Below are 111461 nucleotides of genomic sequence, written 5' to 3' on the forward strand. Positions count from 1 at the left end.
GCGCTCTGTTGGTTGGGGGGGGTGGTTGGGGTGGGATGGGGTCCTACCCCCACCACTGGGCGCGCTCGCCGAGGGGTCCGGGGCACGGTGGGACTGCGGGTGGGGGGCTCGTCGGCACCCGGGCCAGCGATCCGGGGTGTAGTTCGTGCCCGGCGCAGTCGGTCACGACGAGGTGGCCGGCCGGTCCGGTGATGGTGATGGCACCTCGATGATGCTGGCGATGGTGGTAGGGGCACACCAACACCAGGTTGGCCAACTCGGTGGGGCCGCCGTCTTCCCAGTGCCGCAGGTGATGGGCGTGCAGACCACGGGTGACACCACAGCCCGGAACCACGCACGTGCGGTCGCGATGCTCCAGCGCGCGGCGCAGCCGCCGATTGATCAGCCGGCTCGCCCGGCCCGCCCCGATGGGCTCGCCGTGCCGTTCGAACCAGACTTCGGCGGTGGCATCACAGGTCAGGTAGCGGCGGTCGGCGTCAGACAGCAACGGACCCAGATGCAGTGCTGCGGCGTGCTTTTCAACGTCGAGGTGCACCACCACGGTGGTGTGCTGCCCATGCGGGCGCCGCGCCGCCTCGGCGTCCCACCCGGCCTCCACCAAGCGCATGAACGCCTCCACCGTGCCCGGCAACGGCGGCAGCTGATCGCGGGCGCGGTCGCCATCATCGTGATCACGCTTCCACTCGGCGATCAGCGCATCGCGATGAGACGCCAACGCCGCGTCGAACTTCGCCGCGTCCAGGTGTGGAAGGGTGATCCGCCAACAGGCGCCTTCGTCGTCGGAGGTCTTGGTGATCGAGGCCTGTGGTTCAAGCCCCTCTGGCCGGGATTCGGGTTCGGGTCGCGGTTCCAGCTTGACCGCGGTGCGCAGCTGGTTGACCGTCGCGACCGCGGCCAGCTCTGCGTAGTGCTGATCAGATCCCTCGCCGGCGCGTGCGGCGATCACCCCGACCTGATCGGCCGACAGCCGGCCTTCTCGCATGCCCGCCGCGCAGCGCGGGAACTCCTCGAGCCGGCTCGCTATGGTGGCGATCGTGTGGGCGTTGGCCGGCGAGCAGCCGGTCTTCCAGGCCACCAGCGCCGGCACCGACCGCGCACCCGTCATTCCACAGAGCTCGTCGCGATCGATCTCGGCCACGATCTCCACGATGCGCCCATCAATCGCGTTGCGCTGGCCGGCCAACTCCGCCAGCTCCTCGAACAGCACCTCAAGACGTTCCTTGGGAGACGCTTCGACGCTACGTGCAGTCGCGGTCGCAGACATAACGACAGCATTGCAGGGGGGTCCGACAAGATGCGGGCCGCAATCCGCATCGGGGCAGCGCCACCATCCACCCCGCCAAAAACCATTCACCCCGCACCGCAGTCGCAGCACACGGCGGCATTCACAGTGCACGCTGCCAACCGGGGCCACCCTGGCACGGACTAGTGCACAGAGATCTCGCAACCTAAATCCGAAGAACAACAAGTCAACCCGCTGCAACAAGCCCACACCGCAGACCGCGAGCCAAGCGGGTTCTGGCCCTCCACCATGCAGAATAACCTGGTGCACGGATTCGGTTTTCCTACTTTGGCGCTGCTGACCGCCGTTGGTTTCGCCGGCCCGGTGCTGGCCTCCGTGCCGCGCCTGCGGATACCGGTGATCGTCGGCGAACTCATCGCGGGTCTGGTCATCGGCAAGACCGGTTTCGGCGTCGTCGATGCCACCGACCCGACCTTCCAATTGTTCGCCAACATCGGCTTCGCGCTGGTGATGTTCGTGGTGGGCAGCCACGTCCCGGTGCGCGACCCCGCGATGCGTTCGGCCGTGCCGAAGGCGTTGGCCCGAGCGGTTCTGGCCGGCGCCGCCGCGGCGGCCCTGGGCTTCGGGCTGGCCACGCAGTTCGGCACCGGACACGCGGCGCTCTTCGCGGTGCTGATGGCCTCGTCGTCGGCGGCCATGACGTTGCCGATGATCGACTCGCTGCGATTGCGCGGGCCGCAGGTGCTGTCCGTGACAGCGCAGATAGCCATCGCGAACGCGGCGTGTATCGTGTTGCTTCCCTTGGTGATTGACTTTCGTCACGCGGCGTCCGCGGCGCTGGGTGGGTTGGCGATCACGGGCTGCGCGGTGCTGCTTTACGTGGTGCTGCGCTGGGTCGACCGCCGGGGCTGGCGTCAGCGCATGCACGACTACTCGCACAAGAACCGGCTGGCGCTGGAACTGCGGATCAACCTGCTGGTGCTGTTCGGGCTGGCGATGCTGGCCGTCAGCACCGACGTGTCGATCATGCTGGCGGGATTCGCGCTCGGGTTGGTGATCGCCACGGTCGGCGAGCCGCGGCGGCTGGCGCGCCAGTTGTTCGGCATCACCGAGGGTTTCTTCAGCCCGGTGTTCTTCGTCTGGCTCGGCGCCTCGCTGCAAGTGCGCGAGCTAGGATCGCAGCCGAAATACATTCTGCTCGGGGTCGGCCTGGGGCTGGGCGGTGTGCTGGCGCACTGCGCGGGAAGGCTGCTCGGCCAGCCGCTCACGTATGCGGTGATGTCCTCCACTCAGCTTGGCGTGGCGGTGGCCGCCGCCACCATCGGCACCCAGCAGCACCTGCTCGCCCCGGCCGAAGCGTCGGCGTTGATGTTCGGCTCCCTGCTGACCATCGCCTGCACGTCGATCGCGGGCGCGATCGCGGCGCGCCGCCAGGGTGCCGCCGAACGGGACGAGCCCGCCAAGGCCGCCGCCAAGTAACCGGCGGCGACGCGGACTCCGTTCGAGCGCAGCCGGTCTCGATGACCTACGTCGGCCCGGGAAGCTCTCCTAAACTGGAAAGCTCTGAGTGGACGGGTCCGATGGCGGCCCGGTATTGCTCCTCGCTGAGGGTTTTTGTGTAGTAGCGGTTCATTCGGAGCTGGTATTGCTGGTCTCGGAGTTGCCGGATGCGGTCGAGTCTGGCGCTATCGGCCTCGGAAAGTTTGAGTTGCTCGATGCTGATGTGGCCGGCCATGACCTGTTCGATCGGCGAGAGCCGGTAGCCGCAATGGGCGAGTAGCTCGAGATACGCCTTGCAGTATGGTCGTTCGCCGACGCGCCACGTATCGCGTTGGGTTCCCCACTCGAAAGCGGCCAGCACCATCGCCAGGATCACGATGTCGGAGCGCACGTCGACGTTGGCCCGCGCCGCCAACTGCTCGCCACTGGATTCGTTGATCCCCAGCATATTTGCCGCCAGGGTCATGCTGGCGGGGCAGTGCAGCTCGGTCAGATAGGGGAAGTTGCGTGCGATGAAGACGTCAATCCACGGCGGCGGCGCCGCGAGCAGATTGGCCCGAACCCAGTCGCGTCGCGCACCGGCCACCGCGGCGGCGCGTCGGTCGAGTTCGCGCATCATCACCCAGTCACGCTTGGCGTCGGCGGCCGCCTCGGATTCCAGCTTGGTCGGCCGAGAACCGGTGAAACTGGGGCCGCCCGTCACCTCGTCCAGTGTCAAGGGTCGGGCTTGGTCAAAGGTCAGGTAGGCGGCGTAGACATCCAACTCCGGCAAGCCGGACCATCGGGACAACTCACCCAGCGTTGTGTTGCCGGCCGACAACCTGCAGATCTGGTCCTGCTGTCTGAGGTCATCGCGGGTGTAGACGAGGCCGATCTCCCGTTGCCGGTCGCGACGAGTCCCGAGGTACACGCGCCAGCCGGCCGGGCCGGCGACTCCCGGCAGGAAGTGCGACGAGATTTCGACCAGTAGGTCGTCGACGGTGGCCGATTCGGGGAAAACCCAGAATTCGCGGTGAGAGTCGACGTCGTCGCCCATGGCGACCGAGCTGCGGTCCACAGACACCTTGACCGTGTCAGTCATATCTGAGCCCTCACTGCCGTTGGACCTACAAAAGTATCGAAACCGCCCCGTGTTCCGGGATCAATTGCATAGCCGCTGCGTCATGCTTGGGCGATGCCGAAGAAAATGCTGCGGGCGAATCCGCGGCCAGGGTCCGGCTCGAAGATGTCTGCGCTGGGCACCTGGCGGGCCGCCGGCCTGAGCATGGCCGTGATCGTGTCCGCCGCGGTGCACGGATTGGGTGCCGTCGTCGGGGCGGCGGTTATGGTTCCGGTCATCTACGCGTTGGCGCGGTTGCATGCGCACGCGCCAAACGCGCGCAACACCGCCGAGTTGATCGGTGCCACCCTGGGCCCGAGAGCGGGGACGGCCGCGGGCATCCTCCAGCTGACCGCCTACCTGGTACTGGCCGCGAAGTTCGCCACCACCCTCGGATTGGAGCTGCTGCAGCTGCTTTCACCAGGCGTTGATCCCGCGACGATTGTGTCGTGGTTACCGGTTGCCGCGGTGGGGACCGCCGCCGCCGTCGGTGCCGCCGCCTGTCGGTTTCCGAGCCGGGGTGTCGCATCGGTGGTGACGCCACTGGTGCTCGCGGGCCTGCTCGTCTACGTCTATCTCGCCGTGGCGGTGACCGCCCGCGTCGCCGCAGGCAGTGACGCAGTCGTCATCGGCACGGCCGCAACGCAGGTACAGCTGTCCGGCCAGCTCGTCGGCTTCGGCCTGGGGATGGTCGGCGTTGAACTCATCACGGTCCGAAGCGCGCGCGTAGCCAGGCCCGGGAGATCCATGTCGCTGGCCGTTGCGTTGGTGGCCGTGGCGGCGGTGGTGCTGTGGGTCGGTGATCATCAGGGTGTGGTGGGGCCGTGGCGATGGAGTGCCATGCACCTGGCCGAGGCGGTGCCCGAATTCTATGCCGGGCCCGGCCAGAAATGGATGGCCATCGCGGGCATCAGCCTGGCCGTGGCGGCCGCGCTGTCTTCGGGGTGGGCCACGATGCGCGCGGCCGCGGGCCTGGCGGTGATGCGCGAGGCGACACCGAACGCCGGCCTGCGACTGGCGGTGGTGGGGCTCGTCGCTGTGGTTGCCGTCGTAGTCTCGGCGCACGGCGCGCGCTGGATCGGGCTGGTCATCCTCGGCGCGGCGCCCCTGCTGCTGATGGCGCTGTATGTGTTTGTCACAGAGGCTAATTCGCGGATCCCGGGCGACAGCGTGGTGGCCTGGTGGGTCCGGCTGGTGATGCCGGCGCTGGGCGTGGTGGCGGTGGTCAAACCGCTGGTGGACTCCGAGTTCGCCTCGGTCGAGGTGGCGACGGTGGTCGCCGCCGCGATCGGGGTGTGTGCCGCGGGCGCGGCGGCGGCGCTGCTGGCGCGGCCCCGCGATCGCGCCGCCGAATCTGAGTAGTCTTACGGATCCCCGCCAACGGTTCACTGCCGCAGGCTTGTTGGCATGACCGTTCCCAACAGCATGTCGAAAACCACCGCCGCCTTCTTCGTTCAGGCCGCCGTCGCGTTCGCGATCAGCTTCGTGGCCGCGCTCGGCGGGATCTACTTCCTTCCGCTTGACCCGTGGCCACGATTGTTTCTCGGCGTCACCTTCTTGTTCCTGGTGTCGAGCGCGTTCACTCTGGCCAAGGTGATCCGTGACCAGCAGGAGGCCGCCACCGTGCGGGTACGACTCGACGAGGCCCGCATCGAAAGGCTGCTCGCCGACTACGACCCGCTCAACGCCTCGAACTGAGTAGTACTACTCAGCCTCAACGCGTAGAAGCGCGCAGGTCCCCGCCCGCGCCATCGGCGATGCTTCTCTCATCGCACGACTCCCTCTCCACCACAACTCTCCAGCACAACGTTGCACAACGTATCCGCATCAGCAGAAGGGCATTTCGCTCCCATGACAACTCTTGTGAGATTTCCCGACGTCGCCGAGGTGGCCGCGAGCACGCCGGCCGACCGCGACCGCGTCCTGGACGTCATCCGGATCACCTCCCTGGTCGGCGTGGTGCTCGGCCATACCGTGATGGCGGCCAGTATCATTCGCAACCACGTGTTGATCTGGGACAACCTGCTCACCACCTCGGTGCTGTTCCAGGCGATGACGTGGCTGCTGCAGATCATGCCGTTGTTCTTCTTCGCCGGTGCGGCGGCCTGCGTGTCCTCCTGGGCTCCCGGCACCAACTGGGGAGACTGGCTGATGAAGCGCTGCACCCGGCTGTTCCGGCCGGTGTTCTACTACCTGGCATTCTGGGCCGTGACACTGACGGTGCTGTATCAGGCTCTGCCGCAACACATCTACGAGCCGGTCGCCGGCGTCAGCACGCAGCTGCTCTGGTTCCTGGGGGCCTACGTCCTGGTGCTGGCCGCCATGCCCGTGCTGCACCGCATCACCACGGCCGGACGGCTGGCCGCCAACGTGGCCGCGGTCTACGGCGCCATCGCGCTGATCGACGTGATCCGGTTGCACTGGCCGGCGCTGATGCCGCTGGGTTACCTCAACCTGGCCGTCTGGCTCATTCCCGCCATGTTCGGGGTGGCCTACCGTCGCGGGCTGCTCGACGGCCGCGCCGCGCTGGCCGTCGCCGCTGCCGTCTTCGCCGTGGATGTCGCCCTGGTGCACTGGGGCCCGTATCAGCTGAGCATGGTCGGCACCGGTGACCACCATCTGTCCAACACCAGCCCACCGTCGCTGCTGCTGGCCGGGCACGCAATCATCCTGAGCGCGTTGGCGATCGCGGCCGCACCGGCGATCGCACGCTGGGCGCAGCGGCCGCGGGTGTGGTGGTGGACCGCGATCGGCAACTCCGGCGCGATGACCCTGTACCTGTGGCACATGCCGGTGCTGCTGGGCGTGCACCTGGCCTTCGATTACCTTGGCCGCCCGCGCTTTCCGGGTGCGCCGGACTTTCTCGCCGTCAGCCTCGCGCAGCTGTTCCTCGTGGTCGTCGCGGTGGCGGTGCTGTTCGTCGTGCTGCGGCCACTGGAGAACAACCCGCTGTCCGGCTGGGACGGCGCGCCCGCGGTGACCTCGCGCGGGTGGGGTGCGGCCGTCGGTGCCCTGCTGTGCGTGGCCGGCGTGGCGCTGCTCGCCGCGATCAGGTGGGGCCTCAAGAACGACGGGCTGGTGTGCATGAGCGTGGTGGTGGCCGCACTGGTGACCGCGCGGATCGTGGCCCAGCACCACCGCACAGTGCCGGCGCGCCTGTCGCGGTAGCCGCGCGATCCGTCGACCCGCGAGGCAAGGGTTATCCCACCGCCTCGTCGGGTCACGGCTCTTCGTCGAGGCCGTGCTCGATGGCGTAGCGGGCCAGCTCCACCCGATTGGCGACCTGAAGCTTGCGAAAGGTCGCCTGCACGTGGTTTTCCACCGTGCGGTGGCTCAGCGAGAGCTTCGCGCCGATCTGCTTGGCGGACAGCCCTTTTGCGACGTAACGCAACACCTCCGTCTCGCGGTCGGTGAGGCTGGGGCGAGCGGGGCCGTCGTCCTTGCTCTGCGCGATGCGCCGGTATTCACCGAGCACCAGTCCGGCCAGGCTCGGGGTGAACACGGCCCGCCCGGCCGCGGTGTCCGTCACCGCCTGCGCCAGTTCGACTTTCGAGGCGCTCTTGACCAGATAGCCCGCCGCGCCGGCCTTGACCGCCTCCAAAACGTCCTCGCGTTCGTCGGAGGCCGACAGCACCAGCACCCGCGACGAGGGGGAGACCGCGAGCACCGCGGCGGTCGCCTGCGCACCGTCGCCGTCGGCGAGTTGCATGTCCATCACCACCACGTCGGGCTTGACCACGCCCGCCCGCCGCTGGGCGGTGGCCAGACCGTCGGCGGTGGCGACCACGGTGAAGCCGACCTCGGCCAGGTCGCGAGCGACCGCGTCGCGCCAGATCGGATGGTCGTCGACCACCATCACCGTCGTCGGCGTCGCGTCATCCGTCATGGCGTGCCTCCCGGCGCGGCACGCACAACTCCCACTCGGTGCCGTCCCCGGGCTCGCTGTGCAATTCGGCGCTGCCGCCCAACGACGTCAACCGTCCCACGATCGATTGGGAGATGCCCAGGCGCCCCTGACGCGTCGCTTCTTCGAGTCGGCCGGCGGCAATCCCCACGCCGTCGTCGCGGACGCTGACCAGAACGGAATCGCCGAGGTCCTCCACGAGCACGAACGCGTGCGCCTTCGGACCGGCATGGGCGACCACGTTGTCCAGCGCATTGGCCACCGCGGCATCGAGTTCGGTTGCCGCCCAACGTCCTAACGGCACCGGGGTGCCGGGCAGGCTGATCGACACCCGATCGGATTCCCGGCACCGCAGCAACGTGCGCAGGTCGACCGTGGCGCCGTCGGCGTCCTGATCGATGTCCGTGCACGCCAGCCAGCGCCGCAGCGCGCGTTCCTGCTCGCTCGCCAGGTCGGCGAGTTCAGCTGTGGCGCCGCCGATCTCGTGCCCCTTCTTGGCGACCAGCGCCAGCACCTGGATGGCCCCGTCGTGCACCTGGCGGGACAGGCGGTCGCGTTCTTGCACCGCGGCCGTCAATTGGGCCGCGCGTTGCAGCTCGTCGTGGGCGCGCCGTGCGGTCTGCGCGGCCATGCCGATCGCCATGCCGATCGCCAGTTCGATGATGACGGTGGCGTTGTGCCCGAGGTTGAGCGCGAGGTAGTCCTTCACGGCGAAATTGGTGGCCATCACCGCCAGGCCGGTCAGCATCCCGCCCGCGGGGCCGAACTGGATGGCGGCCGAGATCGTGGGATTGCTGGCCCACAATGTCGTCGGCCAGGTCTGGTTGTCGGCCGCCCAGTGCGGGCTCGCGACGAGGTTGTTCGACCACATCAGCAAGACGACGACCGCCAGCTCGGCGAGCACCCACGCCGGTGTGCGGCCGAAGCCCCGCAGATAGGCGACCGCGCACGCCGCGCTCCAGCCGATCAGCCCGGCGAAAAGCACCCAACCCAGCACGGGCCGAACCAGATCCGGGTTGATCGCGATTTGAAAGCCGGTGGCGTAGACGCAGCTCAGCAGGCGGAACACTTGCGCCGCGCGCCACAGCGGCGTGGTGGGATCGGGGCCGTGGGTCGCCATCGTGGTCAGCATAAAGGCCGATGGCCCCACTGCGGGCCGGCCGCGGATATTGCCAAAAGTCCCTTGAGCTAGAGCCGTCGTGCCCTCGCAAGACCGCCGCGAACGCGTGATCGTGGATATCTGTAGGCGCTACGCGAGAGGGGGACCGGGCATGGACACCCGCTTTCCGGACGCCGGAACGATCCGGACGGCCCTGACTTTGGCATCGCGCGCCCCGTCGGTGCACAACACCCAACCGTGGCGGTGGCGCGTCGACGCGGCGAGCCTGCAGCTGTACGCCGACCCCGGCCGGCAACTGCCCAATACCGACCCCGATGGTCGCGACTTGATCCTGAGTTGCGGCACGGCGCTGCATCACTGCGTGGCGGCGTTCGCGGCGGTGGGGTGGCGATCCCGGGTGAGCCGGCTGCCGAACCCCGACGATCCCACCCACCTCGCCACCATCGAGCTCTCCCCGCAGCTCGCCGATTACGTCGACATCGCGCTCGCGGCCGCCATCCCGCGGCGGCGCACCGATCGGCGCCACTACAGCTCCTGGCCCGTGCCGATGGGTGATATCGCGCTGATGGCGGCGCGCGCCGCCCGCGCCGGCGTCACACTGTGCCAGGTGGAAGACATCGACAGGCTGCACGACATCGTCGCCGAATCCGTCCGCGAGCACCTGACCCAGGACTATCTCGCCGAGCTCACGGCGTGGAGCGGGCGCTACTTCTCGGTCGCGGGCGTTCCGGCCCACAACGCGCCGCTATCCGATCCGGACGCCAAGATCCCGAGCCGCGTGTTCGCCGGAGCGGTCCTGCCGATGGCGCCGGATTCGTGCCCGGCCGACGACAACGCCGTGGTGCTCGCGCTCGGCACCCGCCACGACGACCGGCTGGCGCAGCTGCGTGCCGGGGAAGCGACCAGCGTCGCGCTGCTCACCGCGACGTCGACGGGGCTGGCCAGTTGCCCGGTCACCGAACCCCTGGAGATGCCCGCAACCCGCGAAGCGGTCCGCTCCGACATCTTCGGCGACAGCAACTACCCGCAGATGCTGCTTCGGGTGGGCTGGGCGCCGATCAACGCCGACCCGCTGCCGGCGACGCCGCGACGCGACCTGGGCGACTTCGTCGAGTGGGCGAACTGATCGTGGGCGCTACACGTCACCCGGCGGCGACCCGAACTGGAACCGGCGGCCGGTGATGCTCTGCGGAACGATGCGCACATAGTGCGTCTTTTCCGGCCTGGTCCACGGCAACACCTGCGCGCGTTCGGCCTCCTCGAGTTCCTCGGGCGTGCGCAGCGACCGCGCGGTGCCGCGGACTATCACGCTCCATGCCTCGGCGACGTTGTGGTCGTCGACCTCGAACAGCACCCGATTGTTGATCGCGGCGCTGACCAGCTTGGTTCCCGCGGCGGTGCGGAACAGCACGGTCCGGCGCTGGACGACGTAGTTGACCGGGAAGATGTCGGGCTGACCGTCGGCGTAGGTGACCAGCCGGCCCAGCGCCAGGCTGGCGAGGAGCTCCCAGCACTCGTGCACCGGCAGGATGGTGACTCCGTCATCGGTCATCAAGATTCCCTTCCCGCGAATGCGTCCGGTGTCCGCAACGGGCCACTGCCGCAAGGGTATTGACGCGCCGTCAGCCGGAGCGTCGGCCGAAGGTCCTCAGCCGTGGGGACCAAAGTCGTTGAACCCGTTGCTTCTCGATGGCTCCCGTCGAGAATATGGGATATTGGTCTGGTCTGCCGCGAATCTTTCCAGTTGCGAGACCGGCAGGAAAGGGCCCGCCATGGTCAAGGTGTTCCTGGTCGACGACCACGAAGTCGTCCGCCGCGGTCTTTCCGATCTGCTCGCTTCCGACGCCGATCTCCAGATCGTCGGCGAGGCGGGCACGGTGGCGGAGGCGAAAGCCCGGATACCGGCGCTGCAGCCCGACGTGGCCGTGCTCGACGTTCGCCTGCCCGATGGCAACGGCATCGAACTGTGCCGCGACCTGGTGTCGGATCACCCCGACCTGCGCTGCCTGATGTTGACGTCGTTCACCTCCGACGAGGCGATGCTCGAGGCGATCCTGGCCGGTGCCAGCGGGTTCGTCGTCAAGGACATCAAGGGCATGGAGCTGGCGCACGCGATCAAAGAGGTGGGTGCCGGCAAGTCGCTGCTGGACAACCGGGCGGCCGCGGCGCTGATGGCCAAGCTGCGCGGCGCGACCACGCGCGAGGATCCGCTGTCCGGACTGACCGAGCAGGAACGCACGCTGCTCGGACTGCTCAGCGAAGGATTGACCAACCGGCAGATCGCCGCGCGGATGTTCCTCGCGGAGAAGACGGTGAAGAACTACGTGTCGCGGTTGTTGGCCAAACTCGGCATGGAGCGCCGCACCCAGGCGGCGGTGTTCGCGTCGAAACTCAATCAGCGGTCCGGCCCACCGTCGACGCCGCCGGACTGGTCGGGGTGACCGGCGGCGAAAAGGGCTCGGCGTTCGCCGGACTCGGACAGCGCGGGCTGGTCGGCAAGATGCATGCCCAGCTCGACGAGCTGCTGGCCGCGCGCGATCAGATGGAGCAATTGCTGCGGGTGATCGTGGAGATCGGCGCGGGCCTCGACCTCGACGCCACGCTGCACCGGATCATCAGCGCCGCAAGGGAATTAACCTCAGCCCCGTACGGGGCGCTGGCCATCCGCGATCGCGACGGCGACTTGATGTCGTTTGTCCACGAGGGCATGGACGCCGAGACCGTTCGGCGCATCGGGCACCTGCCGGTCGGCAAGGGGCTGTTGAGTTTGTCGCTGCTGGACACGCCCGCGCTGCGGATGGACGATCTGACCACGCACCCCGCCGCGGTCGGTTTTCCCGAATACCATCCGGCGATGCGCGCCTTCCTCGCGGTCCCGATCACCATCCGCGGCACCGTGTTTGGCAATCTGTATCTCACTCACGTCGATCCGGCGCGGGTGTTCTCCGAGTCCGACGAGGTCGCCGCGCGCGCGTTGGCCTTCGCGGCCGCCGTCGCCATCGACAACGCGCAGGTCTTCGAACGCGAACGGACATCGGTGAAGTGGATCGAAGCCAGCCGCGAGATCACCACCGCGCTGCTGTCGCGCCCCGAACCGCACCGGCGTCCCCTGCAGCTGATCGCCGAACGCGCGCGGGTGTTGACCGACGCCGAACAGGCCATCGTGTTGGTGCCGGACGACGCCGACGCAGCCGACGACGAGGTCGACACGCTGGTGGTCTCCGCCGCGGTGGGGATACACGCCACCGATGTGCTGGGCCAGCGAGTCCCGGTCGACGGCTCGACCAGCGGCGCGGTGTTTCGGTCCGGCGAGCCGCTGATCACCGAGGAGCTGCGGTATCCGATCCAGGCCTTCACCGACGTCGGGCAGCGCCCGGCGATCCTGATGCCGCTGCGCGCCCGCGATGAGGTCGTCGGCGTGATCGCCATCGCCCGCGGAGCAGATCAGCCGCCGTTCGACGAGAGCTACCTGGACCTGGTCAGCGATTTCGCCACGCACGCCGCGATAGCGCTGGCGCTGACCTCGGCGCGTGAGGACGCCCGGCAGCTGACCATCTTGGCGGAGCGCGAACGCATCGCGCATGACCTCCACGACCACGTCATCCAGCGGCTTTTCGCGGCCGGCATGAACCTGCAGGGCACGCTGGCCAGGGCCCGCTCGCCGGAGGTGGCCGACCGGCTCAATCGCACGCTCGACGACCTGCAGACCATCATCGAGGAAATCCGCACGACGATCTTCGCGCTCAAATCCCCGCTGGCCGCCAGCGAAGACTTCCGGCAGCGCATCCAGCGGGTGGTCGCCGACCTGACCGAAAACCGCGATCTCGTCACGACCGTGCGCCTGGACGGGCCGATGACCGCCGTCGGCGCCGAGCTGGCCGACCACGCCGAATCGGTCACCACCGAAGCCGTGAGCAATGCCTTGCGTCATTCCGGAGCATCGCGGCTAACCGTCGAGATCAGCGTCGCGGACATGTTCATCCTCAACGTGATTGACGACGGATGCGGCATCCCGGCCACCAACACGCGGCGCAGCGGCCTGGCCAACATGAAGCGGCGGGCCGAACAACTCGGCGGCACCTGTGAGATCACCTGCCCGCCCGAGGGCGGCACCCGGGTGCATTGGGTCGCCCCACTGATCGACGACCACTGATGGCGAAAGATCTTGGCCCGCAGGCTGTTTACTCGGGATCGCCGGTGGAGCGGACGTGCTGGTGCGCGGTCAGCATCAGGTGGTCGAATTCGGACTGCGTGCTCAGCGGCAGGCCGGCCCGGCGGAAGTCCGTGGCGATCTGCTCGGCCAGCGGACGCAGCTTGACGTTCGATTCCTGGGACAGCCATTTGAGCAAGTCGAAGGCCGCGCGTTCGTTGATCCCGTAGATCAGCATCAGCATGCCCTTGGCCTGTTCGATGCCGGCCCGATTCTCGCTGATCTCAGCGAGTTTCGCGCTCATCTCGTCCTCGCGCATGCGTTCGCGGGGACCGGAGACGTCTATGTAGAACCCGTGCGTTCCGACCACGTCGCCGTCGTCGTCGAAGATCCGGTCGCCGACCACGACGACGTGGTGCACCTCCCCCCGGGTGTCGACGATCCGATGGCGCGTGCTGAAAGCCTGGCGCGTATGCACAATCTGCTCGATGGTGGTCGCGACGTGTCCGCGGTCGTCGGGATGCTTGTGGGACAGCACCAGTTCGGTGGTCGGGGTGACGCTGCCGGGCTCATAGCCGTGCATGCGGTGCACCTGATCCGACCATTCCCAGCGCTGGTCGGTGAAGTAGAACCGAAACCAGCCCGCCGGTTGCGCGGCGCCCCCGGCCAACGCCCGTTCGACGTCGGCGGTTTGGCCGTCGAGTTCCCATTTCATGGTGTGTCCGGTCTCGGTAGCACCGGGCGAGACGTCCGCGCCGGTGGCCTGGGGCCGGCGGCGGGCGGCGGTTGGGGGAGTCGGCACGCGGGTGCGTGCAGGGGGCCGCCGCCCGGCCCGCCGGTCGATCAGGCGTTGATCACCTCGTGCTGCTCCGCGCTGTCCCGGACGGCACGGGGCGTGTCACCGCGGCCCACGGTGATCTTGCGCGGCTTGGCCTTCTCGGCCACCGGAACGTGCAGGCGCAGAACACCTTCGGCGTACGAGGCCTCGATCTTGTCGGTGTCGAGGTTCTCGCCGAGCACCAGCTGGCGGCTGAACACGCCGCGCGGCCGCTCGGTGGCCAGCATCTCGCGGTTGGGATCGAGGGCCGGTCGTTCGGCGCGCACGGTCACCACGTTGCGCTCGATGTCGATGTCCAGCGAGTCGGCATCGATGCCGGGCAGGTCGAACTCGATGACGAACTTCTCGCCTTCCCGCCAGGCGTCCATGGGCATCACGGCCGGCCGGGCGGCGGTACCGAGGACCTGGTGGGCGAAGCGGTCGAGCTCACGGAAGGGATCTGAACGCATCAGCATGGTGGTCACCTCTCACTCCAATCTAGGCGGCGGGTCGGCAATTTCCTATGTCTAACGACATAGATTTGATATAGCACTGTCGACAGAATGACGCAAGTGTGCTAAACAGATTTTCTAGCCGATTGCTCAAAGGAGAGGTGCGATGGCCGACCACCGTGGCGACCCGGGTGCCCCCTCGTCCAACCATGGTGTGTACGGCATTTCGGTGGCGGCTGAATTGTCCGGGATCGCGGTGCAGTCGCTGCGGCTCTACGAGCGCTACGGCCTGATCACACCGGCCCGCAGCCGCGGCGGAACGCGCCGGTATAGCGCCGACGACCTGATGCGCCTCAGGCGCATCAGTGAGCTGGTCGATTCCGGGGTCAACCTGGCCGGCGTCGCGCGCATCCTCGATCTGGAGGACCACAACGCCACGCTGTCGGCGGCGAACACGGACCTGAGGTCCACCAACCGCAGCTTGCGTGAGGCCGCGAAGACGGCCAAGCCCGTCGACCCCGGCACCCGGTAGACCGCACCGCGGATTGCATCGGCCGACGCCGGGTACCCGTCCCGCTGTGCCTGTGAGGAGAAGCGATGGGTGAGTTGGCGGAAGCCGGTGCTCAGGTCGCCGGTAGCGCGCGGCAGGAAGCGGACGCCTACCGCGGCGACAACGACCGGCCGCTGGGCGGCTACCTGGCGGTGCTGGTCGTCTACGGCGTCGTGGTGACCGTTGCGGTGCTGGCCGCGCTGGTCAGCGGGCGCACGTTGCCGACGCGCTGGCGGGTCCAAGACCTGCTCCTGCTGACGCTGGGCACCCACAAACTGTCGCGCACCCTGACAAAGGACGCGGTGACCAGCCCGCTGCGCGCGCCCTTTACGCACTACCAGGGCACGGGCGGGCCCGCGGAGGTCCAGGAGGAGGTGCGTAAGCACAGCCAACTGAGGCACAGCCTGGGGGAGCTGCTGACCTGCCCGTTCTGTCTGGACATGTGGGTCGCCACGGGGTTTGCCATCGGCCTGGTGTTCGCACCCCGATTCACCCGGCTGATCGCGGGCGTGTTCACCGCCCTGGCCGGCGCGGACTTCCTGCAGCTCGCCTATGCGATGGCGCAGCAGTCGGCCGAAGGCTGAGCTCGCCGAAATCGGCTGCGTCAGCTCGTCTTCGGCATCGGAATACCTTCGCTGGCGGTGAATTGCGCGTCGCCCTCGGAGGACAACCCGATCGAGACCACCGAGCGGGTGAACAACGCGTCGGTCAAATACGCCAGCGACACCGCCCACCGGTTGACGCCCCGCGGAATCGCGTACAAGTGGTACGACCGGGTGACCGCTTTGGCGGGCAACCCGGACAGATGGATGTTGAGCGGGTTGGCCACCGCGTAGCGCGGTCCGAGGTCGACCACCAGGCCCAGGTTGCGGTGCTTGTATTCCTTGCTGCTGCCGTGACCGAGGCTGGCCGCGACGTTGCGGGCCAGCGCCTTGCCCTGCCGGGTGGCGTGTTGGGCGGTCGGCGGGGTGACCTTACCCGGCTGAGTCAGATCGGGAACCGCGGCCGCGTCACCCGCGGCGAACACCTCGGGGTGATCGGGCACCTGCAGGTCGGCCCGCACTGTGAGCCGGCCCTTTTCGGTCGGTAGTCCCAGGTTCTGGATCAACGGGGCGCCGGTCACCCCCGTGACCCAGGCGATGGTGCGCGTCTCGATGCGTGAATCATCGCTGAGCACAACGTGATCGGCGTGCGCCTCCTTGAGGGTGATGCCGAGCCGGACGTCGATGCCGCGCTTGCGCAACACCTTGAGCGCGGCGTCGCCCAGCTTCTTTCCCACCTCGGGCATCACCTGATCGGCCAGGTCCAGCAGCAGGAACCGGACCTCGGCGGGGTTGAAGCCCATCTGTTTGGCCGCCGCGTCCGCCAGCGCCCGCAGCTGGGCCACCAGCTCGGTGCCCGAATACGACGCGCCGACCACCACGACGGTGCGCCGGGCCGCGGCCACCCGGGGATCGTCCTCGATGTTGGCCAGCTCCAGCTGTTCGACGAAATGGTCTCGTAAATAGAGGGCCTCGGCGGTGGTCTTCAACCCGCGCGCGTGCCTGGCCAGCCCCGGGACATCGAACAACCGGGTCACCGATCCCGGGGTCAGGACCAGCCGGTCCCAGGACATGGAATGGCTTCGCTCTTCGGGATCGCAATAGGTCAGCGTGCGTCGGTCGAAGTCCACGGTGTCCACGCGGCCGCGCACCGCGCGGACGCCCTTGAGCGAATTGGCCAGTGGGACAGCAACAAAGCGGGCATCGACGACGCCACCGGCGACGTCGGGCAACAGCGGCGTGTACAGCATGTAGTCGACCGGCGAGATCATCGTGACGTCGACGGGTGCACGCCGTCGGCGCAGCGTCCGGGCCAGCCGACTGGCGCAGGTGAATCCGGTGAAGCCGCTTCCCACGATCACAATGGAGGTCACTGCCCCGAGTGTAGGCGGCGTTGAAGGGTGGGCCGCGACCCACATCCCCGGATCGCGGGGTTCCGGTAGCGAAAGGCATTGGCCAGGAGCGGGTTTGAGGCCGCTCGGGAGATTCAAGCCCTCGGTCTGCCCCCCATCGCCGGACTGGGTCCCACCGCACCCCTGGGCGTGTTCGTTAGGTGGCCTTGCGCTTCGCTGAATGGCTCATAGACTTCTGATTGGGCGTTGGCAATCGCAAAATGTCAATGTCACCGTGACCCTGTTGAAGGGGCTCCGCGGCCGGGACGGCCTTTGGAGGTGATGTTAATGCGAGACGGCACCGTCACCATCGCCGCCCAGCTCGTGGAGCTGGTGACGAATCTGGAGCGCGACGAGCGCGACACCGCGGCCGGGCTGCACGAGCTCATCGAAAACGGGGTGCACCACGTCTCCGGCGCCCAGTATGCGGGGATCACGCTGGCCGAGAAGAGCAGGTCGGTCAGCAGTGTCGCCGCCACGCATCGCTACCCGACGATCCTGGACGCAATTCAGAACAGGTTCAGCGAAGGGCCGTGCCTCGCCGCAGCCTGGGAGCACCACATCATGCACATCGCCGACCTGAACGCCGAACAGCGCTGGCTGCGCTACCGCCGGTATGCCCTCGAGCAGACCCCGATCCGCTCCATCCTGTCGTTCGAGTTGTTCGTCGACGGCAGCAGCATGGCCGCCCTCAACTTCTATGCGGATACCCCGCGCGCATTCAGCGCGGAGTCCGTGGAGCTCGGCACGGTGTACGCCACCCATATCGCGCTGGCCTGGTCGATGATGCGCCGCCAGGACCAATTCCGCAGCGCGCTCGCCTCGCGTGACGTCATCGGCCAGGCCAAGGGTGTGGTCATGGAACGGTTCAATCTCGATTCCGTCGAGGCGTTCGAACTGCTCAGGCGGCTCTCGCAACAATCCAACATCAGGCTGGTGGACGTCGCGGCCGCCCTCATCGACAGCGAACACCCGCTCAAGCATTGCCGACTGAAACGCTGAATCTGGTCGTCGGCGAGTGGTTTTCGCGGTATTCACTTCATCGGAAAGGGCGCGGGCCGACCCTCGGCGAGGTGCCGTCGCCGTGGTCGAGCATCCGGCTGGGTTCGTAGCCGTCGCCCCAGGCGTGGTATTCAGCGTCGCGTCGCCGATGGTGGTCCAAAACCCGGGCGAGCACCGGGTCGAAGTCGATGGTGACGCCGTTGTCCAGGCGCACATCCGCTTCGGTGATTTCCTGGACCGTCAGCACCACGGGCTCAACCCGTAGCAGTGCCGGACGCGGTTTCGACCGATGCGAGGCGGGTATCGCCCTTCACATGAAGGCTGTCACGTGGCACGGCAAACGCGATGTACGGGTGGACTCGGTGCCCGACCCGAAGATCGAGCAGCCCACCGATGCCATCATCGAGGTCACCTCGACCAACATCTGCGGATCCGACCTGCACCTCTACGAGATTCTCGGGGCATTCATGAACCCCGGGGACATCCTTGGCCACGAACCCATGGGAATCGTGCGGGAGGTTGGCACCGAGGCGGGCGACCTGAGGGTGGGGGACCGGGTCGTCATCCCGTTCCAAATCTCCTGCGGCAGTTGCCAGATGTGTAGTGAGAAGCTTTACACCCAGTGCGAGACCACCCAGGTGCGCGAGCAGGGCATGGGGGCGGCGCTGTTCGGTTATTCGGAGCTCTACGGCTCGGTCCCGGGCGGACAAGCCGAGCTGCTTCGCGTCCCGCAGGCGCAGTTCACTCACATCAAAGTTCCTGTGGGACCGCCGGATTCGCGGTTCGTCTATTTGTCGGACGTGCTGCCCACGGCATGGCAGGCGGTCGACTATGCCAACATTCCGGACGGTGGGTCGGTCACCGTGCTCGGGTTGGGACCCATCGGGGACATGGCGGCGCGGATCGCCGACCACCTGGGCTACCGCGTCATCGCCGTCGACCTGGTGCCCGAGCGGCTAGGTCGCGCGGCCAAACGCGGGATCCACACCATCGATTTGAGCCGGCTCGACGGCTCGCTCGGTGACGTGATCCGTGACCTGACCGACGGCCGGGGAACCGACTCGGTCGTCGAGGCGGTCGGCATGGAGGCGCACGGCTCTCCGGCGGCAAAACTGGCGCAACAGGTCGCCGGGCTGTTGCCCGATGCGCTCGGCAAACGGGTCATGCAAACCGCCGGCGTGGACCGGTTGTCCGCGTTGTACTCCGCCATCGACATCGTGCGGCGCGGCGGAACGATCTCGTTGATCGGCGTGTACGGCGGCATGGCCGACCCGCTGCCGATGCTCACCCTGTTCGACAAGCAGGTGACCTTGCGGATGGGGCAGGCCAACGTGAAGCGCTGGGTCGACGACATCATGCCGCTGCTCACCGATGAGGACCCGCTCGGTGTCGACAGCTTCGCCACCCACGTGCTGCCGCTGGATAAGGCACCGCACGCCTACGACATCTTCCAGAAGAAACAGGACGGTGCGGTGAAGGTCATACTCAAGCCGTGATCGTTTATGGCCCAATGCTTTCCGATTAGTCCCGGCAACAGGGTGCGCGGTGCACAGTTTGACGGTTGTGTAAGCAGGGTATTGAAAACGCCATGACCACCGCAGACGCTCTCGCTCCCACGCCCACCGGAGAGGTGTGGCCGGGCAGGGCCTACCCGCTGGGCGCGACCTACGACGGCGCGGGCACCAATTTCGCCGTGTTCAGCGAGGTGGCCGAGCGGGTGGAGCTGTGCCTGTTCGACGCTGAGGGCGCCGAGAGCCGCGTGACGCTGCCGGAGGTCGACGGCTTCATCTGGCACGCGTACATCCCCAACATCGAACCCGGTCAGCGCTACGGCTACCGCGTGTACGGTCCCTACGACCCGGCCGCGGGGCAGCGCTGCAACCCGAACAAGCTGCTGGTCGACCCCTATTCGAAAGCCATCGACGGTTCGTTCGAGTGGAACCAGTCGCTGTTCAGCTACAACTTCGGCGACCCCGACAGCCGCAACGACGACGACTCCGCCGCAAGCATGCCCAAGTCGGTGGTGATCAATCCGTACTTCGACTGGGGCAACGACCGGCCGCCGGACCGTCATTACGCCGACACCGTCGTCTACGAGGCGCACGTCAAGGGCATGACCCAGACCCATCCCGACATCCCCGAGCAGCTGCGCGGTACCTACGCCGGGGTGGCGCACCCGGTGATCATCGAGCACCTGCAGAGCCTGGGCGTCACGGCCATCGAACTGATGCCCGTGCACCATTTCGCCAACGATTCCACCCTGGTCGACAAGGGGCTGTCGAACTACTGGGGCTACAACACGATTGGCTTCTTCGCGCCCGACTTCAAGTACTCCAGCGCCACCACGCCGGGCGGGCAGGTGCAGGAGTTCAAGGCCATGGTGCGCTCGCTGCACGAAGCCGGCATCGAGGTCATCCTCGACGTGGTCTACAACCACACGGCCGAGGGCAATCACCTGGGCCCGACCCTGTCGATGCGCGGCATCGACAACGCCGCCTACTACCGGCTGGTCGAGGACGACAAGCAGTACTACATGGACTACACGGGCACCGGCAACAGCCTCAACGTCGGGCACCCGCACGCGCTGCAGCTGATCATGGATTCGCTGCGCTACTGGGTGACCGAGATGCACGTCGACGGCTTCCGCTTCGACCTGGCGGCCACGCTCGCCCGCGAGTTCTACGACGTCGACCGCCTGGCAACGTTTTTCGAACTCGTGCAACAGGATCCGACCGTCAGCCAGGTCAAGCTGATCGCCGAGCCGTGGGACGTCGGCCCTGGCGGATACCAGGTGGGCAACTTCCCGCCGCAGTGGACCGAGTGGAACGGCAAGTACCGCGATACCGTCCGCGACTTCTGGCGCGGCGAGCCCGCCACCCTCGACGAGTTCGCCTACCGGCTGTCCGGATCGGCCGATCTCTACGAGCACACCGCACGGCGGCCGGTGGCGTCGATCAATTTCGTCATCGCCCACGACGGCTTCACGCTGCGCGATCTGGTGTCCTACAACGAGAAGCACAACGAGGCCAACGGCGAGGACAACAACGACGGCGAGAGCCACAACCGGTCCTGGAACTGCGGAGCCGAGGGGCCCACCGACGACGAGCAGATCAACGACCTGCGCGCCCGCCAGCAGCGCAACTTCCTGACCACCCTGCTGTTGTCCCAGGGCGTGCCGATGATCTGCCATGGCGACGAACTCGGCCGCACCCAGAACGGCAACAACAACGGCTACTGCCAGGACAACGAGCTCACCTGGATCGACTGGTCCAGCGCCGACGCCGGACTGCTGGAGTTCACCCGCGCGGTGTCGGCGCTGCGCGCCGAGCACCCGGTGTTCCGCAGGCGCCGGTTCTTCTCCGGCAAACCGCTGGGCCGCCGTGGTCAGGACGGGCTGCCCGACATCGCCTGGTTCACCCCCGAGGGTGCGGAGATGACCGACGAGGACTGGGGCGCCGGATTCGCCAAGTCGGTCACCGTGTTCCTCAACGGTCACGGCATCCCCGACCGCGATGCGCGCGGGCAGCGGATGCTCGACGACTCCTTCCTGCTGTGCTTCAACGCCCACTACGAACCGATTGAATTCACCTTGCCGCCAAAGGAATTCGGTGCCGCCTGGCGGGTGGTGGTCTTCACCGGGCCCGAAGAGGCCACGCCCGCCGACGAGGTTCCCGGGGGAGGCACGTTCACCGTGGACGCGCACACCGCCGTGGTGCTGCAGGCCCCCGACGGCGACTGACGCTCGCCCAGTGACAAGATCTCGGCCGGTGAGCCCGCGGGCCGGGTCGGCGCCGAAACGATGCGCCGGTGTATGACGACACTGTCGTCGGGAGCGACAAGCCGTCGGCCGCCTCCGCATTCATGGGTATGCGCGGCGCGGCGGGATTGATCTTGACGAAAATGCGATATTGGTCGTCGCTTTTGCGGATCATTGATGGCGTCGAACCGCTCGGCGTCGCCCCAGGATCAGCGGTCCAGAAGCCGCCCGGCAAAGAAGGGACAGTCGATGGACAGGCCGGGTCCTGCGTTGGGCGCGGAAACGGCGGTGACCCGGTGCGGCCAGGCGGTCGTCGTCGTCGTCCTTACCGTCGCCGCATCAAACTGGCTGGGCTGGACGACCGGCATCGAGCAGTTGAAACGAATCTATCCGACCTGGCCGGAAATGATGCCGTGGACCGGGCTGTGGCTCGCTGCACTGGGTCTGGCGATTCTGGCGCAACTCGGGCATCCATCGTCGCGAAGCATATGGGCCGGGCGCGTCCTGGCCGTAGCGGTGGGCGCGTTTGCGGTCATCGTGCTCGCGGAGTACGCGGCCGGCAGATCGTTCGCGCTCGACACGGTCTGGTTTGGCGATGAGGTTGGCTTGCACCAATGGTCCTGGCCCGGGCGCCCGAGCGCCCAGACGGCTTCATCAGTGCTGCCTTTGGCGACGGCGATCGCATTGGTACGAGTAGACCGCGGGGCGCGCGTGGTCTGGCCTGTCTGCATCCTGGGTGGCGCGGCTGTGCCGTTTGTCATGGTGGCGGCCTACTTGTTTGATGCATTGGCGCTGGTGGGCGTCTCGCCTTCGAAGGGCCAGGCGTTCCTGTCGGCGTCGACTCTGCTGCTTCTCGTCGCCGCGACCTCGTTGGCACGTCGCGATCGGTTTCCGCTTTCCTGGCTCCTGGCCCGCCCGGACCGGCGGTCGCTGGTCCGGTTGGTCGCCATCCTCGCCAGTTTCCCGCTTGTCGTGGCCCTGGCGAGGCCGATCTTCCTGGAGCTCGGCCTGGACGAGCACGCCGAGTGGACCTTCTCGATACTGCTGGGCACCGCGGTCGTTGGCGCGGTCACCTTCTACTTCAGTCAGCGTGAACAGAAACTGCTGATGGAGAAGGAGATAATCAACAACCAGCGCGCTTATGCGGAGATGCGCTATCGCGTCCTCGCCGATAATGCCGTGGACATCAAGGTTCACCTCCGCGGCGGCGAGGTCGTGTGGGTGTCACCAGCCGCGGAGGTTGCGCTGGGAGGCCGGTGGACCGGCTCCGAGTTCGCCCGGCACGTCCACCCCGAGGACCGCGAAGGCCTAAAAGCCGCCCTGGACAGGATTGCGGGCGGTGAGTGGGTCCGCCAACGGTTCCGAGCGTGCTCGGACGAGGGTGAATACCACTGGGTCGATGCCCACGGTAAGCCCTACGTCGACGAGCACGGCAACACCGATGGGTTGATAGCCTCGCTCCGCGTCGTCGACGACCAGGTCGAGGCCGAACAGCGCCTGGAACGGTTGGCGCGGTTCGACACGTTGACCGGGCTGGTCAACCGGGCCGAGACCCTCAGCCGGCTCGAGTCCGAATTGGCGCAGCCGCAACCCGCGGGAACGCACGTCGGCGTCCTGTTCTGCGACGTCGACCACTTCAAGGCGATCAACGACACGTGGGGGCACGGCATCGGGGACTTCGTGCTGGCAACCCTGGCGGCGCGGATTCGGACGAGCGTTCGTCGCGGCGACACGGTCGGGCGGACGGGGGGTGACGAGATACTGGTGTTGTTGCCCGGCGTGCGCAGCCCCGGCGAGCTCGCCCAGATTGCGGAAAAGATTCGCAGCAGGGTCGCCGAACCGATCCACTTGTCCGGCAACATGATTCGCGCAACGTTGAGCATCGGTGCCGCGCTTGCCGACACCGGCGACTCCGTTGACGCCATCACTGCCCGAGCGGACGCCGCCATGTACCGGGCCAAGTTGAGTGACCGGAAAACAGTCGTTCCGAATTAAGCGGCTGAGTGACCACGACGCGACGCGCCGCATCCGGTAGGTTTCTGGCGACAGCGTCTTGCGTTACAGGAGAGGGCAAATATGTCAAGGACAGTGGTGGTCGGCGCCTCCAGTGGGCTGGGGCGTTGCATAGGCGTCGGCCTTGCGCAGCGTGGCGATCAGGTGGCGCTGCTGGCCCGGCGCCGGGAGCGCATCGAAGCCGCGGCCAAGGACGCCGGCCCGAACGCGATCGCCGTCGAGTGCGACGTCACCGATCAGGCGTCCTGCCGCTCGGCCATTGATCGTGCCGCCGAGACCCTCGGCGGCATCGACAACCTCGTGTACACACCCGCCGTCGGCCCGCTGGTCCGCATGGTCGACACCGACGCCGACACCTGGCGGCGCATCTTCGACACCAACGTCATCGGCGCGTCGCTGGTGACGGCGGCGGCGGTGCCGCACCTGACCGCGTCGGCCGGCAAGGCGGTGTACCTGTCCTCCGACGCCGGCACCTTCGGGCCGCCGTGGCCGGGGCTGGGCGCATACGGCGTCAGCAAGGCCGCGCTGGAACGGCTCGTGGAAGCGTGGCGGGCCGAACACTCCGACATCGGCTTCACCAATCTGATCGTCGGCGAGTGCGCGGGCGGCGAAGGCGACGGCCAGACCGGCATGAACGAGGGCTGGGACATGGATCTCGCGATGAAGGCCGTCCCGCTGTGGTCGTCGCGCGGCTGCATGCCCGGCAAGCTGATGCCCGTCGAGGACCTGATCGACGTCGTGCACACCATCCTGCGCACCAACGCCTCGACCTCTATGCCGCTGGTGGTCGCCCGCGGCGCGCCGGCCAGCCCGGCCGCGTTCGCCGAGGCCAACCAGTCTTAGGCGCGGCCGAGCTTCTCCTTGGCCAGGTCGGTGAGGAAGCGCGCCGCCGACGTGGGCCGGAAGGCTAGCGCCGCCTCGGTGAGCGCGTCACGCGATGCGGTCGGCAGCTCGATATCGGCGGCGGCGACGTTGAACTCGAGCTGCTCGACGCTGGACGCGCCGGGAATGGCGACCACGCCGGGGTAGCTGATCAGCCAGGCCAGCGCCACCTGTGCCGGTTTCGCGTCGACGTCCTTGGCGACGTCGCGCAACAGCTGCAGCAGCGGCTCGACGCGGCGCAGGTTTTCGGTGCCGAACAGCGAGTTCACCGCGCGGACGCCGCCCGGGCGGTTGTCGACGCCGTATTTGCCGCCCAGCAGCCCCTGCTCCAACGGGCTGTAGGCGATCACGATGCGGTTCTCCCGCTCGGCGAACGGCACCAGGTTCTTCAGCGCCTTCGGGTAGGCGAGCGAGAAGTGCACCTGGTTGCTGATCACCGGCCGGCCCAGCGCGGCGTCGGCCTTCTGCCACCGCTGCAGCGAATAGTTCGAGACGCCGGCCGCGCCGATCTTGCCGCTGTCGAGTAGGTCGCGCATGCCCGGCATGATCACCGAATCGGGGAACACCGGGTTGGGCTGATGAATCTGGTACAGCGGGATGCGGTCCAGACCCAGTCGCTGCGCGCTGGCGCGGGCGCGCTGCTTGACGACGGCGGGGAAGGGTGCGACCGGCATGATCTTGCTGGCCACCGCGACGTCGGCGCGCTCGTCACCGAGCGCCTCGCCCAGGATCCGCTCGCTCTTGCCCAGGCCGTAGACCTCGGCGGTGTCGAACAGCGTGACCCCGAGGGCGCGGGCGCGGCGCACGATATCGCCCGCGGCGCCGGCCGCGTAGCTGTCCCCGTAACCCCACTCGCGTGAACCGAATTGCCAGGTGCCCAGGCCGATTCGGCTGACCCGCCCGACCCCGTCGACGTCGACGAATTTCATCCGCCCAGCCTACTTAGCCGGCGGCCGATGCGCGCGGGGCGCTCAGCCGGGGATCTTGCCGAGGATGTAGTTGGCGATGCTGACGGCCGCCGCGCGGGGCGACGCGCTGTCCGTGGTGCCGCTGGCGGACACGTTCAGGTCGATGACGACGTTCGCCTTCGCCGCGATCGCCCGGGCCGAGCGCACCTGGATGCCCTTGGGCGTCAGGTCCAGGGTGGTGATGCCGTTGCCGGCGTCGGCGGGCTCGCTCACCGACATGGGGATCGGCTGCCCGCCGGGAGCGCTCACGGTGACGGTCGAGCCGCCGCACTTGTGCCACCCCGACAGCAGGGTGCCCAGCTGCGCCTGGGCCGCGCCCGGATCGCGGAACGCCGCCACGCCCTGGATGACCTGCATGGACTTCATCATGCTGCGCGTGTCGGTGAACTCGCCGGCGTGATACCCGGCCAGCGCCCCGGGGGTGTACGCGTCCGGGCTGCCGGCGGCGATGCTTTCCCAGCACTCCGGGCGGTCGATGCTGCCGTCGTCCGGCGACCGGCCGGGGCTGTTCCAGGTCGGGCCGACGTCGAGGTTCGCGTCGGCGGTGATGTTGCGCAGCGCGTCGAGCCCGGGCAACAGGGTGGCGATGGTCTCCGGTGGAACCGTCGGCGGCGGGGGTCCGGGCGTCGTGCTGGAGCCGGGTGCCGCCCGGTGTGACGAGGTCGACCCGGCCAGCGTTGCCCAGCCGGCCAGGGCGACGACCGCCAACATGATGAAGATGTACGACAGCGTCACGCCGACCAGGGCGCGGTCCCGGCCGAGTTCGCCGGTGCGGCGGATCTGTGCCAGCCCGAGATGTCCCAGGACCGCCCCCAGGGGCGCGAACAGGAACGCGAAAACCAGCGACAGCGTCGCCATGGTGTTGATTGGAGGGCGATAGGGCGCGGGTGCGGGCGGCGGCGGCGGTATGGCGGGCGGCTGAATGGCGGGCGGTTGCACGTCGGGTGGCGGGACACGGCCAAGCGGGTCGTAGCTCAGCGGGTTCTGCCAATACGGGTCCTGCGGGTTGGTCACCCCAGTGCCTCCTTACCGGCCGAACCTGCCCGAAATGTAGCCGACGAGGGCCCTCCCCTAAACCGGGACCGTCACAGCCGCGGCTTGGCGATGCCGACCACGTAGGGCGTGTGCGCGAAGGTGAGGTAGACCCGATGCGGCCCGACGGCCATGCCCGAGAGTGCGGCCGCCTGCGCGTCGGGCGGCAACCCCGACCGATAATCGATGCTGCGGAGGATCGGGATTCGCCCGTCGGGAAAGCCGGTGAAGCTCGCCGTTTCGAGGGTCACCAGCTCGTGGTCGGTGGCGGCGTAGATCCTGGTGTCGTCGGTGCCGAGTTCGCGGATCGGCGACGGCAACCGCGTGCTGGCCAGCTCCTCCAATCCGTGTCCGCCGCGGCGGGAATCGATCGCATGCAGCGTGCCGTCGTCGCGGCCGGCGACATAGCTGCGGGTCACCGCGGTGCCGTCACCGGCCGAGACCGCGACGTCGAAGTCCAGTGAGCCGCGTTGCGCCGCCGGCGACGACGTCCCCTGGAAATGGCGGATGCCCGACGATCCGAACAGGTGATAGTCGAGCTCGCGGCCGCGGTTCGCGCCGTCGATCGTGTCGGCGCTCGTGCCGGTGACCGCGGTGGGGAGCTTGCGGTAGCCGTACTGGTCTACCGGTGTCACCGCCGTCCCGTCCGACGACAGCGCCAGCAGCATCCGCAATCCCGCGTCCTCAGATAGATAGGCCGGCGCCGGTCCGGCGTCGAAATCGCTGACCTGGCGCAGACTTTGCAGGTCGACCACGGCCACCCTGCCGCGATCGGGCTGCGGCACGAAGACGTCGCCCTCGTCCTTCCGGCTGATCTGCAGATTGCGCCCGGACGCCATGGGTGCGGAGAACCTTGTCTTGGCGTCGCCGCCCCGCTCGCCGGCGGTGACCTCGGCCAGCCGGTGATCGTCGGTGAGCGCGAGCAATGCCTGCATTCGGTAGGACCACACCGGCTCGTGCAACGCGGCGCCGGTTCGCCAGAGTTCGACGTCGGGCGCGGATTCCAACGACGATCCGGGATGCGAACACCCGGTGGTTATCGCGGCCGCCGCGACCGCTCCGACGACCCCGCAGCGCAGCAGCGCCCGCGTGCGCTGGCCCGCGCGGAGACCCATTCCGGCGCCCATCGACCGCGTGCTCCTTTCGCCGTTTGTCCAGGACATACCCCCTACGGGCACGGCCACACCCCGTTTGACGGTCGGAATCGTCGGGTAGCCGTTTCAGCGAGCGCGCACAGCCCTGCGCGTCCAACCAAGATGGGAGGGACACTGTGGCACCGACCGCCATCAAGTCGCCCACCGACGTGGTCGACTTCCTCGTCAGTCAGCACGAGCAGATCAAGGCGATGTTCGCCGAAACCCTGGCGGCATCCGGGAAGGCCCGCGAGAAGGCGTTCGTCGAACTACGCCGGATGCTCGCCGTGCACGAGACCGCGGAGGAAGAGATCATTCACCCCCGCGCCAAGCGCAAGATCGCCAACGGCACCGCCGTGGTGGATGAGCGGCTGCACGAAGAGCACGAGGCCAAGACCGTTCTGCAGAAGCTGGAGAAGCTCGACGTCGACAGCGAGGAGTTCACTCGCGAATTGACGAAGCTGCGCCACGCCGTGGTCGAACACGCCGAGCACGAGGAGCACGACGAATTCGCCAAGCTGGGTGAGGAATTGAGCGGCGAGGAGCTCGAACGCATGGGCCGCGCCGCCAAGCTCGCCGAGGCGATCGCCCCCACCCGCCCGCACGCCGGCGTGGAATCCCAAGTGGCCAACCTGGCCGCCGGGCCGTTCGCCGCGATGCTCGATCGGGCCCGCGACGCCATCATCGGCAAGGGCTGACCAAGCCGCCCAAGGCGTGGGTACCCCCGCTCGGTGGGGGAGCGGGGGCACCCACGGCCTTCATCTGATCATGGCCGCAACATCGAACGCACCTGGGGCCGCCCGCTACCTCCCGCAGGAGCGCGGCCTCGACGCGCTGCGCGATGCGGCCGAAACCTGCCACGGCTGTTCGCTTTTCGAGGATGCCACCCAAACGGTGTTCGGCAACGGCCATCCCGGGGCGCCGATCATGCTGGTGGGTGAGCAGCCCGGCGACCAGGAGGACCGCGCCGGCGAGCCGTTCGTGGGCCCGGCCGGACGACTGCTCGCCCGCGCCCTCGAGGACGCCGGGATCGACCCGGCGATGGTCTATGAGACCAACGCCGTCAAGCACTTCAAGTTCACCCGCAAGGGCGGCAAGCGGCGCATCCACCAAAAACCGGGCCGCACCGAAGTGGTCGCCTGCCGGCCCTGGCTGATCGCCGAGATCGAGGCGGTGCGACCGAAGGTCATCGTGTGCCTGGGCGCCACCGCCGCACAGTCGTTGCTGGGAGCCACATTTCGGGTATCCACCCAGCGCGGCCAGCGACTGCGGCTGCCCTCCACCGTCGATGTCGACCTGACACCCGAGCCGACCCTTGTGGCGACGGTTCATCCCTCGTCGGTGTTGCGCGATCGCAGCGACCGGCATGACGAGGTCTATAAGGCGTTCGTCGACGACCTGCGCAGCGCGGGCGCAGGGCTGGGACAAGCGGGGCTGAGTTGACCCGTTGCGGTCAACTCTTCTTGTGCGGCAAGAACTCCTGGACCTTGGTCTTCAGGCCGACCTTGACGAAGCCCACGCGATCCTCGTCACCGGAGAGCACCGCCGTGGTCGCCGACTTGAACTGCTCCCATGTCGCGTGCGGCGGGATGGGCGGCATGTCGGGGTCGGTGTAGACGTCGAGCACGGTGGGCCGATCCGCAGACAGCGCCTTGCGCCACGCGTCCGACAACTCCTCCGGGTCCTTGATGGCCACGGCACTCAGGCCCAGGCTGGCGGCGAACGCGGCGAAGTCGATATCCGGAAGATTCTGCGACTCAGCGAATTTCGGCGCACCGGCCATGGCGCGCATCTCCCAGGTCACCTGGTTGAGATCGTTGTTGTGCAGGATCGCGATGATCAGGCGGGGGTCTTTCCACTCGTTCCAGTACCGCTTGATCGTGATCAGTTCGGCCATGCCGTTCATCTGCATGGCGCCGTCGCCGGCGAACACGATGACGGGCCGGTCCGGGTGGCCGAACTTGGCGCCGATGCCGTACGGAACCCCGGGACCCATGGTGGCCAGCGTGCCCGACAGCGAACCTCGCATGTGGCCGCGGAAGCGCAGGTTGCGCGCGTACCAGTTGGCCGAGGAGCCGGAATCGGCGGTGACAATGGCATTTTCGGGAAGCAGCGGCGACAGCTCGGAGAAGAGTCGCAGCGGATTGACCGGGTGGGCGCTGACCATCGCTTCCTTTTCCATGGTCTCCCACCAGCGGGCCACGGTCTTCTCGATGCCCTCGCGCCAGGAGCGGTCCTCCTTGCGGCGCAGGTGCGGGATCAGCGCCCGCAATGCGGTTTTCGCGTCGGCGACCAGGTTGACCTCGTACGGGTAGCGCATGCCGATCATCCGGCCGTCGACGTCGATCTGCACCGCGCGGGCCTGACCGAATTCCGGCAGGAACTGCGTGTACGGGAAGCTGGAGCCGACCGTCAGCAGCGTGTCACAGTCGCGCATCATCTCGTAGCTCGGCCGGGTGCCCAGCAGTCCGATCGAGCCGGTGACCCAAGGCAATTCGTCGGAAAGCACGTCCTTGCCCAACAACGCCTTCGCCGCGCCCGCGCCGAGCAGGTCGGCGACTTCCGCCAGCTCTTGGTGGGCGCCGCGGGCGCCGGTGCCCACCAGGATGGCGACCTTCTTGCCGGCGTTGAGCACGTCGGCCGCGCGCGCGATGGCGGTGTCGTCGGGGGCGATGTCCGGGTACTCGATGCCGAGGCTGGAGGGCACCATCTTGAACGCGTGCTCGGGCGGCGAGTACGGCAGCTCTTGGACGTCACTGGGAATGATCAGCGCTGTCGGCGCCCGCTGCGTCATCGCGATCCGGATCGCGCGGTCCAGCACGTTGGGCAATTGTTCGGGGACGGTGACCATTTGGACGTAATCGCTGGCGACGTCCTTGAAGAGGTTCAGCAGGTCGACCTCCTGCTGGTAGTTCCCGCCCATGGCGCTGCGGTTGGTCTGACCCACGATGGCCACCACCGGAACATGGTCGAGTTTGGCGTCGTAGAGGCCGTTCAGGAGATGGATCGCGCCGGGACCGGATGTGGCGGCACAGACGCCGACCCGGCCGGTGAACTTCGCGTAGCCGACCGCTTCGAAGGCACTCATCTCCTCGTGGCGCGACTGGATGAACTTGGGCTTGTTGTCTGCGCGACCCCACGCCGCGAGCAGCCCGTTGATGCCGTCGCCGGGGTACCCGAATACATGTTCAACGCCCCACGCCCGCAAGCGCTCTAGCAGATAGTCGGAAACCTCTTTTTTGGACATGTTCTCCCTCCTCGGCAGACGGTCCTCGGTGCTGGCGGATGGGCATGTGTGGCTATTGTTTGAACCACCCGCACGGCGGCGCCATCGAGTCGGGGGCCAACCGGTGGCGGCCGCCGCTGACAGACGTGACCCACGCAGGCTGCCGCTACGAGGGCGGCTTGGGCACTTCCCACAGGAGCCCGATTACCCGCATTCGCCGTTGTTATTCGCTCAAACGCGGGGGGCCAGGCGACTCTCAGCCAGTTTTCAGCTGGCGATTGTCTATGGTTCAGGCGGTCTTGGGCAGGGCGGATGATCCGGAAGCGCTGTGGCCCTTGGCCACTCGCCGGATCAGCATTCGGGTCGCCTTGTCCAGGATGTCCTGGGCCACATCGGGTTTGCGGGCGCGTTCGGCGCGGCGCGCCGCCGCGGCGATGGTGAGCCCCTGCTCGTAACCGGTGACGACGCGCGGGTCCACGTAGGAACCACGCGCGACGGCCGGAGTGTTGCCAAGTTCCTCGGCCACCTCTTTCATCACCGCGGATTCGATGCGCTTGGCGACGCGGCGCGACACCGGTGGGTCGGCGTCGGCGAACGCCGCGGCCGCCAGCACCGTCCCATGCCAGGTCCGCAGGTCCTTGACGGTGTATTCGGCGCCGACCAGCTCCTTGAATCGGTCGTTGAGATCGCCGGCACGCACATCCAGCCACCCGGATGCGTTGCGGCACACCAGCAGTCGCTCGGTGCGGTTGGGCCGGCGCATCAGCGCACGCACCGCCCGTACCACTTCGGGATCCTCGATCTCCACGGTGCGGCGGACCCCGCTCTTGGCGGGGAAATCGAACTCGACCGCGTCGCGCCGGACCACCACGTGCTCACATAACAGGGTGGACAGGCCGTAGGACTCGTTTTCCTCGGCGTATTGCTCACCGCCGGCGCGAAAGTACCCGCGATCGAGCAGCCGCAGCGCGAGGGCCAATACCCGCTTGCGGGTCAAGCCCTTCCGCGTCAGGTCCTTGGCGATCTCGGTGCGCCACGCCGGTAGCCGGGTGGACAGTTCGAGCACGCGGTCGAACTTCTCCTCGGCGCGTTCCTGCTGCCAGGCGGGGTGGTACAGATACTGACGGCGGCCGGCAGCGTCGACACCCACGGCCTGAATGTGGCCGTTGCTATACGGCGAAATCCATACCTTCTTCCAGGCCGGTGGAATAACCAGGTCCTTGATGCGCTGCAGGGTTTGCGGATCCGACAGCACCTTGCCGTCCGGCCGGTAATAGGAGAAACCAGTACCGCGTCGCTGGCGCGCGATACCAGGCTTGCTCAGCTCGCTACGGCGCAGCCGCATTCTCGCCCTCCAGTTCTGGTAGCTGACTGCACAATTACCCGCCGGAGAAGTCGTTCACACCGTAGAAAATCGCGGCCGACGTGAAAACGACCCGCCACGACATCGTGGCGGGTCGTCTCGGACCGGCATCAGCCGGCCATGAACTCCTGGTAGGCCGACTCGAGGTAGGGCGGCAGCGCGGAGACATTGCACTGTCGTTCGGTGTCACCGATCGGTGCCAGGATGCCGCGCAGGTCGTTGTACTCCTGCGGGTGGCCGGTGAAGTAGCCGCGCAGGCTCGATTCGGCCTGCGGCCGCGGCTGCCCGTAGGCGGCCGTCACCACCTGGTTGGCGCCGGGGTGCGCCGCCAGATACTGCTGGGCGGAGCCCTCCACCGTGGAGACGGTGTTGTTTACACCGGCGGGGCTGCAGTCGGGTGCAGCGGCCGCCGATGGCGCACCGACGATCCCCATGGCCATTCCCCCGAGCAAGCAGCCGGCACTGATCCCGGCAACTTTCCGGCGCGCGACAATACTGCTGATTTTCATGATGTTTGTGTCCTTCGAAACGAAAATGATTTCTCTCGCCAGAGGCTCCCGATCCTCGAAATCCAAAGTAGCGGAAGCCCACAATGACCGTGTTCGCTGACGACGAACGCCGGGCGACACTAGGACCCCTCATGGAGTATTTCGCTAAGCGAACGATCAAGCGATCGCCGAATTTTTAAGAAATCGGTCCGGTTTCTAAGGAACCGACGTCGCGATCGTGACGGAATTGTTATCCGGGGCGCGGGCCAGTGCTCGGGCTCGAGCCGTCCCCGTCCACGGCATGATGCCCGTTGGTGCTGGGCGGAGCCATGGTCTGCAACCACGTGTCGATATCCGGGCCGATGACTATCGCCTGGCCCGAAGCGAGCAGCGCCCCGGTGCCCAACGCGGCGACCGCGGGTTCCACGGTTCGCACCTGCCGGCTATCGCCTTGCTGGGCAAGCAGTTTCGTTGTCAGGTCGGGCAGCCGGATGGCGTCCGGGCCGGTGATGGTGCGCGGCGTGTGCGTCTGTCCCAGGGCCGACTCGACCAACACGTCGGCGACGGTGTCGGCGGCAATGGGCTGAATCAGCCAGTCCTCGACGACCACTTCCTCGGCGGTGCAGGTCACCGCGTCGTGGTTGGTCGCGAACTCGTACCACTGCGTCGACTTGACGATCGTCGCCGGCACCGGACCGTCGAGCAGGATTTCCTTGGCTTCCCGCTTGGCTTCGTAGTAGGGAAAGCCGTCGAATACCGGGTCTTCGATGCACGCCATCGTCGACACCACGAGCCGCTGCACTTCCTGCCGGGCGCACGCGCCCATGATGTTGCGCGAGGCGGTCGCGAGCGTCTGGGTGATGTCGGACCGCCCGTCGGGCGGCACCGGATTGGACACGTCGATGGCGACGTCGACGCCCGTGAGCGCTTGCGAAAGATCCCGGCCGTTGAACAGGTCGACGCCGTGCTCGCGTGAGATCTCTACGACCGCGACGTCGCGCGATTTCAGCCTGGCCACAACGCGGGATCCGGCTGTTCCGGTTGCCCCTATGACGGCGATGGTGGTCAATTGCTTCCCCCCTTCCATGCCGCGGCCCGTAGTTCTACCCGGTAATGCGTCGTTCAAACCGACGGATTGCCCCGGGCAATGCGTGAGCTCGGGCGGGAACCGCCACCGGCGTGATCACGCGCACAGCAATCCCCGATGTCCAGGCGCAACGCAGGCCCCGGTCGTTTGACGGACCGCCCGGTGGGAACGCCCTAGGTGCCATCGAGCGCAAGCTCAGTAACCACCGAGAGGGAGGTCGAACCCATGGGGGATGACAAGAGCGGGCCGGAAGAGGCGGTCAAGGGCGCCGTCGAAGGCGTGAAGGGTAAAGCCAAAGAGGTCGGCGGGGCCGTGCTCGGGCGCGACGACCTGAGCAGAGAGGGCAAGGCACAGCAGGACAAAGCCGACGCCCAACGCGATGCGGGCAAGAAGGAAGCCGAAGCCGAGTCGGCGCGGGCCGGCGCTGACGCCGCCGAAGAGCGCCAGAAAAAGAACCAGTAGGCCACCCGCAAAGGGGCCCGGTCCGATCGTCGGGCCGGGCCCCTTTCGCACGTAGGGTGTTCCGACGGCGTTGACTTCGCCGATCGATGGTTTCAAGCCGCTCTACCGGGTAATCCCCGGCTTGAGTCGCCTTTCGGCATGGCGGATGAGCGAGGTGGGAGATGGGCCTGCGGGATCGGGTATTCAGCGTGGTCGCTTTTCTGCGGGCCGGCTATCCTAGGCGCGCACCCGAAGTGGGGTACGCACCGCTGCTGGCGCTGTTGCCGCGGCGCCTGTCCGACGACGAAATCATCGCCATCGCCAAGCGACTCCTCACGCCCCGCCGGCACGCCATCGACGAGGCCGACGTCGGTGTGGAGATCATCGGCGTCACCGACGAGATGCCCTCCACCGACGACATCGAGCGCGTTCTGGTCGCGGTGCAGGCGGGCCGTCACGAAGGCTGAACCCTCAGACCCGTTGCAGATCCACCACCAGCGGACGGTGGTCGGAGATGGTCATGAGATCGGATTGCGCGGGACCGCCGCGCAGCCGGTGATCGTCGGTCAGGATGTGGTCGAGCTGACGGTTGGGCAGGTCCGCGGGAAACGTCTGGGCGGCCGCCAGAGCGCGCATCCCCGACCAACGGCGCACGGTCTTCGGGGTCATGTTCAGGTCACCGGTCAACAACCGCGGACCCGGGAAGCCGCGCAAATCGTGAAGCAGTCGGCGCAACTGGCGCCGGTTCCAGCCCGGGACAAAGGACAGGTGCGTGTTGGCCACCGTGAGTCCGCCCAACGGTGTACGCAATTGCGCGATCACCGCCGCCCGTGGTTCCTCATCGACGACCATGACCCGGTTCGGCCCCGGCAAATACATCGGAAAACGCATCGGGATCCGGGGCAACCGCACCACCTGCCAACTGTCCACCGGATATCGGGACAGCAGCGCGATCCCGTATGCGGCTGTGCCGGGTTGCTCGCGGCCCGTCGCGGCCATCCATGTCGCCCCGGGCGTGCCCGAAATGGCCGCCACGAACCGGTGTTCCACCGCGCCCATGGCTTCGGCCGCCGCGGCGGTCAGGTCCGCGCGCTCGGAGCGGGGCTGATCGCAGTCGACCTCTTGCAAGCTGAGCACGTCCGCGTCAAGGCGTTGCACGCAGTCACGCAGCCGCTGAACGACGACGCCATCTCCGACGGTGCGCCCATGCAAGATGTTGAACGTCGCCACACGCATAGGATGTCGGCTACCCACTTTCCCCCTCGCGCAGTCACAGGGGGTTGTTCCCGCCGCAGGCTCACGGGGCTACGCGAGCCGAGCCGACAGGCATCCCGGGGGCGTCGCGCCCGGGTGCGGTCACCGAAATACGACCTCGCCCACCGCAAGCAACCGTGGTAGCACGAAGCCGGGCAGATTGGGCGCGGCTGTGTCGCCATCGCGCCCCAACTGGCTTCGGTAGCATTGCGCGGCACGGCGTTTGCGCTCCGTCGCCCAACTGGAAGTGGGCACCGCGTAGGCCCGGTCCCACGGGACGGCGTCGTCGGCCGGAAACGCCCAGTGCCACATCCACACCGGATATTCCAATAACGTCGACCCGGTAAGGGCGCAGGCGACCGAGGCCGCACGCCCCACGGCTTCGTGGTCGGGATGACCGTCTCCCCGCCACGTCGCGGCGCACCAGGTCGTCGGGCCGGCGTCGTCGAGGATTGCGGTCAGCATCTCGGTGAGCCTGTCAACGTGTCTTGTCAGTTCACCGGCGGACAGACCCAGCCGCAGCGGGGGAGGGATGTTCAAAATATTTGTCGCTCTGCGTAATTCGTAGCGACGAATGGTCTCGATGCGAAGCCGTTCCGATGCCGACGCGCCGGGCCGGGCGGCGCCGCCATCGCTGGCGCAGACAACGCGAACGGGAACTCCGGCGGCGGCCAATTGGGTGATCATCGCACCCACGCCAAGGGTTTCGTCATCGGGCTGAGCGGCCAGCACGATCAACTGCTCGCACTCCGTTAAATCCAGTGTCGGCAGCGGGCGCTCCTCGAAGCTGGCCAGCCACAACGGCGCTGGCGTACCGCCGTGAGTCAGCGGCTTGGCCGCAAACCGCGCGCAGTTGCCCGCAGCCGCCGTTTTCATGGCACTCGCATCCCCTGATGACCCGCCAGCCGCCCGAGTTCGGCAAGATCCCGCTCGGCGTGGCTCTGCCGGATGTAGATGCTCAGGTCGGCCACCCGCTGCGCGTGCCGGCCATCCTGGCACAGCGGCCCGGGCCCCAACGCGCGCCCGGTGCGGGTGATGGCCTCGTCGACCGCGTGTTCCACCACCGTGCGAGCCCGGCGGGCAAGAAGCTGCGCCATGCCCGCCCGGTCGAACGGATCATCGTCGATCTGACTCGCGGCCGCGGCCAGGATCGCGTCACTGGCCGCCAGTGCGGCGTCCACCGCGCCAAGGTGCGCGAGCGAGTATGCATCGGCCGACTGGCTTGCGGCGCAACGGTATAGCGGGTCGGCGACCCGCCGCGCGCCGCCCAACCAGCAGGCGGCCACCCCGATGGCGCCGTGCCAGAACCCGGGCCGATTCAGATAGGCGTCGGGGTCGCCCACCGCCACGGCTTGAGCATTGGTGAACTGGACGGGCCTGGTATCACTGCCCGCCATCCCGGCGTTCCACCACGTGCTGGGCAATGCCTTGACGCTTGGATCGGTCGCGGCGACCGCGAACAGGCCGCGCCTTCCGTCGTCGAGCCGCGCGGTCACCAACGCGTGGGTGCAAAACCCGGCGCCCGCACACCACACCTTGGTGCCGTTCAGCGTGAACGCGCCATCGCTATCGGCCGCCGTCAATGTGGCGTCGGGCGCTTCGGCCGCCCAGACACCCCACAGCTGACCCGGTTCTGGTGGCTTACCACCCAATTCGTTGAGTATCGCGACCGCATCGACATGGGCTTCGGCGATCCGGGCCGCCACGATGTTCTCCTCGGCCAGCCGCGCCAAACGCTGCCAGCGTTCCGCCGTACGCCCCGATGCCGGGAAGGGCAACTCCAGTCGTCCGGACTCCAGCCAGTGCTCAACCAAACCCGCTGTCACGCGCAATCACCCGCCGCCGTTCTCCCCAATTGCGTGAGGTAGTCGGCGAATCCATAAGGGTCCCGGGCCTGGATCCGCTTCGATGTGATCACCGACAGGTCGGTGTCTCGATGTATGTGGTGGCCAGCCGCTTCGAACCGCTCGACCAGGTCGGCCTTTTCGCCGGTTGCCAAGCTGCGAAAGCCACCGACGGCCCAATATGCGCGCGCACTGAATCCCATGTCGCCATCGACGACCTCGTGTCGGCTTTCCCGGGCATGGGCGCCGGCTTCGTAGCAGCGCATGACGCCGACGACCATGTCCGCGCTGGACCGCAACTGATCCAGCAGCCATCGCGGGTCCACCCGGCTGCCGGCATCGACGGTGGCAAACCACGTTTTGGCGTCGTCCCCCAACAGCGATCGGGCGTAACCGAGGCCGACCGCACGGGCGGTCCCGACGTTGTGCACGTCCACGCTCACGAAGTGCACGTCGGGCCCGTACTCGCCGGCCAGCTCGTCGCTGCCGTCCTCGCAGCCGTCCAGCACCACCACGATCGTGACCGGAACCGGAGCGCACAGGGCGGCGGTCAGCACCGCGCGCAGGCAGGCCGGCAGCTTTGCCCGCTCGTTGTGGGCGGGGATCACTACGGCGGCAGCGGAATAGGCGCATGGCACGGCGGTTGACATAACCCCAAGATTTCCCAACTCGCCACAAGTTAAACGACTCTGCCGCCGCCCCAGGTTGCTTCCACCGCAGGCCGGGTATGACGTATGCACCATGGCCGCCACCGACGCCCATCCCGACGCACCCGGTTGCGTCACGCGGTTGCGCGATGCGCTGCGCGGGGCGGCGTCGGCGCTCAAGGAGAACGGACCGCGTTTCGCCCTGGCCGGCAGCTACGCGTTATGGGCGTACGGGGCACCGGAGCCCAGTCATGACGTGGACCTGGTGGTGGCGGAGTCCGATGTGGAAGCGGCCGTGGCGACCCTGGCCGGCGCCGGGTTCGTCATCGAGCGCCCGCCGGAGGACTGGCTGTTCAAGGCCCGGATCGCCGACACGCTGGTCGATGTCCTGCACCGGCTCAACGGGATACCGGTCGATGCCGGCACCCTGGACCACGCTGAACGGCACGACGTGCTGGCCATCGGCATGCCGGTGCTGCCGCCGACCATGGTCCTCGTCCAGCAGCTGCGAGCGTTGAACGAGCACTACTGCGACTTCGCCAAGTTGCTGCCGGCCGTGCGAGCGGTGCGCGAACGGCTCGACTGGCAGAGCATCAAGACACTGACCGCCGACAACGATTATGCGGTCGCGTTCCTGGTCCTGACCGAACGGCTCGGCCTCACCGGCTAGTGATTGCGCAGCTTGGCCACCAGCTTGTCTTTGGTCAGGCTTGAATAGCCCGACATGCCAAGCTCTTTGGCGCGCTTCTTGAGTTCCGGCACCGTCCAGTCCTGGTACGAGCCGGACTTGCCGCCCCTGCGGGCGACCTTCGACTTACCCTGTCCGGCGGCCGCATTCGAAATCCGCGCGGCCTTTTCCTTGGAGTCGCCCTTCTTGCGCAAATCCTGGTACAACTTCTCGTTCTTGATCGACGAACGCGGCATGATTCCTCCTGTCCACGATGAGACGGCCTAACTCTCCGAGTGCCCGCCCCGGCCGCATAAAAAACCACGTCCTAGGCGGGAACCGGGTCCGTGCGCCGCTCCCAGCACCGATGCCGGGCCAGGGCGGCGGCGAATTCCTCGACGAAGCGGTCCGGCAGCTCATCGGCCGCGGCCTTGGTGGTGATGACGGATTGATCGTTGAGTACGTCGGTGTCCTCGGCCAGGCGGTTGGTGATTCCGGCGGTGCGCAGCAGGTCGACGCCCGCGCCGTAGGCGCCGATCGGCTTCAAATGCTTGTAGGCTTCCGTCACGAAATGCACGGCGTAGCCGTCATTGGACAAGGTCGATACAGACCGGGGCCCGCACGCCACCACGACGGCGTCGTACAGCACCGACGCCATCGACGTGAACGACCGGTTGACCGGTAGCTCGCCGCCGGATCCGCCCTCCAATGTGCCGCCCGCAACCGGGGCCAGCACCTCGACCATCGCGCCGCGTTCGCCCATCTGCTCGATGAAGCGCCGGGTGCCTACCACGTCGACCCCGTCGGCGGCCAGGACGGCGATCTTGCGTGAGGCGATGGTGTCGCTGACTCCGATCTGGGATAGTGCCGGCGACGCGACCACGTGGTCGTCGACCGGCTGCTCCGGCGGCTCGGGCAGCCCCAGCTTGGCCGCCACCTGGGCGGCCAGCCCGCCGTCGACCCGGGCGAGTTGTTCCACAACGGCCGAACGGATCTCGGGCATTTCGACCTTGCCGAGCTCGAAGGCGAACGCGGCGACGATGTGTTCGGCTTCCACCGGCGACATGCTCTGCCAGAACATTCGCGCCTGACTGTAGTGGTTCTCAAAGGACTTGGCGCGCTTGCGCATTGCCGCTCCGTCGAGCCGCTGCGTGTAGTGCCGAAACACGTTCTCGTCGGCCAGTGCGGGGCAGCCACCGCCGATGCTGTTCTTGAAGTAACTGGAGCGGCCCTGCGGGATCGCGTGCTGCCCGTAGCCGTCGTGCTGGTTGGTCCGGACCTCGGCCACCGGCCGGTTGATCGGCAGCTGAGCGAAGTTGGGGCCGCCCAGGCGGATCAGCTGTGTGTCGAGATAGGAGAAGTTGCGGAACTGCAGCAGCGGATCGTTCGTGAAATCGATGCCCGGCACCACGTTGGCGGTGTGGAATGCCACCTGCTCGGTCTCGGCGAAGAAGTTGTCCGGGTTGCGGTTGAGCACCATCTTGCCCACCGGCCGGACCGGAACCTGTTCCTCGGGAATGATTTTCGTCGCGTCGAGCAGGTCGAAATCGAACTTGAACTCGTCGGCCTCCGCGACGAGCTGCACGCCGAGCTCCCACTCCGGATACTGGCCCCCCTCGATCGCCTCCCACAGATCGCGCCGGTTGTAGTCGGGATCCTTGCCGGCGATCTTTTGGCATTCGTCCCAGATCAGCGAGTGCACACCGAGCCGCGGCTTCCAGTGGAATTTCACGAAAGTGCCTTCCCCGCCGGCATTCACCAGCCGGAAGGTATGCACGCCGAAGCCCTGCATCATACGGTAGCTGCGCGGCAACGCCCGGTCCGACATCAGCCACATGATGGTGTGCAGGGTCTCGGGCTGCAGCGACACGAAGTCCCACAACGTGTCGTGCGCCGACTGCGCCTGCGGAATCTCGTTGTGCGGCTCGGGTTTCACCGCGTGCACGAAGTCGGGGAACTTGATGCCGTCCTGGATGAAGAACACCGGGAAGTTGTTACCCACCAGGTCGTAATTGCCTTGTTCGGTGTAGAACTTGGTGGCAAAGCCGCGCACATCGCGGACCGTGTCGGCAGATCCACGCGACCCGGCCACAGTCGAGAACCGGACGAACACCGGTGTCTGAACGCCCGGAGTCGTGAGAAATGTCGCCGCGGTGTAATCGGCCAGCCAATCGTCGTATGGCTCGAAGTAACCGTAGGCGCCGGCCCCGCGTGCGTGCACCACGCGCTCCGGAATGCGCTCGTGGTCGAAGTGGGTGATCTTCTCTCGGGCGTGGAAGTCCTCCAGCAGCGTCGGGCCCCGCTCTCCAACGGTCAGCGAATCGTCGGTGTGATCGACGCGAACACCCTGCTGCGTGGTCAGGTATCCGGTGTCGCGTCGAAACCGGGCGGGCTCCAGATCGCGCTGCTTCGGATTCTGGTCGGTGGCCATGACTCATCTCCTTCCAACGGGGAGGGGAGTACCACCGTGCAACCGGGGCAAACGGCACGAACGAGGCCCTATTCACCACGAGGAGGGTTGCCTACCATCTATAGGGGTAGTCGAAAGTGGTGATTGAGACGGCTGAAGTCGACGCCCTGCAAGGTGTGGTAGCAATTGGTGCGTCGGCAGGCGGTGTCGAGGCGCTGTCGAATCTCGCCGCCGGGTTGTCGGCGGACGTACCCTATGCCTACTTGATGGTGCTCCATGTGCCCGCGGGAGCCCCAAGTATTTTGGCCCGCATCATCGATCGCAGTGGACCGTTGCCCGCGACCGCCGCCGAACATGGCGCGGCCCTCGAACCCGGCCAGATCTACGTCGGTGTCCCCGACCGCCACCTGCTGGTCGCCGATCGTCACGTGCTGCTGTCACAGGGGCCGACCGAGAACGGGCACCGGCCCGCCATCAATGCATTGTTCCGTTCGGTGGCCTTGGCTTTCGGACCGCGCGCGATCGGCGTGCTGCTGTCCGGTGTGCTCGACGATGGTGTGCTGGGAATGGGCGCCATCCGTTCGCGTGGCGGCACGACCGTCGGACAGTTACCCGAGGACGCGTTGTTCCCGGCGATGCCGACCAACGCCGTGCAGGCCGGCGTGGTGGATCGGCAGGCCGCGGTCGCCGACATCGGTGCGGTCCTCAAAGAGCTGTCGCAGCGAGAGATAGAGGATTCTGACATGGAGCGCGACTCCGCGATGGAGCTCGAGAACCGCATCGCCATGATGTCGCGGTTCTCCACCGATTTCGACACCGAGAAACTGGGGGCCCCGTCGGGCTATACCTGTCCGGACTGCAACGGTTCGCTGGTTTCCATCAGCAAGGGAAACTTCCGCTGCCAGGTCGGGCATGCCTGGACGGCCGAGGCGCTGCTCGGCGCGCGGGACACCGAGCTCGAGGGGGCGATGTGGATCGCGGTGCGCAGCCTGCAGGAAAAAGCCAGGCTGGCCCGTGACATGGCGGGCAAAGCGGGAACGGGGCTACTGTCCCGGCGCTACGCGGCGATCGCGGAGGAGGCCGAGCGCGCGCTGGCCCTGCTCAGCGACCGGCTGTCGACCACCGCTTCGCACGAGGGTGAAGCCGGATGACCGAGGAGCCGAATGCCGCCGTCCGTATCCGCGCGGAATCGCATGAGGACACGCCTGTCCTGGTGGTGGAGGGCGACCTCGACAGCTCGACCTACCGGACCGTTCGCGACGCCGTCATCAAGGCGGCGATCGACGAGCCGCAGGCGGTGATCGTCGACATCAACGCTTTGCGGGCGTCGACCAGCTCGGCCTGGGCGGTGTTCACCAGCGCCCGCTGGCACGTCAGCGTCTGGCCCGACGTGCCGATCCTGCTGGTGTGCGCCGACCTGCGGGCGCACCGGGAGATGACCAAGGCCGGCGTCACCCGTTATGTACCAATACATTCCACCCTCGGACTCGCGCTGGATGCCGTGCGGGGCCAGTCGCTGCAGGTTCGGCGGCGGGCGCGCACCGAGCTGGCGCGCAGCATCAGCAGCGTCGATACCGCCCGCAGTGTGATCGCCGACTGGCTGACCCAATGGGACGTTCCTGAAGCGATCCCGGCCGCGGCCACGGTGGCGACCGTCTTCGTCGAGAACGTCCTCGACCATACGGAGAGCGCGCCGGCGCTGATTGTCGAGAGCCACCAAGACACCGTCACCGTCGCGGTGGAGGACGGCAGCTTCCACCTGCCGGGCCGGCACGAGGACGCCGACCGCGGGGCCGACATCGTCTCCGGACTGGCGATCGTGTCTGCGCTGTGCCGCGTGTGGGGGGCCACCCCCACGTCGTCCGGCAAAACGGTGTGGGGATCGGTCGGGCGGGAAAACCAGCTCTGACGCCGCGAGTAGTGTTCAAGTCCTTCGGTGAACCCTTAATCCGGACGGGACTTGCATGGAATCCACGACCGACGAGGCCTTCGAGGCTCTGTTGCGCTACATGCGCGATTCCCGCGGGTTCGACTTCACGGGTTACAAGCGCACGTCACTGATGCGCCGCGTCCGGCACCGGATGGACCAGGCGGGCTATACCGCGTTCGACGAGTACCTCGACTTTCTGCAGGCCAGCTCGGACGAATTCACCGCGCTCTTCAACACCATCCTGATCAACGTCACGTCGTTCTTTCGCGACCCGGACGCATGGGAGTTCGTCAGTACCGAGGTCATTCCTCGGCTGCTGGCCGAGCGGGGTCCCAACGACCCGATCCGGGTGTGGAGCGCGGGCTGCGCCTCGGGCCAAGAGGCATACACCCTGGCCATGCTGCTGGCCGAGGCGTTGGGACCCGACGGGTTCCGGCAGCGGGTCAAGATCTACGCCACCGACGTCGACGAGGATGCGCTCACCGAGGCGCGCATCGCCTCCTACGATGCCAAGGCGGTCGAGTCCGTACCGGCGGATCTGTTGGGCCGCTACTTCGAACAGGTCAATGGCCGCTATGTCTTTCACAAGGACCTGCGGCGCGCGGTGATCTTCGGCCGCAACGACCTGGTCAAGGACGCGCCCATCTCGCGCGTCGATCTGCTGGTGTGCCGCAACAGCTTGATGTACCTGAACGCCGAGACACAGCGAAATGTGTTGGGGCGTCTGCATTTTGCACTCGCGCCGCAGGGCACGCTATTCCTCGGCCACGCCGAGATGCTGCTTAGTCACGGCGACCGGTTCGCCCCGCTGAACCTGAAACACCGAATCTTCCGCAAGGCGGCCGGAACGCACGGCGGCGCGGATCGCTACGACCCGAACGCCGGGTTCTACGAACGCAATGTGGACCTGTCGGGGTTGACGACAGTGCGCGATCTGGCCTTCCGCGCCAGCCCGGTGGCCCAGATCGTGGTCACCGGCGAGGACACCGTCGCGATGATCAACCAGCAGGCGGAGACCATCTTCGGACTCTCGGCCCGCGACATCGGCCGGCTGCTGCGCGACCTCGAGGTGTCCTACCGCCCGGTGGAGCTGCGCGCCTACCTGGAGCAGGCCAAGGTCGAGCGCCGCTCCGCGCGAATCCAGGACGTCAAATGGCAGCGGCCGGGCGCCGAAACGGTGTGGTTCGAAATCCACGTCAACCCGCTCGTCGACGCCGAGAACGGCTTGCTCGGGGTGTCGATCGTGTTCTTCGACGTCACCGCGACCCGCGCGCTGCTGGACAAGGTCGTCCAAACCAACCGCCAGCTCGAGGCGGCCTACGAGGAGCTGCAGTCCACCAACGAGGAGCTCGAGACCACGAACGAGGAGCTGCAGTCCACCGTCGAGGAGCTCGAGACCACGAACGAGGAGCTGCAGTCCACCAACGAGGAACTCGAGACGATGAACGAGGAGCTGCAGTCCACCAACGACGAGCTGCACACCATCAACGACATGCTGCGCGAGCGCAGCCTGGAACTCGACGAAGCAAAGCTCTTCCAGGATTCGCTGATCGACTCTGTTCGGATGGGCATGGTGGTGGTCGACCGGGAGATGAAGGTGATCCTGTGGAACCGCGGCTGTGAAGAGCTCTGGGGGCTGCGGGCCGACGAGACGATCGGGACGGGGCTGACCAATCTGGACATCGGCCTGCCGCTCGACGCGGTGCGGCCCCTGATCGGCAACGCTTTCGTTGACCCGGACAGCTCCGGTGAAGCGGTAGTGGAGGCGGTCAACAGGCGTGGCCGCCCCGCGACGGTGCGCATCACCTGCACGTCGTTCCGGTCCAGCGAGGGGACGGTCGGCGGGGCGCTGCTGCTGATGGAGGTTGTGGGCTAGTCACCCGCGATGTCGCGGTGTGACGTAGCGCGTCGAGGCTTCCTCGGCGGCCTGATGAGCCAGTTGCGCACGGCAACGCGACTCCTCGGCCCTGCGCCGTGCCACGGCAACCGTCTCCTGTGTGGCGCCGAATCCCACCGTGAGCTCCTTGCGGCGGCGTTCCAGCTCCGTCGCGCGCAGCCGGGCCAGCTCACCCCGCGCCGCCGCGGTGTTCGTGCTGAACCTCGGGGGCAGCCGCTCGAGAATGCCATGCGTGGTGGCGGTGGTAGCGGATCGGTCCACGGCAGGTTGTATCGGCGGTTCTCGTCGCGGGGGTAGCGCCGCCCCTCCGACAACGGCAGTGAGGACGCCGGCGATTTCTGCGACGTCCAACACGAAATCGGCACCGGCGCGCGCGGCGGCGATCGGCATCGACGGGTACTGTGCGGTCTCCGGGCTTTGGGCGATGACGATGGCGCCGGCCCGCTTCATCGCGACGGTGCCCGCCGCGCCGTCATGTCCGGAACCCGACAGCACCACCGCGACGCTGCGCGGGCCGTACGACCCGGCGATTGATGCCAGCAGCGAGTCGAACACCAGCGCCTGATGGCTCTGCGCATCGCGCAGGCGACAGCGCCCTTCCGAGGTCAGTTCCAGCAGCACGCCCGGTGGACAGACGACGACCTGCCCGGGTCGCAAGAGCAGCCCATCCTGCGCCCAGCTGATCGCACGTCCCGTCTGCCTGCGCAGGATTGTGGTCAGCAGGCTGTCGTGACCGCCCAGGTGTTGCTGCACGACGACGGCCGCGGGAAAGTCGGAAGCCAGACCCCGCAATACGGTCGTCAGAGCTTCCAACCCTCCTGCCGATGCCAGCAGGACCACCAGCTGAACGCCCCGGCCATGCCCGTCAGTCGTCACCTCTTAAGTCTCCACCTTGTCGTCCCGCCGCCAAAGTCCTGCGGTGGACGATCCCGCGTCGGCGCATTCCAGCAGCTCACCGGGGTTGGACAGGCGATTCTCGGCCAGCCTGCAAAGTGGCCGTCCGGCCCGTTTCGCGAACATCGGGCGGGGTATGCAACCTGGTGTTGGCGGATGGACGATGGCGCGCGGAGGGAATTGCAGTTGAAGATTGCAATTGTCAGCGGCGATGACGTCGTCGGGGCGGACCCCGAGGAGCTGTGTGCTGCGCTGGCCGACCAGGGGCACGAGGCGACGGTGCATCTGCGACGTGCCGGTCGACACTCGGTAAGGGCGGCCGCCGACGGCTACTACCGCTGCCAGTCGGTTACCGTCGGCCCGCGCAAACCCGCATCGACCATCGACGTCCTGCCCTACGTAGGGGACTGGGCCGTCAAGCTCGAGCGGACCTGGTCGTTGGAGCCGCCGGACGTCGTGCACGCCTATGGCTGGCTCGGCGGCCTGGCCGCTCAGCTCGCCGCTCGCCGTCGGCGCATCCCCGTCGTGCAGACATTCCTCGGTCTGGCCGCGACATCACGCGGCCACGCCGACGGCCACAACAGCGAACGCGAGCGCATAGAGCCGCTGCTGGCGCGCAGCGCGAGTTGGGTGACGGGCGAGAGCAGCCTGGACGTCGACGCGCTGGCCCGGCTGCGCCACCGCCGGACCCGGGTGTCTGCCTTGACCTGCGGCGTGGACGCCGAGCGCTATGCCCCGACCGGTCCCGCTTTCTCGCGTAACGGCCTGCAGCGCATTGTGTGCGTGGCACCGAATCCCTTGTGGCGCCACGGCATCGATATCGCAATCCGCGCTTTGCCCACGGTGCGTGGTGCGGAGCTGGTGATCGCCGAGAATGACGCGACGAACGCCGATCACAACGACGCGCGGGCCCGATTGCGGCATCTCGCGGAACTGCTGGGTGTGGCCGACCGCGTCAGTTTTGCCGGCACGGTCGCCGATGACGACCTGCCGAAACTGATCCGGTCCGCCGACGTGCTGGTGTGCACTCCGCGCGAGCCGCCTCGTGCCACCACCGTGTTGCAGGCCATGGCCACCGGGGTGGTCGTGGTCGTGGCCAGTGTCGGTGTGCTGGCCGACGTCGTGCTCGACGACATCACCGGGCTGATGCTGTCGCCGGAGAATCCGGTCGGCTTGGCTGCGGCGTTGAGAAGGCTTCTCGCTCATAGCTTTCAATGCGAGAGCATGGGCGCTGCGGGCCGCAGTCGCGCCACCTCACGCTTCGCTTGGGAGCGAATAGCGCTCGACGCGCTGAATATTTACGGCAGCATCGCGTCGCCGGACCGGGCACCGATAGGTACGGCGCGGTGATGCGGCCCCTTGTGGCCCTTTCGGAGGGCCGGCCATGACGACCGCGACGAGCAAAATCGACGGCGAGGTCCCCAAGCTGGTCATCGATTCCGACGGTGAGGGAACTCGGTCCGGCTTTTGCCCGCGCCGTCCTGTGCTCGCGGCGGATGCCGAGCATGGATTCCGTCCGGTCGCCGTGCAGTACAAGCAGTTTCGCACGGCCGATGCGCATGCGGCACGTCGGTTCTTCGCCGGCGCGTATCGGCCGGGCTGGCGGACCTCCGGGCTTGGCAATCACGTCGTGGTGTCACACCGGCGCAGTGACGCGGGCTCGATGAGCGTCGACGAGGTGATGATCCAGGGACGCGTGACGATCGAGATTCCGGCGGCCGACACCATTGTGGTGATCCAGCCGCGCGCCGGATCGTTGAGTGTCGCGGGCGGTCCCGTGCTGACCGCCGATTTTCCGATCCTCGCGGCCGACGGAAAGTCTCGCGTATTACATTGCAACAACGTGCGTTTCGACGTGGTGACGGTCGACGCGGACGTACTGCACAAGGTGGCCGCGGACTGGCACACGTCGCTGGGTCAACAGACCCAGTTCGTGAATTGGCGGCCCCGTTCCCGTGCGGCCGTGCGGGCATGGCATCGGGCTCTGGACTACGTGGAAGCCACCCTGGCGTCCACCGACACCGCCCAGCAGCCGCTGATCGCCGCGGGCATGGCCCACCTGGTGGTCGGTGCGCTGCTCGAGTGTTACCCCTCCAATCTCACCGAACAGGATCCGGCCGGCGATCTGGCGGTCCCCGACAGCCTCAGGGAGGCGGTGGCTTTCATCCACCGCCATATCTCCGAAGACATCGGCATCAACGAAGTCGCGGACGCGGTCCATCTGACGCCTCGGGCGGTCCAATACCTGTTTCGCCGGCAGCTCGACACGACGCCGACGGAATACATGCGTCGTGTGCGGCTCGGCCACGCCCATCAAGAGCTGGTGGCGGTAACCGCCGCCGCATCCACCGTCACCGAGATCGCCCAGCGGTGGGGGTTCGCCCATACCGGCCGGTTCGCGGTGCTCTACCGGCAAACCTACGGCCAGAGCCCGCACACCACGCTGCGGCAGCAGGCCTCGTCAGCCTGATTCCGGCCCGGTCACCCATTCAGCTTGTGCAGCAACTGGTTCGCGGCGTAGCGGCCGCTGGCCAACGCCCCCGTCACCGTGGACGGATTGTCGACGCCCACAGCCTCACCCGCCAGGTAAAGCCGGTCGCCGATCGGTTGCTGCAGTCGGCGCCGGTCGTCCAGGCCGGAGCCGGGCGGGTGAAACGAATACGCGCCGAGCGCGTACGGGTCGAGGGTCCAGTTCGACGTTCGCACGTCCGTCAGCGCCACGTTGTCACCGAAAAGCCGGCGGGCCACCGGCAGCGCGCCGGCCAGCAGATCCTTTGTCGCACACGATTCCACGAACCGTCCGCGCCCGCCGCCGTGAAAGGCCACGACGATGGGACCGGCGGCATCCGGCAAGGTGAACCATTGCGACCACAGCCCACCTTGGGGACCGATGTGCTGATAGAAAGCGTTGTCCGCCTTCCACGTTCGTTGATCGAAGCGAAAGAAGCTCTTGGACAACACCCCGAAGCCCAGCGCCTGCACGGCCCGGGCATGGCCAGCGGGCAGTGGCGGATCGAAGGCGATCGCACCGGATTTCAGCACGCCGAGGGGGACCGTCACGATCGCGGCGGGCCCCTGAAACGATCTGTCCTTGGTCCGCGCGATCACGGTATCGTCGCGCTGGACGATCGCGGTGACGGGCGAGTTGAGCTCGATCGTGAGTCCGCCGGCGAGCGATTTCGGCAGGGCGTCATAACCGTTCGTGATGACGCCTTGGTCGCCGCCGGCGTAGTCACCCTTGTCAAAGCCGCCAACCGAGAGCTGGTTCGCGTCGGCGCCGTACTCGTCCTCGATCTCGGTGGTGAGGTAGAACGCCAGTTGCGTGCGATCGGCCGCGGACAGCCGTGCGCTGTCGGCGGCGGCTTGTACGGCGGCGCCCAGACTCCCCGCACCGGCCTGACCGCGCGCCCGCTCGACAAACGATCGCCAGGTCGCGCTGCGGTAATCCAGCGGCGCCACGGCTGGATCCACCGCGAGCTTGGCCCATCCGTAGTAGTCGGTGCTGACCAGCTGCGCTCCTGCCCGCCGGGCCAGCTCGGTGACCGGGTTGCCCGCCATGCCGTGAATCCACGACGCACCCATCTCCAGGGGCGTGCCCCAGTCACGGTCGGTACACACCCTGCCGCCGATGCGGCCGCGGGCTTCGATGACGCGAACCGGCCGTCCGGCCTCGGCAAGGCTGCGGGCGGCCGACAGGCCCGCCATCCCGGCGCCGACGACAAGGACCGACGTGGTGTCCGGCGGCGCGGGCCGGTCGGACGCGCCACCGCCCGAGCGAGTCGGTGGGTTGGGCGCGCAGGCGGCCGTCAGCCCACCGCCGGCCACCCCGGTCGCGGCCGCGAAGAATGCCCGACGCGACAACCCAGACACGTGTCTAAGCGTCTCATAAGAATCGTTTGCCGGATTTCGGTAAAAGCGAACCGAACTTAGGGATAAAATCGTCTGATCCTTAGCTGCGGCAACGGGGCCGCGTTCGAGGGGGGAGCGGTGATGAGTGCTCGACGATCGGCTCGCCCGGTTGACCCGTTCCCCGACCAGTTGCCGCCGAGCGAGACGGTGTCGGTCCGGGCGGCAGACGGCACCCGGCTGCACGTCGAGGTGTTCGGGCCTGCCGACGGTTATCCGATCGTCTTGACGCACGGCATCACCTGCGCCATCCGGGCGTGGGCCTACCAGATCGCCGACCTGTCCAACGACTACCGGGTGATCGCCTTCGATCATCGCGGCCACGGCCGAAGCGGCGTGCCGCGTCCCAAGGCCTACAGTCTCAAACACCTTGCCTCCGATCTGGATTCGGTGCTCGACGCGACCCTGGCGCCACACGAGCGGGCTGTGATCGCCGGTCACTCGATGGGCGGCATCACCATCGCCGCGTGGTCTGAGCGCTACCGCCACAAGGTTCCCCGGCGCGCCGACGCCGTCGCGCTGCTCAACACCACCACCGGAGACCTGATCGGACAGGTGCAACTGCTGCCGGTGCCGTACGGGTTGTCGCCCGCCCGAGTTCTGGCCGGCCGCGCTCTGATCAACGCGTTCGGTGGCTTTCCGGTCCCCGGTGCCGCCCGCATCCCGAGCCAGTACGTGGTGGCGATGCTGGCCACCGGACGAGACGCCGATCCGGGCATCGCCAGGCTCGTTTATGAGCTCTTCGAGAAGACATCACCGGCGGGGCGGGCCGGCTGCGCGAGGGCGCTGGTCACGTCGCTGGGGTCGCGGTATCTCAACCTGGACGGCCTGACCGTGCCGACGCTGGTGATCGGCAGCGAACGCGACCGGCTGACCCCGATCAGCCAGTCGCGCAGGATCGCGCGCACCGCACCCAACCTGATCGAGCTGGTCGAGCTGCCCGGCGGGCACTGCTCGATGCTGGAACAACCGCGCGAGGTGAATCGCCAGTTGCGCGCGCTCGCCGAGATGGCGGTACACAACGCCGCCACCCGGCGGATCAGTTCATAGCAGGGCGGTGATCTCGGCGGCCGCGCGCTGCCCGGAGCGGATCGCCCCGTCGAGGAACCCGGTCCACTCGTCGGCGGTCTCGGTGCCGGCCCAGTGAATCGGTCCGACCGGTTCGCGCAACCACGGCCCGAACCGGGTCCAGGACCCGGGCGGCACCGCCGCGGTCGGGCCGCCGGGCGCGAATTCCTCCACCCCCCACCGATGATCGACATAGTCCAGGGGTTTGAGCGCGTCATCACCGAAAAGCGTTGCGAAGCAACGCAACGCGTCGCGGCGACGCTGGTCGCTGGGTAGCGAGTCGAACGCGCGGGCGTCGACGAAACCCATCAGGATGCCGGGACCGTCCGGGTGCGGACTGACGTCGAAGGTGATGAACACCGGGCCTTCGTCGGACAGCGCCTGCCCGGAGAAACCATTGGTCCGCCAGAAAGGCGTGGAGTAGGCCGCGTACGCCTTGCTGAGCCGGCCCTGCGGCCAATGCCGGGCGAGTTGCTCGTACTCGGCGGGCAGCGGGGGTGTGAACTCGATCGAGGCGCGATGGGCGGGCGGGATGGCGACGATGACGAACCCCGCCTCGGTCTCGCCGACATCGCTCGTGACGGTGACGCCCGCGCCGTGGCGCTCGATTCGGCGCACCGGCGCGTTGAGCACCACCCGGGTGCCCAGTTCGGCGGCCGCGGCCTCGGCGATCTGTTGGGTGCCACCCGGGAAGCGGTCCTGCTGGGCACCGTCCTGGACGTCGAGCAGCCGGTCCAGGCCGCCCGCCGCGTGCGCGTAGCGGGCGGCGTGCAGCATCGACACGTCGTCGGGTTCGCACCCCCAGGTCACCCGCGCCACGATCGCCAGCAGGTCGTGCGAGGAAGCGGTCGCGCGCACCGAGCGCAACCAGCCGCCCAGCGACAGGCCGTCGAGCTCGCGCGCCCGCCGGGCGTCCCACGGCGCCGCGAGCGGGATGCTGCGCGCGATCCTGTCGAACTGCCACCGCAGCCGACCGATGTCCAGCAGCCCGGTCAGCGAAAGCTTGGGGATGGTGCCGTGATACGCGTGCGTCCATCCGCGCCAATGGATGAGGTTCTTGCCGTCGTGGTGCGTCGGGGTGGTGGGGACGTCGAGTTCGGCGGCCATCGCCAGGACCGCGTCCTGGGTCGGCCCGACGAAAGTGCCGCCCAGATCGGCCGGCAATCCGGCGACGCTGCCGGTCAGCGACCGTCCCCCGACGCGGTCACGACCCTCGAAAACCACCACGTCGTGGCCTTGTTGGTACAGCTCACGCGCCGCGGCGAGTCCGGCAAAGCCCGCACCGACCACGACAACGTCGACAATCTGGGGGGGTTTTGACACGCGGTCTAGTGAACCGCATTTCTGCGGTTTTCACGGCGGTTTCTCCAAGCTGACTGCCGGATCGCCCGCCGTTTCGCATCACCGCGATGGCAAACATATGCCGACGTGACGCTGTTAATTACGCTGCCACCACGTGCTTCCCGTAACTTCTGCCACCAGTACGGCCAGTGCGGCGCCGGTCGCCGGCACCAAGCCCGACCTGCGAACAGTGGCCCTGGGCAGCATGATCGGCACCACCATCGAGTGGTATGACTTCTACCTGTACGCGACCGCGTCGGCGCTGGTCTTCAAACCGCTTTTCTTCCCGAACATCTCACCGACCGCGGGGACATTGGCGTCGTTCGCCACCTATGCCGCTGGATTCGGCGCCCGGCCGCTGGGCGCGGTGCTATCCGGGCACTTCGGCGACCGGTTGGGCCGCAAAACGGTTCTGGTGGGCGCGTTGGTGGTGATGGGGTTGGTCACCACCGCGATCGGAGTGCTGCCGACCTACGCCGAGGCAGGGCTGCTGGCGCCCACCCTGCTGGCGTCGCTGCGCGTGCTGCAGGGTCTCGCCGTGGGCGCCGAATGGGGTGGCGCCGCGGTGCTCTCGGTGGAGCACGCGCCGCCTGATCGTCGCGGATTGTTCGGCAGCTTCACGCAGCTGGGCTCACCCGCCGGCATGCTGCTGGCGACCTCGGTGTTCTTTCTCGCGCGCAGGGCCACCGGGCCCACCGCCTTCCTGGCCTACGGCTGGCGAATCCCGTTCCTGCTCAGCGTTTTTCTGGTCGGAATTGGCCTGTTCGTCCGGCTAAGGCTGACCGACGCCGAAATCTTCGACCGGGTCAAGGCGCGCGGCGAGCTGGCCCGGCTGCCGATAGTCGAAGTGCTGCGCACCGATTCGCGCAACGTTGCGATCACCACCGGGTTGCGGCTCTCGCAGATCGGGCTTTTCGTGTTGCTGACGACGTATTCGCTTACCTATCTGCAGGATTCGTTCGGCAAGGGCAGCTCCGTGGGTTTGATCGCGGTGCTGGTCTCGTCGGCCCTCGGTTTCCTCAGCACACCGGGCTGGGCGCTGTTGTCGGACAGGGTGGGGCGGCGGCCACTGTATCTGTTCGGTGCGGTGGCCGGAGTCGTTGCCCTGGTGTTGTTCTTCGTGGCCGCCGGCAGCGGGTCGGCGCTGTGGGTGGTGCTGTCAATCGTGTTCGGCATCAACATCGTTCATGACGCCATGTACGGTCCCCAGGCGGCCTGGTTTGCCGAACTCTTCGACACCCGGGTGCGCTACAGCGGCGCCTCGCTCGGCTATCAGATCGGCGCGGTGCTCTCGGGCGGGTTCGCGCCGTTGATCGCCGCCTCGTTATTGGTGGTCGGTGGCGGCCGGCCGTGGCTGATCGTGGGCTACTTCGCGGTGCTGGCGGCGATCACCGCCGTCGCCGCGTACGCGGCGGACGAGACGCGTGAGGAGTACCTCGGATGAGCGCACCACGCAGGATCTTTCTCAACGCCTTCGACATGGCTTGCGTCGGGCATCAGTCCGCGGGGCTGTGGCGCCACCCCGACGACCAGGGCCATCGCTACCGGGAACTGGGCTACTGGACCGAGTTGGCCCGCATCCTGGAGGCCGGCGGGTTCGACGCGCTGTTCCTCGCCGACGTGCTCGGGGTGTACGACGTGTACGGGGCGTCGCGCGACGCGGCGGTCGCCGACGCCGCCCAGTTCCCGGTCAACGATCCGACCGCCGCGGTCTCGGCGATGGCGGCGGTCACCGAGAGCCTCGGCTTCGGGATCACGTTGTCGCTGACCTACGAGCAGCCGTACGCGCTGGCACGCAGGCTCTCGACGTTGGACCACCTGACCGGAGGCCGGGTGGCATGGAATATCGTCACGTCCTATTTAGACAGTGCCGCAAGGAATTTGGGGCTGGACGCCCAGATCCCGCACGACCAGCGTTACGAAATCGCCGACGAGTACCTCGAGGTCTGCTACAAGCTGTGGGAGGGCTCGTGGGAGGCCGACGCCGTGGTGCGCGACGCGGAGCGCGGCGTGTTCACCGACCCGGCCAAGGTGCACGACATCGAGCACAAGGGCCGCTACTTCGCGGTGCCCGGCCCGTTCCTGTGCGAGCCGTCGCCGCAACGCACCCCGGTGCTGTTCCAGGCCGGGGCGTCACCGCGGGGGGTCCGGTTCGCGGCGGCGCACGCTGAGGCGGTCTTCGTCTCGGGGCCGACGCCGCGGATCGTGTCCGGTCCGGTGCGGGCGCTGCGCGCGGCCGCCGCCGAGTTGGGCCGCGACCCCCGTTCCATCAAGGTGTTCACCATGGTGACCCCGGTGGTCGGCGAGACGCACGACGAGGCCGTCGCATCGGGGCGGCCTCCGGGGGGGTGCGCACCCCCCGGGGCGGCGCTCCCCTTGTGGGGGGGCTCCCCGGGGGCCCCCGGGCCGGTGGCCCCCCCCGACGAACCGCTGACGTACGTCGAGACCGACGCCAACCGCTCGGCGCTGGCGTCGTTCACCACCGCGGCGCCCGAGCGGGCCTGGACCGTGCGGGAGTTGGCCGACGAGATCGGCATCGGCGGCCGCGGCCCGGTGCTGGTGGGCTCGCCGCCCGAGGTGGCCGACGAACTCGAACGGTGGGTCGACGAGGCCGACGTCGACGGGTTCAACCTGGCCTACGTGACGACCCCGGGCACCTTTGTCGATTTCGCGAAATTCGTTGCGCCCGAGCTGCGTCGGCGGGGACGCGTGCCCAAGGAGCCGCCGCGCTCGACGTTGCGCGAAAGGCTGGGCGCCGTCGGCGCGCTGCTGCCGGCCGACCACCCCGGCGCGAGGTACCGCCGCTGAACTACGGCGCGATCGTCAGCCAGTCCTTGAACCCGGACGGGTCGTGCCGGCCCAGCGCGCCGTGCTCGTAGAGGCCCCAGCCCTCGACCGGCTCGCCGTCGCCGTCGCGGCAGAGCGCGCGGCCGACATGGTCGATCACACCGAACCCCGCCCGGCCGATGATGGCGGGGTCGGTCATGTCGTAGGTCAGGCGCTCGGCGAACTTCTCGCCCTTCCACATGCCGTGGATCCAGTCGGAGTCGCCGCCGTAGCCGCCGCCGACGTGAATGGGCACCGGCAGCTTGGACTCGACGTCGAAGCGCACCGGCGTGCCGTCGGGGGAGGTGGCGTCGATCGTCGCGCCGGTCGGTATGCGGGTGCCGGAGCGGTAGTGGATCTTGACCCGCGGCCAGCCCAACTGCTCGACGCGGCCGTCGCGCCAGATCCGGGAGCAGTCGTTGAGCGAGCGGAACCCGTCGGGCTCCTCCTGGATGATCATCACGATCGCGAAATCGTCGAAGGCCATGGGCACGTACAGCCACCACATGCCCTCGAAGGGCGGGTCGGCGGGGCGTCCCGCGGGCTCGGCCTCGCCGATCGGACGGATTCCCCACGACCGGTCGCGGCTGCCCAGCCAGGTGTTGGGATCGACGGTGATCTCCTCGCCGTCGATGACGAGATGTCCGCTCCAGCTGCCCAGCTGCGCAAAACGCTGTGCGTCCAGCGTCACCCGGTTACCCGCCCGCAGGATGTGCGGCTGTTCCTGGACGACGTCGAACAGCCCTTTCCAGGTGAGATCGGCTGCGATGCCTTCAGTTTCGTCGAGGACGATCCGCAGCTGGCGCAGCGGTTCGATGACCTCGACGCGATAGCCGTTGACGTGCTGGTTGAGCCGATCCTGGTCGATGGCGTCCGAGACGTGCACGGCGGTCTGGGTGTCGCCGCGCCGGACGAGCAGGAACGCATCCTTGACCCCGAGGTTGGGGTAGTACCCGATGCCGCTGATCACAAAGATGTTCCCGGTGCGGTCGTGGGCGTTGAAGTAGGAGCGGTCGTAGAAGTTGCGGTCCGAGGAGCCCGGCCACGCGATCGGTTGGGGAATCTGATGTACCGGGAACTCGTCGAGCGGTCCGAGCATTACTGGTCCTCTCCGATAAGACTTTCTCCGATAAGGCGCCGCATCAATCCGGCGTGGTAGAACAGCGATTCGACATCGTCGGGCTTTTCGGTCTCGCCGAAGTGCACCCGACGGGCGCCGGTGCGCATGAAGACGCAGGCCCACATCACGCCCGAGTACACGTAAAACCAGTGCAGGTCACCGACTTCGACGCCGGCCAGCCGCGCATAGGTGGCCCGCACATCCTCCTCGCGCATCACCCCGGGCAGTCCTGGCAGGGTCGCCAGGCCCGCGAGTTCTTGAAAGACCATGTGCGCGAATATCATCCACGCCACGTCGAGCTCGCGCGGCCCCAATGTCACCATTTCCCAGTCCAGCACCGCCACCGGACGGAAGTCGTTGTACAGCACGTTGCCGATCCGGGCGTCGCCCCACAGCAGCACCGGCTCGGCGGCGGCCGCCTCGGCCGGCCAGTTGGCTTCCAGCCAGTCGAAAGTGCGCTCCAGCAGCGGCGACCGCCCGATGTCGGGCACCGCGAAGTCATACCAGGACCGCACCCAGTTGAAGTGCTTGCGCAGCGCGGTGTCCCCGTGCTGTCCCTCGGTGAGGAAACCAAAGGTGTTCTGCGCGTTGGGAATCGAGTGCAAAGTGGCCAGCACTGCGACGGTGGCGTCCTGCAGTTCGCGTTGCCGCTCGGCGGGCGCGTCGGCGAACCAGTTGCCGCCGAACGTGTACGGCATGACGTCGGGTGGCACCTCACCGGCGACGTAGTCCATCACGAAGAACGGTGTGCCCAGAACGTCGCCGGTGTTCTCCAGCCAGCGCACCCGGGGCACGGGCACATCGGTCAGCTCGGCGACTTTGCGGATGACGTCGAATTGGTGGTCGAGCCGGTAGGTCGGGAAGACCTGCACGTCCTCGGCGGCCGGCGCAACCCGGGTCACCAGTTTCTGCTCAATCGGCTCGCCGTCCTGTTGCCAGCGTGCGGTCAGGATGATGGTTTCCGACGACATGCCCGTCGAGTCAACGCCGCTCTCCACGGTCACCTCGGGTTTTGCGGCGTCCGGCAGTACGGTGGAGAGCCAGCGTGACATCACCGTCGGCAACGTCGTCACGTCACGGCTGGAGCGCTGGAGCCGGTCGACGTTGTCGACCGCGGGTTCTGTTGCCATAAGGTGCCTCCTTCGTTGAGGCAATTACGATACGGTAGGTAGCGTTATGAAAGCAGACCCGTCCGGCCTTGACAAGGCCTCCGGCGCCGGCCGCCCGCGCGATCCGCGTATCGACTCCGCGATCCTATCGGCGACCGCGGAACTGCTTGTCCAAACGGGCTATTCCAACATCAGTTTGGCGGCGGTTGCCGAGCGCGCCGGCACCACGAAATCGGCGTTGTACCGGCGGTGGTCGAGCAAGGCCGAGCTGGTGCATGAGGCGGCCTTCCCGACCGCGCCGACCGCGCTGGAGTCGCCGGCCGGGGACATCGCCGCGGACATGCGGATGATGATCGAGGCCACCCGCGATGTGTTCACCACCCCGGTGGTGCGTGCCGCGCTGCCCGGTCTGGTCGCCGACATGACTGCCGATCCGGCGCTCAATGCGCGGGTGATGGCGCGGTTCGTGGACCTGTTCACGGCGGTGCGGGTGCGGCTGCGCGAGGCGGTCGACCGCGGCGAAGCCCATCCCGATGTCGATCCGGACCGCTTGATCGAGTTGATTGGGGGAGCGACGATGCTGCGGATGCTGCTGCGTCCGGAAGAAGAGCTCGACGATGCGTGGGTGGAGCAGACCACGGCCATCGTCGTGCATGGGGTGCGGCGATGACGGGGCGGCTTGCGGGCCGGGCTGCGATCGTCACCGGCGCCAGCCGCGGCCTGGGCCGCGCGATCGCGCTGGCATTGGCGGCCGAGGGCGCGGCGGTGGCGGTTGCCGGGCGTACCGAAGAAGTGTGGGACGACCGGTTGCCCGGGACCATCGGCGAGACGGTCGCCGACATCGAGGCGGTGGGCGGGCGTGCCGTTGCGGTGCGCGCCGACCTGACCGACCGCGATCAGATCGCCCGGCTGGTGGATTCGGCGCGAGAGGCATTGGGCCCCATCGGGATTCTGATCAACAATGCCGCATTCACCGCTCCGGGGCGGCCGCCGACGCTCGGTGCGCAACCGGGCGACCACGCCGCCAAGGGTGGCGGTAAAGCGGCGGGTGCCGCCGGCGCCAAAACGGGCGCCGCCAAGCAAGCGGGTGCGGCCAAACCCGGCTGGCCGGGGTTCGTCAGCACGCCGCTGCACGCGTATCGCCGGCATTTCGATATTGCGGTGTTCGCGGCGTACGAACTGATGCAGATGGTGTGCCCCGACATGATCGAGGCCGGTGGCGGCTCGATCATCAACATCACCTCGGTCGCGTCGCGACTGCCGGGCGATGGCCCGTACGCCGAGCGCGGCGGCGGGGTGCTGCCCGGCTACGGCGGATCCAAGGCCGCGCTCGAGCACCTGACCCAGTGCGCGGCCTACGATCTCACCGACCACAACATCGCGGTCAATGCGCTGTCGCCGTCCAAAGCCATTCTCACGCCCGGGCTCTCGTACTATGCCCGCAACTTTGATGAGACCGCATCGGCGGACGAATTCGCCCGCGCCGCAGTCGAGTTGGTCCTGGCCGATCCAACCAAGGTCACCGGGCGCACCATCGGTCACCTTCAGGTTCTCGACGGCAGCTTCCGGCCCTTCGTGGTGGACTAGACCGGCGCGGTCGCCGTCACCGCGTTGATGATCACGGCGTGCACCCTGTGCCATTGCAGGGACCGAAATCCCGCCTGCGTCAGCAGACGGTCGGCGCGGCCCGGGGTGCGGGCTTTGCTGCGCCGGCTACCGGCCAGCGTTGGCACCAGCCACCGCGACAGCTGATCGACCAGCACCAGCCGCCCGCCGGGTCGCAGCACTCGAGCGCACTCGATCAGGCCCGCTTGCTGATCGGACCAGTGGTCGAAAGACGTTGTGCTCACGATCAGGTCGAAGGTGTGGTCGGGGTAGCCGAGCTGCTCCGCGACCCCGTGCGTGAAGGCCAACCGGTCGTCGCGCGCGAACGATCGCGCGACCTCGACCATCTGCGGTGCGGCGTCGATCCCGGCCAGCCGCTTCGCGTCCGGGTAGCTGTCGGCCAGCACGTGCAGCAAATAACCGGTGCCACAACCCACATCGAGGATGGCGTCGGCGGACGGCACCGTCCGCACGGCCAGTTCGGCGGTACGGTCGGAGATCGTGTGATGCAGCCGGCCACGCCAGCCGGCGTCATAGCCGGTCGCGCGGTCGTTGAATGCGCCGACGTCGCGATAGGGCGGCACCCGCTGAGTGTCCCACGGCCGCGGCTGTTCAACGAGTCCCAGATATTCGGTTGTGGTGACGTGATGGGGGTGAGCGAGGGCCGACGACTGGCGCCGCAACTTCGGCGAGGTCATTCGGCATGAGGCGGGTCACCGAAAGCGCGATACATCAGGCCCCGATTGATGCGGTCCTGGACTTCCAGGCGTTCGGCGAGGTCAACCCGACAGGCGTTGCCGACCATCTCCGACGGGGTCTGACGTAGTACCTCATGGGCCGCATCGATCGCGTCGAGTGCGGAGCAGATGCGCTCCCGCGCCCGTTCGGCGCGCATGAAAGTGCCCACCCAGCCCACGCTATAGAACGAATGTTCGGTTTCAAGTGGGCATCGGCGAGTTGTGGATGAACTGCCGACTGTGGGTAACCAGGATCGGCGGTCCTGGCCCTAGGGTGGCCTGACGTGCAAGTATGAGAAAAGCCAGTGCCGCAACAACCAATCGAGTGGTGTGCCAATGCCTGGTATGGACAAGCCAACAGGGCGAGTAGTTGCCCTGATCATTCTGCTGCTCGTGGTCGCTGCCGCCCTGCGCGGCTACCTCCCCGCTCGCCACGATGCGATGCGCAGCGAGTCGGGCGGACGGGCGGCGCTGACGTTCGTCGTAGCGATTCTCGCGGTGGCGCTGGCGCTGATCGCCGTCGCAGTGGTCGCGCGGTTGCGCGACCCCCGCGCTCCCGCGCCGACGGCGGGTGGCCTGTCCGAAATGCTCGGCACCGGTAGGGGGCGACCGAGCTGGCGCGTGTTGTTGATCGGGATCGCCGTGATCGCGGCCTGGCTGCTCATCGCGATGCTGCTGGCCCGGCTTTCGGGCCACGGCGTAGCTCCCGCCCCGGCACCGCCCGATGGCGGCGCGGCGGCGTCCACGCACCCGCCCGCCCAGCCGCCGCCGCAGCAGCACCCGCATCGTCCTCGCGACGGCTCCCAGAACCTGCTCGGGGTCCTGCTGGCCTGCACCGTCGCCATGTTGGTGATGTTCGTCGCCGGGACGGTCGCCTCGGCACGGCGGCGCTGGCGTCCGCCGACTCCCGGCGACGCCGACGAGCCGGCGCAATCCCCGGCGCCCGCGCCGCGCTCGGAGTCGCTGGCGCGAGCCGCGGAACGTGGGCTGGCCGAGATGACAGACCTGAGCCGCGAACCCCGAGAGGCGATCATCGCCTGCTATGCCGCGATGGAACGCGAACTCGCACAGGTTCCCGGCGCGGTTCCCCAGGAGTTCGACACCCCGACCGAAGTGTTGGCCCGCGCGGTCGAACACCATGCGCTGCACGCCGACAACGCCGTCCAATTGGTGAACCTGTTCGCCGAGGCGCGCTTCAGCCCCCACGTGATGAACGAGGGCCACCGCGACATCGCGGTGGGCGTGCTTCGGCTGGTCCTCGACGAGCTGGGCTCCCGGAGCGCCGCATGAAAAAGACTATGTCCCTGGGTGTTTGCCTCATCATCGGCATAGAACTGCTGGCCCTGACGCAGCACGATCGACGGTGGGTGCTGGCGGCCGCCGGTGTCGGACTGGCCGTGGTGTTGCTCAGCCTTCGCCGAGCCCTGGCGCACGGGTTCGATGCGGACGCGGAGACGGGCGCCGACGAACTCGGGGATTCGTTGCGCCGCTGGCTTTCCACCACCGAGACGACGATCCGGTGGTCGGAGGCCACCCGGGCCGACTGGGACCGGCATCTGCGCCCAATGCTCGCGCGTCGCTACGAGATGACAACCGGCCAAAGACAATCCAAAGACCCCGCCGCCTTTCACGCGACCGGGCGCATGCTCTTCGGCGCGGAACTGTGGGAATGGGTCAACCCCAACAACGTCATGCGCCACGGCGACCGCGAACCCGGTCCGGGTCGTGCGGCGCTGGAAGAGATTCTGCTGAAACTCGAGCAGGTATGACAGGAGGCGCGATCCCAACATGACGCTGCCGGCCGCAACCACGACCGCACACTGCGAAGCGATTCTCGACGAAATAGAACGCGTGGTGGTGGGAAAGCGCTCCGCGCTGCGGCTTATCCTCACCACGGTCCTTGCACGCGGCCACATCCTGATCGAAGACCTGCCCGGCCTGGGCAAGACGCTCATCGCGAGATCCTTTGCCGCCGCGCTGGGGCTGCAATTCACCCGGGTCCAGTTCACGCCCGATCTGTTGCCGGCCGACCTGCTCGGCTCGACGATCTACGACATGCAGTCCGGCCGCTTCGCGTTCCGGCCCGGCCCCATCTTCACCAACTTGCTGCTGGCCGACGAAATCAATCGCACGCCGCCGAAAACCCAGGCGGCGCTGCTGGAGGCGATGGCCGAAGGCCAGGTCAGCATCGACGGCGAAACGCACCAGCTGCCAAAGCCTTTCATCGTCCTGGCCACCGACAATCCGATCGAGTACGAGGGCACGTATCCGCTGCCCGAGGCGCAACTCGATCGATTCGCGATCCGGCTGGAATTGCGGTATCTCAGCGAGCAGGATGAGACCTCGATGCTGCGCCGCCGTCTCGAGCGCGGCTCGGCCGAACCGGCGGTCAACCAGGTGGTGGACGCGCACGACCTGCTGGCCATGCGCGAATCGGTCGAGCAGGTGACGGTGCACGAAGACGTCCTGCACTACGTGGTGTCGCTGGCCAATGCGACACGACACCATCCCCAGGTGGCGGTGGGCGCCAGCCCGCGCGCCGAACTCGATCTGGTGCAACTCGCCCGCGCCCGCGCGTTGCTGCTCAGCCGCGACTACGTCATCCCCGAGGATGTGAAGGCGCTCGCCATCGCGGCGGTCTCGCACCGAATCACCTTGCGACCGGAAATGTGGGTGCGAAAGATCCAAGGCGCCGACGTGATCGCAGAGTTGCTGCACCGCCTGCCGGTGCCGCGCACCGGCGCCGGCGCCGGAGACACCGGATGAGCCCGGCGTGACGTCGAGCGTTACAGCCGAATTCCGCTGGCGTGCATCGGGATTGACGCGGGCGATCGCCACCTGCGCGGGGTTCGCGATGGCCGCCGCCGTGATCGGCGCCCGGTGGCAGCTGATCGCCTTCGCCGCCCCACTGCTCGGCGTGTTGTGCTCGATCAGCTGGCAGCGGCCCGTCCCGACGGTCCATGTGCACGGCGAGCCTGACGCGCAGCGTTGCTTCGAAACCGAAGAGGCACATGTCAGGGTATGGGCGACGCAAGAAGGGGTTTCGGCCGTCCAGGTCACCATTCCGGATATCGCGGGCATGGACCTCGAGATCCCCGAATCCGATGCGGGCCAGGAGAAGACCATCACGGCGACCGCGCGGCGCTGGGGCCGGTATGCCATCGGTGCCCGCGTCGACGTCGTCGCCCGCGGCGGGCTGCTCACCGGAACGGCCACCGTCGGGGCCGCCGAGGTCATCGTGTTTCCGTTGACGCCGCCGCAGCCGACGCCCATCCCGCAGACCGAACTGCTCGACCGGTTGGGCGCCCACCTGACCCGCCATATCGGGCCCGGGGTGGAATACGCCGACATCCGCCCCTACGTGCCCGGCGACCAACTGCGCGCGGTGAATTGGCCGGTGAGCGCGCGCCGCGGCCAACTGCATGTGACGCAGCGGTTGACCGACCGCGCCGCCGACGTCGTCGTCTTGATCGACGGGTATCGCCAGCCCGCGGGTCCGGCGACCGAGGCCACCGAGCGGGTCGTGCGCGGGGCCGCGCAGGTGGTGCAAACCGCGTTGCGCCATGGCGATAGGGCCGGCATCGTCGCTCTCGGGGGCAACCACCCGCGCTGGCTGGGTGCGGACATCGGGCAGCGCCAGTTCTATCGGGTGCTCGACACCGTCCTGAACGCCGGCGACCGATTCGAACACACCACGGGCACGCTGGCGCCGCGCGCGGCGGTTCCCGCCGGCGCGATCGTCATCGCGTTCTCCACCCTGCTCGACACCGAATTCGCCTTGGCCCTCATCAATCTGCGCAAGCGCGGTCATGTCGTGCTGGCGGTCGACATCCTGGACAGTTCGCCGTTCGAAGACGAACAGGATCCCTTGGTGGATCGGATGTGGGCGCTGCAGCGCTCCGCGATGTACCGCGACATGGCCACCATCGGCGTCGACATCGTGTCGTGGCGGGGCGACAGCGGCCTGGAGCAGTCGATGGGGGTGTTGCCGGATCGCCGCCGGCGGGTGCGGGGGAGGCTGCGTGGGTAGCGCCGGTACGGCGGCGCCGGCGCGGGTGTGGGCGCCGGCATTCGCGACGTGTTTCGGCCTGCTGATGGTGGGGCTGGCGGCCGACGGTTGGCGGGGCCCCGCGGTGGCCGCCTGGGTGGCGGGGCTGATCGCGGTCGCGGTGGGCACCGTACTCCGGCGCGCCGCAACGGTCGCCGTGCTGCTGGCGGCGATCACCGTGACGCTGACCGACCCGCCGCTGATCTTCGTCGCGCTGTCCGGACTGTGCGCCGCCGCCTACCTGGTGTGCCGACACGCGGTCGGCGCGGCGGCCCCGGTGGTGCTGGACAGCTGGCCGACGGCCGTTGGCGCCGTGGGGTTTACGTGCGCCGGACTGGTTGCGACGTCGTTTCCCTTGCAGCTGCCGTGGTTGCCGTTGGTGGCCCCGGTGGGAGCATTGGTGATCTACTTGCTGGCCATCCGGCCGTTCATGGGCTGACCACCGGCGCCGGAGGAAACGCAGGGGCACTGGTGCACTCCGGAGGTACTAAAAGCTGAATCTCAGGATGCGCGCGGACCGTGCGGTCGACTTGCTCCACCCCGCCATCCGTGTCGAGATTCGCAACCACGTCGGAAATAGGTCCACCTCGGGCACACTCGTCAGGCTGGTCTCCTCAACCAGCTTGAGTTTGGGGTTCCAGCGTTCCGGCGTGTGGGGGTCGTTGTAACCCTCGAACGCACGGAGCTGGTTTACCTTCTTGAACATCTGCTGCGGGAAGAGCTTTGAGATCCACACGCCGATCACCATGCGTCCGTAGTCGTTGAACGCCAGTTGTCCGGCGGGGAAGTGGTCGGTGATCGCGCGCATCACCGCGATGATCTGCTCCTTGTCGAGGAAGGGGAACAATCCGTCGGCGACGACGATGGCGGGGCGGTTCGCCGGGATCTCCGATATCCAGTCAGGGTCGGTCACGGAGATTCCGATGGTGTGTTCGTGAGGACCCGGTGGCATCACTTTGTCGCGCAGGGCAGCCAGCCCGGGCAGCTCGACGCTGTACCAGTCGACGGTGTCCGGCGGATCGACACGGGCGTACCCGTCGTCTAGCCCAGCGCCCAGATCGACCACCACGGCATCGGCGTATTGGGCGGTGAATGCACGCACACGGTCGTCGAGAAGTTTTGCGCGCAAGGATGTTTGACAAACCACGGGCGTCACGAGTCCTAGGCCGTCGAAGTCGTAGTCGATCTTTTTCACGGCATCGGCGGCACCTGGGTCGGGCAGGATGGGGCGTGCCCATCCGTTGTTGATCGCGCGGGCCTTCAAAGTCAAAAATGCGGTCTCTTCCTCGGTGGTGATGGCGCTTGTGTCAAAACCCATATCCGTGCCTCCTTGAAAACCGGTTGTCCTCGACTATACAGATGTGTAGTTTATCGTCCAATCGTGTAGTCTGTGGCGATGACCACGACGGATCCCGACGATCTCACTGCCCGCGCCCGTATTAGGCATGCAGCGCTGCGCGAGTTCGGCGAAAAGGGATACGAACGGGCGACTATCCGCAGCATTGCCGCGGCGGCGGGGGTGTCGTCCGGGCTGCTGCGGCACCACTTCGGTTCCAAGCAGGAGCTTCGTCAAGCGTGCGACGACTACCTCGTCAAAACCATGCGCGACCTGAACGCCCAGGTGCAGGACAACGCCAAACGCGGTGACGTGCACTACGTTTCAGCCCGTATTCCTCTTGGGCAATACCAGGAATACATCACCCGCGCCCTGGTGGAGGGCGGCGCCGGTGAACTGTTCGACGCACTGGTGTCGATGACCGAGGAATGGCTTGCCTCTGCCGATGAACATCGTGCCGAGCCCGCAGATGTCGACGCCAAGTCGCGTGCCACGCTCATCACCGCAATGGCTCTTGCGGTGCCGTTGCTCCACGATCACATATCGCGCTGCTTGGGCGTGGACATCAACACCGCGGAGGGCGATCTGCGGGTCGCGGCCACCTTGGTCGACCTCTATTCGAATCCGCTGTTGACGCCCGAACAGGCAAAGTCTGCGCGCGACGACCTCGCGCGCAGAACTGGGTAGCAGGCGAGCGCTTGCAGCCGTCAGCGAGAAACACGGTTCTGCGAATTCGGCAGGCTTCCTCAGTGCAGCAGCTGGGCGGCCTGGTCGGCGAGATCGAGCAGCGGCTGCGGGAAGATGCCGAGCACGACGGTGACCGCGGCACACGCCGCGATGGCGGCCTTGCTCAAGATGCCCGGCGCCACCACCAGCGGGGTGTCCTCGGTCGCCTCGGTGAAGAACATCGACACGATCACCCGCACGTAGAAGTAGGCGGCGACCCCACTGGCGACCACACCGACGATCACCAGCGGCGCGGCGCCGCCCTGGGCGGCGGCCTTGAAGACGGCGAGCTTGCTGACGAATCCACTCGTTAGGGGGATACCGGCGAACGCCAACAAGAACATCGAAAACATCACGCCCACAATGGGTGAGCGCTGACCCAGCCCCGCCCAGTGGGAGAGCGTCGCGTCCTCGACCCCGTCGGGGTCGCGGATCAGGCCGACGATGGCGAACGCGCCGACGGTGCTGAAGCTGTAGGCCAGCAGATAGAACAGCGTGGCGGACAGGCCCGTGTGGTTGTCCGCGATGACGCCGGTGAGGATGAACCCGACGTGGGCGACCGACGAGTAGGCCAGCATGCGTTTGACGTCGGTCTGATTCACCGCGGTGATGGTGCCGACCGCCATGGTCAGGATGGAGATGGTCCACAGCACCGGGCGCCACTGATCGTGCAGCGGCGGCAGGGCCACGTAGATAACACGAAGCAGCGCACCGAAAGCCGCAACCTTGGTGGCCGCCGCCATGAACCCGGTGATGGGGGTGGGCGCGCCCTGGTACACATCCGGAATCCACGAGTGGAACGGAACGGCGCCGACCTTGAACAGCAGGCCGACCGACAGCAGCGCGACCCCGACCAGCGCCATCGAGGTGTCCCCCCGCGCGGCAAGCGCATCGCGGATACCGGTCAGCAGCAGCGTGCCGGTCGCGCCGTAGAGCAGGGCGACACCGTACAGGAAGAATGCCGACGAAAATGCGCCCAGCAGAAAGTACTTCATCGCCGCTTCCTGGGAGAGCAGGCGGCGGTGACGAGCCAGGCCGCACATCAGGTACAGCGGCAGCGACAACACTTCCAGCGCGACGAACATGGTCAACAGGTCATTGGACGCGGGAAAGACCATCATGCCGCCGACCGACAGCAGCGCCAGCGGGAACAACTCCGTCTGGGCGGCCCCGGCCCGCTCGGCCTCGCGCTCGGCGTCGCTGTCGGGCACCGCCGATGCCTGCGGCGTAAAGGAGTCCAGGCCGCCCGAGCCGGCCGTGCCGACTCCCACGGACACCCTGTTGTCCGCCCTGGCCTGCGTGCGTTCGGCGATGAACACGACCGCCATCACCGCGACCAGCAGCACGGTGCCCTGCAGATACAGCGTCGGGCGGTCGATGGCCATGGCGCCTAACACCGCGACGCGGCCCGAGCTTTGGATCGAGCGGCTCACGGCGACGACCGCGACGAACGCCGCGATCAATCCGCCAAGCGAGAGCGTCACCTGTGCGGTGTAGCGAATTCGCCTGGGCAGGAATGCCTCTGCGAGGACACACACCACCGCGACGCCGAACACGATGAGCGTCGGGCTCAGCAGGAAGTACTGGATGCTCGGGGTAGGGAGGGTCATCGCGGTCCTTCGGCGGTCCGGTGTAGGTCGGCCGGTCTGGGTGTTCCCACCGGGACGGTCGGCTTGGGGTCATGCTGGCCGATGGTGGTCATGGTGTTCTCGACGGCGGGATTGATGATGTCGAGCACCGGCTTTGGATAAATGCCGAGCACCAGCAGCAGCGCGACCAGCGGTGCGACGACGATCAATTCGCGTGCGCGCAGATCCCCGATCTTCTCGTTGCCGGTGAGCACCGGCCCGGTCATCACCCTCTGGTACAGCCACAACATGTAGACCGCCGAGAGCACCAACGCGGTGACCCCGAACGCGGCGGCCAGCCAGTACCGGTTGAAAGTGCCCAGCAGGACCAGGAATTCGCTGATGAACGGCGCCAGCCCCGGCAGCGACAGCGTGGCCATGGCCGAAACCAGGAAGGTGCCGGCCAGTATGGGCGCCACCTTCTGCACGCCGCCGTAGTCGGCGATCGACCGGCTGCCGTGCCGCGATATCAGGAATCCGGCGATCAGGAATACCGCGGCGGTGGACAGCCCGTGGTTGAGCATGTACAGCGTCGACCCGCTCTGCCCCTGACTGGTCATCACGAAGATGCCCAGGATGATGAACCCGAAGTGCGAGATCGAGGTGTAGGCGATCAGCCGCATGATGTCGGTCTGGCCGATGGCAACGATCGCGCCGTAGACCACCCCGATGACCGCCAGCACGACGATCAGCGGGCGGAAATACGTTGAGGCGCCGGGGAACAGCTGCAAGCAGTAGCGCAGCATGCCGAAGGTGCCGACCTTGTCCATGACCGCCATCATCAGCACCGCGGTCGCCGGGGTGGCCTCGACGGCGGCGTCGGGCAGCCAGCGGTGGAACGGCCAGAGCGGGGCCTTGATCGCGAACGCGAACATGAAGCCTCCGAACAGCGCCTTGAACACCGCCGAGTCGGCGCCGTAGCGGCCCGAGGCGACGCCGGCGACGATCTCGCGGAAGTCGAAGGTGCCCGAACCGTGCTCCGAGGTCACCACATACAGGCCGATCACCGCGGCGAGCATGATCAGACCGCCGAACAGGTTGTACAACAAGAACTTCACGGCCGCGCGCGACCTGCCAGGCCCGCCGCCGAAACCCCCGATCAGGAAGTACATCGGGATGAGCATGGCCTCGAAGAAGACGTAGAACAGCAGCACGTCAAGGGCGACGACCGAGATCAGCACCATGGATTCGATGGCGAGCGTCAGGGCGATGTAGGCGTGGACGCTCCGGGTGCCCTCGCCCCCACCTGACGATCGCAAGCGCGGCGAAGCCGGGCACAGCGGGTCGTCAGCATCCCCGTCGTTCCAGCCGGCCACCTGCAGCACCGGAATCAACACCGCGGTCAGCAGCACCAGCACCACCGCGATGCCGTCGACGCCGAGGGTGTAGCCGGCGCCGAACGCCGGGATCCACTGGTGGCTTTCGACGAATTGGTAAGGCGCGCCGCCGGTCTTGAACCCGAGGGTGACGACGACCGCCACCGCCAGGGTGGCGACGCCGAAGACCAGGCCGGTCCACTTGGCGAGCTGGCGGAGCCCGGGCGGCATCACAATGATCAGCACGGAGCCGGCCAGCGGCACCAGCCACAGCACGCTCAGCCATGGAACGCTATTCACCAGCGCCGCTCCTTTTCATCGCTTGGGACCGCATCTCGCCGCCGCGAATCACCACAGCCTCACCGCCAGGATCAGCGCGATCACCAGGACCGCGCCCGTGAGCATCGACAGCGCGTAGTTGCGGGCGAAGCCGGTTTGCAGCCCCCGCAGCCGGTTTGACGTCGAACTCACCAGCGCCGCAAGCGCGTTGACCGAGCCGTCGACACCCGCGTTGTCGACGTCGACGAGCGCCTGGGTCAGCTGCGCGCCCGGGCGCATGAAGACCTCTTCGTTGAAGGCGTCGCCGTAGAAGTCCTTACGCACCGCCGTCGTCAGCGCCGACACGGACAGCGGAGCCACCCGGGGGATCGGAGCCTTCGCGTACAACCGGTAGGCCACCGCGATGCCGATGACCACGACACCCAGCGCCAGCGCGGAGCTGACCCAGACAGGGAACGCGCGGGTGGCTTCCTCGTGCTTTCCGACGACGGGTTCGAGCCAGCTTTGCAGGGTGCCGCCTACCGCCAGCAGGCCACCGGAGAACACCGAGCCGACGGCGAGCAGAATCATCGGCCACGTCATCAGGGCGGGTGCCTCGTGCGGGTGGGCGCCGGGGCCCCAGCGCTTCTTGCCAAAGAACGTCATCAGCATCACCCGCGTCATGTAGAAGGCGGTGACGCCGGCGCCCAGCAGCGCGGCGCCACCCAGCAGGTAGCCCCGGATGCCACCCGAGGCCAGCGCCGCCTCGATGATGGCGTCCTTGGAGAAGTAGCCCGCGAAGGGCGGCACGCCGATGATCGCGAGGTAACCCAGACCGAAGGTGACGAACGTGATGGGCAGCGCCGCACGCAAACCGCCGTAGCGGCGCATGTCCTGTTCTTCGTGCATCGCGTGAATCACCGCGCCGGAGCCGAGGAACAACCCGGCCTTGAAGAAGCCGTGGGTGAGCAGATGCATGATCGCGAAGGCGTAGCCGGCCGGGCCGAGGCCCGCCGCCAGCACCATGTAGCCGATCTGGCTCATCGTCGACGCCGCCAGCGCCCGCTTGATGTCGTCCTTGGCGCAGCCGATGAACGCCCCGAGCAACAACGTGACCGCGCCCACGATGACCACGGCCAGCCGGGCGTCGGGGGACAGGTTGTACAACGGATTCGATCGCACGATCAGATACACGCCGGCCGTCACCATGGTGGCGGCGTGGATCAGCGCGGACACCGGGGTGGGGCCCTCCATGGCGTCACCCAGCCATGCCTGCAGCGGGACCTGGGCGGACTTGGCGCAGGCGCCCAGCAGTAACAGCAATCCCATGGCGGTCAGCGCACCGTGCCCGGCGGCGGGCGCGCCGGCGAACACCCCGGCGTACGACAGGGTGCCGAAAGTGCTGAACATCGAGAACATTCCCAGTGCCAGCCCGGCGTCGCCGACCCGGTTCATCACGAACGCCTTCTTGGCCGCGGTGGCCGCCGTGGGCTTGTGGTACCAGAACCCGATCAGCAGGTAGGACGCCAGGCCGACACCCTCCCAGCCGACGTAGAGCACCACGTAGTTGTCGGCGACGACCAGCAGCAGCATCGACGCCAGGAACAGATTGAGGTAGCCGAAAAACCTGCGGCGGTCCGGGTCTTCGGCCATGTAGGCGACCGAATAGATGTGGATCAGCGACCCGACGCCGGAGATCAGCAGCACGAAACACACCGACAGTTGGTCGATTTGCAGCCCGAGGTCGACCTGGAGCTGGCCGACCGGGATCCAGCTGAACACCCTCTGGTGGATGACGCGGTCGTCGGCCGCGCGGCCGAGCAGCTCCGAGAGCAGGCTCAGGCCCACCCCGAACGCCGCGAGGGCTGTGGCGCAGCCCAGCCAATGCCCCCACCGGTAGGTGCGTCGCCCGCCGAACAGCAGGATTGCGGCGCCCGCCAAGGGCAGCGCGACCAGCAGCGCAGTGTATTGAGTCATGTTGGCGTCTTCAGCCTTTGAGTAGGTTCGCGTCGTCGACGGACGCCGATTTGCGGGTGCGGAAGATGGTCATGATGATGGCCAGCCCGATGACCACCTCGCAGGCGGCGACCACCATCGTGAAGAACGCGATCATCTGCCCGTCCAGGTGGCCGTGCATCCGTGCGAACGTGACGAACGCGAGGTTGACCGCGTTGAGCATCAGCTCGACACACATGAACATGACGATGGCGTTGCGGCGCAACAACACACCGGAGGCCCCGATGGTGAACAGCAGTGCCGAAAGGTACAGATAATTGGCCGGATTCACGACGTACCACCTTGGGAGAGAGTCGGGCTCGGCTCGGGCGACGTCGACGGCGTCTTCTTGCCGTCGGCGCCGCGGCTTTGCAGCATCGGCGAGACCGAGAGCTTCGAGTACGAGCCGTCCGGCAGCAACGCCGCCACGTCGACGGCGTTGTGGCGTGCGTACACACCGGGACTGGGCATCGGGGTGGGGTGCCCGCCGGACCGGAACCGTTCCTGCGAAAGCTCGCGCTGCGTCTTGCGGCGCTCGAAACGCTCGCGGTGGGCCAGCACCATCGCGCCGACGGCCGCGGTGATCAGCAGCGCGCTGGTGAGTTCGAACGCCCACAGGTACCGCGAAAAGATCAGCGCCGCCAGCCCTTCCACGTTGCCGTTGGCGTTGGCGGTGGTCAGTCCCGCGAAGCCGCCGGTGGTCACGTTGCCGATGGCGGCGATGAGCAGGATGCCGAACCCGATCCCGGCGGCCACTCCGGCAATGCGCTGACCGCGCAGCGTCTCCTTGAGCGACTCCGCGGAGTCCACGCCGATGAGCATCAGCACGAACAAGAACAGCATCATCACCGCGCCGGTGTAGACCACGACCTGCACCACACCCAGAAACAGGGCGTCCTGGATCATGTAGAAGACCGCCAGGATGATCATGGTCATCGCCAGGAACATCGCCGAGTAGACGGCATTGACGGCGGTGACCACCCCGATCGCGCCGATCACGGCCAGCACGCCCAGCACCCAGAACGCGACCGCTTCGCCGGTGGAGGTGCGGACGATGGTGTCCTGCGCAAAACTTGACGCCACGACGACGGCGTGGCCGGCCAATCCGGTCACCGGGAGTCTCCGGCCTGCTGGGTCTGCCGCAACCCGTGTGCGGTCACATTGCCTTGGTAGTAGTCCTTGTCGGTGGCGCCTTCGGTTCTGGGGTGCGGCGGCGCGAGCATGTCCTGCAGCAGCGGCGCCAATAGGCGATCCTTCTCGTAGATCAGGTCCGCGCGGTTGTCGTCGGCCATCTCGTAGTCGTTGGTCATCGTCAGCGCTCGGGTGGGGCACGCCTCGATGCACAGGCCGCAACCGATGCAGCGCAAATAGTTGATCTGGTAGACGCGGCCGTAGCGTTCCCCGGGCGAATACCTGAGTTCCTCGGTGTTGTCGGCGCCCTCGACATAGATCGCATCGGCCGGGCACGCCCAGGCGCACAATTCGCAGCCGATGCACTTCTCCAGACCGTCCGGGTAGCGGTTCAGCTGGTGGCGGCCGTGGTAGCGCGGCATCACGGGGCCCGGCTTTTCCGGATACTCCTCGGTGACATTCCTTTTGAACATCGATCCGAACGTCACGCCGAATCCGGCTACGGCGTCCAAGAATTTAGCCACGTGCTTTCTCCTTGCTCGCCGCGGCCAAAGATTTCTGGGCCTTCGTTGGCAGCGGCGGTGTCGGGAATACGGGTCCGGCGTCGAGTGCGGTCGGCAGCTTCTTCGCCTCGCGGCGCAGCTGTTTCTCCAGCGCGCGAATGCCCGGCGCGCTGAACGGCTTTCGCAGCAACAGCACGAGCGCGGTGGCGAACACGACGCTGCTGATCACCAGGATCGGGGTCCAGTGCTGATAGCCCTGGTTCTGCAGCGTGCGAACGACGGCGGCGATCAGCACCCAGACCAGAGAAGCCGGAATCAGCAGCTTCCAGCCCAGCCCCATGAACTGGTCGTAGCGCAGCCGGGGCAGCGACGCCCGCAGCCAGAAGTACACGAACAGGAAGGTCCACATCTTCGCGGTGAACCAGAGCACCGGCCACCAGCCGGTGTTGGCGCCGGCCCACATGTTCAGCGGCCACGGCGCGTGCCAGCCGCCGAAGAACAGGACGGTGGCCAGAGAGGAGACCGTCATCATGTTGACGTACTCGGCCAGCATGAACATCGCGAACTTCAGCGACGAGTACTCGGTGTGGAATCCGGCGACCAGCTCACCCTCGGCCTCGGGCAAATCGAAAGGCGCCCGGTTGGTTTCACCGACCATCGAGATGAGGTAGATGACGAACGACGGCAGCAGCAGGAACACGTACCAGACCCGGTCCTGCGCGGCGACGATCTGCGAGGTCGACATGGTGCCGGCGTAGAGGAACACCGCGGCGAACGACAGCCCCATCGCCACCTCGTAGGAGATGACCTGGGCGGTGGAGCGCACCCCGCCCAGCAGCGGGTAGGTGGACCCGGAAGCCCAACCGCCCAGCACGATTCCGTACACGCCGATCGCCGACAGCCCCAGGATGAACAGCACGGCGACCGGCAGGTCGGTCAGCTGCAGCGGTGTGCGGTGGCCGAACACCGACACCACCGGACCGAACGGGATGAACGCGAAGGCGGTGAACGCCGGAATCGTGGAGATGACCGGCGCGGCGAAGTAGACGAACTTGTCGACCCCACCCGGGGTGATGGTTTCCTTGAGCGCCAACTTGATTCCGTCGGCCAGGCTCTGCAGGACACCCCACGGCCCCGCCCGGTTGGGACCGGGCCGCAGCTGCATCCAGCCGAGAATCTTGCGTTCCAGCAGGATCGCGACGAGCACGTTCAGCATGAGGAACACGAAGATCGCCAGCGCCTTGCCGAGCACCAACCACCAGGTGTCGTGCCCGAAGGCGGTCAGGCCGGTCATTTGCCAACTCCGATCTTGACTGGGCTGCCAACCGATACGCCGAGTTGGCGATGCACCGCCGAGCCGGGCGAGTTCACCGGGAGCCACACCACCCGGTCGGGCATGTCGGTGATCACCAACGGCAGGCTGATGGATCCGTGTGACGTGCTGACCGTGACCGCGTCACCGTCGGCGGCGCCGATCTCGGCTGCCGTGTCGGCGGACAGCCGAGCGACGGGTTTGCGGGCCGTGCCCGCCAGATGTGGTTCGCCGTCCTGCATTCGGCCGTCGTCCAGCAGCATCCGCCAGCCGGCCAATACCGCCTCGCCCGAGGCGGGCTGGGCCGGTTCCGGGGCCGCGACGTTCGGGCTTGCCGCGCGCTTGCCGTCCCAGTGCCGCAGCGCGGCCATTTCCTCGCGGGCCGCGGCGACGGTGGACATGCCCAGATACACGCCCATCTCGTCGGCCAGCGTGTCCAGCACCTGGTGGTCGGACTGGCTGGCGTCCTGAGTGGTGCGCAGGGCCGCTTCGAACGGCCGGAAGCGGCCCTCCCAGTTGACGAATGCCCCGGCCTTCTGCGTCGTCGACGCGACCGGGAAGACGACGTCGGCGCGATCGGTGACGGCGCTGTGCCGCAACTCCAGGCTGACCACGAAGCCGACGCCGTCCAGCGCCGCGAGCACCGCCTGAGGGTCGGTGAAGTCTTCGGGCTCGACACCGCCCACCAGCAGCGCGCCCAGCGTGCCGTCGGTGGCGGCGGCCAGGATCGCGTCGGCGTCACGCCCACTGCCGGAAGGCAATTCGGACACGTTCCACGTCTGGGCGACCTGCGCGCGGGCGGTCTCGTCATTGACCGGACGGCCACCGGGCAGCAGCCCCGGCAGCGCACCGGCCTCCAGCGCGCCGCGCTCACCGGCACGCCGCGGCACCCAGGCCAGGCGGGCGCCGGTGGTGTCGGCCAGGCGGACCGCCGCCGACAAACCGCCCGGCACCGTGGCCAGCCGCTCGCCGACCATGATGACCGCGCCCGCGGTGGAGAGCAGATCGCCCACCTCGCCGGTGGCCAACCCGTCGAGCGCCGAAGCCTCGGCGCCGGGAACGGCTTTGATCAGCCGCCCGGACATCTTGGTCAGCGCGCTGGTGGCGAACGGCGCGATGGCGTAGACCGGCAACCCGTGCTTGCGGGCCGCCTTGCGCAGCCGCAGGAAGACGATGGGCGACTCGTCCTCCGGCTCGAATCCGACCAGCACGACGACGGGCGCCGATTCCAGATCGGCGTAGCTGACGGTGATCGGCTTGCCCGCGATGCGGGCGCCCAGGAAGTCGGCCTCCTCGGCCGAACTGGGGCGGGCGCGGAAGTCGATATCGTTGGTGTCCAGCACGATTCGCGCGAACTTGGAGTAGGCGTAGGCGTCTTCGAAAGTCGCCCGGCCGCCGACCAGAACCCCCGTGCGGCCGCGCGCCGCTTCGAGGCCCTTCGTCGCGACGGCGATCGCGTGCGACCACGAGGCCGGCTGCAGCGAGCCGTCGGCGTCGCGGATCAGGGGAGTGGTGATCACGTCGGGCTGGGTGCCGTAGGTGAATGCCCACCGGCCCTTGTCGCAGTTCCACTCCTCGTTGACCTCGGGGTCGTCGCCGGCCAGCCGGCGCAGCACCTTGCCGCGGCGGTGATCGGTGCGCTGCGCGCATCCGGAAGCGCAGTGCTCGCAGACGCTGGGGCTGGAGACCAAGTCGAACGGGCGGGCCCGGAACCGGTACGAGGACCCGGTCAGCGCGCCGACCGGGCAGATCTGCACCGTGTTGCCCGAAAAGTAGGAGTCGAACGGCTCGTTGGCGTAGATGCCGACCTGCTGCAGGGCGCCCCGCTCCTGCATGTCGATGAAGGGGTCCCCGGCGATCTGCTCGGAGAACCGGGTGCAGCGCGCGCACAGGATGCAGCGCTCCCGGTCCAGCAGCACCTGCGAGGAAATGTTGATCGGCTTGGCGAAGGTACGCTTGACATCGGTGAAGCGAGAATCGGTGCGGCCGTTGGACATTGCCTGGTTCTGCAGCGGGCATTCGCCGCCCTTGTCGCACATCGGGCAGTCCAGCGGGTGGTTGATGAGCAGCAGCTCCATCACGCCGTGCTGGGCCTTGTCGGCGGCCTCCGACGTGAGCTGGGTGCGCACCACCATGTCGTCGGTGGCGACCGTGGTGCACGAGGCCATCGGCTTGCGCTGGCCTTCGACCTCGACCAGGCACTGCCGGCATGCGCCGACCGGCTCGAGCAGCGGGTGATCGCAGAACCGCGGGATCTGGATGCCCATCAATTCGGCGGCCCGGATCACCAGAGTGCCCTTGGGAACGCTGATTTCGTTGCCGTCGATGGTCAGCGTCACCATGTCCGGCGGGCGCACCTCGTCGCCGGTTTCGGTCTTGGCCGCACTAGTCATGAGCGCCGCTCCTTCTCATCGCTTCGCTCTGCATCGTCACCGGCGCGGGTCATCGGCTTCCTAACCTTTCGCGCTCTCGCGCTCCGCCGTCAGCATGGAGTCTCGTGGATCGAAGGGGCATCCGCCGCCCTCGACGTGCGCGACGTATTCGTCGCGGAAATACTTGATCGACGACATCACCGGGCTGGCCGCACCATCGCCCAACGCGCAGAACGACTTTCCGAGGATGGTGTCGGAGATGTCCAGCAGCTTCTGGATGTCCTCGCCGGTGCCCTTGCCGGTTTCCAGCCGCTCGTAGATCTGGTCGAGCCAGAAGGTGCCCTCACGGCACGGCGTGCACTTTCCGCACGACTCGTGCTTGTAGAAGTAGGTCCAGCGGCGCACGGCACGCACCACGCACGTGGTCTCGTCGAAGATCTCCAGCGCCTTGGTGCCCAGCATCGAGCCGACGCCGCCGACGCCCTCGTAATCCAACGGCACGTCGAGGTGCTCGTCGGTCAGCAATGGGGTCGACGATCCGCCCGGCGTCCAGAACTTGAGCCGATGGCCTGCCCGCACACCACCGGCGTAGGCGAGCAACTCCCGCAACGTGATTCCCAGCGGGGCCTCGTACTGGCCGGGCCGGGCGACGTGGCCGGACAACGAATACAGCGTGAAGCCAGGGGATTTCTCGCTGCCCATCGAGCGGAACCAGTCCACACCGTTGCCGATGATCGACGGCACGCTCGCGATGGTCTCGACGTTGTTGATCACCGTGGGACAGCCGTACAGCCCCGCCACGGCGGGGAACGGCGGACGCAGCCGCGGCTGGCCGCGCCGGCCTTCGAGCGAATCCAGCAGCGCGGTTTCCTCACCGCAGATGTAGGCGCCGGCACCCGCGTGCACCACCAGCTCGAGGTCGAAGCCCGAGCCGTTGATGTCGCGGCCCAGGTAGCCGGCGGCATACGCCTCGGCCACCGCGTTCTGCAGGCGGCGCAGGACCGGCAGCACCTCGCCGCGCACATAGATGAACGCGTGGCTGGCACGGATCGCGTACGCGGCGATGATGACGCCTTCGACCAAAACGTGCGGTGTCGCCAGCATCAGCGGAATGTCTTTGCACGTACCGGGTTCCGACTCGTCGGCGTTGACCACCAGGTAATGCGGTTTGGCGGCCGCGCCGGTGTCGCCCTGCGGGATGAACGACCACTTCGTGCCGGTGGAGAATCCCGCGCCGCCGCGGCCGCGCAGCCCGGAGTCCTTCACCACCCCGATCACCGCGTCGGGCTCCATCGCCAGCGCCTTCTTCATCGCCTCGTACCCGCCGTGGCGATGGTAGGTCTCGAGGGTCCACGACTCGGGGTCGTCCCAGAACCGGCTGATGACCGGCGTCAGCGGCGTCGCCTGTGAAGTGTCAGAAGTCGTTGTCATCACTGGCCTTCCGGCGCGCTGGGCGCCTGCATACCGTGTTCCCTGGCCACCTTCAGCCCGGCCAGGGTGGCCGCTCCGGCGCCGCCCTGCCCCTGGTCGGGACGCTCGTCGGGCAGACCTGCCAGGATGCGCGACGTCTCGCGGAAGGCGCACAGCGGGGCGCCGCGCGTGGGCGGGCGCGGCTCGCCGGAACGCAACGAATCGACGAGTTCGCGCGCCGACGCGCAAGTCTGGTTGTCGTAGAATTCCCAGTTCACCATCACCACCGGTGCGTAATCGCAGGCGGCGTTGCATTCGATGTGTTGCAGCGTGACCGAGCCGTCGGCGGTGGTCTCGTCGTTCCCGATGCCCAGGTGTTCCTTCAGGGAATCGAAGATGGCGTCGCCACCCATGATGGCGCACAACGTGTTTGTGCAGACACCGACCAGGTAATCGCCGGTGGGGCCGCGCCGATACATGGTGTAGAAGCTCGCGACCGCGGACACCTCGGCCCCGGTGAGCCCCAGCTGCTCGCCGCAGAACTCCAGACCCGCCGGTGTCAGGTAGGAATCCTGAGATTGCACCAGGTGCAGTAACGGCAACAGCGCCGAGCGCTTGCTGGGGTAGCGGCCGATGATCTCCTTGGCGTCGACCTCCAGCCGGGCCCGCACCTCGGGTGGATACGTCTTGGGCGCGCCCTCGATGACGAACGCGTTGGGCTCCTCGGGCGGCGGGCCGAGCCGGATGAAGACCGGCTGTCCCTGCGGCCCGGTCACCGGTCCACCCCGCCCATGACCGGGTCGATGCTGGCGACCGCGGTGATCAGGTCGGCGACCATGCCGCCTTCGCACATCGCCGCCACCGACTGCAGATTCGTGAACGAGGGGTCTCGGTAGTGCACCCGGTAGGGCCGGGTGCCGCCGTCGCTCACCATGTGCACACCCAGCTCCCCGCGCGGCGATTCGACGGCCGTGTAGACCTGGCCGGCGGGAACCCTAATGCCCTCGGTGACCAGTTTGAAGTGGTGGATCAACGCCTCCATCGAGCCGCCCATGATCTTGGCGATGTGTTCCTGTGAGTTGCCCATGCCATCGGGGCCCACCTTCAAGTCAGCCGGCCAGGCGATCTTGCGGTCCTCGACCATGGTCGGGCCGGGCTTCAGCTTGTCCAGACACTGCTCGACGATCTTGATCGACTCCCACATCTCGTTGACACGAATCATGTAGCGCCCGTAAGCATCACACGTGTCTTCGGTGATTACGTCGAATTCGTAGTTTTCATATCCGCAGTACGGTTCGCTCTTACGCAGATCGTGCGGCAACCCGGTGGCGCGCAGAATGGGGCCCGTGATGCCCAGCGCCATGCAGCCGGTCAGGTCCAGGTATCCGACGTCCTGGGTGCGGGCCTTCCAGATGGCGTTCTCGTTGAGCAGGCCGCCCATTTCGCGCAGCACCTGCCTGAGTTTCTTGAGGCCCTCGACGATCTCGGCCTCCGCGTTGGGCGGCAGGTCCTGCGCCACACCGCCGGGGCGGATGTAGGCGCTGTTCATCCGCAGGCCGGTGATCAACTCGAACAGGGTCAGCACGATCTCGCGACCCCGGAATCCGACGAACATCGGGGTCATGGCGCCCAGTTCCATGCCGCCGGTCGCCAGCGCCACCAGATGCGACGAGATCCGGTTGAGCTCCATCATCATCACCCGGATGACGTTGACGCGCTCCGGAATCTGATCGGTGATGCCGAGCAGTTTCTCCACACCCAGGCAGTAGGCCGTCTCGTTGAAAAACGGTGAGAGGTAATCCATCCGGGTCACGAACGTGACACCCTGGGTCCAGTAGCGGTATTCGAGGTTCTTCTCGATGCCGGTGTGCAAATACCCGATGCCGCAACGGGCGTCGGTGACCGTCTCGCCCTCGATTTCCAGGATCAGCCGCAATACCCCGTGCGTGGACGGATGCTGCGGCCCCATGTTGACGATGATGCGTTCGCCGGGATCAACCCCGCGGGCGGCCTCGACGACCTTGTCCCAGTCCTGGCCGCCGGCGACCACGAAGGTCTCGCCGGCGCCGTCGTGCGTCGATTCAGTGGTGGTGCTCATCAGTTGTACGCTCTCCGCTCGTCGGGCGGGGGTATCTGTGCGCCTTTGTATTCGACCGGAATCCCGCCGAGGGGGTAGTCCTTGCGCTGGGGGTGCCCGTGCCAGTCGTCGGGCATCTCGATGCGGGTCAGCGAGGGGTGCCCATCGAAGATGATTCCGAAGAAGTCGTAGGTCTCGCGCTCGTGCCAGTCGGTGGTCGGATAGATCCGGAACAGCGAGGGAATATGCGGATCACCGTCGGGCGCAGACACTTCCAGGCGGACGCGGCGATTGTGCGTGATCGACTGCAACGGATACACCGCGTGCAGTTCGCGTCCCGTCTCGTGCGGGTAGTGCACCCCGCTGACACCCAGGCACATTTCGAAGCGCAGCCTCGGGTCGTCGCGCAGCTGGTGAGCGACCTGCTCCAGCGCGTCGCGTCGCACGTGCAAGGTCAGCTCGTCGCGGTACACCACGACTTTCTCGATGGCGTCGGTGAATTCGACGTTGGCCTGGCTCAACGCCGCGGCCAGTGCGTCGACCACCTCGTCGAAGTAGCCGCCGTAGGGCCGCGGGCTGCTGCCCGGCAGCAGGACCTCGCGCACCAGCCGTCCGTAACCGGACGTGTCACCCGAGCCCTTGGCGCCGAACATCCCGCGCCGCACGTCGATGACTTCTTCGTCGGCACGGCTGATTGCTTCTCTGGGGTCCTGGTCCGGTGAGCTCATCGCAGCAGTCCGCGCATCTCGATCGTGGGCCGGGCCGACAGCGCCGCCTGCTCGGCTTCGGCGATGGCGGTTTCCCGGTTGACGCCCAGCGGCATCTCCTGAATCTTCTCGTGCAGCTTGAGGATTGCGTACAACAGCATTTCCGGTCGCGGCGGGCAGCCGGGCAGGTAGATGTCCACCGGGACCACGTGATCGACGCCCTGCACGACCGCGTAGTTGTTGAACATGCCGCCGGATGACGCGCACACGCCCATGGCCAGCACCCATTTCGGCTCGGCCATCTGGTCGTAGATCTGTCGCAGCACGGGAGCCATCTTCTGGCTGACCCGCCCGGCGACGATCATCAGATCGGCCTGCCGGGGGGTGGCCGAGAATCGCTCCATCCCGAACCGTGCGATGTCGAATCTTGGCCCGGCCGTTGCCATCATCTCGATGGCGCAGCAGGCCAACCCGAACGTCGCCGGCCACAGTGAGTTCTTGCGGACGTAGCCCGCGACCTTCTCGACTGTTGACAGCAGGATCCCGCCGGGCAGCTGTTCCTCAAGACCCACGTCTTACCTCAATCCCACGTCAGGCCGCCGCGGCGCCACACATAGGCGTAGGCCACGAAAACCGTCAGCATGAAAATCACCATTTCGATCAGAGCGAACGTGCCCAGCGAGTCATAGCTGACCGCCCACGGATACAGGAACACGATTTCGATGTCGAAGACGATGAACAGCATCGCGGTGAGGTAGTACTTCACCGGAAAGCGCTGCCCGGCCGTCGCATGCGGGCCGCTCACCGATGTCTCGGTGGGTTCGATCCCGCACTCGTAGGCCGACATCTTCGACTTGTTGAAACGTGACGGGCCGGCCAGGCTCGCGATCGCCACCGAGCCCACGGCGAACGCAGCGGCAATGGCGCCTAGCACCAGGATGGGTATGTAGACGTTCAACTCGCTCCATGATCCGTCGTACGAGCCGCCTGCAGCGGCCAGGCGGTAACCGGGCTGCTGTGACGAACCGGGTCTGAGGCCCGTCACAGTGATTTACAACATAGCGTCGCGGCGTGCGGCGCGCTTGCCCGGGGTGGGCGTTTTGCAGTATTGGCGGCGCCATGTCGCGCTGTGCTGTGCAAACTCGATAGCCGGTGCAACCAACGCTCACCGCCGGACGCGATCCGCCGCGCCAGCCGCTAGACGAGCACCAGCAAAGGCGCGACCGCGCCGATCGCTGCGGCACCAAAGATCAGCGGCGTCGCCAGGGCGGATGGCCCGTCGTCAGCAACGTCGCGACTGGCGACCGTCGCGGTGGCGTCGGCGGCCGAAGTAGTCAGGACTGCCGCGTTCGGCGGCCGGCAATCAACCGTCGCGGCAAAGCCGCGGCATGGAAAGAATCAGCGAACCGGGGCGCGCAGCAGGCTGAGCACCGTGCGGCCCAGCAGGATGGGGTCGATGGGATGCGGCACCGCGCCCTCGGCCCGCGACCAGGAGGCCAACCACGCATCGTCGGGTCGCCCGGTCAGCACCACCAGAGGTGGGCAGGTCTCGAGTTCGTCTTTGAGCTGCTTCGCGATTCCCATACCGCCGGTCGGGGTGGCCTCACCGTCCAGGATGGCCAAGTCGATGCCGCCCTTGTCCATCGTCGCCACCACCATGGGCCCGGTCGCCACCTCGACGTAGCTCAATTCGGGCAGATCGGGGTGCAGCTGCTTGCCCAGCGCCCGCATGACCCGCTCGCGGGTTTGGACGTTGCTGCTGTAGACGAGGATCCGCAGGGCGATGGTGGAGTCGGGCACGGTGCAGATGCTACTGGTGTCGCACCGGGTTCAGCGGGGTGCCCGCGGAATTCCCTACTGCGATACCCGCACGAAGATGGCGTCGGCCGCGACCGTTGCCGTCGAGCCCACCATGCCGAGCCGGTTCCAACCCAGGTCGAATCGGTCCCGATCGAGCTTGGTCTCACCGGTGATTCGGATCGAGCCGTCGTCGAGTTCGCAGATCGTGACCGGCAACTGCACTTCCGCGGTGACGCCCTTGATGGTGAATGTGGTCCGCAGGTCGGCCGCCTTGCCCTTGGTCGGCTGCACCGCCGTGACGACGATGCTGATCTCCGCGAAGCGGTCGACGTCGAAGAAGTCGGCCGAGCGCAGGTGTTTGTCGCGACGGCCGATGCCGGTGTCCAGCGAGGCCGTCCGGATGTCCACGCGGCCGAAAACCGCTCCCTTGCCGGTCAGTTGGCCGTCGCCGGTGAAATCGGTGAAGCGGCCCTTGACGTTGACCAGGCCCCACATGTTCCTGATCTTGAAAGTGATGGCCGAGCGATCCTGGGCCAGGTTCCACACGCCGGCCATGTCGGGATCGTGAAGCAGTGTCTCCAAAGTCGTCATTGTCACCCCCAATGTGTCGTGGCGAATGTAGCGCTAGTTCAGCAGCGGCGCGATCCCGGCGGGGTCGAAGTATTCGTCGATCCGCTCGATCAGGCCGTCCGTGCCCACCCTGATCACGATGCAGACCCGCAACGAGATCGACTGCCCGGCATGCCCGGTGGCGTGCAAGATGTGCTGCTGAACGAAGCCCCGCGCGGATCCGTCATCGAAGAGCTGCCGATCCAGGATTTCGTAGCGTCGCTGCGTGGTCGCGCCGATGAACCAGTCGATGACCCGCATTGCGCGGGCCTTGTCGTCGTCGCGGCGCGAGCCGCTACGCCACACCGCGATGTCGTTGCTCCACATCGCGTCAACCGCGGCGACGTCGCTTCGCTCGATCGCTGCGAACAGGCGATTGGCCGCATCGAGGACCGTCTCGGTGCTGGAAGCGGGCATGTCTGGCTCCTCACTGATCGCCGGGCTGTTCGCTGTCGTAGCCGGGGTGGGCGACGGCCAACCGGCGTCGCACCAGGGTGCGCAGGCAGGCGGTGACCTGGTCGGCTCGCCCGTCCAGCTGGCCGGCCCGGATCGCCGCAGCAAGCTGTTCCTCATCGGCGAAACCCAGGCCGGCCAGCGCGGTGCGGGATTCCACCTCGCTTTCGTCGAGCAGTTCGCGCTCGACGATGCGCAGCGCGTTGGCGGCGACCCGGGCGTGGAAGTTGACCTGTCCTTCGGTTGCGCCACGCACGTCGCTTTCCAGTAATTCGGCGACCGCGGCCACGAGTTCGGCGGCCAGCGGGCGGCCGTATGAGCCGATCATGGCCGCGCCTCGAGCAGGTTGAGCAGGTCCCACTCCGTCTCGCAGACGCGGCGCCCGATGGTGGCCAACTCGACCGTGCGGTGTTGCCCGCTCAGGTGCCGTTCGGCCTGGAAGCGGCAGATGACACCCCAGCGCAAGGTGGCCAGCACCAGCCACCAGTGAAACGCCACCCGGTCGACGGTAGTCGCGCTGGCCTGCTCGAGGCGCGGCCATGATCGGCTCATACGGCCGCCCGCTGGCCGCCGAACTCGTGGCCGCGGTCGCCGAATTCCTGGAAAGCGACGTGCGTGGCGCAACCGAAGGACAGGTCAACTTCCACGCCCGGGTCGCCGCCAACGCGCTGCGCATCGTCGAGCGCGAACTGCTCGACGAAAGCGAGGTGGAATCCCGCACCGCGCTGGCCGGCCTGGGTTTCGCCGATGAGGAACTGCTTGCTGCGGCGATCCGGGCCGGCCAGCTGGACGGGCGAGCCGACCAGGTCACCGCCTGCCTGCGCACCCTGGTGCGACGCCGGTTGGCCGTCGCCCACCCCGGCTACGACAGCGAACAGCCCGGCGATCAGTGAGGAGCCAGACATGCCCGCTTCCAGCACCGAGACGGTCCTCGATGCGGCCAATCGCCTGTTCGCAGCGATCGAGCGAAGCGACGTCGCCGCGGTTGACGCGATGTGGAGCAACGACATCGCGGTGTGGCGTAGCGGCTCGCGCCGCGACGACGACAAGGCCCGCGCAATGCGGGTCATCGACTGGTTCATCGGCGCGACCACGCAGCGACGCTACGAAATCCTGGATCGGCAGCTCTTCGATGACGGATCCGCGCGGGGCTTCGTTCAGCAGCACATCTTGCACGCCACCGGGCATGCCGGGCAGTCGATCTCGTTGCGGGTCTGCATCGTGATCAGGGTGGGCACGGACGGCCTGATCGAGCGGATCGACGAATACTTCGACCCCGCCGGGATCGCGCCGCTGCTGAACTAGCGCTACATTCGCCACGACACATTGGGGGTGACAATGACGACTTTGGAGACACTGCTTCACGATCCCGACATGGCCGGCGTGTGGAACCTGGCCCAGGATCGCTCGGCCATCACTTTCAAGATCAGGAACATGTGGGGCCTGGTCAACGTCAAGGGCCGCTTCACCGATTTCACCGGCGACGGCCAACTGACCGGCAAGGGAGCGGTTTTCGGCCGCGTGGACATCCGGACGGCCTCGCTGGACACCGGCATCGGCCGTCGCGACAAACACCTGCGCTCGGCCGACTTCTTCGACGTCGACCGCTTCGCGGAGATCAGCATCGTCGTCACGGCGGTGCAGCCGACCAAGGGCAAGGCGGCCGACCTGCGGACCACATTCACCATCAAGGGCGTCACCGCGGAAGTGCAGTTGCCGGTCACGATCTGCGAACTCGACGACGGCTCGATCCGAATCACCGGTGAGACCAAGCTCGATCGGGACCGATTCGACCTGGGTTGGAACCGGCTCGGCATGGTGGGCTCGACGGCAACGGTCGCGGCCGACGCCATCTTCGTGCGGGTATCGCAGTAGGGAATTCCGCGGGCACCCCGCTGAACCCGGTGCGACACCAGTAGCATCTGCACCGTGCCCGACTCCACCATCGCCCTGCGGATCCTCGTCTACAGCAGCAACGTCCAAACCCGCGAGCGGGTCATGCGGGCGCTGGGCAAGCAGCTGCACCCCGATCTGCCCGAATTGAGCTACGTCGAGGTGGCGACCGGGCCCATGGTGGTGGCGACGATGGACAAGGGCGGCATCGACTTGGCCATCCTGGACGGTGAGGCCACCCCGACCGGCGGTATGGGAATCGCGAAGCAGCTCAAAGACGAACTCGAGACCTGCCCACCTCTGGTGGTGCTGACCGGGCGACCCGACGATGCGTGGTTGGCCTCCTGGTCGCGGGCCGAGGGCGCGGTGCCGCATCCCATCGACCCCATCCTGCTGGGCCGCACGGTGCTCAGCCTGCTGCGCGCCCCGGTTCGCTGATTCTTTCCATGCCGCGGCTTTGCCGCGACGGTTGATTGCCGGCCGCCGAACGCGGCAGTCCTGACTACTTCGGCCGCCGACGCCACCGCGACGGTCGCCAGTCGCGACGTTGCTGACGACGGGCCATCCGCCCTGGCGACGCCGCTGATCTTTGGTGCCGCAGCGATCGGCGCGGTCGCGCCTTTGCTGGTGCTCGTCTAGCGGCTGGCGCGGCGGATCGCGTCCGGCGGTGAGCGTTGGTTGCACCGGCTATCGAGTTTGCACAGCACAGCGCGACATGGCGCCGCCAATACTGCAAAACGCCCACCCCGGGCAAGCGCGCCGCACGCCGCGACGCTATGTTGTAAATCACTGTGACGGGCCTCAGACCCGGTTCGTCACAGCAGCCCGGTTACCGCCTGGCCGCTGCAGGCGGCTCGTACGACGGATCATGGAGCGAGTTGAACGTCTACATACCCATCCTGGTGCTAGGCGCCATTGCCGCTGCGTTCGCCGTGGGCTCGGTGGCGATCGCGAGCCTGGCCGGCCCGTCACGTTTCAACAAGTCGAAGATGTCGGCCTACGAGTGCGGGATCGAACCCACCGAGACATCGGTGAGCGGCCCGCATGCGACGGCCGGGCAGCGCTTTCCGGTGAAGTACTACCTCACCGCGATGCTGTTCATCGTCTTCGACATCGAAATCGTGTTCCTGTATCCGTGGGCGGTCAGCTATGACTCGCTGGGCACGTTCGCTCTGATCGAAATGGTGATTTTCATGCTGACGGTTTTCGTGGCCTACGCCTATGTGTGGCGCCGCGGCGGCCTGACGTGGGATTGAGGTAAGACGTGGGTCTTGAGGAACAGCTGCCCGGCGGGATCCTGCTGTCAACAGTCGAGAAGGTCGCGGGCTACGTCCGCAAGAACTCACTGTGGCCGGCGACGTTCGGGTTGGCCTGCTGCGCCATCGAGATGATGGCAACGGCCGGGCCAAGATTCGACATCGCACGGTTCGGGATGGAGCGATTCTCGGCCACCCCCCGGCAGGCCGATCTGATGATCGTCGCCGGGCGGGTCAGCCAGAAGATGGCTCCCGTGCTGCGACAGATCTACGACCAGATGGCCGAGCCGAAATGGGTGCTGGCCATGGGCGTGTGCGCGTCATCCGGCGGCATGTTCAACAACTACGCGGTCGTGCAGGGCGTCGATCACGTGGTCCCGGTGGACATCTACCTGCCCGGCTGCCCGCCGCGACCGGAAATGCTGTTGTACGCAATCCTCAAGCTGCACGAGAAGATTCAGGAGATGCCGCTGGGCGTCAACCGGGAAACCGCCATCGCCGAAGCCGAGCAGGCGGCGCTGTCGGCCCGGCCCACGATCGAGATGCGCGGACTGCTGCGATGAGCTCACCGGACCAGGACCCCAGAGAAGCAATCAGCCGTGCCGACGAAGAAGTCATCGACGTGCGGCGCGGGATGTTCGGCGCCAAGGGCTCGGGTGACACGTCCGGTTACGGACGGCTGGTGCGCGAGGTCCTGCTGCCGGGCAGCAGCCCGCGGCCCTACGGCGGCTACTTCGACGAGGTGGTCGACGCACTGGCCGCGGCGTTGAGCCAGGCCAACGTCGAATTCACCGACGCCATCGAGAAAGTCGTGGTGTACCGCGACGAGCTGACCTTGCACGTGCGACGCGACGCGCTGGAGCAGGTCGCTCACCAGCTGCGCGACGACCCGAGGCTGCGCTTCGAAATGTGCCTGGGTGTCAGCGGGGTGCACTACCCGCACGAGACGGGACGCGAACTGCACGCGGTGTATCCGTTGCAGTCGATCACGCACAATCGCCGCGTCCGCCTGGAAGTGTCTGCGCCCGACGGTGATCCGCATATTCCCTCGCTGTTCCGGATCTATCCGACCACCGACTGGCACGAGCGCGAGACCTACGACTTCTTCGGAATCATCTTCGATGGGCACCCCTCGCTGACCCGCATCGAGATGCCCGACGACTGGCACGGGCACCCCCAGCGCAAGGACTACCCCCTCGGCGGGATTCCGGTCGAATACAAAGGCGCACAGATACCCCCGCCCGACGAGCGGAGAGCGTACAACTGATGAGCACCACCACTGAATCGACGCACGACGGCGCCGGCGAGACCTTCGTGGTCGCCGGCGGCCAGGACTGGGACAAGGTCGTCGAGGCCGCCCGCGGGGTTGATCCCGGCGAACGCATCATCGTCAACATGGGGCCGCAGCATCCGTCCACGCACGGGGTATTGCGGCTGATCCTGGAAATCGAGGGCGAGACGGTCACCGACGCCCGTTGCGGCATCGGGTATTTGCACACCGGCATCGAGAAGAACCTCGAATACCGCTACTGGACCCAGGGTGTCACGTTCGTGACCCGGATGGATTACCTCTCACCGTTTTTCAACGAGACGGCCTACTGCCTGGGTGTGGAGAAACTGCTCGGCATCACCGATCAGATTCCGGAGCGCGTCAACGTCATCCGGGTGATGATGATGGAGCTCAACCGGATCTCGTCGCATCTGGTGGCGCTGGCGACCGGCGGCATGGAACTGGGCGCCATGACCCCGATGTTCGTCGGATTCCGGGGTCGCGAGATCGTGCTGACCCTGTTCGAGTTGATCACCGGCCTGCGGATGAACAGCGCCTACATCCGCCCCGGCGGTGTGGCGCAGGACCTGCCGCCCAACGCGGAGGCCGAGATCGTCGAGGGCCTCAAGAAACTCAGGCAGGTGCTGCGCGAAATGGGCGGCCTGCTCAACGAGAACGCCATCTGGAAGGCCCGCACCCAGGACGTCGGATACCTGGACCTGACCGGCTGCATGGCGCTGGGCATCACGGGCCCCATTCTGCGCGCCACCGGGTTGCCGCACGATCTGCGTAAGAGCGAACCGTACTGCGGATATGAAAACTACGAATTCGACGTAATCACCGAAGACACGTGTGATGCTTACGGGCGCTACATGATTCGTGTCAACGAGATGTGGGAGTCGATCAAGATCGTCGAGCAGTGTCTGGACAAGCTGAAGCCCGGCCCGACCATGGTCGAGGACCGCAAGATCGCCTGGCCGGCTGACTTGAAGGTGGGCCCCGATGGCATGGGCAACTCACAGGAACACATCGCCAAGATCATGGGCGGCTCGATGGAGGCGTTGATCCACCACTTCAAACTGGTCACCGAGGGCATTAGGGTTCCCGCCGGCCAGGTCTACACGGCCGTCGAATCGCCGCGCGGGGAGCTGGGTGTGCACATGGTGAGCGACGGCGGCACCCGGCCCTACCGGGTGCACTACCGAGACCCCTCGTTCACGAATCTGCAGTCGGTGGCGGCGATGTGCGAAGGCGGCATGGTCGCCGACCTGATCACCGCGGTCGCCAGCATCGACCCGGTCATGGGCGGGGTGGACCGGTGACCGGGCCGCAGGGACAGCCGGTCTTCATCCGGCTCGGCCCGCCGCCCGAGGAGCCCAACGCGTTCGTCATCGAGGGCGCGCCCAAGACGTATCCACCCGAGGTGCGGGCCCGGCTGGAGGTCGACGCCAAGGAGATCATCGGCCGCTACCCCAGCAAGCGCTCGGCGCTGTTGCCGTTACTGCACCTGGTGCAATCTCAGGATTCCTACCTGACACCGGCGGGTCTGGAGTTCTGCGGCGAGCAGCTGGGGCTCACCGGGGCCGAGGTGTCCGCGGTCGCGAGCTTCTACACCATGTATCGGCGCGGCCCCACCGGCGATTACCTGGTCGGTGTCTGCACAAACACGTTGTGCGCCATCATGGGTGGCGACGCCATCTTCGATTCCCTGAAGGAACACCTGGGCATCGGGAACGACGAGACCACCGCCGACGGCTCGGTCACGCTGCAACACATCGAATGCAACGCCGCCTGCGATTACGCACCGGTGGTGATGGTGAACTGGGAATTCTACGACAACCAGACTTGCGCGTCGGCGCGCGAACTCGTCGATTCGTTGCGTTCCGGCGAGCCGCGCCCGCCCACGCGCGGCGCCCCGCTGTGCGCCTTCCGCGAGACGTCGCGCATCCTGGCAGGTCTGCCCGACGAGCGTCCCGACCAGGGGCAGGGCGGCGCCGGAGCGGCCACCCTGGCCGGGCTGAAGGTGGCCAGGGAACACGGTATGCAGGCGCCCAGCGCGCCGGAAGGCCAGTGATGACAACGACTTCTGACACTTCACAGGCGACGCCGCTGACGCCGGTCATCAGCCGGTTCTGGGACGACCCCGAGTCGTGGACCCTCGAGACCTACCATCGCCACGGCGGGTACGAGGCGATGAAGAAGGCGCTGGCGATGGAGCCCGACGCGGTGATCGGGGTGGTGAAGGACTCCGGGCTGCGCGGCCGCGGCGGCGCGGGATTCTCCACCGGCACGAAGTGGTCGTTCATCCCGCAGGGCGACACCGGCGCGGCCGCCAAACCGCATTACCTGGTGGTCAACGCCGACGAGTCGGAACCCGGTACGTGCAAAGACATTCCGCTGATGCTGGCGACACCGCACGTTTTGGTCGAAGGCGTCATCATCGCCGCGTACGCGATCCGTGCCAGCCACGCGTTCATCTATGTGCGCGGCGAGGTGCTGCCGGTCCTGCGCCGCCTGCAGAACGCGGTGGCCGAGGCGTATGCCGCCGGCTACCTGGGCCGCGACATCAACGGCTCGGGCTTCGACCTCGAGCTGGTGGTGCACGCGGGTGCCGGCGCCTACATCTGCGGTGAGGAAACCGCGCTGCTGGATTCGCTCGAAGGCCGGCGCGGCCAGCCGCGGCTGCGTCCGCCGTTCCCCGCCGTGGCGGGGCTGTACGGCTGTCCCACGGTGATCAACAACGTCGAGACCATCGCGAGCGTGCCGTCGATCATCGGCAACGGTGTGGACTGGTTCCGCTCGATGGGCAGCGAGAAATCCCCTGGCTTCACGCTGTATTCGTTGTCCGGCCACGTCGCCCGGCCCGGCCAGTACGAGGCCCCGCTGGGAATCACGTTGCGGGAGTTGCTCGCCTACGCCGGTGGTGTGCGGGCAGGCCATCGGCTCAAGTTCTGGACGCCGGGCGGATCGTCGACCCCATTGCTGACCGACGAGCACCTCGACGTGCCGTTGGATTACGAGGGCGTCGGCGGCGTCGGCTCGATGCTGGGCACCAAGGCGCTGGAGATCTTCGACGAGACCACGTGCGTGGTGCGTGCCGTGCGCCGCTGGACCTACTTCTACAAGCACGAGTCGTGCGGAAAGTGCACGCCGTGCCGTGAGGGCACCTTCTGGCTCGACCAGATCTACGAGCGGCTGGAAACCGGCAAGGGCACCGGCGAGGACATCCAGAAGCTGCTGGACATCTCCGACACCATCCTCGGAAAGTCGTTCTGCGCGTTGGGCGATGGTGCGGCCAGCCCGGTGATGTCGTCGATCAAGTATTTCCGCGACGAATACGTCGCGCACGTCGAGGGCGGCGGATGCCCCTTCGATCCACGAGACTCCATGCTGACGGCGGAGCGCGAGAGCGCGAAAGGTTAGGAAGCCGATGACCCGCGCCGGTGACGATGCAGAGCGAAGCGATGAGAAGGAGCGGCGCTCATGACTAGTGCGGCCAAGACCGAAACCGGCGACGAGGTGCGCCCGCCGGACATGGTGACGCTGACCATCGACGGCAACGAAATCAGCGTTCCCAAGGGCACTCTGGTGATCCGGGCCGCCGAATTGATGGGCATCCAGATCCCGCGGTTCTGCGATCACCCGCTGCTCGAGCCGGTCGGCGCATGCCGGCAGTGCCTGGTCGAGGTCGAAGGCCAGCGCAAGCCGATGGCCTCGTGCACCACGGTCGCCACCGACGACATGGTGGTGCGCACCCAGCTCACGTCGGAGGCCGCCGACAAGGCCCAGCACGGCGTGATGGAGCTGCTGCTCATCAACCACCCGCTGGACTGCCCGATGTGCGACAAGGGCGGCGAATGCCCGCTGCAGAACCAGGCAATGTCCAACGGCCGCACCGATTCTCGCTTCACCGATGTCAAGCGTACCTTCGCCAAGCCGATCAACATTTCCTCGCAGGTGCTGCTGGACCGGGAGCGCTGCATCCTGTGCGCGCGCTGCACCCGGTTCTCCGAGCAGATCGCCGGGGACCCCTTCATCGACATGCAGGAGCGGGGCGCCCTGCAGCAGGTCGGCATCTACGCCAACGAGCCGTTCGACTCCTACTTTTCGGGCAACACGGTGCAGATCTGCCCGGTCGGCGCGCTGACCGGGTCCTCGTACCGGTTCCGGGCCCGCCCGTTCGACTTGGTCTCCAGCCCCAGCGTCTGCGAGCACTGCGCTTCCGGATGCGCGCAGCGCACCGATCACCGCCGCGGCAAGGTGCTGCGCCGGCTGGCCGGCGACGACCCCGAGGTCAACGAGGAGTGGAACTGCGACAAGGGCCGGTGGGCATTCACCTACGGCACCCAGCCCGACGTGATCACCACTCCCCTGATCCGCGACGCCGACGGCTCGCTGCAGCCGGCCTCGTGGTCGCACGCGATCGCCGTCGCGACGAAGGGCCTCGAAGCGGCGCGCGGCCGCACGGGGGTTCTGGTCGGCGGCCGGGCGACTTTCGAAGACGCCTACGCCTACTCCAAGTTCGCGCGAATCGTGCTGGACACCAACGATATCGACTTCCGCGCCCGCCCCAGTTCGGCCGAGGAGGCCGACTTCCTGGGCGCCCGCATCGCGGGCAAGCCGATCACCGTCAGCTACGCCGATCTGGAATCGGCGCCCGTCGTCGTGCTGGTCGGATTCGAGCCGGAGGACGAGTCGCCCATCGTCTTCCTGCGGCTGCGCAAGGCGGCCCGCAAGCACGGGTTGCCGGTCTACGCCATCGCGCCGTTCGCCACCAGCGCGCTGACCAAGATGTCCGGGCGGCTGATCAAAGCCGTTCCCGGCGCCGAGGCTTCGGCGCTCGACGGGTTGGCCACCGGCGAGGTGGGCGATCTGCTCTCCACCGCGGGCGCGGTCATCATGGTCGGCGAGCGGCTGGCCACGGTGCCGGGCGGTTTGTCGGCGGCGGTCCGCCTGGCCGACACCACCGGCGCCCGCCTGGCCTGGGTGCCGCGGCGTGCCGGTGAGCGCGGCGCGCTGGAGGCCGGTGCGCTGCCGGGGCTGCTGCCCGGTGGCCGTCCGGTCAATGACGAGACCGCCCGCGCGCAGGTCGCCCAGACGTGGAACGTGTCCGAATTGCCTTCCGGCAGTGGGCGTGACGCCGACGCGATCCTGGCCGCCGCCACCGACGGCACGCTGGGCGCGCTGCTGGTGGGCGGTGTCGAGCCCGAAGACTTCACCGACCCTCAGGCGGTGCTCGCGGCGCTGGACGGCGTCGGCTTCGTGGTCAGCCTGGAGTTGCGGCACAGCGCCGTCACCGATCGCGCCGACGTCGTCTTCCCGGTCGCGTCGACGACGCAGAAGGCCGGGGCATTCGTCAACTGGGAGGGCCGCTTCCGGCCGTTCGAAGCGGCCCTGCGCACCACTCAGGACGCCAGCCAGTCCGACCACCAGGTGCTGGACACGCTGGCCGACGAGATGGGCGTGTATCTGGGCATGTCCACCGTCGCCGCGGCCCGCGAGGAAATGGCCGCGCTGCGGCACTGGGACGGCAAGCGCGCGGCAAGCCCGAACGTCGCGGCCCCGGAACCGGCCCAGCCCGCCTCGGGCGAGGCGGTATTGGCCGGCTGGCGGATGCTGCTGGACGACGGCCGAATGCAGGACGGCGAACCACATCTGGCGGGCACGGCCCGCAAACCCGTCGCTCGGCTGTCCGCCGACACGGCAGCCGAGATCGGCGCCGCCGACGGTGACGCGGTCACGGTCAGCACGTCACACGGATCCATCAGCCTGCCGTTGGTGATCACCGACATGCCCGACCGGGTGGTGTGGCTCCCGGTGAACTCGCCCGGCTCGGCGGTGCATCGCCAACTCGGCGTATCGGTTGGCAGCCCAGTCAAGATCGGAGTTGGCAAATGACCGGCCTGACCGCCTTCGGGCACGACACCTGGTGGTTGGTGCTCGGCAAGGCGCTGGCGATCTTCGTGTTCCTCATGCTGAACGTGCTCGTCGCGATCCTGCTGGAACGCAAGATTCTCGGCTGGATGCAGCTGCGGCCCGGTCCCAACCGGGCGGGGCCGTGGGGTGTCCTGCAGAGCCTGGCCGACGGAATCAAGTTGGCGCTCAAGGAAACCATCACCCCGGGTGGGGTCGACAAGTTCGTCTACTTCGCCGCGCCGGTCATCTCCACGATTCCGGCGTTCACCGCCTTCGCGTTCATCCCGTTCGGTCCGGTGGTGTCGGTGTTCGGCCACCGCACACCGCTGCAGCTGACCGACCTGCCGGTCGCCGTGCTGTTCATCCTGGGGCTGTCGGCGATCGGCGTGTACGGAATCGTGCTGGGCGGTTGGGCTTCCGGGTCCACCTACCCGCTGCTGGGCGGGGTGCGCTCCACCGCCCAGGTCATCTCCTACGAGGTGGCGATGGGGCTGTCGTTCGCCGCGGTGTTCCTCTACGCCGGCACCATGTCGACCTCGCAGATCGTCGCCGCGCAGGACCGGGTCTGGTACGTGTTCCTGCTGCTGCCGTCGTTCGTCATCTACCTCATCTCGATGGTCGGTGAAACCAACCGGGCGCCTTTCGATTTGCCCGAGGCCGAGGGTGAGCTGGTCGCCGGATTCCACACCGAGTACTCGTCGCTGAAGTTCGCGATGTTCATGCTGGCCGAGTACGTCAACATGATGACGGTCTCCTCTCTGGCCACCGTCCTGTTCTTCGGCGGCTGGCACGCGCCGTGGCCGCTGAACATGTGGGCCGGCGCCAACACCGGCTGGTGGCCGGTGCTCTGGTTCACCGCGAAGATGTGGACCTTCCTGTTCGTGTACTTCTGGCTGCGGGCGTCGCTGCCCCGGCTGCGCTACGACCAGTTCATGGGGCTGGGCTGGAAGCTGCTGATTCCGGCTTCTCTGGTCTGGGTGCTGATCGCCGCCGTCGTTCGCACGCTGCAGAACCAGGGCTATCAGCACTGGACCCCGATCCTGGTGATCAGCAGCGTCGTGTTCGCCACCGCGCTCGTGCTGTTGCTGCGAAAGCCGTTCAGCGCGCCGGGCATTCGCGCGCTGGAGAAACAGCTGCGCCGCGAGGCGAAGAAGCTGCCGACCGCACTCGACGCCGGACCCGTATTCCCGACACCGCCGCTGCCAACGAAGGCCCAGAAATCTTTGGCCGCGGCGAGCAAGGAGAAAGCACGTGGCTAAATTCTTGGACGCCGTAGCCGGATTCGGCGTGACGTTCGGATCGATGTTCAAAAGGAATGTCACCGAGGAGTATCCGGAAAAGCCGGGCCCCGTGATGCCGCGCTACCACGGCCGCCACCAGCTGAACCGCTACCCGGACGGTCTGGAGAAGTGCATCGGCTGCGAATTGTGCGCCTGGGCGTGCCCGGCCGATGCGATCTATGTCGAGGGCGCCGACAACACCGAGGAACTCAGGTATTCGCCCGGGGAACGCTACGGCCGCGTCTACCAGATCAACTATTTGCGCTGCATCGGTTGCGGCCTGTGCATCGAGGCGTGCCCCACCCGAGCGCTGACGATGACCAACGACTACGAGATGGCCGACGACAACCGCGCGGACCTGATCTACGAGAAGGATCGCCTATTGGCGCCGCTGCTGCAGGACATGCTCGCGCCGCCGCACCCCAGAACCGAAGGCGCCACCGACAAGGACTACTACCAAGGCAATGTGACCGCACACGGGTTGCGGCAGACCCAGCAGGCCGGAGACTCCCGGTGACCGGATTGGCCGGCCACGCCGTCGTCGTGGCGTCAAGTTTTGCGCAGGACACCATCGTCCGCACCTCCACCGGCGAAGCGGTCGCGTTCTGGGTGCTGGGCGTGCTGGCCGTGATCGGCGCGATCGGGGTGGTCACCGCCGTCAATGCCGTCTACTCGGCGATGTTCCTGGCGATGACCATGATCATCCTGGCGGTCTTCTACATGATCCAGGACGCCCTGTTTCTGGGTGTGGTGCAGGTCGTGGTCTACACCGGCGCGGTGATGATGCTGTTCTTGTTCGTGCTGATGCTCATCGGCGTGGACTCCGCGGAGTCGCTCAAGGAGACGCTGCGCGGTCAGCGCATTGCCGGAGTGGCCGCCGGGATCGGGTTCGGCATCCTGCTCATCGCCGCCATCGGCAACGTGACCACCGGCGGCTTCGCGGGACTGACCACCGCCAACGCCAACGGCAACGTGGAAGGGCTGGCGGCGCTGATCTTTTCGCGGTACCTGTGGGCGTTCGAACTCACCAGCGCGCTGCTGATCACCGCGGCCGTCGGCGCGATGGTGCTGGCCCACCGCGAGCGTTTCGAGCGCCGCAAGACGCAGCGCGAGCTTTCGCAGGAACGGTTCCGGTCCGGCGGGCACCCCACCCCGATGCCCAGTCCCGGTGTGTACGCACGCCACAACGCCGTCGACGTGGCGGCGTTGCTGCCGGACGGCTCGTACTCGAAGCTCTCGGTCTCGCCGATGCTGCAAAGCCGCGGCGCCGACGGCAAGAAGACGCCGTCGACGTCGCCCGAGCCGAGCCCGACTCTCTCCCAAGGTGGTACGTCGTGAATCCGGCCAATTATCTGTACCTTTCGGCACTGCTGTTCACCATCGGGGCCTCCGGTGTGTTGTTGCGCCGCAACGCCATCGTCATGTTCATGTGTGTCGAGCTGATGCTCAACGCGGTCAACCTCGCGTTCGTCACGTTCGCACGGATGCACGGCCACCTGGACGGGCAGATGATCGCGTTCTTCACGATGGTGGTCGCCGCCTGCGAGGTGGTCATCGGGCTGGCCATCATCATGACCATCTTCCGCACCCGCAAATCGGCGTCCGTCGACGACGCGAACCTACTCAAAGGCTGAAGACGCCAACATGACTCAATACACTGCGCTGCTGGTCGCGCTGCCCTTGGCGGGCGCCGCAATCCTGCTGTTCGGCGGGCGACGCACCTACCGGTGGGGGCATTGGCTGGGCTGCGCCACAGCCCTCGCGGCGTTCGGGGTGGGCCTGAGCCTGCTCTCGGAGCTGCTCGGCCGCGCGGCCGACGACCGCGTCATCCACCAGAGGGTGTTCAGCTGGATCCCGGTCGGCCAGCTCCAGGTCGACCTCGGGCTGCAAATCGACCAACTGTCGGTGTGTTTCGTGCTGCTGATCTCCGGCGTCGGGTCGCTGATCCACATCTATTCGGTCGCCTACATGGCCGAAGACCCGGACCGCCGCAGGTTTTTCGGCTACCTCAATCTGTTCCTGGCGTCGATGCTGCTGCTGGTCGTCGCCGACAACTACGTGGTGCTCTACGTCGGCTGGGAGGGTGTCGGCCTGGCGTCCTACCTGCTGATCGGGTTCTGGTACCACAAGCCCACGGCGGCCACCGCGGCCAAGAAGGCGTTCGTGATGAACCGGGTCGGCGACGCCGGGCTGGCACTGGGAATGTTCTCGATGTTCAGCACTTTCGGCACCCTGTCGTACGCCGGGGTGTTCGCCGGCGCGCCCGCCGCCGGGCACGGTGCGCTGACCGCCATGGGATTGCTGTTACTGCTGGGCGCCTGCGCCAAGTCCGCCCAGGTCCCGCTGCAGGCATGGCTGGGTGACGCCATGGAGGGCCCCACCCCGGTGTCCGCGCTGATCCACGCCGCCACCATGGTGACGGCCGGCGTGTATCTGATCGTGCGATCGAATCCGTTGTACAACCTGTCCCCCGACGCCCGGCTGGCCGTGGTCATCGTGGGCGCGGTCACGTTGTTGCTCGGGGCGTTCATCGGCTGCGCCAAGGACGACATCAAGCGGGCGCTGGCGGCGTCGACGATGAGCCAGATCGGCTACATGGTGCTGGCGGCGGGCCTCGGCCCGGCCGGCTACGCCTTCGCGATCATGCATCTGCTCACCCACGGCTTCTTCAAGGCCGGGTTGTTCCTCGGCTCCGGCGCGGTGATTCACGCGATGCACGAAGAACAGGACATGCGCCGCTACGGCGGTTTGCGTGCGGCGCTGCCCATCACGTTCGTCACCTTCGGTCTGGGTTACCTCGCGATCATCGGCGTGCCGCCCTTCGCGGGCTACTTCTCCAAGGACGCCATCATCGAGGCGGCGCTGGCCTCGGGTGGCATCCGGGGCTACCTGCTGGGTGGCGCCGCGCTGCTGGGCGCCGGCGTCACCGCCTTCTACATGACGCGGGTGATGCTGATGACGTTCTTTGGCAAGAAGCGCTGGGGCCCCGGCGCCCACCCGCACGAGGCACCCGCCCTGATGACGTGGCCGATGATTCTGCTCGCCGTCGGCTCGGTGTTCTCCGGTGGCCTGCTGGCGGTAGGCGGCACCCTGCAAAGCTGGCTCGAACCCGTCGTCGGAAAGCACGAGGAAGCCACCCGCGCGTTCCCTGTCTGGGTCAGCTCCGCGCTGGCGCTGGGTGTCGTGGTCATCGGCATCGCGGTGGCCTACCGGTTGTACGCGAAGGCTCCGATCCCCCGGGTGGCTCCGCTGTCCGTGTCGGCGCTGACGACGGCGGTGCGTAAGGACTTCTACGGCGACGCCTTCAACGAAGAGGTCTTCATGCGCCCGGGCGCGCAGCTGACCCAGGCGCTCGTCGACGTCGACAACGCGGGTGTCGACGGCTCGGTCAACGCGCTTGCGGCGCTGGTGAGTTCGACGTCAAACCGGCTGCGGGGGCTGCAAACCGGCTTCGCCCGCAACTACGCGCTGTCGATGCTCACGGGCGCGGTCCTGGTGATCGCGCTGATCCTGGCGGTGAGGCTGTGGTGATTCGCGGCGGCGAGATGCGGTCCCAAGCGATGAAAAGGAGCGGCGCTGGTGAATAGCGTTCCATGGCTGAGCGTGCTGTGGCTGGTGCCGCTGGCCGGCTCCGTGCTGATCATTGTGATGCCGCCCGGGCTCCGCCAGCTCGCCAAGTGGACCGGCCTGGTCTTCGGCGTCGCCACCCTGGCGGTGGCGGTCGTCGTCACCCTCGGGTTCAAGACCGGCGGCGCGCCTTACCAATTCGTCGAAAGCCACCAGTGGATCCCGGCGTTCGGCGCCGGCTACACCCTCGGCGTCGACGGCATCGCGGTGGTGCTGGTGCTGCTGACCGCGGTGTTGATTCCGGTGCTGCAGGTGGCCGGCTGGAACGACGGGGATGCTGACGACCCGCTGTGCCCGGCTTCGCCGCGCTTGCGATCGTCAGGTGGGGGCGAGGGCACCCGGAGCGTCCACGCCTACATCGCCCTGACGCTCGCCATCGAATCCATGGTGCTGATCTCGGTCGTCGCCCTTGACGTGCTGCTGTTCTACGTCTTCTTCGAGGCCATGCTCATCCCGATGTACTTCCTGATCGGGGGTTTCGGCGGCGGGCCTGGCAGGTCGCGCGCGGCCGTGAAGTTCTTGTTGTACAACCTGTTCGGCGGTCTGATCATGCTCGCCGCGGTGATCGGCCTGTATGTGGTGACCTCGGAGCACGGTTCGGGCACCTTCGACTTCCGCGAGATCGTCGCCGGCGTCGCCTCGGGCCGCTACGGCGCCGACTCGGCGGTGTTCAAGGCGCTGTTCGGAGGCTTCATGTTCGCGTTCGCGATCAAGGCCCCGCTCTGGCCGTTCCACCGCTGGCTGCCCGACGCCGCCGTCGAGGCCACCCCGGCGACCGCGGTGCTGATGATGGCGGTCATGGACAAGGTCGGCACCTTCGGCATGCTGCGCTACTGCTTGCAGCTGTTCCCCGGCGCCTCAACGTATTTCCGCCCGCTGATCGTCGTGCTGGCGGTCATCGGGGTGGTCTACGGCGCGATCGTTGCCATCGGCCAGACCGACATCATGCGGCTGATCGCCTACACCTCGATCTCGCACTTCGGGTTCATCATCCTGGGCATCTTCGTGATGACCAGTCAGGGGCAGAGCGGGTCGACGCTGTACATGCTCAACCACGGGCTGTCCACCGCCGCGGTATTCCTGATCGCCGGATTCCTGATATCGCGGCACGGCAGCCGGTCGATCGCCGACTACGGCGGCGTGCAGAAGGTGGCGCCCATACTGGCCGGCACCTTCCTGGTTTCGGCCATGGCCACGCTGTCGCTGCCGGGGCTGGCGCCGTTCATCAGCGAATTCCTGGTCCTGCTGGGCACTTTCAACCGGTACTGGCTGGCCGCCGCGTTCGGGGTCACCGCGTTGGTGCTCTCGGCGGTCTACATGTTGTGGCTGTACCAGAGGGTGATGACCGGGCCGGTGCTCACCGGCAACGAGAAGATCGGGGATCTGCGCGCACGCGAATTGATCGTCGTCGCACCGCTGGTCGCGCTGCTGCTGGTGCTCGGCATTTATCCAAAGCCGGTGCTCGACATCATCAATCCCGCCGTCGAGAACACCATGACCACCATCGGCCAGCATGACCCCAAGCCGACCGTCCCGGTGGGAACACCCAGACCGGCCGACCTACACCGGACCGCCGAAGGACCGCGATGACCCTCCCTACCCCGAGCATCCAGTACTTCCTGCTGAGCCCGACGCTCATCGTGTTCGGCGTCGCGGTGGTGTGTGTCCTCGCAGAGGCATTCCTGCCCAGGCGAATTCGCTACACCGCACAGGTGACGCTCTCGCTTGGCGGATTGATCGCGGCGTTCGTCGCGGTCGTCGCCGTGAGCCGCTCGATCCAAAGCTCGGGCCGCGTCGCGGTGTTAGGCGCCATGGCCATCGACCGCCCGACGCTGTATCTGCAGGGCACCGTGCTGCTGGTCGCGGTGATGGCGGTCGTGTTCATCGCCGAACGCACGCAGGCCAGGGCGGACAACAGGGTGTCCGTGGGAGTCGGCACGGCCGGCTCGGGCGGCCTGGACTCCTTTACGCCGCAGGCATCGGCGGTGCCCGACAGCGACGCCGAGCGCGAGGCCGAGCGGGCCGGGGCCGCCCAGACGGAGTTGTTCCCGCTGGCGCTGCTGTCGGTCGGCGGCATGATGGTCTTTCCCGCGTCCAATGACCTGTTGACCATGTTCGTCGCGCTGGAAGTGTTGTCGCTGCCGCTGTACCTGATGTGCGGCCTGGCTCGTCACCGCCGCCTGCTCTCCCAGGAAGCGGCGATGAAGTACTTTCTGCTGGGCGCATTTTCGTCGGCATTCTTCCTGTACGGTGTCGCCCTGCTCTACGGCGCGACCGGCACGCTGCTGCTGACCGGTATCCGCGATGCGCTTGCCGCGCGGGGGGACACCTCGATGGCGCTGGTCGGGGTCGCGCTGCTGTCGGTCGGCCTGCTGTTCAAGGTCGGCGCCGTTCCGTTCCACTCGTGGATTCCGGATGTGTACCAGGGCGCGCCCACCCCCATCACCGGGTTCATGGCGGCGGCCACCAAGGTTGCGGCTTTCGGTGCGCTGCTTCGTGTTATCTACGTGGCCCTGCCGCCGCTGCACGATCAGTGGCGCCCGGTGCTGTGGACCATCTCCATCCTGACCATGGCGGTCGGCACCATCACCGCGGTGAATCAGACCGACGTCAAACGCATGCTGGCCTACTCGTCGGTCGCCCACGTCGGGTTCATCCTCACCGGCGTCATCGCGGACAACCACACGGGCCTGTCCGCCACGCTGTTCTATCTGCTGGCCTACAGCTTCAGCACCGTCGGCGCGTTCGCCATCGTCGGCCTGATCCGCGACCCCGACGGGGTCGAGGACGCGACGCTCTCCCACTGGGCGGGGCTGGGTCAGCGCTCACCCATTGTGGGCGTGATGTTTTCGATGTTCTTGTTGGCGTTCGCCGGTATCCCCCTAACGAGTGGATTCGTCAGCAAGCTCGCCGTCTTCAAGGCCGCCGCCCAGGGCGGCGCCGCGCCGCTGGTGATCGTCGGTGTGGTCGCCAGTGGGGTCGCCGCCTACTTCTACGTGCGGGTGATCGTGTCGATGTTCTTCACCGAGGCGACCGAGGACACCCCGCTGGTGGTGGCGCCGGGCATCTTGAGCAAGGCCGCCATCGCGGCGTGTGCCGCGGTCACCGTCGTGCTCGGCATCTTCCCGCAGCCGCTGCTCGATCTCGCCGACCAGGCCGCCCAGCTGCTGCACTGAGGAAGCCTGCCGAATTCGCAGAACCGTGTTTCTCGCTGACGGCTGCAAGCGCTCGCCTGCTACCCAGTTCTGCGCGCGAGGTCGTCGCGCGCAGACTTTGCCTGTTCGGGCGTCAACAGCGGATTCGAATAGAGGTCGACCAAGGTGGCCGCGACCCGCAGATCGCCCTCCGCGGTGTTGATGTCCACGCCCAAGCAGCGCGATATGTGATCGTGGAGCAACGGCACCGCAAGAGCCATTGCGGTGATGAGCGTGGCACGCGACTTGGCGTCGACATCTGCGGGCTCGGCACGATGTTCATCGGCAGAGGCAAGCCATTCCTCGGTCATCGACACCAGTGCGTCGAACAGTTCACCGGCGCCGCCCTCCACCAGGGCGCGGGTGATGTATTCCTGGTATTGCCCAAGAGGAATACGGGCTGAAACGTAGTGCACGTCACCGCGTTTGGCGTTGTCCTGCACCTGGGCGTTCAGGTCGCGCATGGTTTTGACGAGGTAGTCGTCGCACGCTTGACGAAGCTCCTGCTTGGAACCGAAGTGGTGCCGCAGCAGCCCGGACGACACCCCCGCCGCCGCGGCAATGCTGCGGATAGTCGCCCGTTCGTATCCCTTTTCGCCGAACTCGCGCAGCGCTGCATGCCTAATACGGGCGCGGGCAGTGAGATCGTCGGGATCCGTCGTGGTCATCGCCACAGACTACACGATTGGACGATAAACTACACATCTGTATAGTCGAGGACAACCGGTTTTCAAGGAGGCACGGATATGGGTTTTGACACAAGCGCCATCACCACCGAGGAAGAGACCGCATTTTTGACTTTGAAGGCCCGCGCGATCAACAACGGATGGGCACGCCCCATCCTGCCCGACCCAGGTGCCGCCGATGCCGTGAAAAAGATCGACTACGACTTCGACGGCCTAGGACTCGTGACGCCCGTGGTTTGTCAAACATCCTTGCGCGCAAAACTTCTCGACGACCGTGTGCGTGCATTCACCGCCCAATACGCCGATGCCGTGGTGGTCGATCTGGGCGCTGGGCTAGACGACGGGTACGCCCGTGTCGATCCGCCGGACACCGTCGACTGGTACAGCGTCGAGCTGCCCGGGCTGGCTGCCCTGCGCGACAAAGTGATGCCACCGGGTCCTCACGAACACACCATCGGAATCTCCGTGACCGACCCTGACTGGATATCGGAGATCCCGGCGAACCGCCCCGCCATCGTCGTCGCCGACGGATTGTTCCCCTTCCTCGACAAGGAGCAGATCATCGCGGTGATGCGCGCGATCACCGACCACTTCCCCGCCGGACAACTGGCGTTCAACGACTACGGACGCATGGTGATCGGCGTGTGGATCTCAAAGCTCTTCCCGCAGCAGATGTTCAAGAAGGTAAACCAGCTCCGTGCGTTCGAGGGTTACAACGACCCCCACACGCCGGAACGCTGGAACCCCAAACTCAAGCTGGTTGAGGAGACCAGCCTGACGAGTGTGCCCGAGGTGGACCTATTTCCGACGTGGTTGCGAATCTCGACACGGATGGCGGGGTGGAGCAAGTCGACCGCACGGTCCGCGCGCATCCTGAGATTCAGCTTTTAGTACCTCCGGAGTGCACCAGTGCCCCTGCGTTTCCTCCGGCGCCGGTGGTCAGCCCATGAACGGCCGGATGGCCAGCAAGTAGATCACCAATGCTCCCACCGGGGCCACCAACGGCAACCACGGCAGCTGCAAGGGAAACGACGTCGCAACCAGTCCGGCGCACGTAAACCCCACGGCGCCAACGGCCGTCGGCCAGCTGTCCAGCACCACCGGGGCCGCCGCGCCGACCGCGTGTCGGCACACCAGGTAGGCGGCGGCGCACAGTCCGGACAGCGCGACGAAGATCAGCGGCGGGTCGGTCAGCGTCACGGTGATCGCCGCCAGCAGCACGGCGACCGTTGCGGCGCGCCGGAGTACGGTGCCCACCGCGACCGCGATCAGCCCCGCCACCCAGGCGGCCACCGCGGGGCCCCGCCAACCGTCGGCCGCCAGCCCCACCATCAGCAGGCCGAAACACGTCGCGAATGCCGGCGCCCACACCCGCGCCGGCGCCGCCGTACCGGCGCTACCCACGCAGCCTCCCCCGCACCCGCCGGCGGCGATCCGGCAACACCCCCATCGACTGCTCCAGGCCGCTGTCGCCCCGCCACGACACGATGTCGACGCCGATGGTGGCCATGTCGCGGTACATCGCGGAGCGCTGCAGCGCCCACATCCGATCCACCAAGGGATCCTGTTCGTCTTCGAACGGCGAACTGTCCAGGATGTCGACCGCCAGCACGACATGACCGCGCTTGCGCAGATTGATGAGGGCCAAGGCGAATTCGGTGTCGAGCAGGGTGGAGAACGCGATGACGATCGCGCCGGCGGGAACCGCCGCGCGCGGCGCCAGCGTGCCCGTGGTGTGTTCGAATCGGTCGCCGGCGTTCAGGACGGTGTCGAGCACCCGATAGAACTGGCGCTGCCCGATGTCCGCACCCAGCCAGCGCGGGTGGTTGCCCCCGAGAGCGACGATGCCGGCCCTATCGCCATGGCGCAACGCGGTTTGCACCACCTGCGCGGCCCCGCGCACGACCCGCTCGGTGGCCTCGGTCGCCGGACCCGCGGGCTGGCGATACCCGTCGATCAAGACGACGACGTCGGCGGCGCGGTCGGTCAACCGCTGCGTCACATGCAGTTGGCCGCGGCGCGCGCTCACCGGCCAATTCACCGCGCGCAGTTGGTCGCCGGGCACGTAGGGGCGGATGTCGGCGTATTCCACCCCGGGCCCGATATGGCGGGTCAGGTGGGCGCCCAACCGGTCGAGCAGTTCGGTCTGCGGGATGGGCGTCGGCTGCGGCGGCGTCAACGGAAACACGATGACCTCGGCGGCCCCGACGGTGGCCGTTCCGGTGAGCAGCCCGCCGCGGGCGACGACGTCGACGCGGGCACCGATGGCATACCGGCCCCAGCGCCGCGCGGTCGCCGTGATGGTCTTCTCCTGGCCCGCATCGGATTCGGGGATCTCGAGGTCCATGCCCGCGATATCCGGAATGGTGACCTGGACGGCCGAAACCCCTTCTTGCGTCGCCCATACCCTGACATGTGCCTCTTCGGTTTCGAAGCAACGCTGCGCGTCAGGCTCGCCGTGCACATGGACCGTCGGGACGGGCCGCTGCCAGCTGATCGAGCACAACACGCCGAGCAGTGGGGCGGCGAAGGCGATCAGCTGCCACCGGGCGCCGATCACGGCGGCGGCCATCGCGAACCCCGCGCAGGTGGCGATCGCCCGCGTCAATCCCGATGCACGCCAGCGGAATTCGGCTGTAACGCTCGACGTCACGCCGGGCTCATCCGGTGTCTCCGGCGCCGGCGCCGGTGCGCGGCACCGGCAGGCGGTGCAGCAACTCTGCGATCACGTCGGCGCCTTGGATCTTTCGCACCCACATTTCCGGTCGCAAGGTGATTCGGTGCGAGACCGCCGCGATGGCGAGCGCCTTCACATCCTCGGGGATGACGTAGTCGCGGCTGAGCAGCAACGCGCGGGCGCGGGCGAGTTGCACCAGATCGAGTTCGGCGCGCGGGCTGGCGCCCACCGCCACCTGGGGATGGTGTCGTGTCGCATTGGCCAGCGACACCACGTAGTGCAGGACGTCTTCGTGCACCGTCACCTGCTCGACCGATTCGCGCATGGCCAGCAGGTCGTGCGCGTCCACCACCTGGTTGACCGCCGGTTCGGCCGAGCCGCGCTCGAGACGGCGGCGCAGCATCGAGGTCTCATCCTGCTCGCTGAGATACCGCAATTCCAGCCGGATCGCGAATCGATCGAGTTGCGCCTCGGGCAGCGGATACGTGCCCTCGTACTCGATCGGATTGTCGGTGGCCAGGACGATGAAAGGCTTTGGCAGCTGGTGCGTTTCGCCGTCGATGCTGACCTGGCCTTCGGCCATCGCCTCCAGCAGCGCCGCCTGGGTTTTCGGCGGCGTGCGATTGATTTCGTCGGCCAGCAGCAAGTTGGTGAAGATGGGGCCGGGCCGGAACGCGAAGCGGCCGGACTGCATGTCGTAGATCGTCGAGCCGAGCAGGTCGGCCGGCAACAGATCGGGCGTGAACTGGACCCGGGTGAATTGCAGCCCCAGCGCGGCGGCAAAGGATCTCGCGATGAGCGTCTTGCCCAGGCCGGGCAGGTCTTCGATCAGGATGTGGCCGCGTGCAAGGACCGTGGTGAGGATAAGCCGCAGCGCGGAGCGCTTTCCCACCACCACGCGTTCTATTTCGTCGAGAATCGCTTCGCAGTGTGCGGTCGTGGTTGCGGCCGGCAGCGTCATGTTGGGATCGCGCCTCCTGTCATACCTGCTCGAGTTTCAGCAGAATCTCTTCCAGCGCCGCACGACCCGGACCGGGTTCGCGGTCGCCGTGGCGCATGACGTTGTTGGGGTTGACCCATTCCCACAGTTCCGCGCCGAAGAGCATGCGCCCGGTCGCGTGAAAGGCGGCGGGGTCTTTGGATTGTCTTTGGCCGGTTGTCATCTCGTAGCGACGCGCGAGCATTGGGCGCAGATGCCGGTCCCAGTCGGCCCGGGTGGCCTCCGACCACCGGATCGTCGTCTCGGTGGTGGAAAGCCAGCGGCGCAACGAATCCCCGAGTTCGTCGGCGCCCGTCTCCGCGTCCGCATCGAACCCGTGCGCCAGGGCTCGGCGAAGGCTGAGCAACACCACGGCCAGTCCGACACCGGCGGCCGCCAGCACCCACCGTCGATCGTGCTGCGTCAGGGCCAGCAGTTCTATGCCGATGATGAGGCAAACACCCAGGGACATAGTCTTTTTCATGCGGCGCTCCGGGAGCCCAGCTCGTCGAGGACCAGCCGAAGCACGCCCACCGCGATGTCGCGGTGGCCCTCGTTCATCACGTGGGGGCTGAAGCGCGCCTCGGCGAACAGGTTCACCAATTGGACGGCGTTGTCGGCGTGCAGCGCATGGTGTTCGACCGCGCGGGCCAACACTTCGGTCGGGGTGTCGAACTCCTGGGGAACCGCGCCGGGAACCTGTGCGAGTTCGCGTTCCATCGCGGCATAGCAGGCGATGATCGCCTCTCGGGGTTCGCGGCTCAGGTCTGTCATCTCGGCCAGCCCACGTTCCGCGGCTCGCGCCAGCGACTCCGAGCGCGGCGCGGGCGCCGGGGATTGCGCCGGCTCGTCGGCGTCGCCGGGAGTCGGCGGACGCCAGCGCCGCCGTGCCGAGGCGACCGTCCCGGCGACGAACATCACCAACATGGCGACGGTGCAGGCCAGCAGGACCCCGAGCAGGTTCTGGGAGCCGTCGCGAGGACGATGCGGGTGCTGCTGCGGCGGCGGCTGGGCGGGCGGGTGCGTGGACGCCGCCGCGCCGCCATCGGGCGGTGCCGGGGCGGGAGCTACGCCGTGGCCCGAAAGCCGGGCCAGCAGCATCGCGATGAGCAGCCAGGCCGCGATCACGGCGATCCCGATCAACAACACGCGCCAGCTCGGTCGCCCCCTACCGGTGCCGAGCATTTCGGACAGGCCACCCGCCGTCGGCGCGGGAGCGCGGGGGTCGCGCAACCGCGCGACCACTGCGACGGCGATCAGCGCCAGCGCCACCGCGAGAATCGCTACGACGAACGTCAGCGCCGCCCGTCCGCCCGACTCGCTGCGCATCGCATCGTGGCGAGCGGGGAGGTAGCCGCGCAGGGCGGCAGCGACCACGAGCAGCAGAATGATCAGGGCAACTACTCGCCCTGTTGGCTTGTCCATACCAGGCATTGGCACACCACTCGATTGGTTGTTGCGGCACTGGCTTTTCTCATACTTGCACGTCAGGCCACCCTAGGGCCAGGACCGCCGATCCTGGTTACCCACAGTCGGCAGTTCATCCACAACTCGCCGATGCCCACTTGAAACCGAACATTCGTTCTATAGCGTGGGCTGGGTGGGCACTTTCATGCGCGCCGAACGGGCGCGGGAGCGCATCTGCTCCGCACTCGACGCGATCGATGCGGCCCATGAGGTACTACGTCAGACCCCGTCGGAGATGGTCGGCAACGCCTGTCGGGTTGACCTCGCCGAACGCCTGGAAGTCCAGGACCGCATCAATCGGGGCCTGATGTATCGCGCTTTCGGTGACCCGCCTCATGCCGAATGACCTCGCCGAAGTTGCGGCGCCAGTCGTCGGCCCTCGCTCACCCCCATCACGTCACCACAACCGAATATCTGGGACTCGTTGAACAGCCGCGGCCGTGGGACACTCAGCGGGTGCCGCCCTATCGCGACGTCGGCGCATTCAACGACCGCGCGACCGGCTATGACGCCGGCTGGCGTGGCCGGCTGCATCACACGATCTCCGACCGTACCGCCGAACTGGCCGTGCGGACGGTGCCGTCCGCCGACGCCATCCTCGATGTGGGTTGTGGCACCGGTTATTTGCTGCACGTGCTGGCCGACAGCTACCCGGACGCGAAGCGGCTGGCCGGGATCGACGCCGCACCGCAGATGGTCGAGGTCGCGCGATCGTTCGCGCGCGACGACCGGTTGGCCTTCACGCACGGGGTCGCGGAGCAGCTCGGCTACCCCGACCACACCTTCGACCTGATCGTGAGCACAACGTCTTTCGACCACTGGTCCGATCAGCAAGCGGGCCTGATCGAGTGCGCTCGAGTGCTGCGACCCGGCGGGCGGCTGGTGCTGGTCGATCAGCTGTCGCGGTGGCTGGTGCCAACGCTGGCCGGTAGCCGGCGCAGCAAAGCCCGCACCCCGGGCCGCGCCGACCGTCTGCTGACGCAGGCGGGATTTCGGTCCCTGCAATGGCACAGGGTGCACGCCGTGATCATCAACGCGGTGACGGCGACCGCGCCGGTCTAGTCCACCACGAAGGGCCGGAAGCTGCCGTCGAGAACCTGAAGGTGACCGATGGTGCGCCCGGTGACCTTGGTTGGATCGGCCAGGACCAACTCGACTGCGGCGCGGGCGAATTCGTCCGCCGATGCGGTCTCATCAAAGTTGCGGGCATAGTACGAGAGCCCGGGCGTGAGAATGGCTTTGGACGGCGACAGCGCATTGACCGCGATGTTGTGGTCGGTGAGATCGTAGGCCGCGCACTGGGTCAGGTGCTCGAGCGCGGCCTTGGATCCGCCGTAGCCGGGCAGCACCCCGCCGCCGCGCTCGGCGTACGGGCCATCGCCCGGCAGTCGCGACGCGACCGAGGTGATGTTGATGATCGAGCCGCCACCGGCCTCGATCATGTCGGGGCACACCATCTGCATCAGTTCGTACGCCGCGAACACCGCAATATCGAAATGCCGGCGATACGCGTGCAGCGGCGTGCTGACGAACCCCGGCCAGCCGGGTTTGGCCGCACCCGCTTGCTTGGCGGCGCCCGTTTTGGCGCCGGCGGCACCCGCCGCTTTACCGCCACCCTTGGCGGCGTGGTCGCCCGGTTGCGCACCGAGCGTCGGCGGCCGCCCCGGAGCGGTGAATGCGGCATTGTTGATCAGAATCCCGATGGGGCCCAATGCCTCTCGCGCCGAATCCACCAGCCGGGCGATCTGATCGCGGTCGGTCAGGTCGGCGCGCACCGCAACGGCACGCCCGCCCACCGCCTCGATGTCGGCGACCGTCTCGCCGATGGTCCCGGGCAACCGGTCGTCCCACACTTCTTCGGTACGCCCGGCAACCGCCACCGCCGCGCCCTCGGCCGCCAATGCCAGCGCGATCGCGCGGCCCAGGCCGCGGCTGGCGCCGGTGACGATCGCAGCCCGGCCCGCAAGCCGCCCCGTCATCGCCGCACCCCATGCACGACGATGGCCGTGGTCTGCTCCACCCACGCATCGTCGAGCTCTTCTTCCGGACGCAGCAGCATCCGCAGCATCGTCGCTCCCCCAATCAACTCGATCAAGCGGTCCGGATCGACATCGGGATGGGCTTCGCCGCGGTCGACCGCCTCGCGCAGCCGCACCCGCACCGCCGTGAACAGGTCCACGAACCGCGCCATCACCCGCGCATTGAGCGCCGGATCGGCAGTCATGTCGGCGACCAGACCGGGCAGCGCGGCACGCACCACCGGGGTGGTGAACACATCGCGGGTGGCCTCGATCATCATCCGCATGTCCGCGGCGATGTCCCCGGCCGGCGACTCCAGCGCGGTCGGCGCGGTCGGGAAGGCCGCCTCATGCACCAGCTCGGCCTTGCTCGACCACCGCCGGTACAACGCCGATTTCGTGGTGCCGGCGCGCTCGGCAACCGCCGCCAAACTGATGTTGGAATAGCCCGTTTGGACAAGCAGTTCCGCGGTCGCCGATAGGATCGCGGAGTCGATACGCGGATCGCGCGGGCGGCCGGCGCCGGAGGCCTTGTCAAGGCCGGACGGGTCTGCTTTCATAACGCTACCTACCGTATCGTAATTGCCTCAACGAAGGAGGCACCTTATGGCAACAGAACCCGCGGTCGACAACGTCGACCGGCTCCAGCGCTCCAGCCGTGACGTGACGACGTTGCCGACGGTGATGTCACGCTGGCTCTCCACCGTACTGCCGGACGCCGCAAAACCCGAGGTGACCGTGGAGAGCGGCGTTGACTCGACGGGCATGTCGTCGGAAACCATCATCCTGACCGCACGCTGGCAACAGGACGGCGAGCCGATTGAGCAGAAACTGGTGACCCGGGTTGCGCCGGCCGCCGAGGACGTGCAGGTCTTCCCGACCTACCGGCTCGACCACCAATTCGACGTCATCCGCAAAGTCGCCGAGCTGACCGATGTGCCCGTGCCCCGGGTGCGCTGGCTGGAGAACACCGGCGACGTTCTGGGCACACCGTTCTTCGTGATGGACTACGTCGCCGGTGAGGTGCCACCCGACGTCATGCCGTACACGTTCGGCGGCAACTGGTTCGCCGACGCGCCCGCCGAGCGGCAACGCGAACTGCAGGACGCCACCGTCGCAGTGCTGGCCACTTTGCACTCGATTCCCAACGCGCAGAACACCTTTGGTTTCCTCACCGAGGGACAGCACGGGGACACCGCGCTGCGCAAGCACTTCAACTGGGTGCGGTCCTGGTATGACTTCGCGGTGCCCGACATCGGGCGGTCGCCGCTGCTGGAGCGCACTTTCGACTGGCTGGAAGCCAACTGGCCGGCCGAGGCGGCCGCCGCCGAGCCGGTGCTGCTGTGGGGCGACGCCCGGATCGGCAACGTGCTGTACAACGACTTCCGTCCGGTGGCGGTGCTGGACTGGGAAATGGTGACATTGGGGCCGCGCGAGCTCGACGTGGCGTGGATGATATTCGCGCACATGGTCTTTCAAGAACTCGCGGGCCTGGCGACCCTGCCAGGACTGCCCGGGGTGATGCGCGAGGAGGATGTGCGGGCCACCTATGCGCGGCTGGCCGGCGTCGAAGTCGGTGACCTGCACTGGTTTTACGTGTACTCGGGCGTGATGTGGGCCTGCGTCTTCATGCGCACCGGCGCCCGTCGGGTGCACTTCGGCGAGACCGAAAAGCCCGACGATGTCGAATCGCTGTTCTACCACGCCGGATTGATGCGGCGCCTTATCGGAGAAAGTCTTATCGGAGAGGACCAGTAATGCTCGGACCGCTCGACGAGTTCCCGGTACATCAGATTCCCCAACCGATCGCGTGGCCGGGCTCCTCGGACCGCAACTTCTACGACCGCTCCTACTTCAACGCCCACGACCGCACCGGGAACATCTTTGTGATCAGCGGCATCGGGTACTACCCCAACCTCGGGGTCAAGGATGCGTTCCTGCTCGTCCGGCGCGGCGACACCCAGACCGCCGTGCACGTCTCGGACGCCATCGACCAGGATCGGCTCAACCAGCACGTCAACGGCTATCGCGTCGAGGTCATCGAACCGCTGCGCCAGCTGCGGATCGTCCTCGACGAAACTGAAGGCATCGCAGCCGATCTC

114 protein-coding genes and 1 pseudogene (1 of these 115 running past the window's edge) are annotated in these 111461 nt (G+C 67.3%); 58 read left to right on the top strand and 57 right to left on the bottom strand.

Annotation, left to right across the window (positions count from 1 at the left end):
* Positions 1 to 43 precede the first annotated feature (43 nt).
* On the bottom strand, positions 44 to 1264 hold the full coding sequence (locus ACYQ8K_RS03290) for an HNH endonuclease signature motif containing protein (protein ID WP_459967010.1): 1221 nt from the start codon (positions 1262 to 1264) through the stop codon (positions 44 to 46).
* 267 nt (positions 1265 to 1531) lie between these two features.
* Here ACYQ8K_RS03290 and ACYQ8K_RS03295 point away from each other — a divergent pair, with 267 nt between their 5' ends.
* Positions 1532 to 2722 (top strand): cation:proton antiporter, encoded by a 1191-nt coding sequence (locus tag ACYQ8K_RS03295; protein ID WP_459967011.1) that lies wholly within the window; start codon positions 1532 to 1534, stop codon positions 2720 to 2722.
* A gap of 46 nt (positions 2723 to 2768) precedes the next feature.
* On the opposite strand, the gene ACYQ8K_RS03300 is transcribed toward ACYQ8K_RS03295, so the two are convergent.
* The gene (locus ACYQ8K_RS03300; RefSeq protein ID WP_459967012.1) at positions 2769 to 3824 is read right to left on the bottom strand and encodes a hypothetical protein; all 1056 of its coding nucleotides are present in this window, start codon (positions 3822 to 3824) and stop codon (positions 2769 to 2771) included.
* Between the two features lie 93 nt (positions 3825 to 3917).
* Between ACYQ8K_RS03300 and ACYQ8K_RS03305 the strand changes: the two genes are divergently transcribed.
* The 3 genes from ACYQ8K_RS03305 to ACYQ8K_RS03315 all read left to right on the top strand — a co-directional run bounded on the left by ACYQ8K_RS03305 (position 3918) and on the right by ACYQ8K_RS03315 (position 7010).
* Positions 3918 to 5204, top strand: coding sequence for a hypothetical protein (locus tag ACYQ8K_RS03305; RefSeq protein ID WP_459967013.1), 1287 nt, complete (start codon positions 3918 to 3920; stop codon positions 5202 to 5204).
* Positions 5205 to 5249: 45 nt separating this feature from the next.
* Positions 5250 to 5540, top strand: a complete 291-nt coding sequence (locus tag ACYQ8K_RS03310) for a YiaA/YiaB family inner membrane protein (RefSeq protein ID WP_459967015.1) — start codon at positions 5250 to 5252, stop codon at positions 5538 to 5540.
* Between the two features lie 153 nt (positions 5541 to 5693).
* Positions 5694 to 7010 carry an acyltransferase family protein gene (locus tag ACYQ8K_RS03315; protein ID WP_459967016.1) on the top strand — a complete coding sequence of 439 codons (1317 nt, stop codon included), beginning with the start codon at positions 5694 to 5696 and terminating at the stop codon, positions 7008 to 7010.
* Positions 7011 to 7062: 52 nt separating this feature from the next.
* On the opposite strand, the gene ACYQ8K_RS03320 is transcribed toward ACYQ8K_RS03315, so the two are convergent.
* Together ACYQ8K_RS03320 and macS are read right to left on the bottom strand one after the other, a co-directional pair.
* Positions 7063 to 7728 carry a response regulator gene (locus ACYQ8K_RS03320; RefSeq protein ID WP_459967017.1) on the bottom strand — a complete coding sequence of 222 codons (666 nt, stop codon included), beginning with the start codon at positions 7726 to 7728 and terminating at the stop codon, positions 7063 to 7065.
* A complete protein-coding gene (gene macS, locus ACYQ8K_RS03325) occupies positions 7718 to 8878 on the bottom strand; it encodes a MacS family sensor histidine kinase (protein WP_459967018.1) in 1161 nt (386 codons plus the stop codon). The genes ACYQ8K_RS03320 and macS overlap by 11 nt, the downstream gene beginning before the upstream one ends.
* A 139-nt stretch (positions 8879 to 9017) precedes the next feature.
* Between macS and ACYQ8K_RS03330 the strand changes: the two genes are divergently transcribed.
* Positions 9018 to 9992: an Acg family FMN-binding oxidoreductase gene (locus tag ACYQ8K_RS03330; RefSeq protein WP_459967019.1), complete on the top strand. Its 975-nt coding sequence runs from the start codon at positions 9018 to 9020 to the stop codon at positions 9990 to 9992.
* 9 nt (positions 9993 to 10001) lie between these two features.
* On the opposite strand, the gene ACYQ8K_RS03335 is transcribed toward ACYQ8K_RS03330, so the two are convergent.
* On the bottom strand, positions 10002 to 10418 hold the full coding sequence (locus ACYQ8K_RS03335) for a pyridoxamine 5'-phosphate oxidase family protein (RefSeq protein WP_459967020.1): 417 nt from the start codon (positions 10416 to 10418) through the stop codon (positions 10002 to 10004).
* 220 nt (positions 10419 to 10638) lie between these two features.
* Here ACYQ8K_RS03335 and ACYQ8K_RS03340 point away from each other — a divergent pair, with 220 nt between their 5' ends.
* Both ACYQ8K_RS03340 and ACYQ8K_RS03345 read left to right on the top strand, forming a co-directional pair.
* On the top strand, positions 10639 to 11307 hold the full coding sequence (locus tag ACYQ8K_RS03340; RefSeq protein ID WP_459967021.1) for a response regulator: 669 nt from the start codon (positions 10639 to 10641) through the stop codon (positions 11305 to 11307).
* Positions 11308 to 11366: 59 nt separating this feature from the next.
* The gene (locus ACYQ8K_RS03345) at positions 11367 to 13019 is read left to right on the top strand and encodes a sensor histidine kinase (protein WP_459967096.1); all 1653 of its coding nucleotides are present in this window, start codon (positions 11367 to 11369) and stop codon (positions 13017 to 13019) included.
* A 28-nt stretch (positions 13020 to 13047) separates the two neighbouring features.
* On the opposite strand, the gene ACYQ8K_RS03350 is transcribed toward ACYQ8K_RS03345, so the two are convergent.
* Entirely contained in the window at positions 13048 to 13731 is a 684-nt protein-coding gene (locus ACYQ8K_RS03350) for a PAS and ANTAR domain-containing protein (protein ID WP_459967097.1), read from the bottom strand.
* A 128-nt stretch (positions 13732 to 13859) separates the two neighbouring features.
* Complete coding sequence (locus ACYQ8K_RS03355) at positions 13860 to 14309, bottom strand: Hsp20/alpha crystallin family protein (protein ID WP_459967099.1); 450 nt, start codon at positions 14307 to 14309, stop codon at positions 13860 to 13862.
* A gap of 142 nt (positions 14310 to 14451) precedes the next feature.
* Between ACYQ8K_RS03355 and ACYQ8K_RS03360 the strand changes: the two genes are divergently transcribed.
* Positions 14452 to 14817: a MerR family transcriptional regulator gene (locus ACYQ8K_RS03360; RefSeq protein ID WP_459967022.1), complete on the top strand. Its 366-nt coding sequence runs from the start codon at positions 14452 to 14454 to the stop codon at positions 14815 to 14817.
* 65 nt (positions 14818 to 14882) lie between these two features.
* On the top strand, positions 14883 to 15419 hold the full coding sequence (locus ACYQ8K_RS03365; RefSeq protein WP_459967023.1) for a DUF1360 domain-containing protein: 537 nt from the start codon (positions 14883 to 14885) through the stop codon (positions 15417 to 15419).
* A gap of 20 nt (positions 15420 to 15439) precedes the next feature.
* On the opposite strand, the gene ACYQ8K_RS03370 is transcribed toward ACYQ8K_RS03365, so the two are convergent.
* A complete protein-coding gene (locus tag ACYQ8K_RS03370; protein WP_459967024.1) occupies positions 15440 to 16750 on the bottom strand; it encodes an NAD(P)/FAD-dependent oxidoreductase in 1311 nt (436 codons plus the stop codon).
* 306 nt (positions 16751 to 17056) lie between these two features.
* Here ACYQ8K_RS03370 and ACYQ8K_RS03375 point away from each other — a divergent pair, with 306 nt between their 5' ends.
* A complete protein-coding gene (locus ACYQ8K_RS03375) occupies positions 17057 to 17770 on the top strand; it encodes a GAF and ANTAR domain-containing protein (RefSeq protein WP_459967025.1) in 714 nt (237 codons plus the stop codon).
* A gap of 37 nt (positions 17771 to 17807) precedes the next feature.
* On the opposite strand, the gene ACYQ8K_RS03380 is transcribed toward ACYQ8K_RS03375, so the two are convergent.
* The gene (locus ACYQ8K_RS03380; protein WP_459967027.1) at positions 17808 to 18020 is read right to left on the bottom strand and encodes a hypothetical protein; all 213 of its coding nucleotides are present in this window, start codon (positions 18018 to 18020) and stop codon (positions 17808 to 17810) included.
* Between the two features lie 64 nt (positions 18021 to 18084).
* Here ACYQ8K_RS03380 and ACYQ8K_RS03385 point away from each other — a divergent pair, with 64 nt between their 5' ends.
* From ACYQ8K_RS03385 to ACYQ8K_RS03400, 4 genes are all read left to right on the top strand, one after another.
* On the top strand, positions 18085 to 19266 hold the full coding sequence (locus ACYQ8K_RS03385; RefSeq protein ID WP_459967028.1) for a zinc-dependent alcohol dehydrogenase: 1182 nt from the start codon (positions 18085 to 18087) through the stop codon (positions 19264 to 19266).
* Between the two features lie 92 nt (positions 19267 to 19358).
* Positions 19359 to 21509: a glycogen debranching protein GlgX gene (gene glgX, locus ACYQ8K_RS03390; RefSeq protein WP_459967029.1), complete on the top strand. Its 2151-nt coding sequence runs from the start codon at positions 19359 to 19361 to the stop codon at positions 21507 to 21509.
* A gap of 267 nt (positions 21510 to 21776) precedes the next feature.
* The gene (locus tag ACYQ8K_RS03395) at positions 21777 to 23522 is read left to right on the top strand and encodes a diguanylate cyclase domain-containing protein (protein WP_459967030.1); all 1746 of its coding nucleotides are present in this window, start codon (positions 21777 to 21779) and stop codon (positions 23520 to 23522) included.
* 93 nt (positions 23523 to 23615) lie between these two features.
* On the top strand, positions 23616 to 24383 hold the full coding sequence (locus ACYQ8K_RS03400; RefSeq protein WP_459967100.1) for an SDR family oxidoreductase: 768 nt from the start codon (positions 23616 to 23618) through the stop codon (positions 24381 to 24383).
* On the opposite strand, the gene ACYQ8K_RS03405 is transcribed toward ACYQ8K_RS03400, so the two are convergent.
* From ACYQ8K_RS03405 to ACYQ8K_RS03415, 3 genes are all read right to left on the bottom strand, one after another.
* Positions 24380 to 25351, bottom strand: coding sequence for an aldo/keto reductase (locus tag ACYQ8K_RS03405; protein ID WP_459967031.1), 972 nt, complete (start codon positions 25349 to 25351; stop codon positions 24380 to 24382). The two genes, ACYQ8K_RS03400 and ACYQ8K_RS03405, sit on opposite strands and share 4 nt — an antisense overlap.
* Before the next feature lie 42 nt (positions 25352 to 25393).
* On the bottom strand, positions 25394 to 26404 hold the full coding sequence (locus ACYQ8K_RS03410; protein WP_459967032.1) for a sensor domain-containing protein: 1011 nt from the start codon (positions 26402 to 26404) through the stop codon (positions 25394 to 25396).
* A gap of 71 nt (positions 26405 to 26475) precedes the next feature.
* On the bottom strand, positions 26476 to 27549 hold the full coding sequence (locus ACYQ8K_RS03415) for a hypothetical protein (protein ID WP_459967033.1): 1074 nt from the start codon (positions 27547 to 27549) through the stop codon (positions 26476 to 26478).
* Between the two features lie 143 nt (positions 27550 to 27692).
* Between ACYQ8K_RS03415 and ACYQ8K_RS03420 the strand changes: the two genes are divergently transcribed.
* Both ACYQ8K_RS03420 and ACYQ8K_RS03425 read left to right on the top strand, forming a co-directional pair.
* On the top strand, positions 27693 to 28253 hold the full coding sequence (locus tag ACYQ8K_RS03420) for a hemerythrin domain-containing protein (RefSeq protein ID WP_459967034.1): 561 nt from the start codon (positions 27693 to 27695) through the stop codon (positions 28251 to 28253).
* 70 nt (positions 28254 to 28323) lie between these two features.
* Positions 28324 to 28998, top strand: a complete 675-nt coding sequence (locus ACYQ8K_RS03425; RefSeq protein WP_459967035.1) for a UdgX family uracil-DNA binding protein — start codon at positions 28324 to 28326, stop codon at positions 28996 to 28998.
* 10 nt (positions 28999 to 29008) lie between these two features.
* Here the strand turns inward: ACYQ8K_RS03425 and ACYQ8K_RS03430 are convergent, their stop codons facing one another.
* From ACYQ8K_RS03430 to ACYQ8K_RS03445, 4 genes are all read right to left on the bottom strand, one after another.
* A complete protein-coding gene (locus ACYQ8K_RS03430; protein WP_459967036.1) occupies positions 29009 to 30802 on the bottom strand; it encodes a thiamine pyrophosphate-requiring protein in 1794 nt (597 codons plus the stop codon).
* A gap of 268 nt (positions 30803 to 31070) precedes the next feature.
* Positions 31071 to 32126: a DNA topoisomerase IB gene (locus ACYQ8K_RS03435; RefSeq protein ID WP_459967038.1), complete on the bottom strand. Its 1056-nt coding sequence runs from the start codon at positions 32124 to 32126 to the stop codon at positions 31071 to 31073.
* A gap of 128 nt (positions 32127 to 32254) precedes the next feature.
* Complete coding sequence (locus ACYQ8K_RS03440) at positions 32255 to 32653, bottom strand: heme-binding protein (RefSeq protein WP_459967039.1); 399 nt, start codon at positions 32651 to 32653, stop codon at positions 32255 to 32257.
* 229 nt (positions 32654 to 32882) lie between these two features.
* Positions 32883 to 33719 (bottom strand): SDR family oxidoreductase, encoded by an 837-nt coding sequence (locus ACYQ8K_RS03445; RefSeq protein ID WP_459967040.1) that lies wholly within the window; start codon positions 33717 to 33719, stop codon positions 32883 to 32885.
* Between the two features lie 225 nt (positions 33720 to 33944).
* On the opposite strand from ACYQ8K_RS03445, the gene mbp1 reads away from it, so the two are divergent.
* Together mbp1 and ACYQ8K_RS03455 are read left to right on the top strand one after the other, a co-directional pair.
* Positions 33945 to 34181, top strand: a complete 237-nt coding sequence (gene mbp1 / locus ACYQ8K_RS03450) for a microaggregate-binding protein 1 (protein ID WP_459967041.1) — start codon at positions 33945 to 33947, stop codon at positions 34179 to 34181.
* Between the two features lie 161 nt (positions 34182 to 34342).
* Positions 34343 to 34627: a DUF3349 domain-containing protein gene (locus tag ACYQ8K_RS03455; RefSeq protein WP_459967042.1), complete on the top strand. Its 285-nt coding sequence runs from the start codon at positions 34343 to 34345 to the stop codon at positions 34625 to 34627.
* A gap of 4 nt (positions 34628 to 34631) precedes the next feature.
* On the opposite strand, the gene ACYQ8K_RS03460 is transcribed toward ACYQ8K_RS03455, so the two are convergent.
* The 4 genes from ACYQ8K_RS03460 to ACYQ8K_RS03475 all read right to left on the bottom strand — a co-directional run bounded on the left by ACYQ8K_RS03460 (position 34632) and on the right by ACYQ8K_RS03475 (position 37908).
* The gene (locus tag ACYQ8K_RS03460; RefSeq protein WP_459967043.1) at positions 34632 to 35396 is read right to left on the bottom strand and encodes an endonuclease/exonuclease/phosphatase family protein; all 765 of its coding nucleotides are present in this window, start codon (positions 35394 to 35396) and stop codon (positions 34632 to 34634) included.
* Positions 35397 to 35516: 120 nt separating this feature from the next.
* Entirely contained in the window at positions 35517 to 36290 is a 774-nt protein-coding gene (locus ACYQ8K_RS03465; protein WP_459967044.1) for a PIG-L deacetylase family protein, read from the bottom strand.
* The gene (locus ACYQ8K_RS03470) at positions 36287 to 37240 is read right to left on the bottom strand and encodes an acyl-CoA dehydrogenase family protein (protein ID WP_459967045.1); all 954 of its coding nucleotides are present in this window, start codon (positions 37238 to 37240) and stop codon (positions 36287 to 36289) included. The genes ACYQ8K_RS03465 and ACYQ8K_RS03470 overlap by 4 nt, the downstream gene beginning before the upstream one ends.
* Positions 37237 to 37908, bottom strand: a complete 672-nt coding sequence (locus ACYQ8K_RS03475) for a glycosyltransferase family 2 protein (protein ID WP_459967047.1) — start codon at positions 37906 to 37908, stop codon at positions 37237 to 37239. Before ACYQ8K_RS03475 ends, ACYQ8K_RS03470 begins: the two co-directional genes overlap by 4 nt.
* A gap of 91 nt (positions 37909 to 37999) precedes the next feature.
* On the opposite strand from ACYQ8K_RS03475, the gene ACYQ8K_RS03480 reads away from it, so the two are divergent.
* On the top strand, positions 38000 to 38575 hold the full coding sequence (locus ACYQ8K_RS03480) for a nucleotidyltransferase family protein (RefSeq protein WP_459967048.1): 576 nt from the start codon (positions 38000 to 38002) through the stop codon (positions 38573 to 38575).
* On the opposite strand, the gene ACYQ8K_RS03485 is transcribed toward ACYQ8K_RS03480, so the two are convergent.
* The gene (locus ACYQ8K_RS03485; RefSeq protein WP_065030913.1) at positions 38572 to 38829 is read right to left on the bottom strand and encodes a DUF7218 family protein; all 258 of its coding nucleotides are present in this window, start codon (positions 38827 to 38829) and stop codon (positions 38572 to 38574) included. The two genes, ACYQ8K_RS03480 and ACYQ8K_RS03485, sit on opposite strands and share 4 nt — an antisense overlap.
* A gap of 71 nt (positions 38830 to 38900) precedes the next feature.
* Positions 38901 to 41003, bottom strand: a complete 2103-nt coding sequence (locus ACYQ8K_RS03490) for a catalase (protein WP_459967050.1) — start codon at positions 41001 to 41003, stop codon at positions 38901 to 38903.
* Between the two features lie 116 nt (positions 41004 to 41119).
* Between ACYQ8K_RS03490 and ACYQ8K_RS03495 the strand changes: the two genes are divergently transcribed.
* The 3 genes from ACYQ8K_RS03495 to ACYQ8K_RS03505 are packed head-to-tail and all read left to right on the top strand — an operon-like array spanning position 41120 to position 44788.
* Positions 41120 to 42133, top strand: coding sequence for a chemotaxis protein CheB (locus ACYQ8K_RS03495; RefSeq protein ID WP_459967052.1), 1014 nt, complete (start codon positions 41120 to 41122; stop codon positions 42131 to 42133).
* Positions 42130 to 42891, top strand: a complete 762-nt coding sequence (locus ACYQ8K_RS03500) for an STAS domain-containing protein (RefSeq protein ID WP_459967053.1) — start codon at positions 42130 to 42132, stop codon at positions 42889 to 42891. The genes ACYQ8K_RS03495 and ACYQ8K_RS03500 overlap by 4 nt, the downstream gene beginning before the upstream one ends.
* 55 nt (positions 42892 to 42946) lie before the next feature.
* Positions 42947 to 44788, top strand: coding sequence for a CheR family methyltransferase (locus ACYQ8K_RS03505; RefSeq protein ID WP_459967054.1), 1842 nt, complete (start codon positions 42947 to 42949; stop codon positions 44786 to 44788).
* Here ACYQ8K_RS03505 and ACYQ8K_RS03510 read toward each other — a convergent pair whose 3' ends face one another.
* On the bottom strand, positions 44789 to 45685 hold the full coding sequence (locus tag ACYQ8K_RS03510; protein WP_459967055.1) for a chemotaxis protein CheB: 897 nt from the start codon (positions 45683 to 45685) through the stop codon (positions 44789 to 44791).
* 204 nt (positions 45686 to 45889) lie between these two features.
* On the opposite strand from ACYQ8K_RS03510, the gene ACYQ8K_RS03515 reads away from it, so the two are divergent.
* Together ACYQ8K_RS03515 and ACYQ8K_RS03520 are read left to right on the top strand one after the other, a co-directional pair.
* The gene (locus tag ACYQ8K_RS03515) at positions 45890 to 47053 is read left to right on the top strand and encodes a glycosyltransferase (protein ID WP_459967056.1); all 1164 of its coding nucleotides are present in this window, start codon (positions 45890 to 45892) and stop codon (positions 47051 to 47053) included.
* Between the two features lie 34 nt (positions 47054 to 47087).
* The gene (locus tag ACYQ8K_RS03520; protein ID WP_459967058.1) at positions 47088 to 48173 is read left to right on the top strand and encodes an AraC family transcriptional regulator; all 1086 of its coding nucleotides are present in this window, start codon (positions 47088 to 47090) and stop codon (positions 48171 to 48173) included.
* An 11-nt stretch (positions 48174 to 48184) separates the two neighbouring features.
* Here ACYQ8K_RS03520 and ACYQ8K_RS03525 read toward each other — a convergent pair whose 3' ends face one another.
* Positions 48185 to 49573, bottom strand: coding sequence for a flavin monoamine oxidase family protein (locus tag ACYQ8K_RS03525; RefSeq protein WP_459967059.1), 1389 nt, complete (start codon positions 49571 to 49573; stop codon positions 48185 to 48187).
* Positions 49574 to 49693: 120 nt separating this feature from the next.
* On the opposite strand from ACYQ8K_RS03525, the gene ACYQ8K_RS03530 reads away from it, so the two are divergent.
* The gene (locus ACYQ8K_RS03530) at positions 49694 to 50659 is read left to right on the top strand and encodes an alpha/beta fold hydrolase (protein WP_459967061.1); all 966 of its coding nucleotides are present in this window, start codon (positions 49694 to 49696) and stop codon (positions 50657 to 50659) included.
* On the opposite strand, the gene ACYQ8K_RS03535 is transcribed toward ACYQ8K_RS03530, so the two are convergent.
* A complete protein-coding gene (locus ACYQ8K_RS03535) occupies positions 50654 to 52000 on the bottom strand; it encodes a flavin monoamine oxidase family protein (RefSeq protein ID WP_459967062.1) in 1347 nt (448 codons plus the stop codon). The genes ACYQ8K_RS03530 and ACYQ8K_RS03535 overlap by 6 nt on opposite strands.
* A 223-nt stretch (positions 52001 to 52223) precedes the next feature.
* Between ACYQ8K_RS03535 and ACYQ8K_RS03540 the strand changes: the two genes are divergently transcribed.
* Together ACYQ8K_RS03540 and ACYQ8K_RS03545 are read left to right on the top strand one after the other, a co-directional pair.
* Entirely contained in the window at positions 52224 to 53462 is a 1239-nt protein-coding gene (locus tag ACYQ8K_RS03540; protein ID WP_459967101.1) for an MFS transporter, read from the top strand.
* Entirely contained in the window at positions 53459 to 54826 is a 1368-nt protein-coding gene (locus ACYQ8K_RS03545) for an LLM class flavin-dependent oxidoreductase (RefSeq protein WP_459967063.1), read from the top strand. Before ACYQ8K_RS03540 ends, ACYQ8K_RS03545 begins: the two co-directional genes overlap by 4 nt.
* A 1-nt stretch (position 54827) precedes the next feature.
* Here ACYQ8K_RS03545 and ACYQ8K_RS03550 read toward each other — a convergent pair whose 3' ends face one another.
* Both ACYQ8K_RS03550 and ACYQ8K_RS03555 read right to left on the bottom strand, forming a co-directional pair.
* Positions 54828 to 55943, bottom strand: a complete 1116-nt coding sequence (locus ACYQ8K_RS03550; RefSeq protein WP_459967064.1) for a hypothetical protein — start codon at positions 55941 to 55943, stop codon at positions 54828 to 54830.
* A complete protein-coding gene (locus ACYQ8K_RS03555) occupies positions 55943 to 57094 on the bottom strand; it encodes a phosphotransferase family protein (protein ID WP_459967065.1) in 1152 nt (383 codons plus the stop codon). The genes ACYQ8K_RS03550 and ACYQ8K_RS03555 overlap by 1 nt, the downstream gene beginning before the upstream one ends.
* A 46-nt stretch (positions 57095 to 57140) precedes the next feature.
* On the opposite strand from ACYQ8K_RS03555, the gene ACYQ8K_RS03560 reads away from it, so the two are divergent.
* A complete protein-coding gene (locus ACYQ8K_RS03560; RefSeq protein WP_007772914.1) occupies positions 57141 to 57743 on the top strand; it encodes a TetR/AcrR family transcriptional regulator in 603 nt (200 codons plus the stop codon).
* Positions 57740 to 58660, top strand: coding sequence for an SDR family NAD(P)-dependent oxidoreductase (locus ACYQ8K_RS03565; protein ID WP_459967067.1), 921 nt, complete (start codon positions 57740 to 57742; stop codon positions 58658 to 58660). Before ACYQ8K_RS03560 ends, ACYQ8K_RS03565 begins: the two co-directional genes overlap by 4 nt.
* Here ACYQ8K_RS03565 and ACYQ8K_RS03570 read toward each other — a convergent pair.
* Both ACYQ8K_RS03570 and ACYQ8K_RS03575 read right to left on the bottom strand, forming a co-directional pair.
* Positions 58657 to 59376, bottom strand: coding sequence for a class I SAM-dependent methyltransferase (locus ACYQ8K_RS03570; RefSeq protein ID WP_459967068.1), 720 nt, complete (start codon positions 59374 to 59376; stop codon positions 58657 to 58659). The genes ACYQ8K_RS03565 and ACYQ8K_RS03570 overlap by 4 nt on opposite strands.
* A complete protein-coding gene (locus ACYQ8K_RS03575) occupies positions 59373 to 59585 on the bottom strand; it encodes a hypothetical protein (RefSeq protein ID WP_459967069.1) in 213 nt (70 codons plus the stop codon). Before ACYQ8K_RS03575 ends, ACYQ8K_RS03570 begins: the two co-directional genes overlap by 4 nt.
* Before the next feature lie 166 nt (positions 59586 to 59751).
* On the opposite strand from ACYQ8K_RS03575, the gene ACYQ8K_RS03580 reads away from it, so the two are divergent.
* The 5 genes from ACYQ8K_RS03580 to ACYQ8K_RS03600 all read left to right on the top strand — a co-directional run bounded on the left by ACYQ8K_RS03580 (position 59752) and on the right by ACYQ8K_RS03600 (position 63902).
* A complete protein-coding gene (locus tag ACYQ8K_RS03580; RefSeq protein WP_459967071.1) occupies positions 59752 to 60705 on the top strand; it encodes a DUF4129 domain-containing protein in 954 nt (317 codons plus the stop codon).
* Complete coding sequence (locus tag ACYQ8K_RS03585; protein ID WP_459967073.1) at positions 60702 to 61184, top strand: hypothetical protein; 483 nt, start codon at positions 60702 to 60704, stop codon at positions 61182 to 61184. Before ACYQ8K_RS03580 ends, ACYQ8K_RS03585 begins: the two co-directional genes overlap by 4 nt.
* A gap of 19 nt (positions 61185 to 61203) precedes the next feature.
* Positions 61204 to 62181 carry an AAA family ATPase gene (locus ACYQ8K_RS03590; RefSeq protein WP_459967074.1) on the top strand — a complete coding sequence of 326 codons (978 nt, stop codon included), beginning with the start codon at positions 61204 to 61206 and terminating at the stop codon, positions 62179 to 62181.
* An 88-nt stretch (positions 62182 to 62269) separates the two neighbouring features.
* Positions 62270 to 63445 (top strand): DUF58 domain-containing protein, encoded by a 1176-nt coding sequence (locus ACYQ8K_RS03595; protein ID WP_459967103.1) that lies wholly within the window; start codon positions 62270 to 62272, stop codon positions 63443 to 63445.
* Between the two features lie 64 nt (positions 63446 to 63509).
* Positions 63510 to 63902 (top strand): hypothetical protein, encoded by a 393-nt coding sequence (locus ACYQ8K_RS03600; RefSeq protein WP_459967104.1) that lies wholly within the window; start codon positions 63510 to 63512, stop codon positions 63900 to 63902.
* A gap of 48 nt (positions 63903 to 63950) precedes the next feature.
* Here ACYQ8K_RS03600 and ACYQ8K_RS03605 read toward each other — a convergent pair whose 3' ends face one another.
* Entirely contained in the window at positions 63951 to 64781 is an 831-nt protein-coding gene (locus tag ACYQ8K_RS03605) for a class I SAM-dependent methyltransferase (RefSeq protein WP_459967076.1), read from the bottom strand.
* A 78-nt stretch (positions 64782 to 64859) separates the two neighbouring features.
* Between ACYQ8K_RS03605 and ACYQ8K_RS03610 the strand changes: the two genes are divergently transcribed.
* Complete coding sequence (locus ACYQ8K_RS03610) at positions 64860 to 65486, top strand: TetR/AcrR family transcriptional regulator (protein WP_459967077.1); 627 nt, start codon at positions 64860 to 64862, stop codon at positions 65484 to 65486.
* A gap of 59 nt (positions 65487 to 65545) precedes the next feature.
* Here the strand turns inward: ACYQ8K_RS03610 and nuoN (ACYQ8K_RS03615) are convergent, their stop codons facing one another.
* The 19 genes and pseudogenes from nuoN (ACYQ8K_RS03615) to ACYQ8K_RS03705 form a co-directional block, all read right to left on the bottom strand.
* On the bottom strand, positions 65546 to 67135 hold the full coding sequence (gene nuoN, locus ACYQ8K_RS03615) for an NADH-quinone oxidoreductase subunit NuoN (protein ID WP_459967078.1): 1590 nt from the start codon (positions 67133 to 67135) through the stop codon (positions 65546 to 65548).
* A complete protein-coding gene (locus ACYQ8K_RS03620) occupies positions 67132 to 68769 on the bottom strand; it encodes an NADH-quinone oxidoreductase subunit M (RefSeq protein ID WP_459967079.1) in 1638 nt (545 codons plus the stop codon). Before ACYQ8K_RS03620 ends, nuoN (ACYQ8K_RS03615) begins: the two co-directional genes overlap by 4 nt.
* A gap of 48 nt (positions 68770 to 68817) precedes the next feature.
* A complete protein-coding gene (gene nuoL / locus ACYQ8K_RS03625; protein WP_459967081.1) occupies positions 68818 to 70704 on the bottom strand; it encodes an NADH-quinone oxidoreductase subunit L in 1887 nt (628 codons plus the stop codon).
* A gap of 10 nt (positions 70705 to 70714) precedes the next feature.
* Positions 70715 to 71014, bottom strand: coding sequence for an NADH-quinone oxidoreductase subunit NuoK (gene nuoK, locus ACYQ8K_RS03630; protein WP_007772892.1), 300 nt, complete (start codon positions 71012 to 71014; stop codon positions 70715 to 70717).
* Positions 71011 to 71805 (bottom strand): NADH-quinone oxidoreductase subunit J, encoded by a 795-nt coding sequence (locus tag ACYQ8K_RS03635; protein ID WP_459967106.1) that lies wholly within the window; start codon positions 71803 to 71805, stop codon positions 71011 to 71013. Before ACYQ8K_RS03635 ends, nuoK (ACYQ8K_RS03630) begins: the two co-directional genes overlap by 4 nt.
* 26 nt (positions 71806 to 71831) lie before the next feature.
* Entirely contained in the window at positions 71832 to 72377 is a 546-nt protein-coding gene (gene nuoI / locus ACYQ8K_RS03640) for an NADH-quinone oxidoreductase subunit NuoI (RefSeq protein ID WP_076052567.1), read from the bottom strand.
* Positions 72370 to 73641 (bottom strand): NADH-quinone oxidoreductase subunit NuoH, encoded by a 1272-nt coding sequence (gene nuoH / locus ACYQ8K_RS03645; protein WP_459967107.1) that lies wholly within the window; start codon positions 73639 to 73641, stop codon positions 72370 to 72372. Before nuoH (ACYQ8K_RS03645) ends, nuoI (ACYQ8K_RS03640) begins: the two co-directional genes overlap by 8 nt.
* Before the next feature lie 5 nt (positions 73642 to 73646).
* Complete coding sequence (locus tag ACYQ8K_RS03650; RefSeq protein WP_459967082.1) at positions 73647 to 76061, bottom strand: NADH-quinone oxidoreductase subunit G; 2415 nt, start codon at positions 76059 to 76061, stop codon at positions 73647 to 73649.
* Positions 76062 to 76121: 60 nt separating this feature from the next.
* On the bottom strand, positions 76122 to 77471 hold the full coding sequence (gene nuoF / locus ACYQ8K_RS03655) for an NADH-quinone oxidoreductase subunit NuoF (protein ID WP_459967084.1): 1350 nt from the start codon (positions 77469 to 77471) through the stop codon (positions 76122 to 76124).
* Positions 77471 to 78226: an NADH-quinone oxidoreductase subunit NuoE gene (nuoE, locus tag ACYQ8K_RS03660; protein ID WP_459967086.1), complete on the bottom strand. Its 756-nt coding sequence runs from the start codon at positions 78224 to 78226 to the stop codon at positions 77471 to 77473. Before nuoE (ACYQ8K_RS03660) ends, nuoF (ACYQ8K_RS03655) begins: the two co-directional genes overlap by 1 nt.
* Positions 78223 to 79548, bottom strand: coding sequence for an NADH dehydrogenase (quinone) subunit D (nuoD, locus tag ACYQ8K_RS03665; protein WP_459967088.1), 1326 nt, complete (start codon positions 79546 to 79548; stop codon positions 78223 to 78225). The genes nuoE (ACYQ8K_RS03660) and nuoD (ACYQ8K_RS03665) overlap by 4 nt, the downstream gene beginning before the upstream one ends.
* Positions 79548 to 80255 carry an NADH-quinone oxidoreductase subunit C gene (locus ACYQ8K_RS03670; protein ID WP_459967089.1) on the bottom strand — a complete coding sequence of 236 codons (708 nt, stop codon included), beginning with the start codon at positions 80253 to 80255 and terminating at the stop codon, positions 79548 to 79550. Before ACYQ8K_RS03670 ends, nuoD (ACYQ8K_RS03665) begins: the two co-directional genes overlap by 1 nt.
* Entirely contained in the window at positions 80252 to 80806 is a 555-nt protein-coding gene (locus ACYQ8K_RS03675; protein ID WP_007772881.1) for a NuoB/complex I 20 kDa subunit family protein, read from the bottom strand. Before ACYQ8K_RS03675 ends, ACYQ8K_RS03670 begins: the two co-directional genes overlap by 4 nt.
* An 8-nt stretch (positions 80807 to 80814) precedes the next feature.
* Positions 80815 to 81192, bottom strand: a complete 378-nt coding sequence (locus ACYQ8K_RS03680; protein WP_459967108.1) for an NADH-quinone oxidoreductase subunit A — start codon at positions 81190 to 81192, stop codon at positions 80815 to 80817.
* 440 nt (positions 81193 to 81632) lie between these two features.
* Positions 81633 to 82034 (bottom strand): Rv3143 family two-component system response regulator, encoded by a 402-nt coding sequence (locus ACYQ8K_RS03685; RefSeq protein WP_065053614.1) that lies wholly within the window; start codon positions 82032 to 82034, stop codon positions 81633 to 81635.
* A gap of 54 nt (positions 82035 to 82088) precedes the next feature.
* Positions 82089 to 82625 carry a YceI family protein gene (locus tag ACYQ8K_RS03690; protein WP_459967091.1) on the bottom strand — a complete coding sequence of 179 codons (537 nt, stop codon included), beginning with the start codon at positions 82623 to 82625 and terminating at the stop codon, positions 82089 to 82091.
* Positions 82626 to 82658: 33 nt separating this feature from the next.
* Complete coding sequence (locus tag ACYQ8K_RS03695) at positions 82659 to 83060, bottom strand: nuclear transport factor 2 family protein (RefSeq protein ID WP_459967092.1); 402 nt, start codon at positions 83058 to 83060, stop codon at positions 82659 to 82661.
* A gap of 10 nt (positions 83061 to 83070) precedes the next feature.
* On the bottom strand, positions 83071 to 83424 hold the full coding sequence (locus tag ACYQ8K_RS03700) for a DUF6285 domain-containing protein (protein WP_459967093.1): 354 nt from the start codon (positions 83422 to 83424) through the stop codon (positions 83071 to 83073).
* Positions 83421 to 83624 (bottom strand): annotated as a pseudogene (locus ACYQ8K_RS03705) (phosphotransferase family protein); the annotation flags it as partial. The pseudogene ACYQ8K_RS03705 and the gene ACYQ8K_RS03700, both read right to left, overlap by 4 nt.
* An 11-nt stretch (positions 83625 to 83635) precedes the next feature.
* Between ACYQ8K_RS03705 and ACYQ8K_RS03710 the strand changes: the two are divergent.
* From ACYQ8K_RS03710 to nuoN (ACYQ8K_RS03795), 18 genes are all read left to right on the top strand, one after another.
* Positions 83636 to 83989 carry a DUF6285 domain-containing protein gene (locus ACYQ8K_RS03710; protein ID WP_459967095.1) on the top strand — a complete coding sequence of 118 codons (354 nt, stop codon included), beginning with the start codon at positions 83636 to 83638 and terminating at the stop codon, positions 83987 to 83989.
* A 10-nt stretch (positions 83990 to 83999) separates the two neighbouring features.
* The gene (locus ACYQ8K_RS03715) at positions 84000 to 84401 is read left to right on the top strand and encodes a nuclear transport factor 2 family protein (RefSeq protein ID WP_459967092.1); all 402 of its coding nucleotides are present in this window, start codon (positions 84000 to 84002) and stop codon (positions 84399 to 84401) included.
* A gap of 33 nt (positions 84402 to 84434) precedes the next feature.
* Positions 84435 to 84971, top strand: coding sequence for a YceI family protein (locus ACYQ8K_RS03720; RefSeq protein WP_459967091.1), 537 nt, complete (start codon positions 84435 to 84437; stop codon positions 84969 to 84971).
* Between the two features lie 54 nt (positions 84972 to 85025).
* Positions 85026 to 85427 (top strand): Rv3143 family two-component system response regulator, encoded by a 402-nt coding sequence (locus ACYQ8K_RS03725; protein WP_065053614.1) that lies wholly within the window; start codon positions 85026 to 85028, stop codon positions 85425 to 85427.
* Positions 85428 to 85867: 440 nt separating this feature from the next.
* Positions 85868 to 86245: an NADH-quinone oxidoreductase subunit A gene (locus tag ACYQ8K_RS03730; protein WP_459967108.1), complete on the top strand. Its 378-nt coding sequence runs from the start codon at positions 85868 to 85870 to the stop codon at positions 86243 to 86245.
* An 8-nt stretch (positions 86246 to 86253) separates the two neighbouring features.
* Positions 86254 to 86808 (top strand): NuoB/complex I 20 kDa subunit family protein, encoded by a 555-nt coding sequence (locus ACYQ8K_RS03735; protein ID WP_007772881.1) that lies wholly within the window; start codon positions 86254 to 86256, stop codon positions 86806 to 86808.
* A complete protein-coding gene (locus tag ACYQ8K_RS03740; protein WP_459967089.1) occupies positions 86805 to 87512 on the top strand; it encodes an NADH-quinone oxidoreductase subunit C in 708 nt (235 codons plus the stop codon). The genes ACYQ8K_RS03735 and ACYQ8K_RS03740 overlap by 4 nt, the downstream gene beginning before the upstream one ends.
* Positions 87512 to 88837 carry an NADH dehydrogenase (quinone) subunit D gene (gene nuoD, locus ACYQ8K_RS03745; protein ID WP_459967088.1) on the top strand — a complete coding sequence of 442 codons (1326 nt, stop codon included), beginning with the start codon at positions 87512 to 87514 and terminating at the stop codon, positions 88835 to 88837. The genes ACYQ8K_RS03740 and nuoD (ACYQ8K_RS03745) overlap by 1 nt, the downstream gene beginning before the upstream one ends.
* Positions 88834 to 89589: an NADH-quinone oxidoreductase subunit NuoE gene (gene nuoE / locus ACYQ8K_RS03750; RefSeq protein WP_459967086.1), complete on the top strand. Its 756-nt coding sequence runs from the start codon at positions 88834 to 88836 to the stop codon at positions 89587 to 89589. Before nuoD (ACYQ8K_RS03745) ends, nuoE (ACYQ8K_RS03750) begins: the two co-directional genes overlap by 4 nt.
* Complete coding sequence (gene nuoF, locus ACYQ8K_RS03755) at positions 89589 to 90938, top strand: NADH-quinone oxidoreductase subunit NuoF (protein ID WP_459967084.1); 1350 nt, start codon at positions 89589 to 89591, stop codon at positions 90936 to 90938. The genes nuoE (ACYQ8K_RS03750) and nuoF (ACYQ8K_RS03755) overlap by 1 nt, the downstream gene beginning before the upstream one ends.
* Positions 90939 to 90998: 60 nt before the next feature.
* On the top strand, positions 90999 to 93413 hold the full coding sequence (locus tag ACYQ8K_RS03760; RefSeq protein WP_459967082.1) for an NADH-quinone oxidoreductase subunit G: 2415 nt from the start codon (positions 90999 to 91001) through the stop codon (positions 93411 to 93413).
* A 5-nt stretch (positions 93414 to 93418) separates the two neighbouring features.
* Positions 93419 to 94690, top strand: coding sequence for an NADH-quinone oxidoreductase subunit NuoH (gene nuoH / locus ACYQ8K_RS03765; RefSeq protein WP_459967107.1), 1272 nt, complete (start codon positions 93419 to 93421; stop codon positions 94688 to 94690).
* The gene (gene nuoI / locus ACYQ8K_RS03770; protein ID WP_076052567.1) at positions 94683 to 95228 is read left to right on the top strand and encodes an NADH-quinone oxidoreductase subunit NuoI; all 546 of its coding nucleotides are present in this window, start codon (positions 94683 to 94685) and stop codon (positions 95226 to 95228) included. Before nuoH (ACYQ8K_RS03765) ends, nuoI (ACYQ8K_RS03770) begins: the two co-directional genes overlap by 8 nt.
* A 26-nt stretch (positions 95229 to 95254) precedes the next feature.
* On the top strand, positions 95255 to 96049 hold the full coding sequence (locus ACYQ8K_RS03775) for an NADH-quinone oxidoreductase subunit J (RefSeq protein WP_459967106.1): 795 nt from the start codon (positions 95255 to 95257) through the stop codon (positions 96047 to 96049).
* Entirely contained in the window at positions 96046 to 96345 is a 300-nt protein-coding gene (gene nuoK, locus ACYQ8K_RS03780) for an NADH-quinone oxidoreductase subunit NuoK (protein ID WP_007772892.1), read from the top strand. The genes ACYQ8K_RS03775 and nuoK (ACYQ8K_RS03780) overlap by 4 nt, the downstream gene beginning before the upstream one ends.
* A gap of 10 nt (positions 96346 to 96355) precedes the next feature.
* Positions 96356 to 98242: an NADH-quinone oxidoreductase subunit L gene (gene nuoL, locus ACYQ8K_RS03785; RefSeq protein WP_459967081.1), complete on the top strand. Its 1887-nt coding sequence runs from the start codon at positions 96356 to 96358 to the stop codon at positions 98240 to 98242.
* Positions 98243 to 98290: 48 nt separating this feature from the next.
* Positions 98291 to 99928: an NADH-quinone oxidoreductase subunit M gene (locus tag ACYQ8K_RS03790; protein ID WP_459967079.1), complete on the top strand. Its 1638-nt coding sequence runs from the start codon at positions 98291 to 98293 to the stop codon at positions 99926 to 99928.
* Entirely contained in the window at positions 99925 to 101514 is a 1590-nt protein-coding gene (gene nuoN / locus ACYQ8K_RS03795) for an NADH-quinone oxidoreductase subunit NuoN (protein ID WP_459967078.1), read from the top strand. The genes ACYQ8K_RS03790 and nuoN (ACYQ8K_RS03795) overlap by 4 nt, the downstream gene beginning before the upstream one ends.
* Positions 101515 to 101573: 59 nt before the next feature.
* Here the strand turns inward: nuoN (ACYQ8K_RS03795) and ACYQ8K_RS03800 are convergent, their stop codons facing one another.
* Positions 101574 to 102200, bottom strand: a complete 627-nt coding sequence (locus ACYQ8K_RS03800) for a TetR/AcrR family transcriptional regulator (protein ID WP_459967077.1) — start codon at positions 102198 to 102200, stop codon at positions 101574 to 101576.
* A 78-nt stretch (positions 102201 to 102278) separates the two neighbouring features.
* Here ACYQ8K_RS03800 and ACYQ8K_RS03805 point away from each other — a divergent pair, with 78 nt between their 5' ends.
* On the top strand, positions 102279 to 103109 hold the full coding sequence (locus ACYQ8K_RS03805) for a class I SAM-dependent methyltransferase (protein ID WP_459967076.1): 831 nt from the start codon (positions 102279 to 102281) through the stop codon (positions 103107 to 103109).
* A 48-nt stretch (positions 103110 to 103157) separates the two neighbouring features.
* On the opposite strand, the gene ACYQ8K_RS03810 is transcribed toward ACYQ8K_RS03805, so the two are convergent.
* The 5 genes from ACYQ8K_RS03810 to ACYQ8K_RS03830 form a co-directional block, all read right to left on the bottom strand.
* Positions 103158 to 103550, bottom strand: a complete 393-nt coding sequence (locus ACYQ8K_RS03810; RefSeq protein WP_459967104.1) for a hypothetical protein — start codon at positions 103548 to 103550, stop codon at positions 103158 to 103160.
* Between the two features lie 64 nt (positions 103551 to 103614).
* A complete protein-coding gene (locus ACYQ8K_RS03815; protein WP_459967103.1) occupies positions 103615 to 104790 on the bottom strand; it encodes a DUF58 domain-containing protein in 1176 nt (391 codons plus the stop codon).
* Positions 104791 to 104878: 88 nt separating this feature from the next.
* Complete coding sequence (locus tag ACYQ8K_RS03820) at positions 104879 to 105856, bottom strand: AAA family ATPase (protein ID WP_459967074.1); 978 nt, start codon at positions 105854 to 105856, stop codon at positions 104879 to 104881.
* A 19-nt stretch (positions 105857 to 105875) separates the two neighbouring features.
* Positions 105876 to 106358, bottom strand: coding sequence for a hypothetical protein (locus ACYQ8K_RS03825; RefSeq protein ID WP_459967073.1), 483 nt, complete (start codon positions 106356 to 106358; stop codon positions 105876 to 105878).
* A complete protein-coding gene (locus tag ACYQ8K_RS03830; RefSeq protein ID WP_459967071.1) occupies positions 106355 to 107308 on the bottom strand; it encodes a DUF4129 domain-containing protein in 954 nt (317 codons plus the stop codon). The genes ACYQ8K_RS03825 and ACYQ8K_RS03830 overlap by 4 nt, the downstream gene beginning before the upstream one ends.
* A 166-nt stretch (positions 107309 to 107474) precedes the next feature.
* Here ACYQ8K_RS03830 and ACYQ8K_RS03835 point away from each other — a divergent pair, with 166 nt between their 5' ends.
* Entirely contained in the window at positions 107475 to 107687 is a 213-nt protein-coding gene (locus ACYQ8K_RS03835; RefSeq protein ID WP_459967069.1) for a hypothetical protein, read from the top strand.
* Positions 107684 to 108403: a class I SAM-dependent methyltransferase gene (locus ACYQ8K_RS03840; protein ID WP_459967068.1), complete on the top strand. Its 720-nt coding sequence runs from the start codon at positions 107684 to 107686 to the stop codon at positions 108401 to 108403. The genes ACYQ8K_RS03835 and ACYQ8K_RS03840 overlap by 4 nt, the downstream gene beginning before the upstream one ends.
* Here the strand turns inward: ACYQ8K_RS03840 and ACYQ8K_RS03845 are convergent.
* Both ACYQ8K_RS03845 and ACYQ8K_RS03850 read right to left on the bottom strand, forming a co-directional pair.
* Positions 108400 to 109320, bottom strand: coding sequence for an SDR family NAD(P)-dependent oxidoreductase (locus ACYQ8K_RS03845; protein WP_459967067.1), 921 nt, complete (start codon positions 109318 to 109320; stop codon positions 108400 to 108402). The two genes, ACYQ8K_RS03840 and ACYQ8K_RS03845, sit on opposite strands and share 4 nt — an antisense overlap.
* The gene (locus ACYQ8K_RS03850) at positions 109317 to 109919 is read right to left on the bottom strand and encodes a TetR/AcrR family transcriptional regulator (RefSeq protein WP_007772914.1); all 603 of its coding nucleotides are present in this window, start codon (positions 109917 to 109919) and stop codon (positions 109317 to 109319) included. The genes ACYQ8K_RS03845 and ACYQ8K_RS03850 overlap by 4 nt, the downstream gene beginning before the upstream one ends.
* Before the next feature lie 46 nt (positions 109920 to 109965).
* Between ACYQ8K_RS03850 and ACYQ8K_RS03855 the strand changes: the two genes are divergently transcribed.
* Together ACYQ8K_RS03855 and ACYQ8K_RS03860 are read left to right on the top strand one after the other, a co-directional pair.
* Complete coding sequence (locus ACYQ8K_RS03855) at positions 109966 to 111117, top strand: phosphotransferase family protein (RefSeq protein ID WP_459967065.1); 1152 nt, start codon at positions 109966 to 109968, stop codon at positions 111115 to 111117.
* Positions 111117 to 111461: the beginning of a hypothetical protein gene (locus ACYQ8K_RS03860; RefSeq protein WP_459967064.1), read on the top strand. Its footprint extends 771 nt past the window's final position; the window shows 345 of its 1116 coding nt (coding positions 1–345); the start codon lies at positions 111117 to 111119; the stop codon falls past the right edge of the window. The genes ACYQ8K_RS03855 and ACYQ8K_RS03860 overlap by 1 nt, the downstream gene beginning before the upstream one ends.

Source organism: Mycobacterium sp. MUNTM1, assembly GCF_054660795.1.

Excerpts from the sequence above, each read along its gene's own strand:
- ACYQ8K_RS03330 (WP_459967019.1), top strand. The coding sequence starts at position 9,018 with ATGGACACCCGCTTTCCGGACGCCGGAACGATCCGGACGGCCCTGACT.
- ACYQ8K_RS03315 (WP_459967016.1), top strand. The coding sequence starts at position 5,694 with ATGACAACTCTTGTGAGATTTCCCGACGTCGCCGAGGTGGCCGCGAGC.
- ACYQ8K_RS03345 (WP_459967096.1), top strand. The coding sequence starts at position 11,367 with ATGCATGCCCAGCTCGACGAGCTGCTGGCCGCGCGCGATCAGATGGAG.
- ACYQ8K_RS03350 (WP_459967097.1), bottom strand. The coding sequence starts at position 13,731 with ATGAAATGGGAACTCGACGGCCAAACCGCCGACGTCGAACGGGCGTTG.
- ACYQ8K_RS03585 (WP_459967073.1), top strand. The coding sequence starts at position 60,702 with ATGAAAAAGACTATGTCCCTGGGTGTTTGCCTCATCATCGGCATAGAA.
- nuoN (WP_459967078.1), top strand. The coding sequence starts at position 99,925 with ATGACCCTCCCTACCCCGAGCATCCAGTACTTCCTGCTGAGCCCGACG.
- ACYQ8K_RS03605 (WP_459967076.1), bottom strand. The coding sequence starts at position 64,781 with ATGGGTTTTGACACAAGCGCCATCACCACCGAGGAAGAGACCGCATTT.
- ACYQ8K_RS03810 (WP_459967104.1), bottom strand. The coding sequence starts at position 103,550 with ATGGTGGGGCTGGCGGCCGACGGTTGGCGGGGCCCCGCGGTGGCCGCC.
- ACYQ8K_RS03580 (WP_459967071.1), top strand. The coding sequence starts at position 59,752 with ATGCCTGGTATGGACAAGCCAACAGGGCGAGTAGTTGCCCTGATCATT.
- ACYQ8K_RS03820 (WP_459967074.1), bottom strand. The coding sequence starts at position 105,856 with ATGACGCTGCCGGCCGCAACCACGACCGCACACTGCGAAGCGATTCTC.
- ACYQ8K_RS03845 (WP_459967067.1), bottom strand. The coding sequence starts at position 109,320 with ATGACGGGGCGGCTTGCGGGCCGGGCTGCGATCGTCACCGGCGCCAGC.
- nuoD (WP_459967088.1), bottom strand. The coding sequence starts at position 79,548 with ATGAGCACCACCACTGAATCGACGCACGACGGCGCCGGCGAGACCTTC.
- ACYQ8K_RS03405 (WP_459967031.1), bottom strand. The coding sequence starts at position 25,351 with ATGAAATTCGTCGACGTCGACGGGGTCGGGCGGGTCAGCCGAATCGGC.
- nuoF (WP_459967084.1), bottom strand. The coding sequence starts at position 77,471 with ATGACAACGACTTCTGACACTTCACAGGCGACGCCGCTGACGCCGGTC.
- ACYQ8K_RS03590 (WP_459967074.1), top strand. The coding sequence starts at position 61,204 with ATGACGCTGCCGGCCGCAACCACGACCGCACACTGCGAAGCGATTCTC.
- ACYQ8K_RS03310 (WP_459967015.1), top strand. The coding sequence starts at position 5,250 with ATGACCGTTCCCAACAGCATGTCGAAAACCACCGCCGCCTTCTTCGTT.
- ACYQ8K_RS03375 (WP_459967025.1), top strand. The coding sequence starts at position 17,057 with ATGCGAGACGGCACCGTCACCATCGCCGCCCAGCTCGTGGAGCTGGTG.
- ACYQ8K_RS03570 (WP_459967068.1), bottom strand. The coding sequence starts at position 59,376 with ATGACCTCGCCGAAGTTGCGGCGCCAGTCGTCGGCCCTCGCTCACCCC.
- ACYQ8K_RS03690 (WP_459967091.1), bottom strand. The coding sequence starts at position 82,625 with ATGACGACTTTGGAGACACTGCTTCACGATCCCGACATGGCCGGCGTG.
- ACYQ8K_RS03565 (WP_459967067.1), top strand. The coding sequence starts at position 57,740 with ATGACGGGGCGGCTTGCGGGCCGGGCTGCGATCGTCACCGGCGCCAGC.
- ACYQ8K_RS03430 (WP_459967036.1), bottom strand. The coding sequence starts at position 30,802 with ATGTCCAAAAAAGAGGTTTCCGACTATCTGCTAGAGCGCTTGCGGGCG.
- ACYQ8K_RS03825 (WP_459967073.1), bottom strand. The coding sequence starts at position 106,358 with ATGAAAAAGACTATGTCCCTGGGTGTTTGCCTCATCATCGGCATAGAA.
- ACYQ8K_RS03715 (WP_459967092.1), top strand. The coding sequence starts at position 84,000 with ATGCCCGCTTCCAGCACCGAGACGGTCCTCGATGCGGCCAATCGCCTG.
- ACYQ8K_RS03545 (WP_459967063.1), top strand. The coding sequence starts at position 53,459 with ATGAGCGCACCACGCAGGATCTTTCTCAACGCCTTCGACATGGCTTGC.
- ACYQ8K_RS03555 (WP_459967065.1), bottom strand. The coding sequence starts at position 57,094 with ATGGCAACAGAACCCGCGGTCGACAACGTCGACCGGCTCCAGCGCTCC.
- ACYQ8K_RS03500 (WP_459967053.1), top strand. The coding sequence starts at position 42,130 with ATGACCGAGGAGCCGAATGCCGCCGTCCGTATCCGCGCGGAATCGCAT.
- ACYQ8K_RS03335 (WP_459967020.1), bottom strand. The coding sequence starts at position 10,418 with ATGACCGATGACGGAGTCACCATCCTGCCGGTGCACGAGTGCTGGGAG.
- ACYQ8K_RS03610 (WP_459967077.1), top strand. The coding sequence starts at position 64,860 with ATGACCACGACGGATCCCGACGATCTCACTGCCCGCGCCCGTATTAGG.
- ACYQ8K_RS03800 (WP_459967077.1), bottom strand. The coding sequence starts at position 102,200 with ATGACCACGACGGATCCCGACGATCTCACTGCCCGCGCCCGTATTAGG.
- ACYQ8K_RS03475 (WP_459967047.1), bottom strand. The coding sequence starts at position 37,908 with ATGTCAACCGCCGTGCCATGCGCCTATTCCGCTGCCGCCGTAGTGATC.
- ACYQ8K_RS03460 (WP_459967043.1), bottom strand. The coding sequence starts at position 35,396 with ATGCGTGTGGCGACGTTCAACATCTTGCATGGGCGCACCGTCGGAGAT.
- ACYQ8K_RS03305 (WP_459967013.1), top strand. The coding sequence starts at position 3,918 with ATGCCGAAGAAAATGCTGCGGGCGAATCCGCGGCCAGGGTCCGGCTCG.
- ACYQ8K_RS03530 (WP_459967061.1), top strand. The coding sequence starts at position 49,694 with ATGAGTGCTCGACGATCGGCTCGCCCGGTTGACCCGTTCCCCGACCAG.
- ACYQ8K_RS03760 (WP_459967082.1), top strand. The coding sequence starts at position 90,999 with ATGACTAGTGCGGCCAAGACCGAAACCGGCGACGAGGTGCGCCCGCCG.
- ACYQ8K_RS03435 (WP_459967038.1), bottom strand. The coding sequence starts at position 32,126 with ATGCGGCTGCGCCGTAGCGAGCTGAGCAAGCCTGGTATCGCGCGCCAG.
- ACYQ8K_RS03670 (WP_459967089.1), bottom strand. The coding sequence starts at position 80,255 with ATGAGCTCACCGGACCAGGACCCCAGAGAAGCAATCAGCCGTGCCGAC.
- ACYQ8K_RS03840 (WP_459967068.1), top strand. The coding sequence starts at position 107,684 with ATGACCTCGCCGAAGTTGCGGCGCCAGTCGTCGGCCCTCGCTCACCCC.
- ACYQ8K_RS03365 (WP_459967023.1), top strand. The coding sequence starts at position 14,883 with ATGGGTGAGTTGGCGGAAGCCGGTGCTCAGGTCGCCGGTAGCGCGCGG.
- ACYQ8K_RS03550 (WP_459967064.1), bottom strand. The coding sequence starts at position 55,943 with ATGCTCGGACCGCTCGACGAGTTCCCGGTACATCAGATTCCCCAACCG.
- nuoL (WP_459967081.1), top strand. The coding sequence starts at position 96,356 with ATGACTCAATACACTGCGCTGCTGGTCGCGCTGCCCTTGGCGGGCGCC.
- ACYQ8K_RS03480 (WP_459967048.1), top strand. The coding sequence starts at position 38,000 with ATGGCCGCCACCGACGCCCATCCCGACGCACCCGGTTGCGTCACGCGG.
- ACYQ8K_RS03290 (WP_459967010.1), bottom strand. The coding sequence starts at position 1,264 with ATGTCTGCGACCGCGACTGCACGTAGCGTCGAAGCGTCTCCCAAGGAA.
- ACYQ8K_RS03540 (WP_459967101.1), top strand. The coding sequence starts at position 52,224 with ATGATCGGCACCACCATCGAGTGGTATGACTTCTACCTGTACGCGACC.
- ACYQ8K_RS03600 (WP_459967104.1), top strand. The coding sequence starts at position 63,510 with ATGGTGGGGCTGGCGGCCGACGGTTGGCGGGGCCCCGCGGTGGCCGCC.
- ACYQ8K_RS03490 (WP_459967050.1), bottom strand. The coding sequence starts at position 41,003 with ATGGCCACCGACCAGAATCCGAAGCAGCGCGATCTGGAGCCCGCCCGG.
- ACYQ8K_RS03560 (WP_007772914.1), top strand. The coding sequence starts at position 57,141 with ATGAAAGCAGACCCGTCCGGCCTTGACAAGGCCTCCGGCGCCGGCCGC.
- macS (WP_459967018.1), bottom strand. The coding sequence starts at position 8,878 with ATGCTGACCACGATGGCGACCCACGGCCCCGATCCCACCACGCCGCTG.
- ACYQ8K_RS03445 (WP_459967040.1), bottom strand. The coding sequence starts at position 33,719 with ATGGAAGGGGGGAAGCAATTGACCACCATCGCCGTCATAGGGGCAACC.
- glgX (WP_459967029.1), top strand. The coding sequence starts at position 19,359 with ATGACCACCGCAGACGCTCTCGCTCCCACGCCCACCGGAGAGGTGTGG.
- ACYQ8K_RS03710 (WP_459967095.1), top strand. The coding sequence starts at position 83,636 with ATGATCGGCTCATACGGCCGCCCGCTGGCCGCCGAACTCGTGGCCGCG.
- nuoF (WP_459967084.1), top strand. The coding sequence starts at position 89,589 with ATGACAACGACTTCTGACACTTCACAGGCGACGCCGCTGACGCCGGTC.
- ACYQ8K_RS03830 (WP_459967071.1), bottom strand. The coding sequence starts at position 107,308 with ATGCCTGGTATGGACAAGCCAACAGGGCGAGTAGTTGCCCTGATCATT.
- ACYQ8K_RS03850 (WP_007772914.1), bottom strand. The coding sequence starts at position 109,919 with ATGAAAGCAGACCCGTCCGGCCTTGACAAGGCCTCCGGCGCCGGCCGC.
- ACYQ8K_RS03505 (WP_459967054.1), top strand. The coding sequence starts at position 42,947 with ATGGAATCCACGACCGACGAGGCCTTCGAGGCTCTGTTGCGCTACATG.
- ACYQ8K_RS03700 (WP_459967093.1), bottom strand. The coding sequence starts at position 83,424 with ATGATCGGCTCATACGGCCGCCCGCTGGCCGCCGAACTCGTGGCCGCG.
- ACYQ8K_RS03650 (WP_459967082.1), bottom strand. The coding sequence starts at position 76,061 with ATGACTAGTGCGGCCAAGACCGAAACCGGCGACGAGGTGCGCCCGCCG.
- nuoN (WP_459967078.1), bottom strand. The coding sequence starts at position 67,135 with ATGACCCTCCCTACCCCGAGCATCCAGTACTTCCTGCTGAGCCCGACG.
- ACYQ8K_RS03465 (WP_459967044.1), bottom strand. The coding sequence starts at position 36,290 with ATGAAAACGGCGGCTGCGGGCAACTGCGCGCGGTTTGCGGCCAAGCCG.
- ACYQ8K_RS03415 (WP_459967033.1), bottom strand. The coding sequence starts at position 27,549 with ATGGGCGCCGGAATGGGTCTCCGCGCGGGCCAGCGCACGCGGGCGCTG.
- ACYQ8K_RS03855 (WP_459967065.1), top strand. The coding sequence starts at position 109,966 with ATGGCAACAGAACCCGCGGTCGACAACGTCGACCGGCTCCAGCGCTCC.
- ACYQ8K_RS03695 (WP_459967092.1), bottom strand. The coding sequence starts at position 83,060 with ATGCCCGCTTCCAGCACCGAGACGGTCCTCGATGCGGCCAATCGCCTG.
- ACYQ8K_RS03385 (WP_459967028.1), top strand. The coding sequence starts at position 18,085 with ATGAAGGCTGTCACGTGGCACGGCAAACGCGATGTACGGGTGGACTCG.
- ACYQ8K_RS03520 (WP_459967058.1), top strand. The coding sequence starts at position 47,088 with ATGACGACCGCGACGAGCAAAATCGACGGCGAGGTCCCCAAGCTGGTC.
- ACYQ8K_RS03440 (WP_459967039.1), bottom strand. The coding sequence starts at position 32,653 with ATGAAAATCAGCAGTATTGTCGCGCGCCGGAAAGTTGCCGGGATCAGT.
- ACYQ8K_RS03425 (WP_459967035.1), top strand. The coding sequence starts at position 28,324 with ATGGCCGCAACATCGAACGCACCTGGGGCCGCCCGCTACCTCCCGCAG.
- ACYQ8K_RS03295 (WP_459967011.1), top strand. The coding sequence starts at position 1,532 with ATGCAGAATAACCTGGTGCACGGATTCGGTTTTCCTACTTTGGCGCTG.
- ACYQ8K_RS03395 (WP_459967030.1), top strand. The coding sequence starts at position 21,777 with ATGGACAGGCCGGGTCCTGCGTTGGGCGCGGAAACGGCGGTGACCCGG.
- ACYQ8K_RS03595 (WP_459967103.1), top strand. The coding sequence starts at position 62,270 with ATGGCCGCCGCCGTGATCGGCGCCCGGTGGCAGCTGATCGCCTTCGCC.
- ACYQ8K_RS03720 (WP_459967091.1), top strand. The coding sequence starts at position 84,435 with ATGACGACTTTGGAGACACTGCTTCACGATCCCGACATGGCCGGCGTG.
- mbp1 (WP_459967041.1), top strand. The coding sequence starts at position 33,945 with ATGGGGGATGACAAGAGCGGGCCGGAAGAGGCGGTCAAGGGCGCCGTC.
- nuoD (WP_459967088.1), top strand. The coding sequence starts at position 87,512 with ATGAGCACCACCACTGAATCGACGCACGACGGCGCCGGCGAGACCTTC.
- ACYQ8K_RS03340 (WP_459967021.1), top strand. The coding sequence starts at position 10,639 with ATGGTCAAGGTGTTCCTGGTCGACGACCACGAAGTCGTCCGCCGCGGT.
- ACYQ8K_RS03455 (WP_459967042.1), top strand. The coding sequence starts at position 34,343 with ATGGGCCTGCGGGATCGGGTATTCAGCGTGGTCGCTTTTCTGCGGGCC.
- ACYQ8K_RS03360 (WP_459967022.1), top strand. The coding sequence starts at position 14,452 with ATGGCCGACCACCGTGGCGACCCGGGTGCCCCCTCGTCCAACCATGGT.
- nuoL (WP_459967081.1), bottom strand. The coding sequence starts at position 70,704 with ATGACTCAATACACTGCGCTGCTGGTCGCGCTGCCCTTGGCGGGCGCC.
- ACYQ8K_RS03815 (WP_459967103.1), bottom strand. The coding sequence starts at position 104,790 with ATGGCCGCCGCCGTGATCGGCGCCCGGTGGCAGCTGATCGCCTTCGCC.
- ACYQ8K_RS03485 (WP_065030913.1), bottom strand. The coding sequence starts at position 38,829 with ATGCCGCGTTCGTCGATCAAGAACGAGAAGTTGTACCAGGATTTGCGC.
- ACYQ8K_RS03300 (WP_459967012.1), bottom strand. The coding sequence starts at position 3,824 with ATGACTGACACGGTCAAGGTGTCTGTGGACCGCAGCTCGGTCGCCATG.
- ACYQ8K_RS03355 (WP_459967099.1), bottom strand. The coding sequence starts at position 14,309 with ATGCTGATGCGTTCAGATCCCTTCCGTGAGCTCGACCGCTTCGCCCAC.
- ACYQ8K_RS03320 (WP_459967017.1), bottom strand. The coding sequence starts at position 7,728 with ATGACGGATGACGCGACGCCGACGACGGTGATGGTGGTCGACGACCAT.
- ACYQ8K_RS03740 (WP_459967089.1), top strand. The coding sequence starts at position 86,805 with ATGAGCTCACCGGACCAGGACCCCAGAGAAGCAATCAGCCGTGCCGAC.
- ACYQ8K_RS03805 (WP_459967076.1), top strand. The coding sequence starts at position 102,279 with ATGGGTTTTGACACAAGCGCCATCACCACCGAGGAAGAGACCGCATTT.